Source organism: Undibacterium pigrum (assembly GCF_003201815.1).
Taxonomy (GTDB): Bacteria; Pseudomonadota; Gammaproteobacteria; order Burkholderiales; family Burkholderiaceae_D; genus Undibacterium; species Undibacterium pigrum.
The window spans coordinates 1,441,527-1,556,869 of sequence record NZ_QJKB01000001.1; the positions used below are offsets into that span (position 1 = coordinate 1,441,527).

At 50.5% G+C, this 115,343-nt stretch carries 93 protein-coding genes, 1 tRNA gene, 1 pseudogene and 2 riboswitches (2 of these 97 cut by a window edge); of the genes and pseudogenes, 42 read left to right on the forward strand and 53 right to left on the reverse strand.

From position 1 onward, the window contains the following. Positions 1 to 1,257: the 5' portion of a TonB-dependent receptor plug domain-containing protein gene (locus DFR42_RS06460; RefSeq protein ID WP_110254054.1), read on the reverse strand. 1,023 nt of this gene lie to the left of the window's left edge; 1,257 of the gene's 2,280 nt are visible here — the first part of the coding sequence; its start codon is at positions 1,255 to 1,257; its stop codon lies off the left edge, out of view. Between the two features lie 211 nt (positions 1,258 to 1,468). On the opposite strand from DFR42_RS06460, the gene DFR42_RS06465 reads away from it, so the two are divergent. Continuing rightward, entirely contained in the window at positions 1,469 to 1,648 is a 180-nt protein-coding gene (locus DFR42_RS06465) for a hypothetical protein (protein WP_110254055.1), read from the forward strand. Between the two features lie 26 nt (positions 1,649 to 1,674). Here DFR42_RS06465 and DFR42_RS06470 read toward each other — a convergent pair whose 3' ends face one another. From DFR42_RS06470 to DFR42_RS06490, 5 genes are all read right to left on the reverse strand, one after another. After that, entirely contained in the window at positions 1,675 to 2,430 is a 756-nt protein-coding gene (locus DFR42_RS06470) for a hypothetical protein (RefSeq protein ID WP_110254056.1), read from the reverse strand. Between the two features lie 12 nt (positions 2,431 to 2,442). Beyond that, positions 2,443 to 3,282 (reverse strand): MipA/OmpV family protein, encoded by an 840-nt coding sequence (locus DFR42_RS06475; protein WP_170133419.1) that lies wholly within the window; start codon positions 3,280 to 3,282, stop codon positions 2,443 to 2,445. A 139-nt stretch (positions 3,283 to 3,421) separates the two neighbouring features. Continuing rightward, positions 3,422 to 4,222, reverse strand: a complete 801-nt coding sequence (locus tag DFR42_RS06480; RefSeq protein ID WP_170133420.1) for a glycosyltransferase — start codon at positions 4,220 to 4,222, stop codon at positions 3,422 to 3,424. Between the two features lie 156 nt (positions 4,223 to 4,378). After that, positions 4,379 to 5,695 carry an ATP-binding protein gene (locus tag DFR42_RS06485; RefSeq protein WP_110254059.1) on the reverse strand — a complete coding sequence of 439 codons (1,317 nt, stop codon included), beginning with the start codon at positions 5,693 to 5,695 and terminating at the stop codon, positions 4,379 to 4,381. Between the two features lie 3 nt (positions 5,696 to 5,698). Continuing rightward, positions 5,699 to 6,385, reverse strand: a complete 687-nt coding sequence (locus DFR42_RS06490) for a response regulator (protein ID WP_245936845.1) — start codon at positions 6,383 to 6,385, stop codon at positions 5,699 to 5,701. A gap of 279 nt (positions 6,386 to 6,664) precedes the next feature. Between DFR42_RS06490 and DFR42_RS06495 the strand changes: the two genes are divergently transcribed. Then, positions 6,665 to 7,381 (forward strand): hypothetical protein, encoded by a 717-nt coding sequence (locus tag DFR42_RS06495; protein WP_110254060.1) that lies wholly within the window; start codon positions 6,665 to 6,667, stop codon positions 7,379 to 7,381. Between the two features lie 98 nt (positions 7,382 to 7,479). Continuing rightward, complete coding sequence (locus DFR42_RS06500; protein ID WP_170133421.1) at positions 7,480 to 8,169, forward strand: GNAT family N-acetyltransferase; 690 nt, start codon at positions 7,480 to 7,482, stop codon at positions 8,167 to 8,169. A gap of 48 nt (positions 8,170 to 8,217) precedes the next feature. Here the strand turns inward: DFR42_RS06500 and DFR42_RS06505 are convergent, their stop codons facing one another. Together DFR42_RS06505 and DFR42_RS06510 are read right to left on the reverse strand one after the other, a co-directional pair. Further along, positions 8,218 to 9,162, reverse strand: a complete 945-nt coding sequence (locus tag DFR42_RS06505) for an exopolyphosphatase (protein WP_110254062.1) — start codon at positions 9,160 to 9,162, stop codon at positions 8,218 to 8,220. Positions 9,163 to 9,343: 181 nt separating this feature from the next. Continuing rightward, on the reverse strand, positions 9,344 to 9,820 hold the full coding sequence (locus tag DFR42_RS06510; protein ID WP_170133422.1) for a DUF3060 domain-containing protein: 477 nt from the start codon (positions 9,818 to 9,820) through the stop codon (positions 9,344 to 9,346). A 570-nt stretch (positions 9,821 to 10,390) separates the two neighbouring features. Between DFR42_RS06510 and DFR42_RS06515 the strand changes: the two genes are divergently transcribed. Beyond that, the gene (locus tag DFR42_RS06515; RefSeq protein WP_170133423.1) at positions 10,391 to 11,464 is read left to right on the forward strand and encodes a DNA topoisomerase IB; all 1,074 of its coding nucleotides are present in this window, start codon (positions 10,391 to 10,393) and stop codon (positions 11,462 to 11,464) included. Positions 11,465 to 11,476: 12 nt separating this feature from the next. On the opposite strand, the gene DFR42_RS06520 is transcribed toward DFR42_RS06515, so the two are convergent. Both DFR42_RS06520 and DFR42_RS06525 read right to left on the reverse strand, forming a co-directional pair. Further along, complete coding sequence (locus DFR42_RS06520) at positions 11,477 to 12,304, reverse strand: CheR family methyltransferase (RefSeq protein ID WP_110254065.1); 828 nt, start codon at positions 12,302 to 12,304, stop codon at positions 11,477 to 11,479. An 11-nt stretch (positions 12,305 to 12,315) separates the two neighbouring features. Beyond that, the gene (locus DFR42_RS06525) at positions 12,316 to 18,594 is read right to left on the reverse strand and encodes a HAMP domain-containing protein (protein ID WP_110254066.1); all 6,279 of its coding nucleotides are present in this window, start codon (positions 18,592 to 18,594) and stop codon (positions 12,316 to 12,318) included. Positions 18,595 to 18,909: 315 nt separating this feature from the next. Here DFR42_RS06525 and DFR42_RS06530 point away from each other — a divergent pair, with 315 nt between their 5' ends. After that, on the forward strand, positions 18,910 to 20,517 hold the full coding sequence (locus tag DFR42_RS06530; protein ID WP_245936846.1) for an ATP-binding response regulator: 1,608 nt from the start codon (positions 18,910 to 18,912) through the stop codon (positions 20,515 to 20,517). A 143-nt stretch (positions 20,518 to 20,660) separates the two neighbouring features. Continuing rightward, positions 20,661 to 20,816, forward strand: a complete 156-nt coding sequence (locus DFR42_RS29100) for a hypothetical protein (RefSeq protein WP_170133424.1) — start codon at positions 20,661 to 20,663, stop codon at positions 20,814 to 20,816. Between the two features lie 83 nt (positions 20,817 to 20,899). On the opposite strand, the gene DFR42_RS06535 is transcribed toward DFR42_RS29100, so the two are convergent. From DFR42_RS06535 to DFR42_RS06550, 4 genes are all read right to left on the reverse strand, one after another. Further along, complete coding sequence (locus DFR42_RS06535) at positions 20,900 to 21,316, reverse strand: response regulator (RefSeq protein WP_110254068.1); 417 nt, start codon at positions 21,314 to 21,316, stop codon at positions 20,900 to 20,902. 263 nt (positions 21,317 to 21,579) lie between these two features. Next, positions 21,580 to 23,946 carry a hybrid sensor histidine kinase/response regulator gene (locus DFR42_RS06540; protein WP_110254069.1) on the reverse strand — a complete coding sequence of 789 codons (2,367 nt, stop codon included), beginning with the start codon at positions 23,944 to 23,946 and terminating at the stop codon, positions 21,580 to 21,582. 250 nt (positions 23,947 to 24,196) lie between these two features. Beyond that, positions 24,197 to 25,327, reverse strand: a complete 1,131-nt coding sequence (locus DFR42_RS06545) for a mechanosensitive ion channel family protein (RefSeq protein ID WP_110254070.1) — start codon at positions 25,325 to 25,327, stop codon at positions 24,197 to 24,199. Between the two features lie 245 nt (positions 25,328 to 25,572). Then, on the reverse strand, positions 25,573 to 26,106 hold the full coding sequence (locus tag DFR42_RS06550; protein ID WP_110254071.1) for a hemerythrin domain-containing protein: 534 nt from the start codon (positions 26,104 to 26,106) through the stop codon (positions 25,573 to 25,575). A gap of 302 nt (positions 26,107 to 26,408) precedes the next feature. Here DFR42_RS06550 and DFR42_RS06555 point away from each other — a divergent pair, with 302 nt between their 5' ends. Both DFR42_RS06555 and DFR42_RS06560 read left to right on the forward strand, forming a co-directional pair. After that, the gene (locus DFR42_RS06555) at positions 26,409 to 26,822 is read left to right on the forward strand and encodes a CopG family transcriptional regulator (protein ID WP_110254072.1); all 414 of its coding nucleotides are present in this window, start codon (positions 26,409 to 26,411) and stop codon (positions 26,820 to 26,822) included. Between the two features lie 48 nt (positions 26,823 to 26,870). After that, on the forward strand, positions 26,871 to 28,118 hold the full coding sequence (locus DFR42_RS06560) for an extracellular catalytic domain type 1 short-chain-length polyhydroxyalkanoate depolymerase (protein ID WP_110254073.1): 1,248 nt from the start codon (positions 26,871 to 26,873) through the stop codon (positions 28,116 to 28,118). Between the two features lie 83 nt (positions 28,119 to 28,201). On the opposite strand, the gene DFR42_RS06565 is transcribed toward DFR42_RS06560, so the two are convergent. From DFR42_RS06565 to DFR42_RS06575, 3 genes are all read right to left on the reverse strand, one after another. Then, positions 28,202 to 30,325, reverse strand: a complete 2,124-nt coding sequence (locus DFR42_RS06565; protein ID WP_110254074.1) for a catalase — start codon at positions 30,323 to 30,325, stop codon at positions 28,202 to 28,204. A gap of 109 nt (positions 30,326 to 30,434) precedes the next feature. Next, entirely contained in the window at positions 30,435 to 30,953 is a 519-nt protein-coding gene (locus tag DFR42_RS06570; protein WP_110254075.1) for a hypothetical protein, read from the reverse strand. 66 nt (positions 30,954 to 31,019) lie between these two features. Then, positions 31,020 to 31,436: a BON domain-containing protein gene (locus DFR42_RS06575; protein ID WP_110254076.1), complete on the reverse strand. Its 417-nt coding sequence runs from the start codon at positions 31,434 to 31,436 to the stop codon at positions 31,020 to 31,022. 476 nt (positions 31,437 to 31,912) lie between these two features. Here DFR42_RS06575 and DFR42_RS06580 point away from each other — a divergent pair, with 476 nt between their 5' ends. Together DFR42_RS06580 and DFR42_RS06585 are read left to right on the forward strand one after the other, a co-directional pair. Next, a complete protein-coding gene (locus tag DFR42_RS06580; RefSeq protein ID WP_110254077.1) occupies positions 31,913 to 32,116 on the forward strand; it encodes a hypothetical protein in 204 nt (67 codons plus the stop codon). A gap of 211 nt (positions 32,117 to 32,327) precedes the next feature. Then, positions 32,328 to 32,507 carry a hypothetical protein gene (locus DFR42_RS06585; protein WP_110254078.1) on the forward strand — a complete coding sequence of 60 codons (180 nt, stop codon included), beginning with the start codon at positions 32,328 to 32,330 and terminating at the stop codon, positions 32,505 to 32,507. 9 nt (positions 32,508 to 32,516) lie between these two features. Here DFR42_RS06585 and DFR42_RS06590 read toward each other — a convergent pair whose 3' ends face one another. Next, positions 32,517 to 34,475: a hybrid sensor histidine kinase/response regulator gene (locus DFR42_RS06590; RefSeq protein WP_110254079.1), complete on the reverse strand. Its 1,959-nt coding sequence runs from the start codon at positions 34,473 to 34,475 to the stop codon at positions 32,517 to 32,519. 435 nt (positions 34,476 to 34,910) lie between these two features. Between DFR42_RS06590 and DFR42_RS06600 the strand changes: the two genes are divergently transcribed. Next, a complete protein-coding gene (locus DFR42_RS06600; RefSeq protein ID WP_110254081.1) occupies positions 34,911 to 35,147 on the forward strand; it encodes a hypothetical protein in 237 nt (78 codons plus the stop codon). 200 nt (positions 35,148 to 35,347) lie between these two features. On the opposite strand, the gene DFR42_RS06605 is transcribed toward DFR42_RS06600, so the two are convergent. Both DFR42_RS06605 and dksA read right to left on the reverse strand, forming a co-directional pair. Next, on the reverse strand, positions 35,348 to 35,593 hold the full coding sequence (locus DFR42_RS06605; protein ID WP_146218795.1) for a hypothetical protein: 246 nt from the start codon (positions 35,591 to 35,593) through the stop codon (positions 35,348 to 35,350). Between the two features lie 143 nt (positions 35,594 to 35,736). Continuing rightward, positions 35,737 to 36,210, reverse strand: coding sequence for an RNA polymerase-binding protein DksA (gene dksA, locus DFR42_RS06610; protein ID WP_170133426.1), 474 nt, complete (start codon positions 36,208 to 36,210; stop codon positions 35,737 to 35,739). Between the two features lie 347 nt (positions 36,211 to 36,557). On the opposite strand from dksA, the gene DFR42_RS06615 reads away from it, so the two are divergent. From DFR42_RS06615 to DFR42_RS06640, 6 genes are all read left to right on the forward strand, one after another. Further along, positions 36,558 to 37,622 carry a ligase-associated DNA damage response exonuclease gene (locus DFR42_RS06615; RefSeq protein WP_110254084.1) on the forward strand — a complete coding sequence of 355 codons (1,065 nt, stop codon included), beginning with the start codon at positions 36,558 to 36,560 and terminating at the stop codon, positions 37,620 to 37,622. Continuing rightward, the gene (locus tag DFR42_RS06620) at positions 37,615 to 39,258 is read left to right on the forward strand and encodes an ATP-dependent DNA ligase (RefSeq protein WP_110254085.1); all 1,644 of its coding nucleotides are present in this window, start codon (positions 37,615 to 37,617) and stop codon (positions 39,256 to 39,258) included. The genes DFR42_RS06615 and DFR42_RS06620 overlap by 8 nt, the downstream gene beginning before the upstream one ends. Further along, positions 39,242 to 41,716, forward strand: coding sequence for a ligase-associated DNA damage response DEXH box helicase (locus tag DFR42_RS06625; protein ID WP_110254086.1), 2,475 nt, complete (start codon positions 39,242 to 39,244; stop codon positions 41,714 to 41,716). Before DFR42_RS06620 ends, DFR42_RS06625 begins: the two co-directional genes overlap by 17 nt. Beyond that, positions 41,713 to 42,363, forward strand: a complete 651-nt coding sequence (gene pdeM / locus DFR42_RS06630) for a ligase-associated DNA damage response endonuclease PdeM (RefSeq protein WP_110254087.1) — start codon at positions 41,713 to 41,715, stop codon at positions 42,361 to 42,363. The genes DFR42_RS06625 and pdeM overlap by 4 nt, the downstream gene beginning before the upstream one ends. Before the next feature lie 204 nt (positions 42,364 to 42,567). Next, complete coding sequence (locus DFR42_RS06635) at positions 42,568 to 43,860, forward strand: Nramp family divalent metal transporter (protein ID WP_110254277.1); 1,293 nt, start codon at positions 42,568 to 42,570, stop codon at positions 43,858 to 43,860. Between the two features lie 132 nt (positions 43,861 to 43,992). Next, the gene (locus DFR42_RS06640) at positions 43,993 to 44,199 is read left to right on the forward strand and encodes a hypothetical protein (RefSeq protein WP_110254088.1); all 207 of its coding nucleotides are present in this window, start codon (positions 43,993 to 43,995) and stop codon (positions 44,197 to 44,199) included. A 142-nt stretch (positions 44,200 to 44,341) separates the two neighbouring features. Here the strand turns inward: DFR42_RS06640 and DFR42_RS06645 are convergent. After that, positions 44,342 to 44,433 (reverse strand) — tRNA-Ser (locus tag DFR42_RS06645). Positions 44,434 to 44,526: 93 nt separating this feature from the next. Continuing rightward, positions 44,527 to 45,777 carry an aspartate kinase gene (locus DFR42_RS06650; RefSeq protein WP_110254089.1) on the reverse strand — a complete coding sequence of 417 codons (1,251 nt, stop codon included), beginning with the start codon at positions 45,775 to 45,777 and terminating at the stop codon, positions 44,527 to 44,529. Between DFR42_RS06650 and DFR42_RS06655 the strand changes: the two genes are divergently transcribed. Beyond that, entirely contained in the window at positions 45,722 to 46,069 is a 348-nt protein-coding gene (locus DFR42_RS06655; RefSeq protein ID WP_170133379.1) for a hypothetical protein, read from the forward strand. The two genes, DFR42_RS06650 and DFR42_RS06655, sit on opposite strands and share 56 nt — an antisense overlap. 180 nt (positions 46,070 to 46,249) lie before the next feature. On the opposite strand, the gene DFR42_RS06660 is transcribed toward DFR42_RS06655, so the two are convergent. The 4 genes from DFR42_RS06660 to DFR42_RS06675 all read right to left on the reverse strand — a co-directional run bounded on the left by DFR42_RS06660 (position 46,250) and on the right by DFR42_RS06675 (position 50,175). Next, positions 46,250 to 46,816 carry a DUF1415 domain-containing protein gene (locus DFR42_RS06660; protein WP_110254278.1) on the reverse strand — a complete coding sequence of 189 codons (567 nt, stop codon included), beginning with the start codon at positions 46,814 to 46,816 and terminating at the stop codon, positions 46,250 to 46,252. Positions 46,817 to 46,934: 118 nt separating this feature from the next. Continuing rightward, the gene (gene aqpZ, locus DFR42_RS06665) at positions 46,935 to 47,624 is read right to left on the reverse strand and encodes an aquaporin Z (RefSeq protein ID WP_110254091.1); all 690 of its coding nucleotides are present in this window, start codon (positions 47,622 to 47,624) and stop codon (positions 46,935 to 46,937) included. A gap of 253 nt (positions 47,625 to 47,877) precedes the next feature. Continuing rightward, a complete protein-coding gene (aceB, locus tag DFR42_RS06670; protein WP_110254092.1) occupies positions 47,878 to 49,464 on the reverse strand; it encodes a malate synthase A in 1,587 nt (528 codons plus the stop codon). Between the two features lie 30 nt (positions 49,465 to 49,494). Then, positions 49,495 to 50,175, reverse strand: a complete 681-nt coding sequence (locus tag DFR42_RS06675; RefSeq protein ID WP_110254093.1) for a haloacid dehalogenase type II — start codon at positions 50,173 to 50,175, stop codon at positions 49,495 to 49,497. Positions 50,176 to 50,338: 163 nt separating this feature from the next. On the opposite strand from DFR42_RS06675, the gene DFR42_RS06680 reads away from it, so the two are divergent. Then, a complete protein-coding gene (locus DFR42_RS06680; RefSeq protein WP_110254094.1) occupies positions 50,339 to 51,244 on the forward strand; it encodes a LysR family transcriptional regulator in 906 nt (301 codons plus the stop codon). Positions 51,245 to 51,287: 43 nt separating this feature from the next. On the opposite strand, the gene DFR42_RS06685 is transcribed toward DFR42_RS06680, so the two are convergent. Continuing rightward, on the reverse strand, positions 51,288 to 52,895 hold the full coding sequence (locus DFR42_RS06685) for a hypothetical protein (RefSeq protein WP_110254095.1): 1,608 nt from the start codon (positions 52,893 to 52,895) through the stop codon (positions 51,288 to 51,290). A gap of 163 nt (positions 52,896 to 53,058) precedes the next feature. Here DFR42_RS06685 and DFR42_RS06690 point away from each other — a divergent pair, with 163 nt between their 5' ends. Next, positions 53,059 to 55,512, forward strand: a complete 2,454-nt coding sequence (locus DFR42_RS06690; RefSeq protein ID WP_110254096.1) for an HzsA-related protein — start codon at positions 53,059 to 53,061, stop codon at positions 55,510 to 55,512. 103 nt (positions 55,513 to 55,615) lie between these two features. On the opposite strand, the gene DFR42_RS29855 is transcribed toward DFR42_RS06690, so the two are convergent. The 4 genes from DFR42_RS29855 to DFR42_RS06710 all read right to left on the reverse strand — a co-directional run bounded on the left by DFR42_RS29855 (position 55,616) and on the right by DFR42_RS06710 (position 59,353). Next, positions 55,616 to 57,337 (reverse strand): methyl-accepting chemotaxis protein, encoded by a 1,722-nt coding sequence (locus tag DFR42_RS29855; protein WP_110254097.1) that lies wholly within the window; start codon positions 57,335 to 57,337, stop codon positions 55,616 to 55,618. A 232-nt stretch (positions 57,338 to 57,569) separates the two neighbouring features. After that, positions 57,570 to 57,773, reverse strand: coding sequence for a cold-shock protein (locus DFR42_RS06700; RefSeq protein ID WP_007878889.1), 204 nt, complete (start codon positions 57,771 to 57,773; stop codon positions 57,570 to 57,572). A gap of 256 nt (positions 57,774 to 58,029) precedes the next feature. After that, positions 58,030 to 58,815: an enoyl-CoA hydratase/isomerase family protein gene (locus tag DFR42_RS06705; RefSeq protein WP_110254098.1), complete on the reverse strand. Its 786-nt coding sequence runs from the start codon at positions 58,813 to 58,815 to the stop codon at positions 58,030 to 58,032. Between the two features lie 58 nt (positions 58,816 to 58,873). Then, positions 58,874 to 59,353: a thioesterase family protein gene (locus DFR42_RS06710; protein WP_110254099.1), complete on the reverse strand. Its 480-nt coding sequence runs from the start codon at positions 59,351 to 59,353 to the stop codon at positions 58,874 to 58,876. A 144-nt stretch (positions 59,354 to 59,497) separates the two neighbouring features. On the opposite strand from DFR42_RS06710, the gene DFR42_RS06715 reads away from it, so the two are divergent. The 5 genes from DFR42_RS06715 (at position 59,498) to DFR42_RS06735 (ending at position 65,885) form a co-directional block, all read left to right on the forward strand. Continuing rightward, entirely contained in the window at positions 59,498 to 60,700 is a 1,203-nt protein-coding gene (locus DFR42_RS06715) for an acetyl-CoA C-acetyltransferase (protein ID WP_110254100.1), read from the forward strand. Positions 60,701 to 60,730: 30 nt separating this feature from the next. Then, positions 60,731 to 62,845: a 3-hydroxyacyl-CoA dehydrogenase NAD-binding domain-containing protein gene (locus tag DFR42_RS06720; protein WP_110254101.1), complete on the forward strand. Its 2,115-nt coding sequence runs from the start codon at positions 60,731 to 60,733 to the stop codon at positions 62,843 to 62,845. A 170-nt stretch (positions 62,846 to 63,015) separates the two neighbouring features. Further along, on the forward strand, positions 63,016 to 64,410 hold the full coding sequence (locus tag DFR42_RS06725) for an MBL fold metallo-hydrolase RNA specificity domain-containing protein (RefSeq protein WP_110254279.1): 1,395 nt from the start codon (positions 63,016 to 63,018) through the stop codon (positions 64,408 to 64,410). A 36-nt stretch (positions 64,411 to 64,446) separates the two neighbouring features. Continuing rightward, entirely contained in the window at positions 64,447 to 64,881 is a 435-nt protein-coding gene (locus DFR42_RS06730) for a hypothetical protein (RefSeq protein WP_245936847.1), read from the forward strand. Then, entirely contained in the window at positions 64,881 to 65,885 is a 1,005-nt protein-coding gene (locus DFR42_RS06735; protein WP_245936848.1) for a CapA family protein, read from the forward strand. Before DFR42_RS06730 ends, DFR42_RS06735 begins: the two co-directional genes overlap by 1 nt. Here DFR42_RS06735 and DFR42_RS06740 read toward each other — a convergent pair. After that, positions 65,882 to 66,205 (reverse strand): 2Fe-2S iron-sulfur cluster-binding protein, encoded by a 324-nt coding sequence (locus DFR42_RS06740; RefSeq protein ID WP_110254102.1) that lies wholly within the window; start codon positions 66,203 to 66,205, stop codon positions 65,882 to 65,884. The two genes, DFR42_RS06735 and DFR42_RS06740, sit on opposite strands and share 4 nt — an antisense overlap. Before the next feature lie 103 nt (positions 66,206 to 66,308). Here DFR42_RS06740 and DFR42_RS06745 point away from each other — a divergent pair, with 103 nt between their 5' ends. After that, positions 66,309 to 66,647: a hypothetical protein gene (locus tag DFR42_RS06745; RefSeq protein ID WP_110254103.1), complete on the forward strand. Its 339-nt coding sequence runs from the start codon at positions 66,309 to 66,311 to the stop codon at positions 66,645 to 66,647. A gap of 101 nt (positions 66,648 to 66,748) precedes the next feature. Here the strand turns inward: DFR42_RS06745 and DFR42_RS06750 are convergent, their stop codons facing one another. From DFR42_RS06750 to DFR42_RS06765, 4 genes are all read right to left on the reverse strand, one after another. Then, positions 66,749 to 67,045, reverse strand: a complete 297-nt coding sequence (locus DFR42_RS06750; RefSeq protein WP_110254104.1) for an SCP2 sterol-binding domain-containing protein — start codon at positions 67,043 to 67,045, stop codon at positions 66,749 to 66,751. A 95-nt stretch (positions 67,046 to 67,140) separates the two neighbouring features. Next, the gene (locus tag DFR42_RS06755) at positions 67,141 to 67,794 is read right to left on the reverse strand and encodes a class I SAM-dependent methyltransferase (protein WP_110254105.1); all 654 of its coding nucleotides are present in this window, start codon (positions 67,792 to 67,794) and stop codon (positions 67,141 to 67,143) included. Beyond that, entirely contained in the window at positions 67,787 to 68,590 is an 804-nt protein-coding gene (locus DFR42_RS06760) for an HAD family hydrolase (RefSeq protein WP_110254106.1), read from the reverse strand. Before DFR42_RS06760 ends, DFR42_RS06755 begins: the two co-directional genes overlap by 8 nt. Beyond that, positions 68,587 to 69,528, reverse strand: coding sequence for a CysB family HTH-type transcriptional regulator (locus DFR42_RS06765; protein ID WP_110254107.1), 942 nt, complete (start codon positions 69,526 to 69,528; stop codon positions 68,587 to 68,589). The genes DFR42_RS06760 and DFR42_RS06765 overlap by 4 nt, the downstream gene beginning before the upstream one ends. A 290-nt stretch (positions 69,529 to 69,818) precedes the next feature. Between DFR42_RS06765 and DFR42_RS06770 the strand changes: the two genes are divergently transcribed. Continuing rightward, positions 69,819 to 72,080, forward strand: a complete 2,262-nt coding sequence (locus DFR42_RS06770; RefSeq protein WP_110254108.1) for a patatin-like phospholipase family protein — start codon at positions 69,819 to 69,821, stop codon at positions 72,078 to 72,080. Positions 72,081 to 72,135: 55 nt separating this feature from the next. On the opposite strand, the gene DFR42_RS06775 is transcribed toward DFR42_RS06770, so the two are convergent. Next, positions 72,136 to 73,236, reverse strand: coding sequence for an ABC transporter substrate-binding protein (locus tag DFR42_RS06775; protein ID WP_425450870.1), 1,101 nt, complete (start codon positions 73,234 to 73,236; stop codon positions 72,136 to 72,138). Between the two features lie 118 nt (positions 73,237 to 73,354). Further along, the gene (locus DFR42_RS06780) at positions 73,355 to 74,341 is read right to left on the reverse strand and encodes a fumarylacetoacetate hydrolase family protein (RefSeq protein ID WP_110254110.1); all 987 of its coding nucleotides are present in this window, start codon (positions 74,339 to 74,341) and stop codon (positions 73,355 to 73,357) included. A 198-nt stretch (positions 74,342 to 74,539) separates the two neighbouring features. Here DFR42_RS06780 and DFR42_RS29860 point away from each other — a divergent pair, with 198 nt between their 5' ends. Further along, positions 74,540 to 76,282 carry a methyl-accepting chemotaxis protein gene (locus DFR42_RS29860; protein WP_110254111.1) on the forward strand — a complete coding sequence of 581 codons (1,743 nt, stop codon included), beginning with the start codon at positions 74,540 to 74,542 and terminating at the stop codon, positions 76,280 to 76,282. Between the two features lie 103 nt (positions 76,283 to 76,385). Here the strand turns inward: DFR42_RS29860 and DFR42_RS06790 are convergent, their stop codons facing one another. After that, entirely contained in the window at positions 76,386 to 77,489 is a 1,104-nt protein-coding gene (locus DFR42_RS06790; protein ID WP_110254112.1) for a VCBS repeat-containing protein, read from the reverse strand. 380 nt (positions 77,490 to 77,869) lie between these two features. Between DFR42_RS06790 and DFR42_RS06795 the strand changes: the two genes are divergently transcribed. Continuing rightward, a complete protein-coding gene (locus DFR42_RS06795) occupies positions 77,870 to 79,690 on the forward strand; it encodes a DUF885 domain-containing protein (protein WP_110254113.1) in 1,821 nt (606 codons plus the stop codon). Positions 79,691 to 79,892: 202 nt separating this feature from the next. Then, positions 79,893 to 80,777, forward strand: coding sequence for an HDOD domain-containing protein (locus tag DFR42_RS06800; protein WP_110254114.1), 885 nt, complete (start codon positions 79,893 to 79,895; stop codon positions 80,775 to 80,777). A gap of 102 nt (positions 80,778 to 80,879) precedes the next feature. On the opposite strand, the gene DFR42_RS06805 is transcribed toward DFR42_RS06800, so the two are convergent. The 6 genes from DFR42_RS06805 to prpB form a co-directional block, all read right to left on the reverse strand. Next, on the reverse strand, positions 80,880 to 82,769 hold the full coding sequence (locus tag DFR42_RS06805; RefSeq protein WP_110254115.1) for a propionate--CoA ligase: 1,890 nt from the start codon (positions 82,767 to 82,769) through the stop codon (positions 80,880 to 80,882). Positions 82,770 to 82,915: 146 nt separating this feature from the next. Next, complete coding sequence (prpF, locus tag DFR42_RS06810; protein WP_110254116.1) at positions 82,916 to 84,100, reverse strand: 2-methylaconitate cis-trans isomerase PrpF; 1,185 nt, start codon at positions 84,098 to 84,100, stop codon at positions 82,916 to 82,918. A gap of 78 nt (positions 84,101 to 84,178) precedes the next feature. Then, positions 84,179 to 86,773: a Fe/S-dependent 2-methylisocitrate dehydratase AcnD gene (acnD, locus tag DFR42_RS06815; protein ID WP_110254117.1), complete on the reverse strand. Its 2,595-nt coding sequence runs from the start codon at positions 86,771 to 86,773 to the stop codon at positions 84,179 to 84,181. Between the two features lie 54 nt (positions 86,774 to 86,827). After that, positions 86,828 to 87,301: a GNAT family N-acetyltransferase gene (locus DFR42_RS06820; protein ID WP_211324159.1), complete on the reverse strand. Its 474-nt coding sequence runs from the start codon at positions 87,299 to 87,301 to the stop codon at positions 86,828 to 86,830. A gap of 18 nt (positions 87,302 to 87,319) precedes the next feature. After that, the gene (prpC, locus tag DFR42_RS06825; protein ID WP_110254118.1) at positions 87,320 to 88,468 is read right to left on the reverse strand and encodes a bifunctional 2-methylcitrate synthase/citrate synthase; all 1,149 of its coding nucleotides are present in this window, start codon (positions 88,466 to 88,468) and stop codon (positions 87,320 to 87,322) included. Between the two features lie 83 nt (positions 88,469 to 88,551). Further along, positions 88,552 to 89,442 carry a methylisocitrate lyase gene (gene prpB / locus DFR42_RS06830; protein WP_110254119.1) on the reverse strand — a complete coding sequence of 297 codons (891 nt, stop codon included), beginning with the start codon at positions 89,440 to 89,442 and terminating at the stop codon, positions 88,552 to 88,554. Between the two features lie 218 nt (positions 89,443 to 89,660). Here prpB and prpR point away from each other — a divergent pair, with 218 nt between their 5' ends. The 5 genes and pseudogenes from prpR to DFR42_RS29710 all read left to right on the forward strand — a co-directional run. Beyond that, entirely contained in the window at positions 89,661 to 91,304 is a 1,644-nt protein-coding gene (gene prpR, locus DFR42_RS06835; protein ID WP_110254120.1) for a propionate catabolism operon regulatory protein PrpR, read from the forward strand. Positions 91,305 to 91,420: 116 nt separating this feature from the next. Further along, the gene (locus DFR42_RS06840) at positions 91,421 to 91,786 is read left to right on the forward strand and encodes a response regulator transcription factor (RefSeq protein ID WP_110254121.1); all 366 of its coding nucleotides are present in this window, start codon (positions 91,421 to 91,423) and stop codon (positions 91,784 to 91,786) included. Beyond that, positions 91,783 to 92,394 (forward strand): chemotaxis protein CheC, encoded by a 612-nt coding sequence (locus DFR42_RS06845; RefSeq protein WP_110254122.1) that lies wholly within the window; start codon positions 91,783 to 91,785, stop codon positions 92,392 to 92,394. The genes DFR42_RS06840 and DFR42_RS06845 overlap by 4 nt, the downstream gene beginning before the upstream one ends. Next, positions 92,394 to 93,422 (forward strand): sensor domain-containing diguanylate cyclase, encoded by a 1,029-nt coding sequence (locus DFR42_RS06850; protein ID WP_110254123.1) that lies wholly within the window; start codon positions 92,394 to 92,396, stop codon positions 93,420 to 93,422. The genes DFR42_RS06845 and DFR42_RS06850 overlap by 1 nt, the downstream gene beginning before the upstream one ends. Positions 93,423 to 93,459: 37 nt before the next feature. Continuing rightward, positions 93,460 to 93,564: pseudogene (locus DFR42_RS29710) on the forward strand (AAA family ATPase); the annotation flags it as partial. 7 nt (positions 93,565 to 93,571) lie between these two features. Here the strand turns inward: DFR42_RS29710 and DFR42_RS06860 are convergent. Continuing rightward, complete coding sequence (locus DFR42_RS06860; RefSeq protein ID WP_110254124.1) at positions 93,572 to 94,963, reverse strand: YfcC family protein; 1,392 nt, start codon at positions 94,961 to 94,963, stop codon at positions 93,572 to 93,574. 13 nt (positions 94,964 to 94,976) lie between these two features. Further along, positions 94,977 to 96,095, reverse strand: a complete 1,119-nt coding sequence (locus tag DFR42_RS06865; protein WP_110254125.1) for a succinylglutamate desuccinylase/aspartoacylase family protein — start codon at positions 96,093 to 96,095, stop codon at positions 94,977 to 94,979. 322 nt (positions 96,096 to 96,417) lie between these two features. Here DFR42_RS06865 and DFR42_RS06870 point away from each other — a divergent pair, with 322 nt between their 5' ends. The 4 genes from DFR42_RS06870 to DFR42_RS06885 all read left to right on the forward strand — a co-directional run bounded on the left by DFR42_RS06870 (position 96,418) and on the right by DFR42_RS06885 (position 103,626). Beyond that, complete coding sequence (locus tag DFR42_RS06870; RefSeq protein ID WP_245936849.1) at positions 96,418 to 97,371, forward strand: MurR/RpiR family transcriptional regulator; 954 nt, start codon at positions 96,418 to 96,420, stop codon at positions 97,369 to 97,371. A 235-nt stretch (positions 97,372 to 97,606) separates the two neighbouring features. Next, entirely contained in the window at positions 97,607 to 100,321 is a 2,715-nt protein-coding gene (locus tag DFR42_RS06875) for a TonB-dependent receptor (RefSeq protein ID WP_110254126.1), read from the forward strand. Positions 100,322 to 100,451: 130 nt separating this feature from the next. Continuing rightward, positions 100,452 to 101,702, forward strand: a complete 1,251-nt coding sequence (locus tag DFR42_RS06880) for a cyanophycinase (protein WP_110254284.1) — start codon at positions 100,452 to 100,454, stop codon at positions 101,700 to 101,702. 313 nt (positions 101,703 to 102,015) lie between these two features. Next, a complete protein-coding gene (locus DFR42_RS06885; protein WP_110254127.1) occupies positions 102,016 to 103,626 on the forward strand; it encodes a methyl-accepting chemotaxis protein in 1,611 nt (536 codons plus the stop codon). Between the two features lie 19 nt (positions 103,627 to 103,645). Here DFR42_RS06885 and DFR42_RS06890 read toward each other — a convergent pair whose 3' ends face one another. Continuing rightward, positions 103,646 to 105,223 carry a hypothetical protein gene (locus DFR42_RS06890; protein ID WP_110254128.1) on the reverse strand — a complete coding sequence of 526 codons (1,578 nt, stop codon included), beginning with the start codon at positions 105,221 to 105,223 and terminating at the stop codon, positions 103,646 to 103,648. 224 nt (positions 105,224 to 105,447) lie between these two features. Beyond that, complete coding sequence (locus DFR42_RS06895) at positions 105,448 to 105,792, reverse strand: energy transducer TonB (RefSeq protein ID WP_110254285.1); 345 nt, start codon at positions 105,790 to 105,792, stop codon at positions 105,448 to 105,450. A 320-nt stretch (positions 105,793 to 106,112) separates the two neighbouring features. Between DFR42_RS06895 and DFR42_RS06900 the strand changes: the two genes are divergently transcribed. The 3 genes from DFR42_RS06900 to DFR42_RS06910 all read left to right on the forward strand — a co-directional run bounded on the left by DFR42_RS06900 (position 106,113) and on the right by DFR42_RS06910 (position 109,325). Next, positions 106,113 to 106,565, forward strand: a complete 453-nt coding sequence (locus DFR42_RS06900; RefSeq protein ID WP_110254129.1) for a cache domain-containing protein — start codon at positions 106,113 to 106,115, stop codon at positions 106,563 to 106,565. A gap of 330 nt (positions 106,566 to 106,895) precedes the next feature. Continuing rightward, positions 106,896 to 109,019, forward strand: coding sequence for an EAL domain-containing protein (locus tag DFR42_RS06905; RefSeq protein WP_110254130.1), 2,124 nt, complete (start codon positions 106,896 to 106,898; stop codon positions 109,017 to 109,019). Positions 109,020 to 109,079: 60 nt separating this feature from the next. Further along, entirely contained in the window at positions 109,080 to 109,325 is a 246-nt protein-coding gene (locus DFR42_RS06910) for an Imm32 family immunity protein (protein WP_110254131.1), read from the forward strand. Positions 109,326 to 109,394: 69 nt separating this feature from the next. Here DFR42_RS06910 and gcvP read toward each other — a convergent pair whose 3' ends face one another. The 4 genes from gcvP to DFR42_RS06935 all read right to left on the reverse strand — a co-directional run. Next, positions 109,395 to 112,283 (reverse strand): aminomethyl-transferring glycine dehydrogenase, encoded by a 2,889-nt coding sequence (gene gcvP, locus DFR42_RS06915; protein ID WP_110254132.1) that lies wholly within the window; start codon positions 112,281 to 112,283, stop codon positions 109,395 to 109,397. Positions 112,284 to 112,401: 118 nt separating this feature from the next. After that, positions 112,402 to 112,779 (reverse strand): glycine cleavage system protein GcvH, encoded by a 378-nt coding sequence (gene gcvH / locus DFR42_RS06920; RefSeq protein WP_211324161.1) that lies wholly within the window; start codon positions 112,777 to 112,779, stop codon positions 112,402 to 112,404. A 92-nt stretch (positions 112,780 to 112,871) separates the two neighbouring features. Further along, positions 112,872 to 114,002, reverse strand: a complete 1,131-nt coding sequence (gene gcvT, locus DFR42_RS06925; protein WP_110254134.1) for a glycine cleavage system aminomethyltransferase GcvT — start codon at positions 114,000 to 114,002, stop codon at positions 112,872 to 112,874. 72 nt (positions 114,003 to 114,074) lie between these two features. After that, positions 114,075 to 114,203, reverse strand: a riboswitch (glycine riboswitch). An 11-nt stretch (positions 114,204 to 114,214) separates the two neighbouring features. Then, positions 114,215 to 114,303, reverse strand: a riboswitch (glycine riboswitch). 650 nt (positions 114,304 to 114,953) lie between these two features. Beyond that, positions 114,954 to 115,343, reverse strand: partial view of a penicillin acylase family protein gene (locus DFR42_RS06935; protein WP_110254136.1) — the end only. It continues 2,016 nt past the right edge of the window; the window shows 390 of its 2,406 coding nt (coding positions 2,017–2,406); its start codon lies off the right edge, out of view; its stop codon occupies positions 114,954 to 114,956.

Sequence of the window (115,343 nt, forward strand, 5' to 3'; positions counted from 1 at the left end):
GGGAAAAACGCTAAGGGTATTCGCGACAAAATCAACGTTGTCTTTTTGTGTGCGCGTTTCACTGCGCTTGCTGTACGCGCCATCCCAGCCAAATACAAAAGAATGATCCTGAACAAATGGCGCACTGTATTTGCCACTCATGGTCAGACCTTTGTCGGTCGCTCCAGAAATACTCTTGCGATCCAGTATTTGCGCATTATCTTTGTTATAACCTGCAAATCCAACATCCGAATTACGCTTGTTATAATTCACACCCAATTTGACGTCCAGCTTGGCACTGTCCTCCAGCTTGTGTATCCAGTTCAAATTAGTGCGCAACATGGAAAAATCGGAATGTATTTTTTGCAAATCACTGCTGTACATTGGCAACAAGCCATTAAAATTTGGATCATTCGTCCTGACATCAGTGGAGTAGCCATCAAAACGATTCGCATTAACAAAACTTTGAGTTGTCAGCGTATCACCATTTTCAAAATTCCAGTTTACCCTCGGTGAGAACCCCACATTGCTGAAAGTACCCCAACCCAGGTTGTAAGTATGCGTTTTGACAAACGGATTACCATTGGCATCCATACGAACTTCATCCGAATAAGATGGACGCTCATATTGCCCATGATTCAGATTGCCTGATATGGAATAAGACATGCGCCCAGCTTTATCCGACACCTGATAATTGATGTTTTCACCAAACTTGCCGCCATCTTCAAACAAACCCAGCTTGAGCTCCTTCTGTGCTGTCTGTACAGATTTTTTCAAGACAATATTGATTGAACCCGCAATTGATGCGGTGCTCAGTTCAGCAGTAGCAGCACGGATAATTTCTAGGCGCTCGATCAAATCAGGGGACAGTGAATCCAGAGAAAACCCCGGAGGACTAGGTTCGCCATTGAGCATGATCTGGGTATAACCTGCGCCCAGGCCACGCATGCGGATATCGCCGCCACGGCCTTGTACGCCCCCCATGGTCACACCTGGCAGGCGCTTGAGCACTTCACTGACGGTGGTATCACCATAACGTACGATATCTTCTTGCGTAACCACGATCTTGGTGGCGGTATCCTGACGGCGCTCGTCATAATTGCGGGTGCCTTGCACTTCTACTTTTTGCATCTTGGGTTCCGCTGCTTTTGCATCAGCTTTTTCAGCCGGTTCAGCATTGAGTGGCGTTGCAGTTTGTGCAAAAGAAGACTGGCTGAAAGCCGCCATGATGGCCAGAGATAAAATAGTCGGGCGCAAAGAAAAGCTGTTAACTTGCATATAGATATTATTGTGGCAATAGTGGTAGAGAATAGAGCTAAGACCATACCACAAGGCTTCAAGTTCCACCCCACAACAATTCGTTACTTGCCAAAATGCATTACCAGATTTGCAAAACCGGCCAATATCTGATACAGAGATTTACATCAAGGCTGTCAACGCAAGCCTGAGCTCGCGCATTGAATCCTGAGCATTACAACAGGAGTACATCATGCGTATCAAACTTATTGCTCTGGTCGCCATCGTGGCAGGTATGTCCAGTTTGTCTGGCTGCGTGGTCGCGCCTGCACATGGCTATGGATATGGATCACGGGTTTATGTCAGCCCGCCACCCATCATTATTGAGAGTGGTCCACGCTGGGGCGGTGGCAGACACTGGCGTCGCTGGTAAGCCTGCCAGAATATTTTATTGTTGCTTCATTCAAACAGAGGGGCAATGGCTATAGGTGCTTGTTGCGCCAGCAATTGCCCTTTTTCTGCAGTATCAGCAAAGCGCAGGTTCGCAATTTTATAGGCCTTGTTGCTTTCGTCAGGGAATGCACTATTCTCTTGCAAGGCAAGTGCATGCATTTGCATGTCTGCGCCTCTGAATTTTATGCCAGCCTGCTGCAGATTTTTTGCATACGAGAATCTTACGCCCACACAAGACCGGGCAGAGATTCTGGCATCGCCTGTGCTTTTCACATAAGCCAATGCCTGCTCACATGCCAGACGCAAGTCGGCGATTTCATAGACGCCATCTGAGCGAGCGATAATCGATATCCTGCTTTGAAAATTGACTTGCCCTGCAGTCTGGTTTAGAACCAGTTCGGCATTTTCATCATAAGCTGATTTCAGCAAAGGAAAACTGGCACGGCCTGCTGCATCTAAAGGCAGGTTAAGCCGCATGCTTTTGCTGACAAGATTCAATTGCAGGTTGTCTGGCAAAGGGCCGCCGTTTTTACTGACAAGCTGGAAATGATTCTGGATAAGATGCTTGGGCTTACCGTACTTTTCAAACTGTATCATCAGGCGATACGCGTTACGGTAGCTGATCCATTCAGTATCGGCCTGGCTTTCAGATGTCTGTGCCGCCGCTTGCTTCGTGACTGGCGTTGCGCTATTTGTTTGCGCAAAGGCCAGTACTGAAGCAAACTGCATCAGAGCAAAAATGGAGGCGTACTTAGTGATCATGCTTTTATAAAATTAAAATCGATATGCCAGTCCGGAATACACCGTGACATAATTTCTCTTGCCCAGCCACAAGCTGTCCTGGTTGATATCAAATTGATGTGTGGCAGTCACATGCGAGGTGACTATCCAGGACGCACTCAAGTCCCAGTTCCAGTTCAATCCCAGATATACATTCCTGACGTTGGCATTTTCGTTGATAGCAGGCCTGCTGGATTTCCAGGTCAATACTTCACCACCCGATGCTGTAAAACCATTACCAGGCCCGGCCACATTCACGAGTGCGCCATCTGATAAATTTGGATCAAATCGCGAATTGGCGCTGTCAAAATAGCGTCTGCTCCAGGTCAGCCCCGCAGACAATCCCAGGCCATGATGCGAGGCCAGTTTAAAATAACTGCGCCCTTCCACGTTCAGGTACGTGGTCTTCTTGCCAGCGCCGGTTCCCAGCAATAATTTGCTACCCAGCCGCAAGTTGCTCAGCGGGCGGAAATTAAAAAAACCGCCAACCTGAAAACTGCCATCGACATCACCATAGCCCGCCAGTTTGCGTGCTGCCGAAGCGGTACAACCCCGTTGATAAGACAACAAAGGACCAACTTCATAAGCACTGGATGGACTCAGATGCATGCCAAGATTGGTATTGCGTAAAAAAACGCCATTACTCCATTGCATTTGCACATTTGGCATGATTCGAGTCGTCTGCTCACCGCCCACCTCACAACTAGGTTCTGACAATACACCCAGGCCTACATACATGTCGGAACTACCGTCGGGCAACATGCTGGATGCCGGGGTCTGGGCACAGGCAAGACGGGCGACACAAAAAAGGGATGCAAATAGTATAGATTTCATGCTGATCAATTGTAGTCGTGTATATACCCAGCCTATCGCCGATATCATCAAAAAAGCGAACCGGCGCCACAGGTATAAAGGCGTGAGAAATCCGCATCATAGACAGCTCTTTCTATTTTCGCAACGTCAATACTCATGCTCAAGGCTCTTTCGCATTTCCTGAAATCACATCGACATATAAGCGCGCATAATTCTTTGCCATCATTTCGGCATTGAATATGGTCTGGTAACGTTTTTGCGCAAAATTACCCATCTGCATGGCCAATGCTGGCTTATCCCACAAGCGCATCAAGGCGGCACGCAAAGCAAACGTATCTTCTGGCGGCACCACCAGACCAGTCTCATCAGCAATATTGAGAAAGGCAGTACCAGTTCCTGTTTCGCTGGTGATCATGGGCTTGGCATGCATTGCAGCTTCCGGCAGTGAAATACCCAATGTCTCTGAGCGCAAATGTGATGGAAACACCACACCATAGCAAAGACTGAGCAAGGCAACTTTATCCTCTTCTGGCAACGCCCCCAGAAAATGGACATGATTCAGCTGCAAGTCCCTGGCTTGTTGCTTCAGTGCCGCGGCTTCTGGCCCGTCACCGACGATGACAAGCGGTATATCGGTATCCGCCACGGCTTGCAACAAGATATGCAGGCTTTTGCAATAATCCAACCGCCCCCAAAACAGAAAGAAACGCCCGTTGAAACGCTCGCGCCATTTTGCCAGCGACTCGCTATCTGGCCGGGAATAGACCTCATTGTCCTGGCTGTCCAGGCTATAGGCAATCGCCTCAGTCTGCTCACGGTAGCCATTCAGGACCACGTTGCCAGACAAGTAACTGGGCGAAGTCGTCACCATCCTGTCCACATCATTCAAAAACCAGTGGCGCAAGGGCTGGTACACTTTCTCCAGAATTTTTTGTCGCACAATGTTTGCATGATAGGTCACGATGTTGGTTTCCTGATGGCACAAAAATACAGGAGCAGCGGCACAACTTACTGCACGGATTTTCTATATGAAAGATGATAGAGAGTGGCCACCAGCAAGTCTTCCCTAACTTGTCTGGCAAATGTCATCAATTTGTACAAGCGTGATTTATTGAGCTTACAGAGGCAGGGAAATGATGAATCTGGCACCGCCAAATTGTCCTTCTTGCACGACAATTTGTCCGCCATGGGCCGCTATGGCCTTTTTGGTAATTGCCAGGCCAAGACCAAAACCACCGGTATTGCGGTCGCGGCTGCGGTCCAGCCGGTAAAAAGCCTCGAAGATACGCTCTCTTTCGGCCGCCGGTATGCCTGGGCCATCATCTTCCAGTGCAATTTCTATCTTGTTGTCTGTTCGTCTGGCCTGCAGCCAGATACGACCATTGGCATACTTGGCAGCGTTGCGTAAAAGATTGCTGACAGCCCGCATCAGCAGGCGCTGGTCAGCCTTCACACTGCCAAGATCAGTGGCAAAATCTGTCACTAGCTGATGCGCAACCAGGACATGCTGCAAGCCTGTCACGCAATGCTTCAGGCTACTGCTTAAATCAAATTCGCTGCAATTGAGTTTGGTATCCTGATCCAGTTGATCCAGCTTGCCCAGATCCAGCAATTCACTGACCAGAACATTCAGTTCTGTAATGTCCGCTTCCATGGCCTGCATGCGCGGTTCGAGCTGGGGATTTTTTGCGGCATTCCGCAACAACTCCAGGGCAAACTCCAGCCTGGCGATTGGGGTACGCAATTCATGCGACACCGAATGCAAAAGATTTTTTTGCGCCTCCAGCAAGGCCTCGATGCGCGCCGCCATCTGATTCATGCGCTGCGCCAGTGGATGGATACTGTCGCGCTCGCTGGTCTGCGCCCGGACTTTCAAATGACCGGCACCAAATTCATCAGCAACCTTTTCCAGTGCCTGCAAGCCGCGCCAGTGTGTGCTGGACCAGATCGCAATCGGGATCAACAGGCAGATTGCAACGATGATATAGCGCAGTGCTTCGGTTTTTAGTACGGGGGCGACGTCGATGGGCAGATTCTGGGCATGAATGACATCTTCATTACTGGCAACGTAACGCTCGCCCTTTAAATCGACACGGCGATAAAAAGATTTGCCAGCCACATCAATGACTACTTCGCCGCGCATGAGTTGCGCCTGTTTTGACGCCAATACTTTGGTTTGCGCAGCTTGCAGCGGTATCAGTTCCAGCTCGGAATGCGTGATTTCCCTGATTTTGTTGAGGCGGGTCAGCCACTCCTCGGGCCCGGCCTTATCGACATATTCCGTCAACAATAAAATTTGTCCTGATGCCTGTTGCTGTGCGACTTCTTCCAGCGGATCGCCGAAAAACAGCGTGATGGAAGCGTAAATCGCCAGTGTAGCGACACTGATGGACAGCATCACCAGGGCAAAAAATCGCAGGAACAGACGATTCATCGACTAATCCCAGGCGGACGGGCTGAACAGATAGCCCTCTCCCCAGACAGTCTTGATTTTATCTGCATGAGGGTCGTCAAACTTGCGTCGCAAACGGGAAATTTTATTATCTATGCTGCGATCCAGGCCATCAAATTCTATACCGCGCATCTGTATCAAAATATCATTGCGCGACAAGACCTTGCCAGCAGCGTCTGCCAGTACCAGCAGCAGTTTGTATTCTGCACTATTCAAGGCAACTGGCTCTTCGCGCCAGAACACGGTGCGGTCAGCGCGGCACAGGCGAAAAGCACCAAATATCAGGTCCGCATTTTCATCGACTGGCTCTTCCTTGACACGCCTCAGCAAGGCGCGCAAACGCGCCAATAATATCCTCGGCTGCACAGGCTTGTTGACATAGTCGTCCGCGCCCTGCTCCAGGCCAGACACTTCATCAAAAGCATCTTCACGTGCAGTCAAGATCAAGATCGGCACTGCACTGATGGCCCGCAACTGGCGACAAACCACCATGCCATCCATGCCTGGCAACATCAGGTCCAGCACCACGATATCCGGCGAAGTTTGCTGAAAGTGACTCAATGCCACATCACCCCGGCTGACGATGTCTATCGTAAATTCATACTCGCTCAGATATTCGGCAACCAGTGCGGCGAGTTTTGCATCATCTTCCACCAGCATTACACGAAACATACATTCTCCTTTGCCCGCATTGTTTGGAACAGGCCGCGATTTTACGCAAAAAGCCCGCCCTGGCGACGCGACTTACAATTTTCAGACAATTGCCGACTGGCCTGGCTGACCTGTCGTGATCTACAAATTTGAGACAAATACTCTACACTTCGAGAACGATTTTCTTTTCTGGCGACGCTATTCTCTGTCGCAATCAAGCCCTCAATAACTGATGCCATCTTGAATTTGCAAAATAATTATTTTACAAGTTTAAGCCAAGTCGCCTCTTTAGGTTTTTTCATGAATTTGCCCAGACATTTATTTCTTGCGACCATTGCTGCCACCGTACTGACTGCATGCGGAGGCAGTAGTGATTATATTCCCAAGCCTCTGCCTGCACAGGTTAACGTAGACTTCAGCACAGAGCCTGCGGGCTGGAGCTTTGGCACCTCGGACTTTAGCAGCGAAACCAAACCGACTGACATTGTCACAGAATACCGCACCCTGCCCACGCCATTCAGTGGTAAAGGCTTATACACCTATGGCACCAACCGCAGCGATGACTTGTTTATCTATATCAAGAAAAAATATTCAGGCTTCGCCCCCAATACCGAATATGCGCTGAGCTTTCAAACTACCATCGTCAGCAATGTTGCTACTGGCTGCTTTGGCGTGGGCGGCTCACCTGGTGAGAGCGTCTGGTTTTTCGGCGGTGCTTCACCGTCAGAGCCATTGACAGTAGAAAAGGCGGGGGAGTTCAGTATGAATATAGACCGCGGTAACCAGGCTGGGTCAGGCAAGTATGCCATTGTGCTGGGCACCATAGGTAATGCCAGCACTGATTGCGGCAAAGCACCATATATGGAGAAAAAACTCAGCAATCAAACCCCGCTCAACGTCAAGACAGAGGCAGATGGCAGCCTGTGGCTGTTTTTTGGTATAGATTCAGGTTTTGAATCCACCAGCCACATCTATTACAAAAGCATCACTGTGAATGCCGTGCCCATCGTCAAATAGTCATAGTCGGTCAAATTAGCAGTCGCTGTGCCGTTTGCCTGTACGCCAGGCACGCGGCACAGTAAAATCATCTATCGTACAAAACATAGATGAACCACATGTCCGCAGCTATACCTCCCGTTATACCCTCAGCTATCCCATCAGCATCAGATCAATCCGGCATAGCCGCACAGATACAGGCCTGCGCCCACGACGCTGGCATAGCTCAGCGTCTGGCACAATCAGGCCATACCAGCGGGCCAGCTTATCTGAAACCACAAAAAATCCTGGGTCATAAGCTGGTCTTGCGCAATGCCACCGTTGCAGACGCAAGTTACATCGTCGCCTTGCGTACTGACGAGCAAAAATCCCGCTTCATTTCCAGCACTTCAGCCGAAGTAAGGCCGCAAGAGCAATGGCTGGAAAAATATGCCAGTGACGACAAGCAAATCTACTTCATCATAGAGAATATGGAAGGGGAAAATATTGGTACTGTGCGTCTGTATGACCAGCAGGCAGATTCATTTTGCTGGGGTTCATGGATCATACAGGCCGGTGCGGCCAGCAGTAGTTCAATAGAATCGGCTTTGATGGTCTACCACTATGCGCTGGCTCTGGGTTTTCAGAACGCGCATTTTGAGGTGAGAAAAGCCAATGAGTCCGTCTGGAAATTTCATGAACGCTTTGGCGCAAAAAAAACCGGCGAAACGGCAAACGACCTGCATTACAGTATCGCAGCAAGCGATATCATCAGCTCCCTGAACAGGTATGCAAAATTCCTGCCCAGGGGGATACAAATCCAGTTTTGAATCAGTGACTCAGCTGCATCAAGCTGTCAGCGTCAGCCCGCCAGTTGATCAGCCATCCTGATTGATACGGCTGGTCAGTGTCGCCAGAACCTGCTCTGCCTGATCATTGGCAACCTGGCATGTACCTGCATTTTCATGGCCACCGCCGCCAAACTCCAGCATCAACGGGCCTATATTGGTTTTGGAGCTACGGTTTAAAATCGACTTGCCAGTCGCAAACACCGTGTTCTGGTTCTTCAGACCCCAGAGTACATGGATGGAAATATTGGTTTCTGGGAATAAAGCATAGATCAGGAAGCGGTTACCGGCAAAAATGGTTTCTTCATTGCGCAAATCCAGCACTACCAGATTTTTGTGCACGGTAGCACAACGCAGGATTTGCTCCTTGCATTTCTCTTCGTGCTCAAAATACAGATCCACCCTTTCCTTGACGTCAGGGTTTTGCATGATTTCAGTGATACTCTGCGTCTTGCACAGGTCTATCAATTCCATCATCAGATTGTAATTCGATATCCTGAAATCACGGAAACGCCCCAGGCCGGTACGCGCATCCATGAGGAAGTTCAACAAATCCCAGTCTTCAGGATGCAAGACTTCCTGGCGGTTGAATTGTGCAGAATCGCCCTTGTCGACCGCCGCCATCATGCTGTCCCAGGATGCCGGGAAAACCTTCAGGCCGCCATAATAGTCATACACCACCCGCGCTGCCGAAGGAGCCTCTGGCATGATGACATGGTTGGTTCTGGCCCCACCATCCGCATTGCGCAAGGTTTCGGACAAGTGATGGTCAAACGCCATGTGGATGCCGTCTACATAGGGCAAATTGGTACTGATATCATTATTGCTGACAGCAATCTTGCCATCCTGCATGTCTTTTGGATGCACAAAGAGTATGTCATCAATCAAATCCAGATGCTTGAGCAAGACGGCGCAAACCAGCCCGTCAAAGTCACTACGTGTAATCAAACGGAATTTCTTGGCATTGTCAGACATGAATACTCCCCTATCGAGTGGTGAGTGGTTTATTCCTGATACAACAAAACTCGCTTTACGACATAGTTCTGGCGCTTATGTTTAATGTAATCACTTTCCCCGCGCTTGTCCATGATGTAAGTGAATATGCAACAAGTCTTAACAGGAACAAAGGGGCATGCCCCTTTATTGCGTAGCCAGACTAGCGTCTGATGATCTGATTGTCATTACCTGAAGTCTGCACCTGTGGCTCCTGACCATTCAACGCCTGCGCCCATTTGACCTGATTATCATTACCTACGACTTGTACCTTACCCAGTTGCGCTACCGTAACCTGGTTTTCATTGCCATTGACACGCACTTGCGGACACGATCCTGTCAAGCTGATCTGATTGCCATTGCCCTGAATATACACAGGCTGGCCGTTACATTGCGTGCTCTTGCTCATGTCATTGCCAGTCATGCGCAAAACATCTGCACGCTCAGCCTGCTTGCCGCCGCCATTACTCTGAACAGCAGTGACACTGGTTCCAGGTGCTTTGACACTGACATTGGCGTTGGAGCCAGTATTCTGGTTCGCATTCACGCTGATACCGGGCATGTTTACTGATACATCACCCGCATAGGCGCTAGTGCCTGCTAATAGCAAAATTGTCAATAAATACTTTTTTAATTTCATCATTCTGCCTTTGTTGATACTAAAATTGATCAAATAATTACCTGCCATATGCAAAGGTAACTGGATTCCAGCCGGGATAAAGCAATTGCTGTGATTGCCAGGAAGGAATAAAGCAGAATGCTATCATAATGCCAATAGCACCCCCGAAAATGCGAAATGTTGATGTCTGTTGCGGTTGATCATTGCGACTCACTTTTAAAGCCAGGTAGCCCTTTCAGCGGGTAGATTTCCATTCAGTTGCCATGACTTTGCCGGCTTCATCGGCAAACTCCGCAAACAAGTTCTTGTTACGTGAACAATAGTAATACTGATAGCTGCGACAGACATCGGCATGCCAGCTCCCCGCACATCTTTAGCACCCAGGCAACTGGTAATGTGGCAATCTTCTTCAGCGAAAATAACATCTGCAATTAGCCACTCTCCTACTTTGTGATATCAAGAAATCTGATAGAACACTGCACGGCACTATCCTATCCTGACACTCAATCTAAAAACAAAAAAACAGGTTGAGACATGAGACCCGTGACACAAGCAAAAAAGCAAACTGCTAACAACGCCGTACTTAAAAGTATGCAAACAGTTTCCTTGATAAAAAGTGATGTGCAATTTGCTGCAAAAAAGGCAGGCTTGTCTTATGTCAGTGATCAGACGCCGGGGATACGCAGATATCCGGTCAAGCGACGTGGAAAAACTGCATTCAGATATCTGACGCCACAAGGCAAACCACTGAAGGATGACCTGACACTGTCACGTATAAAATCCTTGGTCATTCCACCGGCATGGACAGATGTCTGGATTTGCGCGCAAGACGATGGCCATATACAAGCCACAGCGCGCGATGCGCGACAACGCAAGCAATACCGTTATCATAAAAACTGGCGCAGTATCAGGGATGAAGCCAAATACGGCAATATGCTGCAGTTTGCATCAGCCTTGCCCTCGATACGTGAAAAAGTAAGCAAGGCCCTGGCAATGAAAGGCTTGCCACGCGAAAAAGTCATCGCTACCGTTGTATCGCTCATAGAAAACACCAGCATGCGCATAGGCAATGATGAATATGCGCGCACCAATCAGTCATACGGCATCACCACCCTGAAAGGCAGGCATGTGCATTTGCATGGCACCCAGCTTGAGTTTGATTTTCGTGGCAAAAGCGGCGTCCAGCACACTATCAGCCTGCGTGCGCCGAAGTTAAGCCGTATCATCAAATCCATGCTGGACCTCCCAGGCCAGACGTTGTTTCAATATCTGTATGAAGATGCTCAGCCACATGCCATTAATTCCACTGAAGTAAACGATTACATACGCAGTGCAGCTAACGGTGATTTCACCGCAAAAGATTTCAGGACCTGGGCAGGAACAACATTTGCCGTGAAAGCCTTGCTGGAAATTGGCGCGGCAGATACGCAGGCAGCAGCCCGCAAGAACCTGGTCGAAGCAATCCGTCAAGTCGCTAAGAAACTGGGCAATACCCAGGCAGTTTGTCGCAAATGCTATATCCATCCACAAGTCGCAATTTCATATATGCAAGGAACGCTGGCAGAAGAATGGCAGGCCTGTAGCCGTGCAGTAAAGAAAGGAAAAACTGTGCTGGCGGAAGATGAGGCGATACTTGCAAGGCTTTTAGAGAAATGGCAAAAGTAAATAGTTTGCTGGCTAGGGATGGTGCCGGTACAAGCCAAATTCATCTGAGATAGCCTGGTAATGCCAGGTCAAATTGGCTTTGCTGCCATTGTAGCTTGCTAAATCTGCATCCAGCATACCAAATGGTGTGAGGCTGGCAGCGAACAAACGTAGTGCCCTGTGGCGCAAAGCGACGTCAAAACTGGCGAGTGCCTTGCGACAGCTGATCAATTCAAACTCATTGAAGGAAGTATCGGTAACCAGACTGAACTGTGACCAGATAAGGTTTTTTTGCAAGCCATCCCTCAATACCAGATAGCCGCTTTTTTCCTGAAAATAATCCAGCAATCTGCTGCGTCCTCCACTTTGCAGATAATTTTTTTCATATCCAGAAAACTTCTCTAAAGCTAACCCGGCACCTGCCATTTCCTGCAAAAGCAAATCGTTTGAACAGGTGATATAGATTGTCGCCTTGTCGCAGACTTGCTCCTCTTCCAGCAAAATGACCAAGGTATAAATCTCTTCAATACTGGAACAATCTGCAATCCATATCCTGGTATGAGCATGTGAACGCAGCCATGGCGATAATTGATTGCGCAAGAATTGCAGCCGCTGCGGCTCATCAAACAGCGCGACCGGGCATAGTAAAAGCGTGCGTAATACGGCATCCCAATGCGCGCTGTCATGCAATATGCTGTCTTGCAATGCAGAATAGGTTTTAATCCCATACTGCTTCATCACTACAATGAATTTATCTGCCAGCACCTGACGGTCAAAACCTCGGAAGTCATCACCGCGATAGCGGTAGATGGCTTCCAGCAGCATGTCGAGTTCTATCTCCTCGACTTTTAATACGTTCATCACGGCCAGCTTTACTCGGTCAGCCAGACGCGCATCAATGACAACAATTGCGCACTATCCACCGGTTTGGTGATGTAGTCTGAAGCCCCCGCTTCAAAGCATTTGTCCCGGTCACCTTTCATGGCTTTGGCCGTCAGGGTGATGATGGGCATGCTCTTGAACTTGGGTATTTTCCTGATGGCGCGCATGGTGTCGTAACCATCCATTTCCGGCATCATGATATCCATGAGGACGATCTCAATATCAGGGTCTTGTTCAAGCAGTTCTATGCCATCCCTGCCATTTTCTGCAAAGACCACGATCATGTCCTGCCTTTCAAGCACGGTCGTCAGGGCAAAGATATTGCGCAAATCATCATCCACTACCAAGACTTTGCGCCCCGCCAGGCTGCCATCAGATGCATGCATGTCTTCCAGCATACGCCTTTGTAACTCGGGCAAATCAGCAGGCGAACGATGCAGGAAGAGTGCTGTTTCATCCAGCAGTCGTTCGGGTGAACGCGCATCCTTGACGACGATGGTTTTTGCGACCTTGCGTATCTTGGTGACTTCTTTGCGCGACAACTCCTTGGCGGTATAGATGATGACTGGCAAGTCCCTGAGCTTTTTATCCTTGCTGATGGTTTCCAGTAATTCAAAACCATCAATATCGGGTAAGGTCAGGTCCAGTACCATGCAATCAAAATGAGTGTGCTTCAGTGCTTCCAGGGCTCTCTGGCCGCTTTCAACTGCCGTGATCTGTACATCATGTTCGCCTATCAGCTCGACTATGCGGGCACGTTGCAAGTCTTCATCTTCCACCACCAGCAAACTGCGCTTCCCTCTGAAAAGGAATTGCTGTATGCGGTTGAATTCTTCTTCCAGGCGCTCACGCTTGATGGGCTTGGTGAGATAAGAAATGGCACCGTGCTGCAAGCCGCGTTCACGCTCGTTGGAGTTGGACATGATATGCACAGGAATATGCCGCGTGCCAGGGTCGCGTTTCAGGCGGTCCAGCACCGTGAAGCCATCACAGTCTGGCAAATCTATATCCAGCAGGATGGCGGTAGGGCTGTAATCACGTGCCAGTGTCAATGCAGCATCACCGCTTTGGCTGACTATGCCCTTGAAGCCTTTTTCTCTCGCAAAAGCCAGCAAGATTGCGGAAAAACGACTGTCATCCTCGACGATCAATAAAGAAGGATCGCCGCTTGCGATCATATTCCTGTCATCAAATGACGCCTCGCCTTCAGCATAGTTCAGGCTCATGGTTGCTGCTTCGTTTGGCATAGCTCGCGATGTACCTTCAGCACTCGCTGGTGCTTCCAGTACCCTGATGAGCATGGGTGTGCTTGACGCGGTATTTTGTTGCGGTGTCTGGCTAATGAGGCCCGCGCCGCTGTATGGCAAGAACAGGGTAAAGGTACTGCCGCTTCCTACTATACTGGTCACGCGGATTTCTCCTCCCAGCAAGCGTGCCAGTTCGCGGCTGATGGAAAGACCCAGCCCTGTACCGCCATATTTGCGCGCGGTACTGCCATCTGCCTGCTGGAATGCTTCAAAAATCAGCTGCAGCTTGTCGCTGGCGATACCAACGCCGGTGTCGGCAACAGAGAATGCCAGCACCGCATCGGCATGGCTCAGTTGCGGAAGATCAGGCGTCCAGCCCGACTGCACCACACCTATGCTGAGCCTTACCTCACCTCTTGAAGTAAACTTGAAGGCATTCGACAGCAGGTTTTTAAGAATTTGCTGCAAGCGCGTTGTATCGGTCTTGATTGCTGCTGGCAAACCCTGATCCAGCGTGATGGAGAAATTGATGTTCTTGGCTTCTGCCATATGGCGGAAAGTACGTTCAACATAAGATGCCAGTATGGGCAGACGTGATTCGCTGAGTTCCAGCGTGACCGTGCCTGACTCTATCTTCGACAAATCAAGAATATCGTTAATCAGTGTGAGCAAATCACTGCCAGAACCGAAAATGGTTTTGGCGTATTCGACTTGGTTACCAGACAGATTACCCTGAGGATTATCACTGAGTTGCTGTGCCAGGATCAGCAAGCTGTTCAGAGGCGTACGCAATTCATGCGACATATTAGCCAGGAATTCTGACTTATATTTGGATGACAAAGCAAGTTGCGTTGCCTTTTCTTCCAGCGCCAGTTTGGCTTGTTCCACCTCACGATTTTTGCGTTCCACCTCGATATTTTGATCAGACAGCAGACTGGCTTTTTCTGCCAGTTCCTGATTCGTCTGTTGCAGTTTTTGCGCCAGCGACTGGGATTGTGTCAACAAACTCTCGGTACGGCTATTTGCTTCAATCGTATGCAAGACCACGCCGATAGATTCCATCAGCTGATCGAGGAAACCCATATGCGTTTGTGTAAACTTGTCCAGCGAAGCAATCTCAATCACGGCCTTGACCTGTTGTTCAAACAAGATAGGCAAGACCACGATATTGGTAGGTGGCGCAGAGCCAAGACCGGACGACACCTTGATATAGTCACGCGGTACATTGGTCAGCCATACCCTGCTCTTCTCCAGTGCACACTGCCCGACCAGGCCTTCGCCTGGCAAGAAAGAGGTGGGCAACTTGCTGCTGGAGCGATAACCATAACTGGCAATCATTTCCAGCAGGGGAGCATCGTTATTCGAGTCCATCATGTAAAACACGCCATGATGGGCAGATACCAGCGGTGCCAGTTCAGACAGGATGAGCTTGGTAACCGTACTCAGATCGCGCTGGCCCTGCAGCAAACGAGTGAAGCGTGCCAGATTAGTCTTGAGCCAATCCTGTTCAGCATTCTTTTGCGTCGTCTCTTTGAGGTTGCGTATCATCTCGTTGATATTGTCCTTGAGATCTGACACCTCACCACGCGCTTTCACTTGAATCGAGCGTGACAAATCACCCCGCGTCACTGCAGTCGCCACTTCTGCAATCGCACGTACCTGGGTAGATAAATTGGCGGCAAGCTGGTTGACGTTTTCGGTCAGATCTTTCCAGGTGCCTGATGCACCCGGCACACTGGCCTGGCCACCCAGCTTGCCTTCTACCCCTACCTCACGCGCTACGGTTGTTACCTGGTCGGCAAACACGGCCAGCGTATCTGTCATCTCATTGATGGTATTGGCCAGCGAAGCAATTTCACCCTGTGCTGCCACCGTCAGTTTCTTTTTAAGGTCACCATTTGCCACCGCAGTCACTACACCGGCGATACCGCGCACCTGTTCCGTCAGGTTGGCTGCCATGAAGTTAACGTTCTCCGTCAAATCTTTCCAGGTGCCGCCTACGCCTTTCACTTGCGCCTGACCGCCGAGCTTGCCTTCAGTCCCCACTTCACGCGCTACCCGCGTTACTTCTGATGCGAACGAGCTGAGCTGATCCACCATGACGTTGATGGTGTCTTTCAGCTCCAGAATCTCGCCTTTGACGTCCACCGTGATTTTTTTGGACAAGTCACCATTTGCCACCGCCGTCGTCACGTCGGCAATATTGCGCACCTGACCAGTCAGATTCGATGCCATGAAGTTGACGTTATCCGTCAAATCTTTCCAGGTTCCGGAAGCACCTGGCACATTCGCCTGACCACCCAGACGCCCCTCCGTACCCACTTCCCGCGCCACCCGCGTTACTTCAGACGCGAATGAATTAAGCTGATCCACCATGGTATTGATGGTGTCTTTCAACTGCAAAATCTCACCGCGCACGTCCACCGTGATTTTCTTGGACAAATCGCCATTCGCCACCGCTGTCGTCACGTCAGCAATATTACGCACCTGTGATGTCAGGTTACCGGCCATGGAGTTGACCGAGTCCGTCAAATCCTTCCAGGTACCGGCCACGCCTGGCACATTCGCCTGTCCGCCGAGCTTACCTTCCGTACCCACCTCACGCGCGACGCGCGTTACTTCAGATGCGAATGAGCTCAGCTGGTCCACCATGACGTTGATGGTGTTTTTTAATTGCAGAATTTCCCCCTTGACGTCAGCCGTGATTTTCTTGGACAAGTCACCATTCGCCACCGCTGTTGTCACCTCAGCGATGTTACGCACCTGCCCGGTCAGATTGGATGCCATAAAGTTGACGTTATCGGTCAAGTCCTTCCAGGTACCGCCCACGCCTTTCACGAAAGCCTGTCCACCGAGCTTGCCTTCAGTGCCAACCTCACGCGCCACCCTGGTTACTTCAGAGGCGAACGAGCTGAGCTGGTCCACCATGACGTTGATGGTGTTCTTCAATTCAAGAATCTCCCCTTTAACGTCCACCGTGATTTTTTTGGACAAATCACCTTTTGCCACTGCAGTCGTTACGTCGGCGATGTTACGTACCTGCCCTGTCAGGTTGGATGCCATGAAATTGACGTTATCGGTCAAATCTTTCCAGGTACCGGCAACGCCTGGTACATTCGCCTGGCCACCCAACACACCCTCGGTACCCACTTCACGTGCCACCCGCGTTACTTCTGAAGCAAACGAGCTGAGTTGGTCCACCATAACGTTGATGGTATTTTTAAGTTCCAGAATCTCGCCCTTGGCATCGGCGGTAATCTTTTTCGATAAGTCGCCATTCGCCACCGCTGTCGTGACGTCAGCAATATTCCTCACCTGCCCAGTCAGGTTACCTGCCATGGAGTTAACCGAGTCGGTCAGATCTTTCCAGGTACCTGCAACACCGGGCACATTCGCCTGACCACCCAATTCGCCCTCGGTACCCACTTCACGCGCCACCCGCGTTACTTCTGATGCGAACGAGCTGAGCTGGTCCACCATGACGTTGATGGTGTTTTTGAGTTCCAAAATCTCACCCTTGGCATCGGCAGTAATCTTTTTCGACAAGTCACCATTCGCCACCGCTGTCGTCACGTCCGCAATATTCCTCACCTGCCCCGTCAGGTTACCTGCCATGGAGTTGACCGAATCGGTCAGATCCTTCCAGGTACCTGCCACGCCTGGCACATTGGCTTGCCCGCCCAATTTACCCTCAGTACCCACTTCACGCGCCACGCGGGTTACTTCTGACGCAAATGAGTTCAACTGATCCACCATGACGTTGATGGTGTTTTTGAGTTCCAGAATCTCGCCTTTAACGTCCACCGTGATTTTTTTGGACAAGTCACCATTCGCCACCGCTGTCGTTACTTCCGCGATATTACGTACCTGATCGGTGAGGTTACCCGCCATGGAATTGACAGAGTCCGTTAAATCCTTCCAGGTGCCGCCTACGCCTTTTACCTGTGCCTGGCCACCGAGCTTACCTTCAGTACCCACTTCACGTGCTACCCGTGTTACTTCTGATGCAAACGAGCTGAGCTGGTCCACCATGACGTTGATGGTGTCCTTCAATTGCAGAATCTCACCCTTGGCATCAGCTGCAATTTTTTTGGACAAGTCACCGTTCGCCACTGCCGTGGTGACCTCAGCAATATTCCTTACCTGCCCCGTGAGGTTCGACGCCATGAAGTTAACGTTATCGGTCAAATCCTTCCAGGTGCCGCCCACACCGGGTACATAAGCCTGCCCACCCAGTTTGCCTTCAGTGCCCACCTCCCGTGCTACACGCGTAACCTCGGATGCGAACGAACGCAACTGATCAACCATGGTGTTGATGGTGTCTTTCAGCTGCAAAATCTCACCACGCACATCGACCGTGATTTTCTTTGACAAGTCGCCATTGGCGACCGCAGTGGTTACATCGGCGATATTACGTACCTGAGATGTCAGGTTACCCGCCATGGAATTGACTGAGTCAGTCAGGTCTTTCCAGATACCCGCCACGCTGGGCACATTGGCCTGACCGCCGAGTTTGCCTTCCGTACCCACTTCACGCGCCACCCGCGTTACTTCAGATGCGAACGAGCTGAGCTGGCTCACCATGGTGTTCGCTGTGGTCGCCGCACTGAGGAATTGTCCCTGCAAAGGCCGCCCATCGACTTCCAGTGCCATGCTTTGGGAAAGATCACCTTTTGCCACGGCACCGATGACCCTGGCCATCTCCGTCGTGGGACGCACCAGATCGTCGATGAGGGAATTGACAGAATTGACGATGGTGCCCCAGTCGCCCTCGGCACGTACGGATGAAGCACGTTGCAGCAAGCGCCCTTCCTGCCCCACCAGCTGGCTAACGTTCAGGATACCCTGGGTCATATGCGAGCTGTTTTCGATGATCTCGTTCAGAGTGTCAGCGATCTTGCCATTGAGGCCAGTCAGGTCAGAAGGCATCTTGACCGAGAAATCACCCTTCTTGAGCGCAGTCAATGCAGCGAGCAGTAGCTTGGGATCAAGTGTTTCTGAAATGTCAGTTAGCGTGTTCATTCTGGCCTTTTAACCGATGAAATTGAGATCGTAAGTTGCAAAATATTGTCTCTCCCTCTGTTTTCTTCGAAGAGTCAGAGGGGAAATGAAAGCCGCCAGGCGGTACCAAACAAAGCATCAATTCTGCAGTGCAATACATGGTGGGAGCAGTATTCAAAACCTGCAAACAACTTTTCAGCGGCATTCGTGTATTTTTGTTTCCGTGAAATGAGATACGGTGACATAATTTACTGCAAATTTAAGGATTTGTGACAATTCAATATTTGTATAATGGTCAAAGTGTCTCCAACAGGAAACGCTGCGGGCGAGGAAACAGTGCAAGCAAAATATAAACCCAAGATTCTGGTAGTGAATGACGATACAGCGAGCTTATTTGCCCTGAGTGGCTTGCTCACGACCTGGGCAGATGAAAATCAGTGCTCCGTAGTCACTGCCAAATCTGGTGAAGATGCGCTGCGCCATGTATTGCAGGATGACTTCGCCGTGATCCTGCTGGATGTGAATATGCCGGGCATGGATGGATTTGAAACTGCAGAAGCCATCCATAATCGCGCGCGCTCCTCCTCCATACCCATTATTTTTATCACCGCCTTCCTGGCAGATGATCTGAATAAATTGAGAGCCTACCAGCAAGGAGCAGTTGACTACCTTTTCACTCCCATTATTCCGCAAGTGTTGCAGGCCAAGGTGTCGGTATTTGTAACGCTGGCAAAAAAGAATCTGGAATTGAAAGCGCAGGCAGAAGCGCTCAGCCTGCGTACGGCTGACTTGCAGGCAGCCAATGACAAACTCCAGCGCGAAATCAAGGAAAGAAAAATAGCAGTTGAACAGAATGAGGCAAAAGATAAATTCCTCGCCATGCTGGGACACGAACTGCGCAACCCGCTAAGTGCCATCACCAGTGCTGCATCCATTATAGGGTTCCCGGGTGCAAAAGCAGACAGCGTCGAACGGGCGAAAAAAATCCTCTCCAGACAATCACATCACCTGACACGCATCGTTGATGACTTGCTGGACCTGGGCAGAGTCATGTCGGGCAAGATCGTTCTCGACAAAACGGCAGTCAATCTTGGCGAAGTCATCTTGTCCTGCCTTGACAGCCTGAGAGCCAGCCGTCCGGTCGACAGCTATCAATGGACTATTGATCCCATCGATACATGGGTAGATGCTGATCCCACGCGTGCAGAGCAAATCATTACCAACTTGCTGGACAATGCCATCAAGTACACGCCTGCAGGCGGCAGCATCAGCATTAAAAAGACGCTGGCAGATGGCAAGGTCAGCTTGATGATTACTGATTCTGGCATAGGTATTTCAAAAGATTTGTTGCCACGTATTTTTAATGTTTTCGTCCAGGGTGAGCATTCCCTGGATCGTGCCAAAGGTGGCTTGGGCATAGGCCTTGCCCTGGTCAGGCAACTGGTCGAATTGCATGGAGGAGATATCCATGCTCATAGTGAAGGCGAAAACCTTGGCAGCACTTTTGCTATTGTCCTGCCGCAAGCTGCAGCAATCCAGCCGTCACCAGATCAGCCGGAAGTACGGAAAATGGCAACAAGCCAAAAACTGCTGCTGATAGAAGACAATGAAGATGCCCGCGAAATGACCACGCAATTACTCAAGGAACACGGGTTTCAGGTTCTCGAAGCGGCAACAGGAGCAGAAGGAATTATCCTGGCGAAGGAAGAAAAACCTGGCATTGCCCTGATTGATATAGGCTTACCATGCATGGATGGTTATGAAGTGGCAAGACGCTTGCGTGCTGACAAGGACACCAGCAGCATGTACCTGATCGCATTGACTGGGTATGGGTTAAGGGAAGACCATGTCCTGACTGCAGAAGCTGGCTTTGACTCTCACTTTGTCAAACCTTTAAAGCTCCAGCAACTCATACTCGCGATAGAAACATTTCAAGTTGCCTGACACAGGATCACGCAGAGTGAACATTGCTATCTCTGTTTTACTATGTCGTCGCCATCCTACACAACTTGTATAAACCTTCTGATATCTGCTGCGCCGGAGAGACTTTACAATGCCTCATCTCCTCTTACAGCGTGGTGCCTATCATGAAAAACAAAATGAAATTCAGGTCTAACAGATCAGCCTGCCTGCAACTGGTTAATCCTGGCAACGCGCTGGGCTGTCCCTTCCAGATTGCCCAGCAAGGGCCTAGCCTGAATTTGCTAGCGCTTGCCCGACTGCGCATACTTACTACGCATTGATAATATCAGTCAGGATTATCTCAGCCCCAGGCTTTCACAACCCGGGACAAATCGTCTTCAAGACTGTTGCGGATGAGTTGGTCTCATTTAAAGCCATCGAGAATTTGTTGAATCTGGCTTAACTCAAAAGGCTTGGTCAGCACATGGCATGGAAAATTGACATAGGTCTGTATATGCGCACCATGACCAGATGAAAAAATAATATGCATGTCTGGCGCATCTTCTACAGCCTGTTTTCCCAGCGCAATGCCAGACATTTTGGGTAAATTGATATCTGTCAGCAGCACATCGTAGCGTCTTTGCTGCAACAATTCCAAAGCCCTTTCACCACTCCCCGCCGGCATGGGATGATGGCCAATCAAATCCAGCATTTCACAAAGCATTTCCAGTAAATCCTGATTATCTTCGACTACCAGAATATGCAAACCCGTATCGGCCTGGGCACTAGCTTCGTTGCCGGGTGAACTGTCGTAAATATTTTCAGAAAGTGGATTTATCATTATTATCTATCTTGTCTAAACCGCCCTGCCAGTACATCTATTGTAAATGCGCTGTACATGCCAGGCAGAACGATACGTCTGTCATTATTCGATTTGAATTATTCTGCAAAGATTTCCAAGATATTTATTTTATCTTCTCAGAAAACCTATCATGCACCTGGTATCCATCCTATGCGAAACAGTGATTAATCCCTAGCAGCGCAATCCCAAAATGGTGTAAGACAATACCTACATTCATTAAAAGCTGCATTATTACACTTCACTTATATATCTCCTGCAATCAATCTTTCCAGATACCCAAAGTCTACAGGCTTGATCATATGGGCATTAAACCCGGCACTGTGACTGCGCTCCTTGTCATGCTGTTGTCCATAACCAGTCAGCGCGATCAGTCGCATGACATCGCCGCCAGGTAACTCACGTATGGCTTTGGCGAGTTCATAACCATCCATGCCTGGCAAGCCTATATCAAGAATCGCAAACTCCGGCATATACCGCTGCACTTCATTCAATGCCTGTATGGGATCATAGACGGCCCGGACTTCATGTCCCATGGCAGAGAGCAATTCAAGCAAGGAATCGGCAGCATCACGATTATCGTCAACGACAAGGATGCGCGCGCTGGTGCTGGCGGGCACGTGAACCGGTTTCTCTTGCACTTCCGCCTCTACCAAGGCCAGTTTATGAGGCAGGCTGATGGTAAAACTACTGCCCAGGCCTTCACCCGGGCTTTCGGCATGCACGCTGCCATGATGTAGTTGCACCAGATTGCTGACCAGTGCAAGACCGATGCCGAGACCACCATCAGATCTGTCTACGCTTCTACCTCCTTGCACGAACAGATCAAAAATATTCGGCATCAGGCTTGGCGAAATGCCCATGCCATTATCACTGACGCGTATCTTGACCTTATCATCTTCATGATAAGTCACCAATGAAATTTCACCACCATCGGGTGTATATTTTGCGGCATTGGTCAGCAGGTTGGCGACCACTTGCGCCAGTCGAGCAGGGTCACCTACCCAGGTAATCGGCGCGACATCCAGCGTCAGGTGGTGATTTTTTTTCTCCAGCAAATGGCTGGCCATTTCCAGCGCCTTGTTCATCACGTCGCGCAAATTGCTCGCGACTATCCTGAGCTGCACCTTGCCGCTGGTTATTCTCGATACGTCCATCAGGTCATCGACCAAGCGCACCAGGTGATCAACCTGGCGCTGAATGACTGCCTGCTCCTTGCTGACCTTAGGGCCAGGGTTACGCATCTTCATCAACTCAAGCGCGGTCACTATGGGCGCTAAAGGATTACGCAGTTCATGTCCCAGCATGGCGAGAAACTCATCTTTTGCCCGGGAAGTGACATTCAGGTTGTCGTTCAGGCGTTCAATCTCGGTACGTGCCAGCACCTGTGAAGTAATGTCAATGGCAATGGCCATCAACCCATGTACTTGTCCATCGACACGGCGTATCGGTGCCAGATTGTAAATGTAATAGCGGTCTTCAGGTTCGCCACCGTACAAGCTGATGCGTACTTTGGTTTCTTCAGAGACAAATGGAATTCCCTCCCTGAATACGTGCTTGAATTTTGTGCGCACTTCAGAATCAAATAGCTCCGGAAAAACCTCATCAAAACTACGCCCCACCACCATAATTTCAGGACGGCCAATAATTTTGCAATAAATAGGATTTGCCAATTGAAAAACCAGATCATCGCCCATCATGATCGCCGTACCTACTGGCGCATCAAAAAGCAGACGATCTCTTTCAGCAGCGGCAAAATCACGGGCCAACAAGCTTTCCATATGCGTAAGAGCGCGACAAACCACCGCAGCAAATTCATGCAAAAATTTGCTGTAAGCAGCATCAAATGGCAAGCGCTGAGACAATTCGAATGTCAATGAACAATCATGATGAAAATGCAGTTGAAGTGCATGAATACTGAAATGGGTATCTTTGTTTAGATTTGCCGCGTCTTCATGATTGACGGCTACGGCTAAAATGTCAGCAGTATTCTCGGCAGCGACAGCATGCACTGTCTCAAAAATTTCCTCACGGGTTTTACAAAACGTCAATCGCTCTGTCAGCGACGATAAGGTACGCTGCCTGCGTTCGGCCAAAATACGGGATGTGGTCTCGGTGCACACAACCAAGGTGCCTACAATTTGGTCATCATCACCATAGACTGGTGTATAAGTATAAGTCCAGTACACATCCTCCATCCGCGAATTTCTCCAGATAGGAACGAGATTGTCTTCATACCAGTTGGCAGCGCCGCCCGTCATGACATGTGATATCTGTGGCCAAATGATGGGCCAGATTTCTTGCCAGCATTCTGCGCCGCCCTGTCCCAGCGCAGCGGGATGCTTCCCAATGCCAAAGCTGGGCACATAGGCATCGTTATATATCTGTATCAGTTTTGGTCCCCACCAGAGAAACATGGGATGGGCAGAATTCATGATGATACCAACGACAGCCTTCAAGGCTGGCGGCCAGGCATTGATAGGACCAAGCTCAGTGGCAGACCAGTCAAAGTTCCTGACGGCATCACGCATAGGCGTGCCGCTTCCTATAAACGCCCATTCTTGCTGCAGGTTCACAGGAACATCTGCATTGTCATTCTGTATCGGAGACATACTCGGTCCTGAGTTGGTAAGCAGCAATTGTAGCGCCAACCTTACCAGATAACATGCGCTTCTTTGGACGTGAGTGATTGGCTGCAAGTAGTTAACTTGTACTAAATGACAAGGTTAGCGCCATTTGGCAGCATTGGCAATAAGTACGGGGCGTAAGATTGACAGGTCATTTAGAGGGACTTAATTTCAAATACCCTTGGAAATACCCACTTCGCCAGACTGGTCCCGGTCGGCAGAGGGGTGGAATAGATCAAAACTGCCGCGACAGCTTCGCTTGCCCAATTTGCTGCGGCCTGCGCACTTCCCTGGTTTCTACTCCTGTCACGTCCAGATATTTTATTTTTTGCACAGGGTCAGAGAATGAAATATCCCTGGCCAGCAACTCCCTCATGATCTTCAAGTTGACCGCTTGTTGCTTGTCCATGTACAAACCGTATTCCGGCTTCAGGACAAAATAAATCACTTCAAACTCGATAGAACTACGGTCAAACAGCTTCAGATGAGCACGGTCAAAGCGCACTTCAGGCTGTTCTTCGACTATTTTCCTTAACATGGGTGGTACCTGCTCCAGCACGTCGGGCGGAGTGTCGGAGGCGACCTTGACCAGTAATTGCACCCGCCTGTCTTTCATGCGCTTGAAGTTGCGTATGGTATTTTTCAATAAGTCAGCATTGGCAATCACGATTTGCTCGCCACTGTCAGCACGCAGGCGTGTAGTCTTCAAACCCACATGTTCAACCGTGCCTGAGATACCGTTGATGTTGATTGCATCGCCGACTTCAAAAGGCTTGTCTACAGCAATTGCCAGGGAGGCAAACAGATCACCCAGCACATTCTGCACTGCCAGTGCAATCGCAATACCGCCTATACCCAGACTGGCAATGAAAGCTGATACATTAATCCCTACATTCGACAGCATGGCCAGCGCAAAAACGACCCACAGCACAAATTGCAAGGCCCAGACGATGATGGTATGCGAAACCCGGCTGGCTGGCGCACCATCGGTCGCCATGGAATTAAAATAACGCTTGCTCAGGACCTTGATGGTTTTATTGATCCATAAGGCCAGTTGCAAGCCAAACGCCAGAAACCACAGATGATTGACGCGGTCACTCCAGCGCGCAGGCAAATCCAGTACAGCTACACCTATCAGCACCGAGGTGATAATCAGAGTGATATTGCTGGTGCTGCCTAGAATTTGCGGTATCAGTTTTGTGACATGTGCCGTACCCGGATTACTATCAGCCGTCAGCCTGCGCTTGAAGAAACCGATGAACGTATGCATGACGAAATACGCAAGCACAGCGACGCCACAAGCGGTGATCCAGCTAATGAATGGAATATCCAGAAAATTGCGATTGATGAGCGATTGAAAATCCATAATTGTTCCCAGGTCTTTTTATCGGTTCAGACCATGGCAATTACTTGCATGGGCAAACCGGAAGCTGAGTATTTGTATGCCGGCTATGAATTCACGGACAAATCACAGACAACTCACTGTAGCCAGGGAGGCATACAAATACATTGGAAGGCCAGGCTGGACAAATGCTGTTCCAGCCCGGGGTTCCTGTTTTTCTATTGATCTTGATACTATCTTTGCTGTTTTGTTCTTTGGTATTCTCAGCTTCATTGCAGGGATGGCAGCGTGATTTCATCCTTGCGTTGTTGTATCGCCGCACCCAGGGCTACCAGATCAAGCTTCGCTTTTTTTGCCTTGGGAAACATCTCCCCTTCTTCTTCCTTCACATGATGTTCAATTTGCTCGGATAAGACTTTGACCTTGGCGTCATACAGGTCTTCGCCTGGCTCCATATTCAATATCTGGGCGATCAGGTCCTTGGCAGCGGCATGCTCTACTGTAGCTTCGTCCAGCATATCCTTGACATCAACACCGACATCACGCATGGCGGTATAAAAGATCTCTTCCTCTGCAATGGTGTGCTTGGTCAGTTCCAGGCAGATCTGATGAGCTATTTTTTTCTTGCTGACAAAAGCAGCGTCACCCAGGCTTTCAAATTTACTGAACAGTGCCTTGACGTTTTTATGGTCTTGCTTGAGCAGGCTGACAGCGTCTTGCGCTTTACTTCCTTTAAGCTTTTTGGCGATAACAACAGGAATTTTTGCAGGCTTGGCTTTGGTCGAAGATGTGGCTGTGCGCATGGTAGTTCCTTCTAAAACATGAAGACATTGATAAAGGGATAGGAATAAAGCGCCTGCAAAGCTTGTCCTGAGCAATCTCATCTGTTCAAAAGCAAAACAAGACACTCATAAGTGCAGGTAGAAACATCTTAAAACTTGTGCGGGTAAATGCTGGTAAGCCTCTGCGCTGAAGCCATGTAGGACAAAAACCAAGGAAAGTCTTGATACAAATTAGTGCTTTACTTTGTAAACGACATAGATATACTCCAATAAACATCCAAATACCATCCATATGGATGGTATTTGTTAATCCAAGGAATGCCATGAGTGTTACCGACATACGGGCCAAGGCCAGCGATACAGAAAAAATCACCATCAATCTTGGCTTGATTGATCTAGGCCAGGTGGATCTGCTCGTGCAGGAAGGTTTTTATTCAAACCGTACAGACCTGATACGCACGGCAATACGCAACCAGTTACTCACACATGCTGAAGTCATACGCCAGACTGTGGCACGCAAGAGCCTGGTATTGGGCTTGCAGCATTACACACGCGCTGACCTTGAAGCCGTGCGTGATGCAGGACAGCGCCTGCAAATACAGGTACTGGGCCTGGCCAGCATCGCTGCTGATGTCAGCCCTGAACTGGCGATGACTACTATCGAATCCATTTCTGTACTAGGGGCATTCCAGGCCAGCAATGCAGTAAAAGCGGCACTCGCTGGACGGATACTCTGACCAGCAACTATCCCTTATGCACAAGTTGCGTTACATTGAAAGCACACCATGAATTTTAATCCAGACCTGCTGGCGCGCATGCGCATGGCGGGTAAATCCTGGCGCAATGGCAAGGCATTTGCCATACCAGCTCAGGGCAGCCTGCACACGGATCAATTACAAAATCTGACTGCCGTCACAGAATTGATACAACGTACCCTGAACAAGCATTTGCCTGGTCTGGCAAAGACTGCAACTCATACTGGATCTGATTACGCGAACCAACATGATCAGAAAAGGGAACAGACCCTGCATGACATTAATCCACGACCTGAGAATAAGCGTGACGGCCAGCCGCAAGCTGATGCCCGCCATGCTGCAGATGTCATCGATGCGCAAACTCCGGAAGCAAAAAAAACTGACAAAAGCGATACAGGTCGTTTCATTAGCGGCAGCTATGCCAATGCACATGGCAAGCGCACTTACAAGCTCTATATCCCTTCTGGTTATACAGGACAGGCATTGCCACTGATCGTCATGCTGCACGGCTGCACACAAGGGCCTGATGATTTTGCCACTGGCACCGGGATGAATCTGATCGCAGAACAAGAGCAATGCATCGTCGTCTACCCTTGCCAGGACCAGAGTGCAAATAGCTCAAAATGCTGGAACTGGTTCAAGGCCATGGATCAAAAGCGTGACCAGGGTGAACCTGCTCTGATCGCCGGTCTCACCCGCAAGATAATGGCCGATTATCACGCAGATGAACGCCGTGTCTTCATCGCGGGTATGTCTGCCGGTGGTGCGATGGCTGCCATCATGGCCGATGCTTATCCTGAGCTTTATGCCGCAGTTGGCATACATTCTGGCCTGCCATTTGGCGCGGCAAATGATTTGCCTTCCGCCCTGGCAGCCATGCGCGGAGCAGCAAGCCAAAGTAAAAAATCATCGACAGATGCCGCAGTGCCTATCATCGTCTTCCACGGTGACCAGGACCATACGGTTAATAGCAAAAATGCTGACAGCATCATGGAAGCTTATCTGGGCAGCAACCAGTCAAAAAATTTAACAGCACGAAAAGAAAACGGTAGCGGCAAGCTAGGCCGTCTCTATACGCGCACACGCTATGCCGATAATACTGCTTCTCATCAAACGGACAATGTGCCCGCCCCTGCTGAGCAATGGGTCATCCATGGCGCTGGTCACGCCTGGTCGGGCGGCAACAGCCAAGGCAGTTTTACTGACGCAGCAGGGCCAGATGCCAGCCGCGAGATGTTGCGTTTCTTTTTATCGCAAGTAAGTACAAATCAGATGTAAAGCGGAAATAATGTAGTTCGCATTAAAAATGCCTTATGCATAGCTACGCATAAGGCTTTTACTCGCTAACAGCAGCTATTTCTTCATAGCGGCGGACGCACAAACTCCTCTCTAGTCCATAGCCTTGTTTTTGCAGCGGCGATGAAGTCTTTCAATTTATCCGTTGATATGACGGCAGCATCTTTATCAATACCGGCCGCAGTCAACAGTACGTCGCCACCTGAATCATAGGCAATCGCTTTCAAATGGCTGAACGCATCGCTGACGAAGCCTTTGGCAGCCATATCCCGTGCCAGTTTCTTTGCCGACTCACTGGAAAGGACAAGGGCAACAGCATCAAATATCACGGAAGGACTGCCTGCCAGTTGCCCATCTACTTTGGCTTCTTTGCCATCTGACAAATACACGCCATTGATACGCGGGGCAATGATCTTGTATTTGGCATCTGCAGCAGTAACAGCAGCTTTGAATTTTTCCAGCACCTTGGCATCGGTACCGTCAGCAATGAGAATACCAAGGACACGGCCCGCCAAACTATCTTTCATCTTGTCTATCAAACCCAGGGCAGGTGATGCCGGCAAATCCTGTATCTCAGCGCTAATAGCTGGTGCTGCTGGCAAGTCTTTGATGCCCAGGCCATCGGCAACACGCTGCGCCAACTCTTCATTGATGTGCAGCAGATGAGCAACCATGGCCAATGGTATATGCGGGTGCTCGACTTTGGATAATTCAAAAACCAGTGCTGCAACTATGTGCGCTTGCTCAGTCTCATTCTGGCTGACATAGAACTGACGGGCCTGACTATAGTGATCAGCAAAACTTTCCGGGCGTATCCTCCCCTTGTCACCAGCAACAGGCTCTGCCATGCTCGTGAACCCTGTCGCAGGCTGTTCGCGCGGAGCATCTTTTGCCAGTGAATTTGGTTCATACGCGACTCTACCAACAGGCCTTGCCATCTGCATATGGCCATCACGCTGATGATTGGCAAACGGGCACCTGGGTGCATTGACAGGAATCTGGTGGAAATTGGCTGAGCCTAGCCTGGACAATTGTGTATCCAGATAAGAAAACAAGCGCCCATGCAGCAAGGGGTCATTCGAGAAATCAATACCAGGAACCAAATGCGATGGGCAAAACGCGACTTGCTCAGTCTCGGCAAAGAAATTGTCTGGCCATCTGTCCAATACCATGCGTCCGATCACAGTCAGGGGTACCAGTTCTTCAGGGATGAGTTTAGTAGCATCGAGATGGTCAAACGGGAACGCATCTGCTTCTTTTTCGGTAAATAACTGTACCGCCAGTTCCCATTCAGGGAAATCACCTGCAGTAATGGCCTCAAAGAAATCACGTCTGTGAAAATCAGGGTCGGCACCGGCAATTTTCACCGTTTCATCCCAGACAGTAGACTGTAAGCCTGCCTTGGGGCGCCAGTGAAATTTTACAAAAGTCGATTCACCATTCTTGTTAATCAGACGGAAGCTATGCACACCAAAGCCTTCTATCATGCGCAATGATCTTGGCAGTGTGCGGTCAGACATGATCCACATTACCATGTGCATAGCTTCTGGCGTCAGTGAAATAAAATCCCAGAAGGTATCGTGCGCAGATGCCGCTTGTGGAAAGCCGCGATCAGGCTCCATTTTTACTGCATGGATAAGATCAGGAAATTTGATCGCATCCTGAATAAAGAAGACGGGGACATTATTACCCACCAGATCCCAATTGCCTTCCGAGGTATAGAATTTGACTGCAAAGCCGCGCACATCGCGGGGAGTGTCCACAGAACCGGAACCGCCAGCAACGGTAGAAATCCTGGTAAATACCGGCGTTTGCTTTCCTGTTTCAGTCAGGATTTTTGCCGTAGTATATTTTTCCAGCGATTGCGTCAATTCAAAATATCCATGCGCACCGGTTCCGCGGGCATGGACGATGCGCTCAGGGATACGCTCATGATCAAAATGCGTAATTTTTTCCCTGAGGATAAAGTCTTCCAGCAAGGTTGGTCCTCTGACACTGGCTTTCAGGGAGTTTTGGTCATCCGCAATGACCACGCCTTGGTTAGTGGTTAATTGCGGATATATTTTCCCGGCAATCTGATGTAGCTCGCCCCCATTACCGATGGAGGTGGACGTCAGGTTTTTACTTTCTTTTTTTGCTTCTTTTGTCGTTTCTTTACTTCCTGTTTTGGCGACGGCTGTCTTGGGCATGGTAGGCACTCTACAATAAAGGTTAGGACGGATGCAAAGAAAAAACGGACGGCCCTGTACTTTGAGCAGTCCGTTTTTGCAGTGCCAGTATTTACTACTCAGGAAAAATTCAAGTCACACTGGCTTCGGATGTAGAGTTGATATCTTCCGCACCCGCTTTTTTGTAAATGTCTTTTGCAATGCTTTCCTGGCTGGAATTATCGGAATGTACAGAAATCAGGATATTGCCGCCCCGAATCTTCCCGTCATACAATTTCGCTTCATATTCCGGTATACCCAGACCCACCATCGCGCCGATAATACCGCCTGCGGCACCCACCAATGCAGCGCCGCTGAGTGCCGCCATGATAGGGCCAGCAGCAATGAAAGGGCCTACACCAGGGATGGCCAGCGTACCGATACCTGTCAGCCAGCCCAGGATGGCACCAACGCCCATGCCTGCAGCTCCGCCAGCGGCAGCACCTTCTGGTAATTTGGTGTTTTGCTCATGTGCAAAATCACGTGTACCGGTTTGATCAGGGAACAAAACTGAAATATCACCGCTTGGGAAGCCTGAGAGTTTCAGATTGTCGACGATGTTTTCAGCTTGGACTCGGTTTGTTGCGATACAGTAAATGGCGGTTTTCATATGTACTCCTTGAATGAATTTGATTGCATGTGTTGCCAGACCGGCTTGCTACCTTGCTTACTCTGTTTAATTGGTTTTCACGTCCAGCGAGTTATTAATGGAACTGACACCCTTGACCGCCAGGACGATTTTTTCCACTTTCATTTTTTCGTCTGCCGTTTTCACCGGTCCACGCAAGGTAACCGCACCGGTATTGACGATGATCTTGATGTTATGCGCCATCAAAGACAGTGATTTATCATGCACGACTGAACGTCTGACTGCAGCCAGCAGATTACGGTCTTCTGGTGTGTTGAACTGGTCTTCCGGTGTTTTATTGCCGGCATACCTGTCTCTGTCATTGATCGCTGAGTTATCGACATTGGGCGCACTTTTTCCTTCGGTTACCACTGAAGGAACAGGGTCAGCGGCAAATCCAGTAGCTGGCAATGCGGCGCAGCACAATAGGGAGGCAATACCGATTTGATTGAGTATTCGTCTCATTCATTTCTCCTGATTAAGTCCATTGCGGACAACTAGCGATAGATTAAGAAAATTAATCCAAGACATCTGTACGCTAGGTCACATGTAATGAAAATCTGGAAAGAAAGAGGATTTTTTTGGCGAGCATTACATAGGTAAAACGCAGATCAAAAAAAAATTTCAATATTAATTCAGACACATTGACCTATTTTTAAAAGGCAGGAATATGTCATGGCCATATAATTTTTGGCTTTTGCAGGAATACGCCAGCAGTAGGCGCTTTCCTACAAATGGGGTCGCTCTTGTCCTGTATTTTAAGAAGAGGATTCTATTTATCATGACCACTCTTTCGCAGTGTTTTCGTCATGTAGCTTGCAATAGTAAAAGCAGAGTAATGAACAAAGTAAACAGACAGCATGCAAGCGCTTATGCTTATTGATGCTTACTGATGCGATAGAGAAATTATTCAGCCCACCCACTTTTTAAGAGGAGTCATCGTGAAAAATTTTTTCGGCTTCCATTTTTCAATTAAAAATCAAAACATTTCTGCGCTGAATGAACAGCTGCTTGCACCCAGCATGACATTGGCAGACAGCAACACCAAGAAATCAAAAGCTTTGCTCCCGACAACTCAACATCTGCATTTGAAGAAAATGGAAGAACACCGTCGAAATTTAAGAGCCATGTATTTTTCAAGCTGATGGCATGGAAGTGAGCCTTGAAATCAGCATTGAAGTCAATAATAGACATGAATAAACAGGTGATGAAATCTTGTTTCCTCACCTGTCCAGTTCCTGCTAGTTGCCAACTACCCGCAAGGACAGATCAAACGACGTACTGAGAACTTTTCAGATACATGCTTATTGCTGGCAGAGTATTCGCCAGGCTGACATGCAATAGACAGGAATAATCATGAGTAAAAAGCTTACAGAAAACCCAAAGAACCAACATCAGATTTCAAGCGCAGATTTTAAAGAAGATCTCGATAAATTGATCAGCCGCTTGCCATCCATGTCAGACATAGAAATCAGTGCGGCCAAGGATCAGCTTTTGAGAAAAATCGAGATCGCTCTTTCTAATCAAGCTTCTTAGCATCAAAATTTATCTCTTGCAGTTGGCAATGACGGAACGTACCTTTAATGCCAGTGCTTCACGGCTATATGGCTTACCCAGTAACTCCACCCCTTCATCCAGCCGCCCGCCATGAACAATGGCGTTTTGGGTATAGCCGGAAGTAAACAATACGGCAAGTTCGGGCAAACGTTCACGTGCCCTGCGCGCCAGTTCGGGGCTACGTAATGGCCCTGGCATGACAACATCAGTAAACAGCAAATCAACTCTGACACCAGCATCAATAATTGCGAGAGCACTTTCGGCATCGCCTGCGTGCAATACCTTATATCCCAGGGTAGTCAGTATGTCGATGGCCGTGGTACGAACCTGCTCATCATCTTCTGCAACCAGGATGGTTTCTGTGCCGCCGACAATTTTTTCCTCGGCCTGCGTTGCCAGCCGGCCCTCCTGCTCTGTTGAACGCGGAAGATAGAGTTTTACAGTGGTGCCATAGCCCAGTTCACTATAAATATTGACGTGGCCGCCAGACTGCTTGACGAAACCATAGACCATGGACAAACCCAGGCCAGTGCCCTTACCCTCGGCCTTGGTCGAGAAAAAGGGTTCGAATGCCTGAGCTACAACTTCTGGCGACATGCCTGAGCCCACATCGGACACTGCCAGCATCACATATTCGCCCGCACTGACTTCTGCATGAGTGCGCGCATAATTTTCATCCAGAACAGCATTACTGATTTCTATCGTGAGCTTGCCAACGGAGTCCATTGCATCGCGCGCATTGACGGCCAGATTAAGCAAAGCATTTTCGACCTGTGCCACATCGACGAAGGTATTCCACAGATCATCAGCCAGAATAGTGTCAACTTCGATAGTCTCACCCAGACTGCGTTGCAACATATCTTCCATATCAATCACAAAACGACCGATATTGACGACTTTGGGATCAAGTGCCTGACGGCGGCCAAAAGACAATAAGTAACTCGCGAGCTTGGCACCTCGCTTGACACCCGCCAATGCATTGGAGACGCGTCTCTCTGCATGTGGATTACCTGCAATCTCGGCAGACAATAGTTGCAAATTTCCGGAAATGATCTGTAGCAGATTATTAAAGTCATGCGCTATGCCGCCAGTCAATTTACCGATAGTTTCCATCTTTTGCGCATGTTGCAAGGCTTGTTCGGTTTTTTTCAGCGCGATAGCTGCTTCGTGTTTCTCAGTAATATCCCTGGTGACCTTGGCATAACCGACAAATTCACCGAAGGCGTCGCAAATAGGATCGATCACAACATGAGCGCGAAATTGGCTGCCATCTTTCCTGACACGCCAGCCTTCCTGCTCAAAACGGCCTTCGTTCCTTGCCGTCGACAGTGCGCGCGACGGCACCCCATCAAGCTGGTCTTCCTCTGTATAAAAACGAGAAAAATGCGTACCGATTACCTCTTCCTGCCGGTAACCTTTGATACGCTGGGCACCTGCATTCCAGTTACTGACATACCCTTCCTTATCCAGCATATAGATTGCGTAGTCAGTAACGCCCTGTACCAGCAAACGAAACTGTTGCTCGCTAACACGCAAGGCTTCTTCCGCTTTCTTGCGATCGGTAATGTCACGTGTAATTTTTGCGAAGCCAAGAAGTCTATCATCTTCCCGGATGGCATCAATAATCACGCTTGCCCAGAAATAAGAGCCATCCTTGCGTACGCGCCAGCCCTCAGTCTCGTAACGTCCTTCAGTTTCAGCAATCTGCAGTGAACGTCCCGGGAGGCCTGCGGCCTGGTCTTCAGGTGTATGAAATTGAGAAAAATGCTGACCTATGATTTCATCTGCGGCGTAGCCCTTGAACTTTTGTGCACCGGCATTCCAGCTGACCACGCGACCATCAACATCCAGCATATAGATTGCATAGTCCGTGATTGCATCAACCAGCAATTGAAAACGCTGGAGATCAATCAGTTTTTTATCATCGGGTAAATTTCGGCTGGACATCAACTATTTCCAAGTAACCAAGCTTTGTTAACTATCGCATCCAGCCACATCTGTCTAAATTGACGATATAGGCTTACGACATTATTTTTGAATAATATTCTATTTTATCGTCAATGTAACGAAACCCGGCCCCAGCCTCCAAATTATGTTGTGCCGCACAAAAAACTTTGTGGTCATATAAAAACACCTGTGATGACAACTAGATCTAAACACCCTGCCATACACCTTTTTTGAGAACAGGATATCTGCAAACCAGGTAAATCATAGTCCCACGCACTGCATCTTCGCCTACAAACACAGCACATATTTTCTGACTGCTGCCATCACGTCTTGTCATTATGATGATGACACTGCTACCGACAAGCAGTTTTACATCTAAGTCCAAGGCTGTATTCTTATCAATGTGGATCATCTATCAGATGATGAGGAAAAACCATGCATACCAATAGTTCAATGAGCGTTAAAAAACTCCGTCGCCATGCAAAAGCCGTGTTAAGAGAAGCGGCACTTGCACCCGTCGCCATACTCAGCGACGATGATCTTGACGACTATCTGATGTCATCAGAAGCGTTTCAGACAATGAATAAAAAACTTGATGATATAGAAGGCGGCGAACGCATCAGGCGTTTGAGTGCCGGAAAGCCAGAGAAGTTTTTTGCCGAAGAGTTGTGAGCCATTCTGCATGGATAAAGCAGGAAACTATCATTTTATCCATGCATTATGGGTGGTATTAGAATAACGCAGATTTTGCGTACTGCTTCATGGTCACATGAGTACCAGTAATTTCTAGCCGTAAAAAGCAAATCAGGCCACTGTGAATAACATGTGGCCCTATAAGATGCTCCGCTTATAGAGCATGGATTTACGTTGCATCACGAAAGCGCCGACATATACCTGCTGGATGGTGCATGCTCTCCCACCAGCAAGGCAATCACACCTGGCGACAGCATGGCAAATTCCCCATCTCTGACACCTGATGTAAGTGCGTTGAAATAAGTATCGGGGTCAATATTTTTTCTCAACATGCGCTCTGTCAGTGCATCAACGGGCACACCAGGAGTAACGCCATTATCCAGCTCTGCATAGCAGTCCCACAGTATTTCTTTTGTCTCTGTCATTTCCATATTACGCATAAGTAAAGATGTGAACATGAGCAGAAAGTGCCGCACAGTGCGACACTTCCACGAGCTCGCTGTTAAGTGATGTGGCCTGCTAAGTGAGTAAACTAAGGAGCAAACTAATGAGCAAACTATTGTCCCAATTAATGACCAAACAATTTTTGTCGTTTTTCGTGACGCTGTTGCGCTTCCAGTGACAGAGTCGCTGTTGGGCGAGCCAGCAGGCGCTCTACACCTATAGGTTCACCGGTATCTTCGCACCAGCCATAATCACCTTCGTCGATACGAGCGATAGCAGAACGCACTTTCTTGAGCAATTTGCTTTCACGGTCACGAGTACGCAATTCCAGTGCTTGCTCTTCTTCCAGCGTAGCTCTGTCTGCCGGGTCTGCGAACAATTCGCTTTCCTGAAGGTGGACCGTTGTTTCATGCGCGTTTTGCAGAAGATTTATTTCAATTTCCTGCAAACGTGACCTGAAAAATGCGAGCTGCGCATCGTTCATATAGTCCATCTCACCCATTTCAACAATGTCCGCTTCAGTCAACGGCTTTGTGGAAGGAAATACATTGGCTCTGAGAGCTTTTTTTGAACTTGGGTTGGTATGCATACTAGTCATGGTCAAACTCCTCAATTAAGTAATTAACTCACTATTCATCACTCAATATTTCTTAGGGCATTTGCAAATATAGGTGTTTGCAAGCATCCACAGACTACCTGTGCTATTTTCAAGAAATATTTAAACGTATGGCAAGATACCAAGCAATGCAGGGCTTATCTACAAGTCAACGGCGACAAAACTTGTCGGCGAACTCCTACGTCTTTGTCATGCATGGTATGAAATGCCCGGTATTTCATAGGCGTCTGAGAGATATGGTTCGTTGTCGCACAGAGGTCGGCAGGTAATTTGAGGACAATCCATTTGCAAAAATACAGACTTCATCACACAGACTGAGATAAGCAGACATGTCAGACCTCATCGTTAATCGCAAGGAAGGCTTATATTGCGTGCCAGGCGATTTCTATATCGACCCCTGGCGGCCAGTATCACGTGCGGTCATTACGCATGCCCACTCCGACCATGCCAGGATAGGCAACGAACATTATCTGACCGCAGCGGCTGGTGTCGGCGTGATGAAATCAAGGCTGGGTGATATCAGCATAGAAGGGTTGGAATATGGCGAGCAGCGCGTGCACAATGGCGTGACGATCTCCCTGCACCCTGCCGGACATGTGCTGGGTTCTGCCCAGGTCAGGATGGAATACAAGGGCGAAGTGTGGGTGGCCTCTGGCGACTACAAGGTAGAGGCCGACGGCACCTGCGCCCCTTTTGAATCGGTCGCCTGTCACACCTTCATTACCGAGTCCACCTTTGGCCTGCCCATCTACCGCTGGCAGGCGCAACAAAGTATTTTTAATGACATCAACCAGTGGTGGCGCAATAATGCCGCGCAGGGAAGGACCAGCGTGCTGCTGTCATATTCATTCGGCAAGGCGCAACGTATTTTGCATGGGCTGGATGCCAGCATAGGCAGCATTATCTGCCATGGTGCAGTCGAACCGCTGAACCATGCTTACCGCGAAGCGGGCATACGCTTGCCAGCAACAAAAATGGTAAGCGATGTTGGCGACAAAAATGAACTCAGACAGGCGATAGTCATCGCCCCGCCTTCTGCCAGCAATTCGCCATGGATAAAACGCTTTGGCGATTTCAGCGATGCCTTTGCCAGCGGCTGGATGCAATTGCGGGGTGCACGGCGCAGGCGTGGCGTGGACAGGGGTTTTGTGCTGTCTGACCATGCTGACTGGCCGGGCCTGATGCAGGCGATCAATGCAACGGGTGCCTCACGCATTATCGTCACCCATGGATCAATACCCGTCATGGTGCGTTATTTGCAGCAACAAGGCTTGCAGGCATCTGGCTTTGATACTGAATATGGGGATGAAGACGAAACCTCTGCAACAGCGGTAACAACAGCAACAACAGCCTTAGCAGAACCATCAACATCCAAAGAAGGCGATCATGCGTGAATTCGCCCAGCTCTACGCCCAACTGGATGAAACCACATCCACCAACCGCAAGCTGGATGCCCTGAAAACGTATTTCAGCCAGTCACCGCCTGAGGATGCAGCGTGGGCAGTGTATTTCCTGGCGGGGGGCAAACCACGCCAGGCAGTACCCAGCAAACTGCTGCGGCAGTTTGCCATGGAGTATGCCAACATCGAAGAATGGCTGTTTGAAGAATGCTATCAGGCGGTAGGCGACCTGTCGGAAACCATCGCCCATGTCTTGCCACCACCTGTACGGCAAGCTCACGTTGGCCTGGCAAACTGGATGCTGGAAAGAATCGCCCCTCTGCGTGGCGCAACACCAGAGGTGATACGCAGCGCCCTGTTTTCTTTTTGGGATGAACTGGCGACACCTGAACGTTTTTTGCTGGGCAAGCTGATAGGCGGCGGCTTTCGTGTCGGCGTATCGAAACTACTGGTCACGCGCGCACTTGGCGATGTCGCCAAAGTCGATAACAAGCTGATCGCACAAAGGCTCATGGGCTGGACAGATGGCCGCGTGGCTCCAACAGCAGACGGCTTCATGAAGTTGATCCGCCCCCAGTCAGATCAGGAACATAGTTTGCGTGGTGGTCAGCCCTACCCATTTTTCCTGGCACATCAGCTATCCGCTGCGCCAGAATCCCTGGGCGACATCACTGACTGGCAGGCAGAATGGAAATACGATGGCATACGTGCGCAACTGCTGCGCCGTGACAACCAGACATATCTGTGGTCGCGTGGTGAAGACCTGATTACGGAGCGTTTCCCGGAAATAGCCACCGTCCCTCTGCCAAATGGCACCGCCATTGATGGCGAAATCCTGGTGTGGACTGAAGACCGCCCTGCCCCGTTTGCTGATTTACAAAAACGCATAGGCCGCAAGAGCCTCACTACAAAACTCTTGTCCGAGCTGCCGGCGGTGCTGGTGGCCTATGATTTGCTGGAGCTGGAACAGGCTGACTTGCGCCATCTGCCACAGCATGAACGACGTGCCCTGCTGGAAAAACTGGTCGCCAGCATCGACAACCCTATGCTCAGGATTTCTCCCGTCTTGCAAAAACCAGACTGGCAGGACCTGGCCATGCTACGCCAGAACTCCCGTGCACTGGGCGTCGAGGGCATGATGCTCAAGGCTGTCAATGCCCAATATGGCGTGGGCCGCACCAAGGATGTTGGCACATGGTGGAAATGGAAGATCGATCCTTATTCCATCGACGCAGTACTGATCTACGCCCAGAGCGGCCATGGCCGTCGTGCATCGCTGTATACCGACTATACTTTTGCAGTGTGGGATGAAGATACCAGCGGCAAACGCCTACTCGTGCCTTTTGCCAAAGCCTATTCCGGCCTGACGGATGCAGAAATCGCCCAGGTTGATGCCGTGATCCGCAAGACCACCATAGAGAAATTTGGCCCGGCACGCAGTGTCAAACCCAGCATGGTGTTTGAAATCGGCTTTGAAGGTATCTCGCTTTCCACGCGGCACAAGGCTGGCATTGCAGTACGTTTCCCACGCATACTGCGGCGACGTGAAGACAAGCAGATAGAAGAAGCCAATACCCTGGATGACTTGAAAAATTTACTGGCTAGCAAAGCGCATGAGCTTGGCAACTAAGGCAGTCAAAGACTGGTTTGCTGCAAAGGGATGGAAAACTTTTCCCTTCCAGCGTGAAGTCTGGAAAGCAGCGCAGGCTGGCCAGTCTGGCATTTTGCATGCGAGTACCGGATCAGGTAAGACCTATGCCGTCTGGTTTGCTGCGCTGTTGCGGGCCATGGAAAAAAAGCCGAATAAAAGAAGCACAGCAGGTCTCAGAGTATTGTGGATCACGCCCATGCGGGCGCTGGCAGCAGATACCTTGCGTGCCTTGCAAGAGCCCCTGACTGAGTTGCCAGATGAGTTATTGACGCGATGGAGCATAGGCGCACGCACCGGCGATACCGGCTCTGCCGAGCGTGCGCGTCAGGCCAAGGGCTTGCCTGCAACCCTGATCACCACACCAGAAAGCCTGTCGCTGATGTTGAGCAAGAACGATGCCCAGGCCCAGTTTACTCAACTGGACATGATCATCGTCGATGAGTGGCATGAACTGATGGGTAACAAGCGCGGCGTACAAACCCAGCTGGCCATCGCCAGACTGAAGGCACGGAATCCGCAATTGCTGGTCTGGGGTTTGTCGGCAACCCTGGGCAACCTGGAACAGGCACGCGATGCCTTGCTTGGTGTCGGCAATGGCTTGCTGGTACAGGGCCAGGCCCAGAAGAAGATCAAGGTCGATACGCTGATACCGGCCAATCCTTCCCGCTTCCCTTGGGCCGGTCATCTGGGCCTGCAAATGTTGCCAGCGGTTGTTGCTGAAATTGACAAACATCAAAGTACCCTGGTCTTTACCAATACCCGTTCGCAGGCAGAAATCTGGTACCAGAACCTGCTGGAAACGCGCCCCGACTGGGCGGGTGTCATCGCCCTGCATCACGGTTCGCTGGACAAGCAGGTACGGGACTGGGTTGAACAAGGCCTGAAAGCGGGGCAATTAAAGGCCGTGGTATGTACTTCCAGCCTGGACCTGGGCGTGGATTTTTTACCGGTGGAACGGGTACTGCAAATCGGCAGCGCACGCGGCGTCGCGCGCCTCATGCAAAGAGCCGGGCGCAGTGGCCATGCACCAGGGCGCGTGTCACGGGTAACCCTGGTGCCCACGCATACGCTGGAATTGCTGGAAGCTGCCGGTGCCAAGCAGGCCGTCGCCCTGCGCCAGATAGAAGCCCGCCAGGTACCTGACAAGCCGCTGGATGTGCTGGTACAGCATGTAGTAACGGTAGCGCTGGGGGGTGGCTTTCGTTCACAAGACCTGTATGCCGAAGTAAAGGCTGCATATTCCTACCGCAATCTGAGTCACGACGAGTGGCAATGGGTGCTCGACTTTGTCTCCCGCGGTGGCCAGAGCCTGATTGCCTATCCTGAATACCATAAAGTGGTGATGGATGAAGACGGTATCTATCGCGTGCCAGATCCCGCCATAGGCCGCAGGCACCGCATGGGTATAGGCACCATCGTTTCTGAAGCATCAATCAGTGTTAAATTCATCAGTGGCAGCCGCATAGGTACAATAGAAGAGTCCTTTATCTCACGCCTGAAAAAGGGCGATCACTTTTTGTTTGGTGGCCGCATACTGGAGTTTATCCGCGTTTATGAAATGACCGCCTATGTCAAACGTGCGGTGGGTAAAAAGGGAACCATACCGCGCTGGCAAGGCGGTAAAATGCCTTTGTCTTCTGAACTGGCCCATGCAGCGCTGGAGCAACTGCGTCTAGCCGCCAGGCAGGAATTTGATGGCCCTGAAATGAAAGCCCTGAAACCCTTGCTCGACATACAGCAACGCTGGTCTGCCCTGCCAACGCCAGAGATACTCTTGATAGAAACCATGCAAAGCCGCGAAGGCTTTCACCTGTTCATGTATCCGTTTGAAGGGCGCGCCGTGCATGCAGGCCTGGCCGCACTATTAGCCTACCGCATGGCAAAGCAGCAGGCCAATACTTTTTCGATAGGCTTTAATGATTACGGCTTTGAGCTGCTGGCACCGCAATCGAATGACTGGGCTTTATTGTTTAATGCAGGTTCAGGCAAAGAGACAGCCCTGTTCAGCACCGACATGCTGCTGGAAGATGTCTTGCTAAGTCTGAATGCGACTGAGCTATCGCAGCGACGCTTTCGCGAAATTGCCCGCATCGCCGGGCTGGTATTCCAGGGCTACCCTGGTCAGCCAAAGTCCAACCGCCAGTTGCAGGCATCATCGAGTTTGTTTTTTGAAGTATTTCGCAAACATGATGCTGACAATCTGTTGCTGACCCAGGCCCAGCGTGAGGTCCTGGAACAGGAACTGGAACTGACACGCCTGCGCCAGACCTTGCAGCAACTACAGCAAAAACAAATTGTCTTGCGTGAAATCGCCAGGCCCACGCCATTTGCCTTCCCGCTCATGGTGGAACTGTTCCGCGAAAAACTCAGTACAGAAAAACTCTCTGACCGCATTGCCCGCATGGTGCGTGAACTTGAGAAGGCTGCACAGTCATGATCGCACTGGAACTTGAAGTCGCAGGTGAAATGCTGAAGCTGTTGCCACAAAAAGCCATTTACTGGCCGCGCGCATCTACGCTGATTATCGCTGACATTCATTTTGGCAAAGCGGGGGCTTTTCGTCGTCTGGGTGTACCTGTCCCGCATGGTACTACAGTGCAAAACCTGCAATTGCTGGATGAACTGATTGCGACTTACCCATGCACAAAGTTGATTTTCCTGGGCGACTTCCTGCATGCCGCTGGCACATCGGCAAGCACGCTGCAAAGCTTGCTGGCATGGCGAAAATCGCATGATAGGCTAGCCATGACACTGGTTCGTGGCAACCATGATTTGCGTGCAGGTGATCCGCCAGATAGTTTGAACATCGATATCGTTGACGAGCCCTATCTGCTCAAGCCCTTCGCTTTTTGCCATCACCCGGATATTAAATGCGACGAATATGTGCTGGCAGGCCATGTCCATCCTGCTTTTCGCCTGTCTGGCCGTCACGAGACTTTGCGCCTGCCCTGTTTTTTATTTGGCCCTGGCCGGGCTATTCTTCCCTCATTTGGCGCGTTCACTGGCAGTTACACCATCAAGCCAGATGTGGATGAACAGGTGTTTATTGTCGCTGGCGATAGTGTCATCAAGACAGGAAAATAATATTCTTGAACGTATGGCATGCCAAGCATGAACAAGGCTGCGCCACATTACCGCTCCTAAGTCCTACAAGCGCATACTATGCAAACTGACTTATTGTCAGCTTGCAGTCGGGTACTATCATACTATCCGTATCAGCTCATCATTTTCAGTTCGCCATTTAGAGATCAATCAGCAGATCAATCAGCAATTTTATGAAAGCCCATGATGTCGCCAGTAAAAGCTACAGAGTCAATGCCGCTTGATGAACAAGACAATGATTCGGTCCTGGCAAAGCTGGGGCCAGGTCTGATTACCGGTGCTGCCGACGATGATCCCAGCGGCATCGCTACCTACTCGCAGGCTGGCGCGCAGTTTGGCTTCAATATGCTATGGACGATATTACTGACCTATCCCCTGATGTGCGGCATACAGATAGTCAGCGCCCGCATAGGCAGGGTCAGCGGTCATGGTCTCGCAACAAATATCGCCCGGCATTATCCAAAGGCCCTGCTGTATTTCATCATCGGCTCTTTGCTGGTGGCTAATTGCATCAACATCGGGGCCGATCTGGCTGCCATGGGGGAAGCCACCAAGTTATTACTAGGCGGGCAGGCAAAATGGTATGCCATCGTATTTGGTATCGCGTCCGTCCTGTTACAGGTATTTATTCCTTATCAGAGCTATGTACGCGTGCTTAAATGGCTGACACTTGCCTTGCTGGCGTATGTGGCGACGGTCTTTGTGGTACGCATACCCTGGGGTGAGGTAGTGGTCAGCACTTTTGTGCCACAGATCTCCCTGAAACCAAAATACATCACCACCATCGTTGCCGTATTTGGCACGACCATCAGTCCGTATCTGTTTTTCTGGCAGGCTTCACAAGAAGTTGAAGAGCTACGCGCAAAACCAAATGAAACTGCCTTGCTAAAGGCCCCGTCTCAAGCTATCCGTAGCATGAAGAGAATCAATATAGATACCTTTATCGGCATGGGCTTTTCCAATATGGTGGCGTTTTGCATCATGCTGACGACTGCAGCAACCTTGCATATGCATGGCCATACAGATATCCAGTCCTCTGCCCAGGCAGCAAGTGCCCTCAAACCCATCGCAGGTGAATTTGCATTCCTGTTGTTTAGCCTTGGCATCATAGGCACGGGCTTGCTTGCCATCCCGGTACTGGCTGGTTCTTCAGCCTACGCTATCGCTGGCAGTTTCAAGTGGAAAAACAGCCTCGAACACAAACCTGCCGACGCCAGAGGATTTTATGCAGTGATTGCAATTTCTACCGTCATAGGCGTCATCCTCAGCCTCAGCAATGTTGACCCCATCAAGGCACTATTCTGGAGTGCCGTCATCAACGGCATCATCTCTGTACCCGTCATGGTCATCATGATGCTGATGGCGGCAAAACCCGAAGTCATGGGGCAGTTTGTCATTTCGCGCCGATTAAAAGCCCTGGGATGGCTGGCGACCGCAATGATGGCTATCGCAGTACTTGCCATGTTCTTCACACTTTAAGAAAATCGGCGAGATCAGGCGAGGTCTGCATCTTGTCCGACAGCATGAAGTAATGTAGTCCGATAGAAATCAGCGGGCAGCTTAAGTAAGATAAAACCATAGCCACTAAGGCACACTCAGCAGGAGAACAACATGGTCATCACCAAAAGTGTAGGTAAGGGAATCTTGAAAGCCACAGTTCAGCTCACCACAACAGAGTATGGTAACGGCTGGACAGTAGGTGTTGAAGTCAACGGCATTGTGCTGCATCACCCCGACACAGACTTGTATCTGACAGAACAGGATGCATTAATTGCAGGCGAAGAACTGGTCAATGCGGCTTTGCCAACAGTGCATTAAATAAATAATACTGATCAGGTTATCAATGAGAGTCACTTGATATCAATGCATTGAGCAATTACCAAAAGTCCGGGTAACTACAACAAAAACCTCAATACAAAAGAAAAAGCCTCTGGTTACCCAGAGGCTTTTTCAGTATTGCTGGCGGAGATGGTGAGATTCGAACTCACGATTCAGGTTACCCCAAATGCTTCCTTAGCAGGGAAGTGCCTTCGGCCACTCGGCCACATCTCCACACTATTGCAACTGCCAAAAGCTCAGCTGCAATTGAGACCGTGATAATAGCTGCTTGTATGACTTTGGTCAACAGTCAAGCCAGAAAAATTTTTAAGCGCTTTCCAGGCCGAAAGCCTTATGCAGGGAACGAACCGCCAGTTCCATGTATTTTTCATCGATCAGGACCGAAATCTTGATTTCTGAAGTGGAGATCATCTGGATATTGATGCCCTCTTCCGACAAGGTGCGGAACATCTGGGAAGCGATACCAACGTGGCTGCGCATGCCTACACCAACGACGGAGACCTTGGAGACCTTTGAGTCACCAACAATGCTGCCAGCGCCGATATGGGCCTTGACGCTGCTTTCCAGCACGTCCATGGCCTTGGTGTATTCACCGCGTGGCACGGTGAAAGTAAAGTCAGTCTTGCCTTCGACAGACTGGTTCTGGATGATCATATCGACTTCGATATTGGCATCGGCAACCGGGCCCAGGATTTGATAGGCAATGCCTGGCCGGTCTGGTACACCCAGAACAGTGATTTTTGCTTCATCACGGTTAAACGCGATGCCGGTGATGGTAGCTTGTTCCATGTGTGTATCTTCCTCAAACGAAATCAGGGTGCCGGAATTCGCTTCTTCTTCCAGCGGTATTAATGGGTCAGTCAGTGATGACAAAACGCGGGTAGGCATGCGGTAGTTACCGGCAAATTCGACTGAGCGGATTTGCAGTACTTTGGAACCCAGCGAAGCCATTTCTAGCATTTCTTCAAAGGTAACAGTATTCAGGCGGCGTGCATCAGACACGACACGCGGATCGGTCGTGTAGACACCGTCAACGTCAGTGTAAATCAGGCATTCTTGCGCTTTGAGTGCTGCAGCAACAGCGACGGCAGAAGTATCAGAGCCACCACGACCCAGGGTCGTGATATTGCCAAGCTCATCAACACCCTGGAAGCCCGTAATGATGACGATCTTGCCTGCATCCAGGTCAGCCTTGACCTTGGTTTCATCAATCGAGGCGATCCTGGCCTTGGTGTGGGCAGAATCAGTCTTGATAGCAACTTGCCAGCCAGCATAAGACACCGCCTGCTTGCCTATTGCCTGCAGGGCAATAGCCAGCAAACCGACAGAGACTTGTTCGCCGGTAGAGGCAATCATGTCAAGTTCACGGGGATCAGGCTGGGCAGAAATTTCTTTTGCCAGGCCGATGATGCGATTTGTTTCACCAGACATTGCTGAAGGCACCACGACTATCTGGTGACCGGCATCATGCCATTTGGCGACGCGCTTGGCGACGTTCTTGATGCGTTCTGTCGAACCCATCGAAGTACCGCCGTATTTGTGGACGATTAAAGCCATAGATATAGAAACTGAGATAGAAACTGAGATAGAAGACCAAAGGGTGAAAAATGCGGAAAATCAACCTCTTACTGTACATGCTGCTCTGCAAAATAACAAGGCACTTAAATCCAGAAAAACGGAAGAAACGCCGGCCTGGGATGTGGCGCAAGCAGATTTTTTACAGAAAGATGGCAATAGAAGTAATGGATTTGCAGGAAAACCGCCTGGAACAAGGCGAGATGCAGTGTATAAGCCTGCCATTATTTGCCAGGTGGTGGCAAACAGAAGGGAGAAAACAGGGAAATATTGAGTTATTTCCTTTTAAAATCAAAAACTTAAAAATCAATACTCCCTGCCAGTATATTCATTTTTAATGATTTATCCTGATTAGCGATAAAAAGTAAATTGTAAATTACTAATTTGCATATCAATATAAGAATTCAATTGATTGATATGCAAACCATTTTTGCTGATTTTGTTGATCTCTGGCTTACTTTTTTTCGTATTTGGAAAACAGGCGACGCCAGCCTTCGTGGCCCAGTTCGCGCATGGTTTCCATGTTCTTTTCATAGATCTGCTCGGCTTCCGGGAAAGCTTCCACTGCCTTGTCTATGCTTTCTTCGCGCAGCAAATGCAAGGTGGGATATGGCGAGCGATTGGTATAGTTTTCTATATCGTCTTGCTCAGTACCGGCAAACTGATAATCAGGATGGAAGCTGGCAACCTGCAGGATGCCGTCCAACTCCATTTCTTCCAGCATGCCATCGGCAACATCCAGAAAATCATTGAAGTCGAGGAAATCATTCAAGGCCAGTGGATGAATGAGCAATGTGGTTTCTATCTTCTCTGGATTGGCTTCGGCCAGTAGTTCAAGCTCGCGTTCCAGGTCTTCCAGCAAGGCCTCTGGTGTTTTGGCCTGGCTGACAACATAACGCACTTGCTGTTTGACTTGCACAGCCTTTGCGAATGGACAGAGGTTCAAGCCGATGACGGCCTTGTCCAGCCAGGCCGCGGTTGAAGAGATAACGTCGTCGGTATCGATGAGATTGCTAGGCATGATGTGCATAAAAAGGGGGAAGGCCCGAGGATACCATGCCAGATTTTCAGATGCATGACATCCGACAATTTTGCATGAGATCGACGAGCCTTCCGTGCTTGCGCCCTGCTCTCAGCTTTTACTTCGCCTCACCAGCGATTGCCTTGTAGCTTACAGCGCCAAGTACTGCACCGACGATAGGAGCAAGCCAGAACAGCCACAATTGCTGCAAAGCCCAGCCGCCTACATAGATGGCGACACCGGTACTACGCGCAGGATTGACTGAGGTATTGGTGACAGGAATACTAATCAGATGGATAAGAGTCAGACCAAGGCCAATCGCGATAGGTGCAAAGCCTTGTGGTGCGCGGCTGTCTGTAACACCCAGAATGATGACCAGGAACATCATGGTCATGACCACTTCTGTGACCAGCGCTGCCACCATGGAATAACCGCCAGGAGAATGCTCGGCAAAACCATTTGAAGCAAAACCACCAGACACATCAAAACCGGCCTTGCCACTGGCTATCAGGTACAGGACGCCACCAGCAACGATGCCACCCAATACCTGGGCAACGATGTAAGGCAGCAATTTATTCGCTGGAAAACGGCCACCAGCCCACAGGCCGATAGAGACAGCCGGATTCAAATGGCAGCCAGAGATATGGCCTATCGCATAGGCCATGGTCAGCACCGTCAAACCAAAAGCCAGTGACACACCGTGCAAGCCTATGCCCACACCAGGAAAAGCCGCTGCCAGCACGGCACTGCCACAGCCGCCCAGCACCAGCCAGAATGTTCCCAAAAATTCAGCACCATATTGTTTCATTTTTACGCTCACTTTTCTAAGGTATGAGATTGCCCGGGTTCTGTACAAGGAATTTGCAAGCACCCAGCACAGTGAGCAACAATATAACAAAGCTATATTGCTGTATTGTTAAAATATGTAATGAATTAAACATGTTTTTCAAAAACAATACACTTCCCTCGCAAAATAAAAAAGCGAACACCTTGGTGTTCGCTTTTTCAATGATCTGCAAACTGGTCAAGCTTGCAATGTAGCTTGCAATGTATCTAGCGCATCAGATTTCTTCGTACAGAGGCAAAGTCAGGAATTCGGCAAAGTCTTCGGAAGTCGACATCTGTTCAAAAATTTGCGCAGCGCGGTCATAGGTAGGACCTGTGCCAGCTACTTCTTTGACCTTGGCCAATTCTTCAGGGATCATCGCACGCACCATGTCGGCAGTGACCTTGCGGCCATCTTCCAGATTACCCTTGGCAGAACGTATCCATTGCCAGACTTGTGAGCGGCTGATTTCTGCCGTTGCGGCATCTTCCATGAGGTTATGGATAGGCACGCAACCGTTACCGGCCAGCCATGCGCCAAGGTAATGGATGCCGACGTTAATGTTGTAACGCAGGCCCGCTTCAGTGATTGGTGTTTCTGGCTGGAAGTTCAACAAGTCTTTGGCGCTGACTTCGATATCAGGGCGTTGTTTGGAGATTTGGTTAGGTGCGTCGCCCAATACTTTCTTGAACTCTGTCATCGCCAGTTCTACCAGGCCAGGGTGAGCTACCCAGCCGCCATCGTAGCCGTCAGTTGCATCGCGGGCTTTGTCATTGCGTACGCCACCCATGGCGATCTCGTTTTTCTCTGGATCGTTCTTGATAGGAATCAGTGCTGCCATGCCACCAATTGCCGGAGCATTACGCTTGTGACAGGTTTTCAGCAACAGCAGTGCATAAGAACGCATGAATGGTGCTGTCATCGTGACCTTGGCGCGGTCTGCCAGGCAGAAGTCTTTATCGTTCTTGAATTTCTTGATACAAGAGAAGATGTAATCCCAGCGACCTGCGTTCAGGCCAGAGCTATGCTCGCGCAGTTCATACAAAATCTCATCCATCTCGAAAGCAGCAACGATAGTTTCGATCAGCACTGTCGCTTTGATGGTGCCTTGTGCCAGGCCGATTTCATTTTGCGCCATGACGAAAATATCGTTCCACAGGCGAGCTTCCAGATGGGATTCCATCTTGGGCAGATAAAAGTAAGGGCCAGCGCCGCGTGCCAGTTGTTCTTTGGCGTTATGGAACAGGAACAGGGCGAAGTCAAAAATGCCGCCAGAGATGCGTTTGCCATCGACCAGTACATGTTTTTCATCAAGGTGCCAGCCACGTGGGCGCACGACCAGAGTAGCGATCTTGTCGTTCAGTTTGTAGGATTTGCCGTTTTGTTCCAGGCTGATGGTGCGGCGCACGGCGTCGCGCATATTGATCTGGCCTGTAATCTGGTTATCCCAGTTTGGCGTATTGGAATCTTCAAAGTCTGTCATGTAGCTGTCAGCGCCAGAGTTGAAGGCGTTGATGACCATCTTGCGCTCTACCGGGCCAGTAATTTCTACACGGCGGCACTCCAGCGCTTTGGGGATAGGCGCGATCTTCCAGTCACCTTCACGGATATGGCGCGTTTCTGGCAAGAAGTCTGGTGTTTCGCCAGCATCCAGGCGCTTGGCGCGTTCTACGCGAGCAGCCAGCAATTCCTGACGGCGTGGCTCGAATGCACGGCTCAGTTTGGCAACCAGGGCCAGGGCTTCCGGCGTCAAAATTTCGGCAAAGCCTGGCTTGATTTCGCCGCTGATTTGCATGCCTTCAGGTAAAGTCAGTTGTGTCATTGTGGTCTCCAAAAATGAATTAAAACGAAATCAGTTGCGGTGTTTTGCGATAAAGGGAATCAGGTCTTGCAGCGTGCGCCCTACGCCATGCGGCGTCACGCCCAGTTGTTCCAGCGGTGCGTTTTGCCGGTTGACCCAGAAGGTGGTGTAACCAAACCAGGTGGCACAACAGGCATCCCAGCAATTGCTGGATACAAACAGGATATTTTTTGCTGGCACACCAAATACATCAGGTGCCATTTGATAGGCCTCAGGTGCGGTCTTGAATTTCTTGACGACTTCGACCGACAGCAAGTGGCTGAATATGCCCTGCATGCCAGCCGCATCGACAGCCGACTGTAGCATGTGCAGATTACCGTTCGATAAAATCGACATCTTCATGTCCTGCGCCTGCAAGGCTTGCAGGACAGCCAGGTTTTCAGGAAAAGCTTTCAATCGCGCATACTGCCCCATCAGGGTATTTTGCGCATCAAGATTCAACTCCAGCCCCAGTTTTTGACAACTGAAGAGCAAGGAATCCTGCGTTACTTCCCAGAATGGTTTGTACATGCTGCACATGGTGCGCAGGCGGGTGTACTCAATTTGCTTGTCACGCCAGAGTTCTGCCAATACCCGCCCCTTGCCGGGAAACAGCTTGTCTGCCTGTTCGCTGATGGAATACACATCGAACAGAGTACCGTAAGCGTCAAAGGCAATGGCAGAGATGGGCATGGTTTTAGCAGGAACCTTATTTGGCTTAAGCCGTAAATTTAAAAAATTGAATAGCAATCATCATGAAAGCAGTATATTCAATATAAAATACTATAATCATCGAATTTCATCACTACATCTTTTCATTTTAGTTGCAAATGAAAAGATAAGAAGCCAGGTTCTTATGGATCAGTTCAAACAAATTTCCACTTTTGCTGAAGTGGCAACACGCGGCAGCCTGTCGGCAGCAGCCCGGGCTGAGGGTGTAGCCCCTGCCATGATAGGCCGCCGTCTTGATGCGCTGGAAGAACGCCTGGGCGTCAAGCTCTTGCAACGTACTACCCGCAAGCTGGCGCTGACCAATGAAGGCGAAGCCTTCCTCGAAGATTGCCAGCGCATACTGGCTGATCTGGAAGCGGCGGAAGGCGCAGTGTCTGAACGCAGCGCCCGCGCCAGCGGTACGCTGACTATTTCAGCCCCGGCAGGTTTTGGCCGCCAGCACGTGGCACCACTGATGCCCTCTTTTTTGAGTGAGCATCGCGATGTGAAGCTGACGCTGAGCTTGAATGACAGGGTCGTGGACTTGATCGGTGAAGGTATAGACGTGGCGATACGCATAGCCGCCCTGACCGACTCCAACCTCATAGGCGTCAAGCTGGCTGACAACAAGCGTGTGGTAGTAGCCTCACCCGCCTACATCAAACGCCACGGTACACCGCAAACCCTGGACGAACTCAGCAAACACAATTGCCTGGCTTTCAGTGCCGATGGCAGCCAGCGCGGCTGGACTTTTCGCCAGAACGGCAAGAATGTCACGCTGAAGGTGGAAGGCAATATGGTCTGCAATGACGGTGAAGTCTTGCATGACTGGGCGCTGTCAGGCAAGGGCCTGGCCTGGCGGTCCATGTGGGAAGTGGGTGCAGAAATTGAAACCGGCAAGCTGATCACTGTGCTGGATGAATTCAATGCGCCGGGCAATGATATCTACGCGATATTCGCCCAGCGCCGTCACCTGCCCTTGCGCATACGGGCCTTCATCGACTTCTTGCGCCATGCCTACAGCCAGCCCAATTACTGGAAAAAATCCTGAACAAGCTTCGCAGGTCAGGATTTTCCCTTATCGCCGCATCACCCTATCGCCCTATGGCAAACAGCACTGCATTATTAATCGCATATACCGCACCGTCTGCTCCTATGGCTGTGGGCGTATAGGATTCACCCAGGCCACTGGTCAGGCGTATTCTCTCGCTGAGGGTATTCGTCGCCAGGTCCCAGCGATATAAATAGCCATCTTCGCTGTTGACTACAATAGAGCGGGTAAAAGGGTCGACGGCTGCCGTATTGATGCACCATTCATAAACGCCGCCCGGCCAGTTGGGGTCAGGTGTTGCGCCCAATATGGTCAGGACTTCTGTCATGACCTGCTGTTCCGAGATACTGTCTTTCTGACTGGCATTCGGGTCAAGTATCGCAATCCGGTTTTTTGAATCACCAGAACCTGAGCGTGCGTAGTTATTGTATTTGACCATGATCAGATAGGGTGAAGTTCCACGATAACTGGGAACCATGCTGGTGGGCACGATGGATGCCGTATCATCCCAGCCAAAGGAACCTGGTAATTTTGTTTGCGACAAGTCAGCATTAAAATGCAGCATCCAGCCGCGCTGGTTATGCGCGTTGACCGTGGTTTCCAGTACACCTATATACACATCACCATCTGGGCCTATGGTAGGTGAAGCCGTACTATCATCTGAGATGAAAGCTGCGGCTTTTTCCTGTGGATCCATGAGGCGCACCCTGCTCTTGACTGCCAGCGTGGTGCTGTCCAGTGCCAGCAAGTAACCTGCCTGGCGTACACCAGTAGCCGCATTGCCATTGACGACGACATACAAGGTTTTTTGATCAGCCGAGATTGCCGGTGCGCTATTTGTTGCTGGTTTGACGATGCTGGTGTCATCAGTCATGCCTGCCACGGCCATCCATGTCGCCTTGCCACCAGCCGTGATACGGACAAAGCCACTGCTTAAACCAAGAGGGCTGCCAGGTACTGCAATAAAACCAAAGTAGATATTATTTTGTGCATCTGCCGTGATGGGCGTATTGATGAAGACCGAGGCATTCATCAACACCTTGTCGGCCGCATATTTGGCGTCGCCATAGAACACCAGAGTCTGGGTAGTTGCAGTAGCCGAGTCAGCATCATCACGGTAGTACACCTTACCACCAGCACCGGGAGCATAGATGCGGTTGCTGCCAGTCAGTGTAAGGTTGTAACTGGGTGTCCAGCGATGAGCAGGCATGATGTAATCGCTGGGCACACTCCAGATTTGTGCGCCCGTAGTTCCTGAACGCGCTTCAAACCTATAGACGTCGGCAGCTTCAGACTTGACCGGCAAGATGACGGTATTTTTTGCGGTGATGACGGGTGAGCCATAATGGTAAAACAAATAGCCTGCCGTCGAATATTGCGGTGCAAGATCGACGCCCGTCCTCCACAGTATGCGGTTCAGTGGCTGAGTGGCGATGCCGGAGATTGCATCATGCTGGGCATTGCGTCCAAAACCAGACCAGGCAGGGCCATTGACCTGAGTATCTCTGGGAGGAATGACATCGCCACCTGTGACAACACTACTTCCTCCGCCGCCACCACAAGAAAGCAAAGTAATGATGGACGTCACAGCCAGCAGGTACTGAAGTGCTCTACCTTGCCAGACGTGCCGACTGTTTTCATTGATATGCATATAAGCCTCGCTCTTATTGCACTGGAAAGCTACAGCTCCCGGGAATTCAGCACCTAGACCAGGAAAGCACCTGTGTCAGATTGACTTAGTTTTGCCTGAATTTCAAGAGCAATGTTTACTGTAGACTACAATCTGCACACATCGTTCAATCCAGCCTGAGCTCATGGACAAGAGATTAGTATCCATCACCTTATTCATCGCCTGCTGTTGCAGTTTGCTGCTGGCTTGCGAGCGCAACAGCAAAGCGCCGGAATCAGCAAACTCTGGCCAGGCACAAGCACAAGTACTGGCTATTTTGTCGTTTACCGCAGAAAAGCCCATAGTCAATGCGGGAGAAGCCAATCAATTGCAGTGGCAGGTACAAGGCGCAAAGAAACTGCAGATCAGCCCCGACATAGGTGAAGTCAGCGACAAGCAAAGCATCACCGTGCATGCCCAGCTCAGCACTGAGTACACACTGACCGCCATCGACGAGCATGGCAATACCAGCATTGCCAGCCTGACAGTGGATATCAATCAGGCTAGTGCAGTACTAAAATCTTATCCCATCATTTTCGTCACACAAGTGCCGCTGCAACAGGATAATGCAGCGCGCCTGTCGGCTTTTGCCAACCATACGACGGATGTCAGCAAAGTACCACGTGGCGGAGATTTGATGCTGCGCTATCCGGATGGCAGCTTACGCAATCTGACCAGAGAAGCAGGTTTTGGTGTCAGTGGTTTTCAGGGTGCAAAGGCCATCGCCGTACGTGAACCATCCATACATTGGGATGGTACTAAAGCGCTGTTCAGCATGTTGACAGGTGCGCCATACCAGGCAGACAAAGCAGGTAAGCAAGGCAAAACATACTGGCAAATCTATGAAGTCAGCGGACTGGGTAAAGATCAAAAGGCCATGATCAGAAAAATCCCTTTTCAGGATGCCAACTACAATAATGTCTCGCCACTATATGCCAGCGATGATGCCATCATTTTCACTTCAGACCGTCCTTATAACGGCCAGACTCATCTTTACCCGCAACTTGATGAATATGAGGCCACGCCCACGATCACCGGCATATGGAGCCTGCCACCTGGTGCCAAACAAGCGCATTTATTGAACCATACACCCAGCGGTGCATTCAGCCCCATCATAGACAGTTATGGCAGATTGCTGTTTACCCGCTGGGACCATTTACAGCAAGACCAGTTGGCAGATCGCGACCGTGATGCACAAAACAATGGTCTTGCCCTGCCCTTTCACTCTTTCAACTATGCAGATGAAAGCTTTGATGCGCATAAATTATCTCAGCGCACAGAAGTCTTTCCAGAATCGCGGGTAGGCAGCAGCGGCCCTTACGGAAAAATAAGTGGCTTCCGCAGTAATTTTTTCACCATCTGGCAAATCAACCAGGATGGCACGGGAGAAGAAACCTTGAATCATCTGGGCCAGCATGAACTGGCTTTTGGTGCCATGTCTGCCAGCTTTAGTGATGATGCATATTTAAAGACGCAGAGCGTGACTGGCTTGCAGGCCAATCGTCTTGCCCTTCGGCGCGAAGCAGGCTTGTTTCATTTGCGTGAAGACCCGCTGCAGCCAGGAACTTACTACGCAACGAATGCACGTGAATCAACGTCCTATACTACCAATCACTTGCTTAAGCTGCAGGCCAGTCCGGACATGAATCCAGAGAAGATTACTCTCATCCCCATCACTGCAACGGCTGCCAATGACATATTGCCGGGTGGCCGTTACCGCAATCCCCTGCCATTATCGGATGGTGAATTTGTCGCCAGCCATACTTCCGATATGCTGCCACCAGTAGAGGGCAAGGGTTTGACAGACCTGCGCCTGAAGTTCCTGAACATGATTGACAAAACCGGCTTATATATCGCTGGCCAGCCGCTGACTGCTGGCTTGCATAAATCACTGAGCTGGCAGGATGGCAAAGAAAAGAAGAGCTATGAAGGCTTGCTCTGGGAACTGGAGGCAGTAGAAGTCAGGCCACGACCCAGACCACGGCGTGCCACCTCACAACTGGAAGCACCAGAACGTGCCGTACTGGCAGAAGAAGGCGTCAGCGAAACGGCATTGCGCGCATGGTTACGCGACCATGAACTGGCCCTGATTGTGACACGTGACCAGAGCAGTCGTGACCGTGCAGATATGCAGCAGCCTTACAATTTGCGTGTCCCCGGCGACAAGAAAACCATCTCAGTCACAAACAAAGAGGCAAAGGTCTACGATGTTTCTCACTTCCAGATAGTAGAAGCCAGCCTGCTCAGGGCTTATGAAAACAGGCCAGGGCGCCGGGTACTTGCCACCATCACCGACTTGCAAAAACTGAATAATCCAACACTGAAGAATGCGCCACCGGGCAGCGTGAAAATCGCCAGTGACGGCTCCACTGCCGCCTTTGTCCCTGCGGGTAAAGCATTGAGCTGGCAGACTACCGATGAAAAAGGCAATGCCATTGTACGCGAGCGCAACTGGATTACTTTTCAACGCGGTGAAATGCGCGTATGCGCATCTTGCCACGGCGTGAATAGCCAGAATCAGGCAGGCCTTGCTACGCCACTGAACAAGCCTCAGGCCTTGCGGGAATTACTGGGATTATGGAAGACGCTGCCCAAATAAGATTACCGGGCATACGGGACAGAGTGACCGATAGTGGCCGAAGTTGGCGAGATTTTCTGCATCAAGGCTGACCGTTCTGCCTTGATGCAGATGCAGGCAAATCTTAAAACTCTTCCCAGTCATCCTGTCCTGCAGGTGCGGCTGCCTTGGCTGTATTTCTGGAAGCAGCTGCGGGCGCAGGTGTCGCAGGCAAGGATTTTACTGGGGCACGTTTGACAACCGGTCTTTCTTTAGGCGCTGCTTTGACAGGTGACGCTACTGCTGGCTTATTGCCAGTATCACTCCCATCAATCTTGAAGATGCTGACAGCATTGTTCAGATTATTTGCCTGATCCCGCATGCTGCTGGCAGCTGCTGCAGCCTGTTCCACCAACGCCGCATTTTGCTGCGTGGCTTCATCCATCTTGCCTATGGCAAGGCTGACCTGATTGATACCATCTCTTTGCTCGGCACTGGCAGAAGTAATTTCTGCCATGATGTCTGCCACGTTCTTGATTGAGATGACGATTTCATCCATGGTCTTGCCCGCATCATCGACGAGGCGTGAACCTACTTCTACCTTGTCGACAGAATTACTGATGAGCTCCTTGATTTCTTTGGCTGCATTGGCAGAACGTTGCGCCAGATTGCGCACCTCGGTTGCCACCACGGCAAAGCCACGGCCCTGCTCACCAGCGCGCGCCGCTTCAACCGCAGCATTCAAGGCGAGAATATTGGTTTGAAAAGCAATGCCATCAATAACACCAATAATATCGACGATTTTTTTCGAACTCTCTTTGATCGATGACATGGTATGCACCACATCACCAACAACCTGGCCGCCTTTGCTGGCAACATCAGAGGCATTCGATGCCAGCGTACTTGCCTGGCGCGCATTATCGGCATTTTGTTGCACAGTCGAAGTCAGCTCTTCCATGGAAGAAGCGGTTTCTTCCAGGCTGGCGGCTTGTTGTTCAGTACGGCTGGACAAATCCATATTACCGGTGGCGATTTCTTCTGAAGATACCGCGATGGAACCGCTGGACTGTCTCACCATGGTCACAGTTTGCATGAGACTCTGGCGCATGTTTTCCAGGGCAGAGACCAGTTGCCCCATTTCATCCTGGGATGTTGGCTTCAACTGTTGTGTCAGATCACCGTTGCCTATGGCTTGAAACTGATCAATTGCCAACTTCAAGGGGCGAGAGATAGCGGCCAGTAAATAGTAGGCTGAGATAAATACCGCAACCAGACCACCGATCACACCCAAAACATCTACCCACAGGAAAGTAGTAAACGCACTTTCACTTTGCTTGAGTGCATTGGCTGCGCCAGTAAATTGATATTCACTAAGCTTGGCCATTTTGTCAGAGTAAGCACTAAACGCAGGAGGCACAAGCTTCATATTGATGTTGTCGGCCTCTTCCTTGTTGCCAGCCTTGATGGCATTGAACATGGGAAGGTGAGCAGTCTTGATGTAATTGTCACGTAAAGCGACAACCTCATCTGACAATTTTTTTTCTTCGGCATCTTGCGGCAGGGAGAGATATTTTTTCCAGTATGTTTCAGACTGGTTAAAAAAATCCTCTGAACGCTTGAGCGTTTCAGCATTATCCGGGAATTCGGGATGAGCAATTGCCCTGTCCAATGCAGTCCTGGCACGCAGAATAAAAACGCGGGATTGCCCCATCGCTTCTACCGAGGGCAACTGATTGGAAAAAATTTCCTTGATGACGGCGTTGCTATTTCTTACGCCATATATGCCCATCAATCCACCGACGACCAACATGATTGCCATGAAGGCCATTGCACCTATCAGTCTTAACCTGATTGTCAGATTGAACATCTTCACTTCCCCTTTTAACGTTCCAGTTTGGAACAAGAATACAAAAATTCTTCTTGAGAGTATTGATCCGAGACAACTTTAGTGCATCTGCTGCAAATTAAGTATAAATAAGTTTGCAAGTATTGGGGAAAGAAAATTTTGTCTTATTGTAAAAAAAATCCCCGATAAATCGGGGATTTTTTAGAGCAAATCTGGTGTGACACCAGATATTAGCATACTAGCAAAGAAGCAATTAGATTGCTTGGATGTTAGAAGCTTGCTTGCCTTTAGGGCCTGTCGTTACTTCGAAAGAAACGCGTTGGTTTTCTTTCAAAGATTTGAAGCCGTTAGATTGGATAGCGGAGAAATGAGCAAACAGATCTTCACCGCCTTCATCTGGAGTGATGAAGCCGAAACCTTTTGAATCATTGAACCATTTAACAATACCTGTTGCCATTACAATTTCCTATTTCAGTTAATGTGGGCATATGCCCGATAGATCGTTTCAACCAAGTAAGAAATGACAGACTGATACTGCACTACCACTTTGAATCTCAACGACTGAACGATTATACGCAGAATTTCGGGAAAAAGTAAAATAAAACACTACACACTCAATTAATCTTGCGTTTTCAGAGGTAAAAACCGGTTTTCAGACACAAAATCTGTCATGCAATTGTCATATTCCTTCTCTCCCTACCGAATTACAGTCTTTAATTAAGTTTGCAGCCAAAATGGGCGGTGCGCTTATCCAGGAAAGCCGACACACCTTCCGCGAAGTCTGGTGTCATCGTGATGGACGCAAAAGCTTCGATTTCGTCGTTGACCTGTTGCTCAAGAGAAGTCGCATCTGACTGATATACCAGGCGCTTCATTCGGGCATAGGTTTCCTGCGGGCCTCGCAGCAAGCGCATGGCCAGCTTCTCGGTCACATCTTTCAATTGCTCTGGTGGCACCACAAGATTAATCAAGCCAAAAGCCAGGGCTTCGTCGGCATCAAAATTCTCTGAAAACAATAACCATTCGAGCGCTTTGCGGTTGCCTACCAGGCGCGGCAAGAACCAGGTGTTACCTACATCAGGACTGGCCCCTATCTTGGCGTAGGCCATATTAAAGCGTGTGCCCTTGGCAGCAACAACCAGGTCAGCCGCATTCATGGTGCCCATACTGCCACCGGCAACTGCACCATGGACAGAGGCAATGACTATCGCAGGTAACTTATGCAGCCGCAATATTGCCTGGTTCAGCTCGGCACCAATTTCACGTATGGCTTCGGGGGATGCAGGGTCACCGGGCTTGAAGCTGGCGATGTCACCACCAGCGCCAAACACTTTGCCCTCGGCACGGATAATGACGACGCGTATGCTGCGGTCTTCTGCCAGCAACTCGGTCAACTGGTTCAGGGAGCGTATCTCTGCTGCCCCCATCACATTCATGCAGTGTGGATTATCAAAAATGATGGTGGCCAGTCCATTGGCTTTTTCAAGACGTATGCTCATCTCATCCTCCTTGTTTTAGCTATATCTACATCCTAGTAACAAGTGAGGAGAAAGGCAATCAGGCCCGGCCATGTAACATGAAAGCGGCGGCACCTGTTGCAATTCTGTCTCCTTTTTCATTACGCAAATCCATAAGGACATTGGCAACGCGCTTGCCCAGCCTGGTGACTTCAGCAGTGGCAACAAAATGCTTGCCCCGCCCTGGCTGCAGATAATCAATGCGCAGGTCTATGGTACTCATCTTGCCAAATTCCTTGATCTGCGACAGCACATCATCTTGCGGGCTTTGCTGTGCCATCTTGAGCAAGATGGCAAAACCTGCCACGCTATCGAGTACAGAAGCAATCACACCACCATGCAGCATGCCCTGGGCAAAGTTGCCCAATAATTCATCCCGCATACCTATGCTGAGACGCGGCGCATCCGGATCAAAACTGTCGAGCTTCATACCCAGTAAATGACAAAACGGGATTTTTTCTTCTATCACCATTTTGAGCATGCCCTGAAATTCTGGGTTGTTAATGATGTTTTGTGTCATTGCGTGTTTTCCTCATATTTCGTGGTCGAATCAGTCACACAGTATTTAATCAAGCATTTGCTTTATTAATTGTATCATCATACACTTGAGCACCAATAAAGCGATCCATCCACACATAGACAGACCAGCAGACAGGAGAATGAAATGACTGAAGCCTATCTTTTTGATGCACCGCGCACGCCGCGTGGCAAGGGCAAGAAAGATGGTTCACTGCATAGTGTCAAACCCATCTCTCTGTTGTCAGGCCTGATGCAGGATATGCAGCAACGCCTGTTGCTCGATACCGCGCTGATTGATGATGTCGTGCTGGGCTGCGTTACCCCTATCGGTGACCAGGGTGCAGATATTGCCAAGACCGCCGCCCTGGCTGCAGGCTGGGACTGGCAAGTCGCAGGCGTGCAACTGAACCGCTTTTGCGCTTCTGGTCTGGAGGCAGTCAACCTGGCGGCGCAAAAAGTGCGCTCAGGCTGGGAAGACCTGGTGGTTGCTGGTGGGGTTGAATCGATGTCGCGCGTGGCCATGGGATCAGATGGCGGTGCCTGGGCAGCCGATCCACAGACCAATATGCAAACTGACTTTTTACCGCAAGGCATAGGAGCAGACCTGATCGCCACGCTGGAAGGCTTCAGCCGCGAAGATGTCGATGCCTTTGCGCTGCGTTCGCAAGAAAAAGCCACGGCAGCGCGAGCTGCTGGCCGCTTCAAATCCCTACGCCCTGTGCACGACATGAATGGACTGGTGATACTGGCTGAAGATGAATTCATCAAACCACAATCCAGCATGGCAGCACTGGCCTCGCTCAAGGCTTCATTTGAAATGCCGGGCAAGATGGGTTTTGATAGCGTCGCCATACGCAAGTATCCGCATATTGAACGGATAAACCATGTACATACTGCCGGCAATTCTTCCGGCATCGTCGATGGTGCAGCCCTTGCCCTGATAGGCAGCGAAGCCATGGGCAAGCGTCTGGGCCTGAACCCGCGCGCCCGCATTGTTGCGTCTGCTGTGACAGGCACAGACCCCACCATCATGCTGACCGGCCCAGGCCCGGCGACCTTGAAAGCATTGAACAAGGCTGGCCTGCGCATAGAAGATATTGATCTTTTTGAAGTTAACGAAGCCTTTTCAGCTGTCGTCATGAAGTTCATGAAAGACCTCAAGGTGCCGGAAGAAAAAGTGAACGTGAATGGCGGCTCGATTGCCCTTGGCCACCCGCTGGGAGCAACCGGCTGCATGTTGCTGGGAAATCTGATTGATGAACTGGAAGCGCGCCAGTTAAAACGTGGCCTCATTACCCTGTGTGTAGGTGGTGGCATGGGCATCGCCACCATCATAGAGCGCGTATAAACCAGAACATAAGCACGAGAGCAGAACATCATGATCAATTACAGCAAAGACGAACAACAGATAGTCACCCTCAGCATAGACATGCCAGGTATGTCGGTGAATACCATGAACGCGGCATTTCGTGATGCACTGGCATCTGCCGTTGCCAGGCTGGAAGAAGAAAAAGAGCAGCTTAGTGGCATCATCCTGACTTCTGGCAAAGAGAGTTTTTTTGCCGGTGGCGACTTGCGTGAACTCATTAGCATACAGGATGCAAAAGCCTGCCTGGAAATGGTAGAGAAAAACAAGGCTGTGCTGCGTCGCCTGGAAAAACTGGGCAAGCCGGTAGTTGCCGCCATCAATGGCAGTACTCTTGGTGGTGGCCTGGAACTGGCGCTGGCCTGTCATTACCGGGTCGCACTGGAAAATCCCAAAGCTAAAATCGGCTTCCCTGAAGTGACACTGGGATTATTGCCGGGCGCGGGCGGCGTGGTGCGTACTGTACGTATGCTGGGCTTGCAGGAAGCCATGCCCTACCTGCTGGAAGGCAAGCAGATTTCCCCAACCGCTGCCGTCAAGGCTGGTCTGGTACATGCGCTTGCCAGCAGCCATGAAGACATGCTGCAGCAGGCCCGTGCCTGGATACTGGCCAATCCACAGGCACAACAGCCCTGGGATGATGCAGCCTATAAACTGCCGGGTGGCGCAGCCAACTCTGCCAAGCTGCTACCGATGATCATGGTGGCACCAGCCATGCTGCGCGAAAAAACCCGTGGCAATTATCCTGCCCCGGAAGCCATACTGGCAGCCATGGTAGAAGGTGCGCAAGTCGATTTTGATAATGCTCTGAAAATTGAAGGCCGTTACTTCACACATCTGGCAACAGGTCAGGTTGCCAAGAACATGATAGGCACCCTGTTCTTCCAGATGCAGGAAATCAGCTCAGGCAAAAGCCGCCCGCGAGACATCGCAAAATCCAAAGTCAGCAAACTTGGTGTGATAGGCGCAGGCATGATGGGCGCTGGCATAGCGGCTGTCAGTGCAGCGCGTGGCATAGCGACGATATTGAAAGAGCAGACGCTGGAAAAAGCCGAACAGGGCAAAACCAATATTGCCAACGGTCTGCACAAAAAAGTAGGCCAGGGTCGCTTGTCTGCAGAAAAAGCAGCGACCCAACTGGAACTGATACAGCCTACGGCAAGTGCCAGTGATTTTTCTGGATGTGATCTCATCATCGAAGCCGTATTTGAAAACCGCGAACTCAAAGCGACTGTCACCAGCGAAGCAGAAAGCATGCTGGCTGTAGATGGCATCATGGCCAGTAATACCTCCACCCTGCCGATCAGCGGACTGGCAAAAGCAGTCAGCAATGCCGAACGATTCATAGGTATACACTTCTTTTCACCCGTCGAGAAAATGCAATTGGTGGAGATCATCAAGGGTAAGCAAACCAGTGAGGCAACACTGGCCCGCGCATACGACTATGTACTGCAGATAGGCAAGACACCCATCGTCGTCAATGACTCACGCGGCTTTTTCACCAGTCGGGTGTTTGCCAGTTTTGTCAACGAGGGCCTGAGCATGCTGGCCGAAGGCTTGCCAGCAGCACTCATAGAAAATGCAGCGCTTTCAGTCGGAATGCCAGTAGGCCCGCTGGCAGTGCAGGATGAAGTATCACTGAGCCTGTCACGCCAGGTCGCAGCGCAAACCAGGGCTGATCTGGAAGCGGAAGGCAAGAGCTGGCAAGCACCCGCATCTGCTGCCATCATCAATGTCATGCTTGATCAGCATCAGCGCGCTGGCAAGGCTGCTGGCGCAGGTTTTTATGAGTATCCCACAGGCGGTGGCAAGAAGTATCTGTGGCCCGAGCTAAGCGCATTATTTGGTAAGGCCGGATACAGCCTGCCCTACGCCGATTTGCAAGACAGGTTTTTATACATGCAGGCGATAGAAACCCTGCGCTGTCTGGATGAAGGTGTACTGGAATCGACCCGCGATGCCAATATAGGCTCAATTTTTGGCATAGGTTTCCCGGCATGGACGGGTGGTGCCGTGCAATTTGTGCATTATGTGGGCTCACAGGCATTTGCCAGACGTGCAGCAGAATTGCGGACACTCTATGGAGAACGCTTCGCCCTGCCGGAAAATTATCTTAAACTGATCTAAACCGGCACCATGATTGAGTTAGCACAAACAAAGTAAAACTAAGGCTTGCCAGGAGTTAACAGGTCATTGACTTGAATATGCCTGTACGTGTTCAATAGTGTTTGTGTTCTTTGAACCTGCCTGACATCGGGCTGAGATGAAAACACTATCCTGAATGGGGGTGTATTTTGATCAAATTGCATTTCTTGGGTGCTGCTGGCACAGTCACTGGTTCACGTTATCTGCTGGTGTCTGACCACAGCCACATCATGGTCGATTGCGGCCTGTTCCAGGGTTACAAGCAACTGCGCTTACGCAACTGGGAAGATCCTCCATTTGACCCAGCGAGAGTCGATGCGATTTTGTTGACCCATGCCCATCTTGATCACTCTGGATATATTCCATTGATGGTCAAGCGGGGATTCAAAGGCAAGATTTACTGCAGCAAAGCCACATTCGCGCTATGCAAATTATTATTGCGCGATTCTGCGCATCTCTTTGAGGAAGAGGCCGCCTACCTCAACCGCCACCACCTGTCCAAACATGATCTGGCACTGCCATTGTACGACAGCAAGGATGTTGACAAGGCACTCAAGCATTTCCACTACATTGACGAGCATGCCAGCATTACGATAGCCGATGATGTGCAGGCAAAATGGATACCAAACGGGCATATCCTGGGCTCTTGCAGCATTTCTTTAAGAATGGAACAAACCAGCCTGTTATTTTCTGGCGATATAGGGCGGCCTCGCGATTACATCATGAAGGCGCCTGAATTCCCGGAAAGAACTGACTACCTCATCGTAGAATCAACCTACGGTGATCGACTGCACAGCAACAGCGTTCCCGAAAACGATTTGCGCGATGTCATCAATAGCACAGTACAACGTGGTGGCTCGGTGCTGATACCCTCATTTGCCGTTGGACGCGCACAAACACTGCTGTATTTGCTATACCAGTTGCGCAAGAATAAGCAAATACATGATTTTCCAATTTATCTGGACAGCCCCATGTCAGAAAGCGCAACCGGCATTTATAGCCACTATGCGGATTCCCTGAAACTCTCGGCTGAAGATATCGCTGGCTTGACAGCCATGACTACCTATGTCAGAACGCCGGAAGAATCACAGCGTCTGAACAATGAACGTTGGCCTAAAGTCATTATTTCTGCCAGCGGCATGGCTACTGGCGGCCGTGTGCTTCATCACATGAAATACATGGCACCAGATGACAGAAATACCATCGTTTTTTGCGGCCACCAGGCTGGTGGCACGAGAGGAGACAAGTTGGTGAATGGTGCAAACACAGTTCATATTCACGGCCAGGATATCAGAGTACGAGCAAAGATTGTTATGGTTGATGGTTTGTCCGCACATGCGGATTATGAAGAAATGCTGGGATGGCTTAAACATTTGAAGCAGCCCCCCCTACGCAGTTTCATCACTCATGGCGAACCGTCGGCAGCTGATCACTTGCGTTTAAAGATTGAGAGCGAATTAAGATGGCGATGTGAAGTTCCTGAACATTTATCCTGCTACAAGATAGACGGCAAAACTCTGACTTCCCTGCATCCGCAAATACTGTGATAATTGACGTTTGTACAAACAGACATCGGTGGATCTATGCTGGCCTTTGCAGGAACCAAGAAGAAAGATTATGTATCTTTAATCGCATGCGGCGTCTTTTTTTCTGCATGCTCCCTGAGCACAAGTAGTCTGGCCAAGCCTTTATTGCGCTGCTATGTCAGCTATGCTGGCAGCGAACAAACGATAGAAAGCCAGATAGTGCAAGACCCCTATGATGTGAAGGCTAGCGATATAGGTGAACGCTTCACATTCAAGGCTGTCATGGTTGGGAAGGCACAGCAGATAGACTATATCAAGCTGTATGCTTACTTCCAGACACGCCGCAGTGATATCCCCGTGCATCAGGCGACTTACCGCCCGCCCTTCAAAGTCACAAAAAAAGAAAGCCCGCTGACCCCGCAAAATTCCATCTACGCCGGTGATGTCGAGCGTGAACTGCAATACCATTGCACACTGCAAGAGGTGCAATGATGATGAAGCTTAAACGTGCAAACCAGGGTGTAAAACATTTACTGTCGGCTTTGGCTTTGTCTGTCATGGCCACAAGTACAGCGCTGGCACAAGATAGCGTCAGCATATTGTTTGCCGGTGATGTGGTGCTGGATGGCAAGCCAGGAAAAATGATTGCTGAAGGCAAAGACCCCTTCTTTGCCTTTGCCAGTTTATTTAAAAATGCCGACATCCGCGTCGTCAACCTCGAATGCGTAGTGGCGACAATCGGCGATGCCGCCGACAAAAATTTTACTTTCCGCGCCCACCCCCACACTTTGACTACGCTGAAGCAGCACGTGGATGCAGTGTCGATTGCAAATAACCACTCAGGTGATTTTGGCCGCGCGGCTTTCCAGGAGATGCTGGGTTTACTGGATCAGCAACAAATCAAACGCTTTGGTGGCGGTAATAATTTGCGCGAGGCGCATACACCGCTGATCATCGAGAAGAAAGGCTTGCGCATTGCCCTGCTGGGCTATAACGAGTATATGCCGCGCAGCTTTGAGGCAGAAGCACAGGCCGCAGGTGTCGCCTGGAGTGAAGATGAACAAGTGGTGCTTGATATACGCCAGGCCCGCCAGCAATACCATGCTGACCTGGTCATCCCCTTCATGCACTGGGGCTGGGAAAATGACAAACTTGCCGTCAACAGGCAACGCCAGCTAGCGAGATTGATGATAGATGCAGGTGCCGATGCCATCATCGGTGGTCATCCTCATGTGATACAGGATGTTGAACACTATAAGGGAAAACCCATCATTTACAGCCTGGGTAATTTCATTATGGATGAGCTGGACAATGAACCACAAACCCGCGGCTGGGTCATACGTCTGCAACTGGATAAAAAAGGTGTCAGTGCCTGGAATACCCGTTTGGCGAAGATAGATAAAGATGGTATGCCCCACCCTGTGCCTGAAGCCAGCACAGCCTGCTGGGACCGTAAAGATGGGCAGCTTAAGCAATGCAGTAATGCGGGTGATTAAGTCTTTTCCAGGACATTTACTGCTGCCGGCACATCCAGCACCACATCAGAGCAGGCCTGGGCGACGCAGGGCAAAATCCAGCCCTCCTGCTTTTCTTCCAGGCTCAGGCCGGGCCAGTCTATCTGGTATTTAATTTCCCCTGCCAGCATCTTGCACATGCAAGTGCGGCAGCTGCCGTTACGGCATGAATTGGGGATACGTATTCCTTCCAGCAAGGCGGCTTCCAGCAGGCTGAGCTCATCGACGGCGTCGCATGTCCAACCCTGGGGTTGCACGGTCAGTGTCCATACTTTATTTACTAATACATCCGGCGTATTCATTTTTTCTCGCTATCAACCTTGTCTTCATGCCTGAATTTTACTAGATTGAAAGTCTGCCCTCATTTTGACTCAACAGCGGCAGAAGTTTTTTCAGGAGCTAAACATGATGACAGCGAGTGCCCATCTACTTTCCCAACAGCAAGACACTTACTCAGAAAGGCGCAATGCCCGTGCACCAGATTTTATACTGATGCAGCTTGATCCCCGTGATGTCATAGAAGGAGTATTGTTAGAAGAAGGTTTTCAATCCGAGGATGCGCCCTCGGCAGGTCATATGCGTGAGCATTGCCCCCATTGCAGTGGCGTACAATTGCAACTGATATTACGCTACAAATTCGTCAAGCGTTCCCACCTTTTTTGCAGCAGTTGTACACGCTGCTATGATGCTCTGTATCCAGATGGCACATCGGCACTGGCATTGAGTGCGATGTCGCTGGTCTAGTGCATAGTGAGTGCATATTGCAGCTGCAAAATGAAAACGGCATTTCCTCGCCATCGCTAAAGGAAATGCCGCTCCATTAAAGCTAATTTGTCAGGCCAGACTTACACCACTGTCTGCAAACGCATGGCAACGCTCATGTCGCCGGAAACTTTCAGTTTACCCATCATGAAGCCGTTCATAGGATTCAATTGGCCAGTCAGCAAGGCTGCCAGGTTTTCCAGGGAAATTGTGATCGTGCAGCCAGCTTCCTTGTTTTCATTGCTGACAGTATTTGGTGTCACCAGCGCATCAACGAATACCACGCCTTCATCACCGCAATCAAATTTCAGGGTGGCATTCAAACCACTATCATCACCAACTTTAGCGCGTATCGCTTCTGTGCAAGCTTGCAGATCCATGAATTACTCCAGAAAAAATTTAAACGACTTGCAATGTATCACGGCAGGCTTTCGAGGGACAATACTAGAAGTGCGGGAACTTCCTCGTCAAAAGCCTACTTCAATACGCAGGTCAGCATCCAGTAGTAAGTATTCCTGAAAATACGGATATCACGCACAGCAGGACCAAACTTTTTGCGCAGTGCACTATCAGTAGGGAAGTTCTTGAGAATTTCTACCCTGCTGCCATCTTCCTGCTTGCGCAACTGGAAGGTATTGCCTGCCAGGTCAGTGCGGGCGATGACGGTGCTGCTGCCTTCGACATAATTATTGTCGATCAGGACCAGGGTAGTGCCCTTGCCTGTCACCTTGCTGAGATGGCCCAGCAAACTGGTCTGGTCATCACGCATGACATGCGACCAGAAAAAACCGGCAAAGCAAGCCGTGTATTGATCCGCCGTTGCTGCGGGCAAATCATGCAAATCTGCCAGGGCAAATTGCACTTTGCCTTCTGGGTAAGATTTGGCTTGGGCCACATCCAGCACTGGCTGGCAATAGTCAGTCGCGACAACGCTGGCTGCCTGAGGCGCAAAACGCTCAGTCCAGTAGCCAGTGCCGCAGGCGACTTCCAGCACGCGCTGGTCTTTCAGTACATCCAGCACTTTGTCCTGAATTTCGCGTAAGTCTTGCTGGCGTTCAGGTTTTTGATACACTTTTTCCAGAGTCTGGGCACGTTGCGCATAGTATTCGCGCATTTTATTTTCACTCATTTTTATCTTTCAACAGAAAATCTACCAGCTCTACAAATCCCTCGCCGCATTCGGCCTGACAAACATAGGCCGGGTGGGCCTCGAATCTGTCCAGGTATTTGCGTATATTTGCCACCCCGACCGAGAGCGGGTAGTGGGCAAACATGCTGGCATCATTGGCAGAATCGCCAATAAATACATAAGTCTTTTTTGCGTCGTCATCGTCGACACCAAATACTTCATGCAATACTCTCAGGCTCATGCTTTGCTTGCTGAATGGCGCCACAGAGGCATGGGCATGGATGCTGCTGGTGGTTGCATGAAAACCATGTTCACGTATCAGGGCGACGACTTCATTTAATTGTGACAGCGGTATCGCAGGAATATTTTCTGCAATATCAAACGCCAGGTCACCTATGCGTTGCGCCGCATCGGCAGCAGGCAATACATCAGGAAAATGCCTGCGCATGATGTCAGCAAAATCCAGCAGGCGTTGTCTGTGTTGCGAACGGGTTGCTGCATCAGCGTAGTATATGGCCTGTTGCCTGCCCTCTTCATCCAGCCAGAAAGCACTCGCGCCATTTTCAGCAATGACGGCATCAAAATCACATAGCCTTAACAAAGGCAGGGTCCAGTAAGTAGGCCGCCCTGTCACAGCGATGCGCCGCAAGCCCGCAGTTTTTGCCCTGTCCAGCGCAGCCAGTGCGGCTACGGTCAGCTTGCCATGACTGCTGAAAGTATCATCAATATCCGTCAATATGCCACGCACCTGCCTGCGTTGCTCTACAGGCCAGCTACTCAGTACCTGCATGCTCATAAATCGTAGGTATCCTTATTACCCTGCATTACATTGTCTATCATTTTGCGGTTCAGGGTAGGATTCAGTAACTCTATAAAGGTATAAATATAGCTGCGCAGATAGGCCCCCTGCTTGATTGCCACCCGCGAAATATTAATGCCAAACAATTGACCTACCGGTATGGCGCGCAAATTCTTGTCACGTTCTGCATCAAAAGCCATACCAGCAATAATACCAACGCCCATGCCCAGTTCTACATAAGTCTTGATAACGTCAGCATCAATGGCTTCGAGCAGGATATCCGGCTTCAGATTACGGATCTGGAAAGCATGGTCTATCTTACTGCGGCCAGCAAAGGCTGCGTCATAGGTAATCAATGAATAATTGGCAATTTCTTCCAGGCTGATGTTCTTTAATTTCAGCAAGGGATGCTCAACCGGTAAGACGACAACATGTTCCCATTGATAACATGGCAAGGAAATCAGGCCATCGAAGCCAGCGATTGCTTCTGTCGCAATCGCAATATCGGCCTGGTCACGCATGACCATTTCGGCGATTTGCTTGGGATTACCCTGCAACAGGGACAAACGCACCTTGGGATATTTTTGCATGAAGGCCTGCACCACCTTGGGCAGGGCATAGCGTGCCTGGGTATGGGTGGTGGCAATGGTAAAGCTGCCACTGTCCTGCGCTGCGAATTCCTTGCCTATGCGCTTGAGCCCGTCAATTTCTTGCATAATCAGTTCAACTGACTTCAAGACTGCCCTGCCCGGCTCAGTCAAGCCACGTATGCGCTTGCCATGACGGGTAAAGATATCGACGCCCAATTCCTCTTCCAGTTCAATAATTGCCTTGGAAACACCGGGTTGCGATGTAAATAAGGCCTTGGCAGCCTCAGTCAGATTAAAATTCTGTCTTACAGCTTCGCGTACAAAGCGCAATTGATGTAGGTTCATGGGTAGTTTTTTTGTAAAGGCGAGGATAATCTCGTAGAACCTGTCTACGATCTTAAGCGCGAGCGCGGTTGTGGCTTATATGGGGCTCGTGCGCTGCTCAAAATGCTCATGTACTAGAGTACATTCCGCTTTTTGCGCTGCGTTTTTGTTACCCTGACCCCGCTGACACCCGCTCGCTACAGATCGCAAACTAGTTCTTATGCAATTATACCTAGGTTAGCATCGTTTTATATGCATACGCTAGTATATAGACCCTGAGCCAAGAATTCCATGTTTCCAACAATTACAACATGCCTAAATCATTTTTACTGCTAGTTTTCAGTCTTGCCAGTTACTTGCTGACACCTGTTATATCCCATGCAGAAAGCATTACAGTTCCCGCAACACAGGTAAAACAACCCAAAATTTGCCTGGCCTTGTCTGGCGGTGGCGCACGTGGCTTTGCCCATGTAGGCGTACTGAAGGTGCTTGAAGAATTGCGCATCCCCATAGACTGCATTGCTGGCACCAGCATGGGCGCCGTGGTCGGCGGCCTGTACGCGGCAGGTTTTTCTGCCAGCGAAATCGAAGCCAGGCTGGATGCCCTGAAACTCAATGACATTGCCCTTGACCGTGTAGAAAGACGTTACCTGCCACAAAGCGTCAGGGAAGAAGATGAGCAATATCCGCTGGGAGCAACCCTGGGCCTGAGTGCCAATGGCGTGAGACTGCCCGCAGGCGTGGTGCAAGCCAGCCAGTTCCTGGAAATATTACAGAACTGGACTGCCCATTTGCAGCCAGACATAGAGTTTGACAGCCTGCCCATCCCTTTCCGTACGCTGGCCACAGATATGGAAACCGGCAAAATGGTGGTCTTCACCAAAGGCCCTCTGCATAAAGCCATACGCGCCAGCATGGCAGCACCAGGCGTATTTGCGCCCATAGAAATAGATGGCAAATTACTATCCGACGGTGGCCTGGTAAGAAACTTGCCCGTGGATATAGCAAAACAAATGGGGGCAGACGTGGTGATTGCCGTCAACATAGGCACACCACTGATGCCACGCGACCAGTTGCTGACCCTGTTCAATGTCAGCCAGCAAATGGTGAATATCCTGACCGAGCAAAATGTCGAAGCCCAAAAAGCCCTGCTCACGCCCAATGACTTACTGATAGAGCCTGGTCTGGGCAATATCAGCTTCATGGATTTTGCCAGGTCAAAAGAAGCCGTACTCATCGGGGAAAAAGCCACCCATGCCCTGGATGCCAGGCTGGCAGCATATAGCCTGCCAGCCGAAGTCTATGCCATCAGGCATGAGATACGTCTTAACCCGCAACTACCACCGATCAAAATACAATTTGTAGACGTCGTCACCAACGGCGCCGTGCCCGAGAGTGATATCCGCCGCCAGTTGAATATACGCACTGGCCATGAATACAAGGCAGACGATATCAACCGCAAGCTGGCGATACTGAATAATGCCCGCGAATTTGACAGCATCAACCACGAACTGGTGGAGCGTGATGGCGAATATGGCATACGCGTGAATGCCTATGGCCGCAACTGGGGACCGCATTTCCTGCGCTTTGGCCTGGCGCTCTCCAGCGGCTTTGAAGGCGCGGGCGGCTTCAAACTGCAGGTTGGTCACAGGCGTCCCTGGCTGACTGATGGCGGTCTCGAATGGCGCAATGACCTGGAATTTGGCAATAGCATCAAATACCATACTGAATTGCGACAACCCCTGTTTGAGCGCGAAGGCATGTACCTCGCACCATTTGCAGAGCTAGGGCAAAACACCAGGAATTTATATAGCGGTAATACCCGCATTGCCGAATACAACTTCCGTAGTGACAAGCTGGGGCTGGATCTTGGTTTCCGCCTGGGCGAACAAAGCATACTGGGTGAAGCCAAGCTGGGTTTGAATTTCAACCGCTACCGCGTACGACCCAAGATAGGTGGCTACTTGCTGCGGGATGAAGATGGCGGCGTGAAAGTGGAGTCACTGCCCAGCGCTGACTTGCAGCAATTTGGCCTGAAGTCTGCCGTCGTCATAGATCAGCTCAGTGATGTCAGTTTCCCGCGCTATGGCTATAAAGTGGATGCCAGTGCCTTCGTCGGCACGAGTGACACCCATAAAAACTTCCAGGAAGTGGCCGTCAATACCACCTGGGCCAATAGCATCAACAACCACAGCATCAACCTGAAACTGAATGCAGCGGGCCTGTTCCAGAAAGGCACAGATGTACGCGGCATAGGCTATACCCTGGGCGGTTTCCAGCAATTGTCTGCCTACCAGCCTGACCAGTTCACAGGTGACTTCATGGTGTATGGCAGCCTGACCTATTTGCTGCGCGCCGTGAAGTTTGATCTGGCGGGACAAAGCCTGTTCCTGGGCACATCCCTGGAAGCAGGCAATGTCTGGAACCGGGGCGAAGATATGTCACTCAAGTCATTACGCAAGAGTGCCAGCCTGTTCGCTGGTTTCAACAGTTTCATCGGCCCTATCTACCTGGGTTTTGCGGTAGGCCAAAGTGGCGCAAAAAATGTTTTCTTCCAGTTAGGCAGGCAATAAAAAAACGCTCAATTTTTAAGAATTGAGCGTTTTCTATTATCCTTGCCAAGGCATATTAACCGCCATAGGCATAGACAAATTTCCCACCCTGGATTTTACCCATGACACGGGAACGCTGGTCCAGGCCTACATGGTCAGTCGCGCTCATATTGATGACACCCTGGGGCACAACCAGGTCCCTGGTGTTTTCCAGGGCGGTACGCAAGGCAGCCCGGAAAGCCTTGCTGCCTGGCTGTGCAGTTTTCAAAGCGACAGGGATGGCATTTGCCAATAACATGTAAGCACCCCAGGCATCGCCAGCAAACTGCGTGGCACTGCCAGCACCATAAGTTGATTCATATAGCCGCACAAAATCTGCAGAGACTTTTTTGACTGCGTGTTTTTCAGGTAATTGCAGCGCCACTACGGCTGGCCCGGTAGGGAATAAAGTTCCCTCCACATCCTTGCCACCCAGCTTTAAAAATTCCAGGCTGGCGATGCCATGGGTCTGGTAAATCTGTGACTTGTAACCACGTTCTATCAGGGTCTTTTGCGGCAAGACTGCAGGTGTGCCTGATCCCGCAATCAGCACCGCATCAGGCTTGGCGGACATCATCTTCAAAACCTGCCCGGTGACGCTGGTATCGGTACGGGCAAAGCGCTCATTCGCCACAATCCTGATATGACGCAGTTCCGCCAGTTTGGAAAACTCGCGCCACCAGCCTTCGCCATAGGCATCTGCAAAACCAATGAAAGCCACGGTCTTCACACCATGGTCTGCCATATGCTGCGTCAATATGGTGGTCATATGGGTATCGTTCTGCGGCATCTTGAAAGCCCAGGCACGCTTGGCATCCATGGGTTCGACTATACTGGCCGAGGCTGCCAGGATAATCATGGGTGTCTCATTTTCTGCCACGGTTTCCAGCATTGCCAGGGCGCTGGGCGTGGTATTAGGGCCGACGATGACATCGACCTTTTCTTCAGTAATGAGCTTGCGTGTATTTTTCACTGCATTGCCGGGGTCACTGGCATCATCGAGCAGGATGTACTCGATTTTTTTGCCAGCGATTTCTTTTGGCCACAGCATGACGGCGTTTTTGGATGAAGCACCAATAGCTGCCGCTGGCCCTGTAGTCGACAAATTAATACCTACCCTGATTTGTGCCTGGGCCATCAGGCTGCCCAGGCTCAGGGCTGCGACAACCGCACTACGCAGTGAATAAGAAAAGATCAAGGACATGCCATGCTCCAAAACAGGTTTTCAGGATGCTGAGTTCAATACCATGCTTGTATTACCAGTCTGGTTCAACCACGCTCTGATCTATCGCTCCAAAGATGGATTTGCCATTTTTATCCAGCATTTCTATCTTGATGCTGTCACCAAACTTCATATACGGTGTCACTGGCTCACCAAGTGCAATCATTTCCAGCGCACGTTTTTCGGCGATGCAGCTATAACCCTTGCTGGCATCCTTGTTCGAGACTGTGCCCGAACCTATGATGGTGCCTGCTTTGGCATTTCTGGTTTTGCACAAATGCGTAATCAACTGTGGAAAGGAAAACACCATATCCACACCCGCATTCGGCTGGCCCACCAGCATGCCATTAACGCTGGAACGCAAGGCCAGATTGACTTTACCATCTTTCCAGGCATCGCCCAGTTCATCTGGCGTCACTGCCACTGGCGAAAAACTGCTAGCTGGCTTGGACTGAAAAAAACCAAAGCCTTTCGCCAGCTCAGCCGGGATCAGGTTGCGCAGTGACACATCATTGACCAGCATCAGCAAAAGTATATGATCCCGGGCGTGCTGTACCTTGACACCCATGGGCACATCGCCGGTCACGATGGCGATCTCACTTTCAAAGTCTATGCCCCATTCTTCAGAGCCAGCAACGATATCGTCACAGGGACCGATGAAATCATCGCTACCACCCTGATACATGAGCGGGTCATGCCAGAAACTGTCAGGCATCTCGGCATTTCTGGCCTTGCGCACGAGTTCTACATGATTGACATAAGATGAACCGTCAGCCCACTGATAGGCGCGTGGCAATGGGGCCATGCAGTTTTTTGGATCAAACTCAAAACTATAGGCAGCACGCCCTGCATTGAGGCGGTTATACAATTCTTCTAGCTGGGGCTGGATAAAATTCCAGTCATCCAGTGCACGTTGCAAGGTCGGCGCTATGCCATCAGCAATGGCTGCCGTCTTTAAATCACGGGCCACTACCAGCAATTGCCCATCCCGGGACCCATCCTTGAGTGTTGCAAGCTTCATAAATCCTCTGTATTGATCAAGTATTTTACAATTTTACATGAACGAAAACACCAAACTGTCAGGAAACAGACAACTGGCACGACTAATTATCGTTTTACTCTGCAAAGCCCTACGATTTTAGGTATGCTGAAACAAGAAGTAAGTCAAAAATCGCAGTCGCCCACCCCCTTAAAACTGATTTGTACAGGAATACCAGCCATGAACTTCAGTAATCTTAAAATCAGGGTACGTCTCAGCTTTGGCTTCGGCCTGACCTTGCTGACCATGCTGCTGATGGTCGTCATCAGCGTAGTGAGATTGAATGACATCGCTGACCGTAACAGGCAAATACTGGAAGATGATGCAGTAGGTGTCGCCAGTGCACTGGAGATTTCTGCCCTGATACAGGAAAACGGCAGCCGCACGCTGGAGTTGTTTATTACACCAGACCAGAGCGCCCGCACGGCCCAGTATGGAGCGATTGATGCGAACAAGAAAAAAATAAGCGCCCTGCTTGAAATCTCCAAAAAGCTGGCACTGGAATCCCGGGAAAGAGAAGCGGTTGACAAACTGGTCGCCTCCAATGCCGCTTTTGTAACTGCTTTCAGCAAAACCGGTGACCTCATCGAGCTGGATCAAAAAGATGAAGCTATTGCCATGATGGGGAAAGCCACCTTCCCGGCGCTGAAGCAATCCCTGATTGATATAGACAAGCTCGCCAGCATACAAAAAACAGACATGAATGCGAATGGTGAAGAGATCAAGAGCATCATCATGTTTTCGCGCAATCTGATGATAGTCCTGGGTATTATTGCCTTTCTTATCAGTGCTGCTTTTGCCACCTGGATTTCACGCTCGATTACCAACCCGTTGGATGAAGCAGTCAAAGTCGCTACCAAGGTTGCCAATGGCGATTTGACCGGCCGCATAGAGGTACGCTCACGTGACGAAACCGGACAACTGCTGAGCGCCCTCGCCGACATGAATAATAGCCTGGTCATGACCATCAGCCAGGTGCATAGCAGTACCTCCATGATTTCCACTGCCTCCAGCGAAATTGCTTCTGGCAATGCAGATTTGTCCAGCAGGACAGAGTCACAGGCCAGCTCACTGGAAGAAACTGCTTCTTCCATGGAAGAGCTGACCTCCACTGTCAAACAAAATGCAGACAATGCGCGCCAGGCCAATCAACTGGCGATCTCAGCGACAGAAGTTGCCACCAAGGGCGGGCATATCGTCGGCCAGGTCGTCAATACCATGGGCTCTATCAAGGACAGCTCGGGCAAGATTGTCGACATTATCGGCGTCATTGATGGGATTGCCTTCCAAACCAATATCCTGGCCTTGAATGCTGCGGTAGAAGCTGCCCGTGCCGGTGAACAGGGACGTGGCTTTGCCGTAGTCGCAGCCGAAGTCAGGAACCTGGCACAACGCAGCGCCAGCGCAGCCAAGGAAATCAAGACCCTGATTGATGATTCGGTAGAAAAGGTCAACCTGGGTAACAAGCTCGTCGATGAAGCTGGCATGACCATGGGTGAAATCGTGACATCCATCAAACATGTCGCCGATATCATGAGCGAGATCACTGCCGCCAGCCAGGAACAAAGCGCGGGCATAGAACAAGTCAACCTCGCCATTACCCACATGGATGAAATGACGCAACAAAACTCAGCCCTGGTAGAACAGGCAGCAGCGGCGGCAGAAAGTATGCAGGAACAAGCTGGGGCACTGGCCCAGGCGGTCAGTGTTTTCAAACTTGACAGCATGGTGAATGTTCAGGCTCCTGCTCCGGCTCAAGCCAGACCTGCTGCCAGCAAAGTCCGTACAACACAGTCCACCACAACTACCTTGAAAATCAGCAAGGCACCTGCGGCGAGCAAGCCAGCAGAAAAGCCCACCGCAAAGAAATCCAGTCTGGAAAAACCATCTGCAGGTAGCAATGATGACTGGGAAGAGTTTTAATCTGGCAAAGATTTCGACAAAATCTCAAGGTCAAAAAAACAGCTCGCCGGCTAATTGCCGGAGAGCTGTTTTCTTGATGTACTTTCTGATGCTACTCCACAGCTCAAACCGATAAATCAACCTGCTGCAAGCTGTGCGCCTTGCCATCTTCACTCAACCAGATACCTGAAGAACGCAGCTGTCCATCCGACTGGTTTTGTGCATTGTTCAGGGAAAAATCTGTACTTACATTACCGAGATACAGTGCGCCGACATTGGCCTGCTTCAGACTTTGCAACTGGTCTTTGCCATTGCTGTCCTTGGTCCATATTTTCAGTTTATCAAAGACGGCGTCGTTTTCATCTATCCAGTGATTGCCATCGCTGTCATAGGCGGCCAGTTCAGAAAATCCATTGCCCGTGCCTGGCCCAAACAATTCACTGCCATTATTGATCTTGCCATCATTGTTTTTGTCCAGCGCCAGGAAACCAGCGCCTTTGACAAAAGAGATATTTTCTTTTTTGCCATCGCCATTCAAATCGAAGGCAAATTTTTGCGATGTCAGCTCGGCAGAATTGCCAGCAAAATTGATGACCAGTGGATCAACTTTCTTGCCATCGCCCAGCCGGATATTCGTGCTGCTTTCTTCGTGATAGCTGCGACTGAGCTGGATAGACAGATCAAAGCTGATTTCCCTGTTATCCGCGGTCACTATCTTGCCATTGGCATGAAAAGAAGTTTGCTCTGTTTCGGTATAGGATTGGTGCGTGTCGATTTCTACACCCCACCCTGCTGGCTTCGGCCTTGGCCCTGGCGCAGGTGTTGTCGCTGCATCAGGATTAGCCTGGGCTGCAGGCGTCGGAGTAGCCTCAGCCTGCTGTATATCTGCACTGCTCAGGAGATTGATTTTTTTACCTGTCATCAATTCAACGATGTATCTGATCAAACGTATGCGTGGATCATTTTCTGCCTCATCACTGGCTTGCTGGACTGAGTCAGCTGAGGATGTGGCAGAACTGCCTGCGGGTGCAGCCTGTGCTGCCCAGCCAGCATCGGAGATTTGCACATTTGCTGAAGAATTTCTCAGGTTGGCAGGCAGGCTGGCGTTCCTGCCTTCAAAATCAGGACGCTTATTACCTACCCAGGCGCGCAGTCTCTCCTGCGTTTCCAGCGTCGCTGTCGCTGCATGTTGCGATGAGAGAGATATATCCGATGATGCAATTTTCATGATGCGCTCCAGCCTGGGCCATTAAACCAACAAAAACCTGGAACCCATGCTGGCAAAAAAAACATGCGATGTGATCGGGCGAAAAACTCCCTCGCAGCCTTTATCATAAGGCGCGACCACGCATGGCTTATATGCCAGCTACCTGTTCCATCCGCACGCATTTCAAAAGTCTCAGACATTCAAATGGAATATGCGTGATCTACACAGGTAACGGTAAAAGAATAAAAAGCTTTATGAGAAAAGAGCTGCAATGCCAGATTTTTTTACGCTTGATAAAACACGGGAACTGGCAGGCCTGGCATCAGGTCATACAAACTTGTGCACGCACAGTGGTATGCTTGCAAACTATTTTATTTCAACCATCTTTTTGGGAAACTCTTATGCTCAAGTTGCGCCTGTTATCCAGTGTCCTTATTTCTGCCGGTTTAATCAGTTGTGCCAGTGTCATGGCAGCGAATGACACTGTTCCGGCGACAAATAAGCCTGCAGCAGTTGCGCAAACCGGGCAGCAGCTCAATAAACTGGCTGACGAGTATTATGAAAAGCAAACCGCCTTTGACCCCATAGGTGCTACTTATAATGGTGACACCCGTTATGACGACAAGCTGCCTATGACATTGTCAACACCTGTCAGGGCCAGGTTGATCGTCATATTGAAGGACACTGCCAGCAAACTAGCCCGCATCAACCGTGAGCAATTATCAGCGAGCGATGCCGTCACTTATGACTGCCTGGACTTTGAACTCAAGGCCAGTCTGGAAATGGCAAAACTTGACGGCCACCTGTTGCCGATCAATCAAATGGACAGCGTACCAGTCACCCTGGCCCATTTTGCCTCTGGACAAAGCGCCCAGCCTTTGAAGACAGTCAAACAATACGATGTCTTCCTGCGTCGCCTGGCGCAATTGCCTGCCTGGTTAAACCTGGCCACCAGCAATATGCGTGAAGGCATGAAGCGCGGCATCGTCCTGCCCAAAGCCCTGGTCACCTCTGCCATGCCCCAGTTTGCGCAACTGGTGACAGATAAAGTGGAAGATCACGCCTATTTCGCACCCGTCAAGAATTTCCCTGAGGGTTTCAGTGAGGCAGATAAACAACGCCTGAGCAAAGAGTATAAACAGGTGCTGACAGCAAAAGTCTTGCCCGCCTTGCGTCAATTCAATCAATTCCTGTCCCGGGATTATCTGGCTGCCAGCCGCAGCAGCAGTGGCTTCAGCGCCCTGCCAGGCGGTGACAACTGGTATCGCGCCCTGGTACGCGACCAGACCACCACCAATCTGGACCCGGAAACCATACATGCCCTGGGCCTGAAAGAAGTTGCACGCATACAAAGTGAGTTTGTCGCCCTCGGCCCAAAACTGGGCTACAGCGGCGACCCTGCTGGTCTGCCTGCCTGGATAGATACACAAAACCAGTATCGCCCTTACAAGACCGAGGCCGAGGTGCTGGATGGCTACCGCCAGATAGAAAAATTGGTCAAAGCCAAGTTGCCCGAGCTGTTCAACAAGATGCCCAAGGCTGCACTGGATATTCGTGCAGAGCCAGAAATCAGCCGCCAGACCGCGTCCGACCATTATACCCAGCCGGCATTTGATGGTTCACGCCCCGGTGTATTCTGGGCTGTCATCAATAAGCCTGAAGACTACAGCACGGTAGGCATGAAAACCCTGTACCTGCATGAAGGCCAGCCCGGCCATCATTTCCATTTGGCAACTTCACAAGAACTCGATATCCCTAAATTCCGTAAATTTGGTGGCAATAACGCCTATACGGAAGGCTGGGCTCTGTATGCAGAAACCTTGGGTAAAGAGATGGGCTTGTTTGAAAATGATCCCAGCGCTTACCTCGGTCATTTGACGGATGAACTCTTGCGCGCCACCCGTCTGGTCATCGATACCGGCTTGCATGCCAAGGGCTGGACGCGGGAGCAAGCGATACAGTATCAACAAGCTACTCTGGGCTATACCGAAGCCATGTCACGTCAGGCAACCGAACGCTACATGGCCTGGCCAGGGCAGGCGCTGGGCTACAAGATAGGTTCACTGAAAATCGTTGAACTCAGACAAAAAGCCAGCAATGCCCTCGGCAAACGCTTTGATCTGCGTCAATTCCATGACGTGATACTCAGCGATGGCACCTTGCCGCTGGCCTTGCTGGAAGCCAAAGTGAACAAGTGGATAGACAGCCAAAAGACAAATTGAGCAAGTTTGGGATTATTTTCTATCGCTTGATTGACCTGCAACACTATCTGAAGCAGAATGAAATATAGAACTTATTCTGCAAACATAAACAACGATGGAACCTGGCATTTGACTTATTAAATAAATAAGTCAAATGCCTACTGGCCGGGTGCAGCAAGCACCTGCACTATATGTTTGTTTAACTTGTGCAAAAGACATAGCGATGAATAAAATCGATGCGCTCAACAGCATAGCTGAACAAGCCAAACGGGGAGAACTGGTTTTCCCTACGAATGTTGCGGCTTCCCTCAAGATACAACAAACCCTGGATGACCCTGAGTGCAGTATCGACACTGCAACCAAACTGGTCCTGAATGAGCCTTTTCTCGCAGCCCGCATGGTGGCCATTGCCAATTCAGCAGCCTACAACCGTGGCAATGATGTTACCAATGTCAAGGCAGCCATCAGCAGACTGGGGTTTCGCACCCTGCGTGCCGTGGTTGCCTCGCTGGTGGTCAGGCAACTGGCTGGCACCAGCAAGAACAAGCAATTGCAGGCCATGACGAACAAGCTGTGGGAGCATACAGCACAGGTGGCAGCATTGTCCCGCGTCATCGCCAGGCGTATTACCAAGCTGGACCCTGACACGGCCATGTTTGCCGGCATAGTCCATGAAGTTGGTAATTTCTATCTACTGTCGCGTGTTGATGAGTTTCCGTCCCTGCTGGAACGTGATGAGCCAGCGCCTGACTCCAACGTCGACGACCTGCCATCCTTCCTCGATACCATCATAGATCGCGAATCATCCGAGTCACAAATTGGTGCGGCCGTAATCAAGAGCCTGATGCTGCCTCAGCAAGTGGTAGAAGCGGTTGAAGCCCTCTGGTTTGGCTTGCGCGCCATGCCACCAGAAACCCTGGGCGATACGCTGCTGCTGGCGAATGAACTGGCAACTACCCATTCCCCTATGGATATCCATTCCTATGCAGAAGAATCAGAACAATGTACTTCTGAAATAGATTTTGTGGTCGGCGACGGCACGCTCAATAGCATACTGGAAGAGTCGGAAGAAGAAGTAAAAACCCTGGCAGCAGCCCTGCAAATCTGAACTCGATTATGCAAAAAAAGCAAAGGGAGCATTTGCTCCCTTTGCTTTTTATGTCACATAGTTTATGTCACTAATTTATGTGACCAATGCCGCTTGATAAACTCAAACCTTTAATGCCGCCTGAATTTGCTGCAAGGACGATGGATCTTCGATCGTCGTCAAATCCCCTGCTTCGCGTCCCTCGCATATCGCCTGTATCGAACGGCGTAGCAACTTGCCCGAACGGGTCTTTGGCAGAATACTGACGAAATGTACGCGTGATGGCCTGGCAACTGCGCCAAGCTGCTTGTCAACTACGCTCATCACCTCAGCCTCCAGTGCCCGCTTCTGCTCCGGCGTTTCAGCCAGTTCAGGTTTTTTGAGTATCGCAAACGCAACTGCCACCTGGCCCTTGAGCTTGTCTTCGACACCCACCACCGCCACTTCAGAAATTTGCGGATGGCTGGAAATGCTTTCCTCTATCTCGCGTGTCCCCAGACGATGTCCGGCGACATTGATGACATCATCGGTGCGACCGAGGATGAAGTAATAGCCATCAGCATCCCTGATACCCCAGTCGAAGGTGGAATACAATTGCTCATGCGAGAAATTGGACCAGTAAGTATTAACGAAGCGCTGGTCATCACCATACACGGTTTGCATACAACCTGGCGGCAATGGTCCCTTGATGGCAACCACGCCTTTTTCATTTGCTGCACATTCTGCACCCGTGTTTTCATCGATGATGCGTACGTCGTAGCCATACATGGCAATGCCTGGGCTGCCGAGACGGGTAGAAGTCTGCTCTACGCCATGCGCCACGGTCAAAATCGGCCAGCCGGTTTCTGTCTGCCAGTAATTATCGATGATGGAGACACCCAGCTCATTGGCTATCCAGCTTGACGTTGTTTCATCAAGCGGTTCTCCTGCCAGGTACAGGGCTTTGAGCGAAGACAAATCATATTTGCGCATCAGCTCGGACGGATGCTTTTTCAAGACGCGCACCGCTGTCGGTGCCGAGAACATGCGCGTGACCTTGTATTTCTCAACGATGCTCCACCAGATGCCTGCGTCAGGACGTATGGGCGTGCCTTCATACATGATGGTCGCCATGCCAGCGATCAGCGGGCCATAGACGATATACGAGTGGCCGACCACCCAGCCTATGTCTGAAGTCGCAAAATAAGTTTCACCCGGCTTGCCACAAAATATATGCTTCATCGACGACGCCAGTGCCACTGCATAGCCACCAACATCACGCTGCACACCCTTGGGCTTGCCGGTTGTACCTGATGTGTACAAGACATAGGACATGGCATTTGATTCCAGCCAGGTCACAGGTACCTGAGCATACATGTGCTGCGCTCTTGCAGCTGCATAGTCTACGTCACGTCCGGCCTCGATTTGCATGGTGTCGAGACCACGGTCTACCAGCAGAACATGCGCAGGCTTGTATTCAGCCAGGGTGATGGCTTCATCCAATAAAGGTTTATAAGGAACAGCCTTGCCACCACGCATGCCAGCATCCGCAGATATAACCAGCACAGGCTTGGCATCATCAATACGTGTGGCCAGGCTTTTGGAAGCAAAGCCACCAAATACCACCGAATGCACTGCACCTATGCGCGCGCAGGCCAGCATGGCAAAAGCTGCTTCAGCGATCATGGGCATATAGATCAAGACCCTGTCGCCCTGCTTGACACCCAGACCCAGCATGATGGCAGCCATGCGCTGCACTTCTGCATGCAGCTCGGCAAAGCTATAAGTTTTTTCGGTATTGGTTTCAGTAGAAATGGCGATCAGTGCAGGCTGGTCTGCCTGGCTAGCCAGCCAGCGATCAACTGCGTTATAGCAGAGATTGGTTTCACCACCGACATACCATTTGGCAAAGGGCGGCTTGCTATGGTCGAGCACCTGATCATAAGGCTTGTGCCAGTCTATCAACTGCGCTTCTTTGGCCCAGAACCCTTGCGGGTCTTGTATAGATTCCTGATAAAACGCTGCGTAAGTCATGCTGTCTCCTTCGATATCACAAAATGTTCTTAACATTCGCGTCGGCCCTGAGCATTAATTATTATTGTTGGACAGTGGCGCTGGCACGTGGCTAGGCCTGCACTTTCACGTGCATAAAACTACTTCGTTTCAAATCCAAAATTTTGTCAGTTTGAGGGTACGCGTACCCAACCTTCCATCAGCACACGCGCACTGCGACTCATGATGGCCTTGGTAACACTCCATTCGCCATTGACCTGTGTCGCCTCTGCCCCTACCCGCAAAGTGCCGGATGGATGGCCAAAACGCACCGCAGTACGAGCACCACCGCCAGCCGCCAGATTCACCAGTGTGCCTGGTATCGCAGCAGCAGTACCTATGGCCACCGCTGCCGTACCCATCATCGCGTGGTGCAGCTTGCCCATGGACAGGGCACGTACCAGCAAATCGATATCAGCCACCTGGACTTGCTTGCCACTGGACGACGTGTAGTCAGCAGCCCTGGCAACGAAGGCCACCTTGGGGGTGTGCTGGCGCTGTGCGGCTTCAGAGAGATCCTTGATCAGCCCCATGCGCAATGCGCCATGTGCGCGTATGGTTTCAAACATGTCGAGTGCTTTGGCATCACCATTAATGGCATCCTGCAATTCAGTACCGGTATAGCCTATCGCTTCTGCATTGATAAAGATGGTGGGAATACCGGCATTGATCATGGTCGCCTTGAGCGTTCCCAACCCTGGCACGTCAAGATCATCGACCAGATTACCGGTCGGGAACATGGAGCCACCTGCGCCCTCTTCATCGGCGGCAGGGTCCATGAATTCAAGCTGCACTTCCGCTGCTGGAAAGGTCACACCATCGAGTTCAAAATCGCCGGTTTCCTGCACTGCCCCATCAGTCATAGGCACATGAGCAATGATGGTCTTGCTGATATTTGCCTGCCATATGCGTATGGTGGCGATACCGTTTTGCGGAGTACGCTCAGCATCGACCAGGCCAGCACTGATGGCGAAAGCACCGACTGCCGCAGACAGGTTACCGCAATTGCCGCTCCAGTCTACAAAGGCCTTGTCTATCGCCACCTGACCAAACAGGTAATCGACATCATGGTCAGGCTTGCTGCTTTTTGAGAGGATGACGGTCTTGCTGGTGCTGGATGTGGCACCGCCCATGCCGTCAATCTGTTTGCCATAAGGGTCGGGGCTGCCTATCACGCGCAGCAACAAGGCATCGCGTGCTGCACCTGGCTGTTGCGCAGCCTCAGGCAAATCCTGCAGGCGGAAAAACACGCCCTTGCTGGTGCCGCCACGCATGTAGGTTGCCGGAACTTTGATCTGTGGAAGATGTGCCATGTATTTACTCTTTTAAATTTGACTCAGAGGCAGCACTACTCCATCAAGAGTAGTGCCTGCAAACAGTATCAGTAGAACTTATGCAGCTTTGACAGATTCCAGGAAGTCCTGAGCAAAACGCTGCAAGACACCACCAGCTTCGTAAATCGACACTTCTTCTGCCGTATCGAGGCGGCACAGCACAGGCACTGCTACAGATTCACCATTCTTGCGGTTGATAATCAGGGTCAGGGTTGCGCGAGGCATGCGATCACCTATAACGTCAAAGGTTTCTGTGCCGTCGATGTTCAGCGTCAGGCGGTTCACGCCTGGCAAGAATTCCAGCGGCAAGACGCCCATGCCGACCAGGTTGGTGCGGTGTATGCGCTCAAAACCTTCAGCAACAATCACTTCTACACCCGCCAGGCGCACACCCTTGGCTGCCCAGTCACGCGAAGAACCCTGACCATAATCGGCCCCGGCAATCACGATGAGCGGCTGTTTGCGTTCCATATAGGTTTCTATGGCTTCCCACATGCGGATGATCTTACCTTCTGGTTCTATACGGGCCAGGGAACCTGCCTTGACCTTGCCATCAACGATGACCATTTCATTCTTCAAGGTCGGGTTGGCAAAGGTGGCACGTTGCGCTGTCAGATGATCGCCACGGTGCGTCGCATAAGAATTGAAATCTTCTTCCGGCAAACCCATCTTGGCCAGGTATTCGCCAGCAGCACTATCGAGCATGATGGCATTCGATGGTGACAGATGGTCCGTCGTGATGTTGTCACCCAAGACCGCCAGCGCACGCATGCCCTTCATGCTGCGCGCCCCTGCCAGTGCGCCTTCCCAATATGGTGGGCGGCGGATGTAGGTCGTCTGTGGACGCCAGTCATACAGGGGGCTGACTTTTTCGCCGTCGTCTGCCTGTTTGGCAAACATGGGGATGTACACTTTACGGAATTGCTCAGGCTTGACGCTTGCAGCAACCACGGCGTCAATCTCTTCATCCGTAGGCCAGATGTCTTTCAAAGTCACCGGCTTGCCTGCTGCATCCAGACCCAGCACATCTTTCTCGATATCAAAACGGATGGTGCCAGCAATCGCATAAGCCACTACCAGCGGTGGCGAAGCCAGGAAAGCCTGTTGCGCATACGGATGGATACGGCCATCAAAATTGCGGTTACCGGACAACACAGCCGTCGCATACAAATCACGGTCTATAATTTCTTTCTGGATGACAGGATCAAGCGCGCCCGACATGCCATTGCAGGATGTGCAGGCATAAGCGACCACACCAAAGCCCAGTTGCTCCAGTTCTGGCATGAGATTGGCTTCTTCAAGATACAAGGTCACAGCCTTGGAACCAGGAGCCAGTGAACTCTTGACCCAGGGCTTGCGAGTCAGACCCAGTTTGTTGGCATTGCGCGCCAGCAAACCGGCAGCCACCATATTGCGTGGGTTATTAGTATTGGTGCAGCTGGTAATCGCAGCAATGATGACTGCGCCGTCTGGCATCAGGCCAGGCTCATTTTCTACCGTGCCGCTGATGCCACGCGCCGCCAGTTCTGATGTTGGCACACGTTTGTGCGGGTTGGATGGGCCAGCGATATTGCGCACGACAGAAGACAGATCAAACTTCAGTACGCGTTCGTATTCTGCATTCTTCAGGGTATCTGCCCACAGGCCAGTTTCCTTGGCATAGGTTTCTACCAGTTTGACGAGTTCATCATCACGGCCTGTGAGCTTCAGGTATTTGATGGTTTGCTCATCAATGTAGAACATGGCGGCAGTGGAACCAAATTCTGGTGCCATGTTGGAAATGGTGGCGCGGTCACCCAGGGTCAGATGGGATGCACCTTCGCCATAAAATTCCAGATAAGATGACACCACTTTTTGATTGCGCAAGAATTCTGTCAATGCCAGCACCGTGTCTGTTGCGGTAATGCCTTCCTGCGGTTTGCCTGTCAGTTCAACACCGATGATGTCTGGCAAACGCATCCAGGATGCACGGCCGAGCATGACGCTTTCCGCTTCCAGGCCACCGACACCAATCGCGATCACACCAAGCGCATCCACCATGGGTGTATGGCTGTCTGTACCGACCAGGGTGTCTGGATAAGCTACACCATCAGTCACTTGCACGACAGGCGACATGCGTTCCAGATTGATCTGATGCAAAATGCCATTACCAGGCGGGATCACGTCGACATTCTTGAATGCCTTCTTGGTCCAGTTGATAAAATCAAACCTGTCTTCATTGCGCCTGTCTTCAATCGCACGGTTTTTGTCGAAAGCGTCGGGATCAAAACCACCGCATTCAACCGCCAGCGAATGATCGACCACCAGTTGGGTAGGTACGACAGGGTTGACCAATGCCGGGTCACCACCTTGCAGGGCAATCGCATCGCGCAGGCCAGCCAGATCAACCAGCGCAGTCTGGCCCAAAATATCATGACAGACCACGCGGGCCGGGAACCACGGAAAATCAAGATCGCGTTTGCGTTCTATGAACTGGCGCAGAGAATCAGTCAGCGTAGCCGGGTCGCAACGGCGTACCAGGTTTTCTGCCAGTACGCGTGAGGTGTATGGCAGCTTGTCATACGCGCCTGTCACGATGGCATCTACTGCTGCACGTGTATCGAAGTAATCCAAAGTAGTGCCAGGTAGTGGCTTGCGGAATTGAGTATTCATGGCTCGCTATTTTCAATATTAGTATTCAGTGTTCAGAAGAGATCAGACTGCAACTCAGAGTTGCAATTTGAATCCTTCATGTGATGCTGTGAAGCCCATGCTTCCATAGAACCTGTGCGCCTGTATGCGTTTCTTGTCGCTGGTCAGTTGCACCAGTTGGCAACCGCGCTCACGTGCCAGGGCTATGGCCTGCTCTATGAACCAGTGGCCTATGCCCTGCCCGCGCAGATAGCCATCGACCCGCACACTTTCTATCATGGCGCGGGTAGAACCTTTCCTGCTCAGACCAGGGATGAAAGTGACCTGCTGCATGGCGATGATGCGACCATCCAGTTCCGCCACCATGAGAAACTGATTGTCATCGGCTGTTATGCGCTCAAAGGCTTCGACATAACATGCGTCTTCCGAGCCCACGCCTTCACGGTTCTTGCCAAGGTCATCATCGGCAATGAGTTCCAGCAGGCGCGGCAGATCTTGCCGCACAGCGCGTCTGGTGCTGAGTCTGGACAGGTCTGCCTGCACTTTCATATGCCACCTCTGCCTTGCTTATTTACGCTTATTCAAGGGAACAAACTTCAGATCTTCAGGACCGACATAATTGGCACTAGGACGAATGATCTTGTTATCGATACGCTGTTCTATGATGTGTGCAGCCCAGCCTGAGGTACGCGCAATCACGAACAAAGGAGTAAACATGGCCGTTGGCACACCCATCATGTGATAAGACACGGCAGAGAACCAGTCCAGGTTGGGGAACATCTTTTTGATATCCCACATCACTGTTTCCAGGCGCTCGGCAATATCAAACATCTTCATTGCGCCCGCTTCTTTGGACAAGTTGCGCGCCACTTCCTTGATTACCTTGTTGCGTGGATCAGAGATGGTATAAACAGGATGGCCAAAACCGATGACGACTTCCTTGTTTTCTACGCGCTTCTTGATATCTGCTTCTGCTTCATCTGGATTGTCGTAACGCTTCTGGATTTCAAACGCGACTTCATTCGCGCCACCATGTTTAGGACCACGCAAGGCACCAATCGCACCGGTGATGGCGGAATACATGTCAGAACCCGTGCCAGCGATGACGCGGCCAGTAAAAGTGGAGGCATTGAACTCATGTTCTGCATACAGGATCAGTGATGTATGCATGGCTTTTTCCCAGGATGCGCTTGGTTTTTCACCATGCAGCAAATGCAGGAAATGACCACCTATGGATTCATCATCCGTTTCAGTTTCTATGCGTTTGCCGTTATGGCTATAGTGGTACCAGTACAGCAGCATGGAACCCAGCGAAGCCATCAGGCGGTCTGCGATATCGCGTGCACCAGGGTGGTTGTGGTCGTCTTTTTCTGGCAATACGCAACCCAGTGCAGAAACGCCGGTGCGCATGACATCCATAGGGTGGGATGACGCAGGCAGCCATTCCAGTGCTGCCTTGACATTGGCCGGCAAACCGCGCAGGGCCTTCAGTTTGGCTTTGTAGCCGCGCAATTCTGCGACGGTAGGCAATTTGCCGTGCACCAGCAAATGGGCAATTTCTTCAAACTCGCAGGCATCAGCCACGTCCAGAATATCGTAGCCGCGATAATGCAGATCATTACCGGTTTTGCCTACAGTACACAGGGCTGTATTACCAGCAGTAACGCCAGACAGGGCGACGGATTTCTTGGGTTTGAAAGGAACTGCTTCAGTCATGATTATTTCTCCAGAGGTCATATTCTGGGCTATTTCCCCCTCTTGCTTGATGCAGCACAAGAACGGGACAGCCCGTATCGATATTATTTAGATTTTTGCTGCGCAAACAGGGCATCGAGCTTTTGCTCAAAGTCGTGGTAATTGATGCGCTCATACAATTCCATACGGGTTTGCATGGTATCGACGACATTTTTTTGCGTGCCGTCGCGGCGTATCGCACCATAGACGTTTTCTGCGGCCTTGTTCATGGCACGGAAAGCGGACAATGGATACAAGACCAGGCCCACATCTACTGCGGCCAGTTCTTCGACGGAATATAAGGGAGTAGCACCAAATTCAGTGATATTCGCCAGGATAGGTACTTTGACAGCATTGGCGAATTGCTTGTACATCGCCAGTTCAGTGATCGCTTCCGGGAAGATCATGTCGGCGCCCGCTTCTACGCATGCCAGGGCGCGGTCTATCGCTGCTTCCAGGCCTTCAACTGCCAGTGCATCGGTACGTGCCATGATGACGAAGTTATCGTCAGTACGGGCATCAACTGCTGCTTTCACGCGGTCTACCATTTCCTGCTTGCTGACGATCTCTTTGCCAGGGCGATGGCCGCAACGCTTGGCACCTACCTGGTCTTCGATATGGATCGCCGCCGCGCCAAACTTGATCATGGATTTGACCGTACGTGCGACATTGAAAGCAGAGGAACCAAAGCCGGTATCCACATCGACCAGCAAAGGCAGATCGCAGACATCGGTGATGCGGCGCACGTCAGTCAGGACATCGTCAAGGTTGGAAATGCCCAGGTCAGGCAAGCCCAGGGAACCGGCAGCAACACCGCCACCAGACAGATAGATGGCCTTGAAACCGGCACGTTTTGCCAGCAAGGCATGATTAGCGTTAATTGCACCGACGACTTGCAACGGGGATTCTTCCTGCATCGCCTTGCGGAAGGCGGCACCTGCGGAGTATGTACTCATGTGTATGCTTTCAGGTTAATAAACAGATTCTGGGATGCGTATTGCAATCAGCGTGCCAGCAGCCCGGCCAGACTGCTGTTTCAGGCTGATATGCATATAAATCAAATACTTATTCGCAATACCCGCATATTAAGGCCTGTGCAAGGCTGAAGATTTGTTTCATAATGATGTTTCATATTGAAACTTGAAACATCAATTGAAACGCATTTGAAACAAACATGAAACAACCTCCTGCACTACGCGACAGCCACGACAAACCTGTCATCTGGACAGTCTCCATCTCGCGCCTGTTCGATATGTTCCGCGACATCATGGTTGAGTATGATGTCAGTGCCGACATAGAACCCATACACATGGGTTTTGAAGAAGCGGCCCAATACCTGAAAGAGCGTCTGCAAACCGAGAGGTGTGATGCCGTCATCGCAGCGGGCTCTAACGGTGCTTATCTCAAGAACCGCCTGCCCGTCCCTGTCGTCATCGCCAAGGCCAGTGGCTTTGATGTCATGCAGGCATTGGCAAGAGCGCGCAAGGTGTCGCCCGCCATCGGCCTCATCAATTACCAGGAAACCATGCCAGAACTGGCGGATTTCAAGACGACTTTTGGCTTCCCGCTGGAGCAGCGTACCTATGTCACCGAAGAAGATGCCCGCGCCCAGATCAGTGAACTCAAGGCGGGTGGCATCAAGGTTATTGTCGGTGCAGGCCTGATTACTGACCTGGCTGAAGAAGCCGGGCTGACTGGGATTTTCATGTATTCCGCCACATCGATACGCCAGGCTTTTGATGATGCACTGGAAATCGCCCGCCTGACACGGCTGGAATCTGCCCGCGGGCGGCATCATCCTGCGGCAGACTCACTACGTGCCAAGCACGGCCTGAACGATTTACGCGGTGACTCTGCCGCCATGCAGGAAACCCGCAAATCCATCGCCCTGTTCGCCCGCTCCCCGGCAACCGTGTTGTTACAAGGTGAAACCGGCACAGGCAAGGAACTGGCAGCCCAGGCCTTGCATAGAGAGAGCACGCGGGCACGCCAGCCCTTTGTTGCAGTGAACTGTGGCGCAATTGCCGAAAGCCTGCTGGAATCTGAATTGTTTGGCTATGAAGAAGGTGCCTTTACCGGCTCGAAGCGTGGCGGCCATGCAGGCTTGTTTGAAATTGCCCACAGAGGGACTGTATTCCTCGACGAAATTGGGGAAATGCCCCTGCCCCTGCAAACCCGGCTCTTGCGGGTTTTGGAAGAGCGCGAGATCAACCGGGTGGGCAGCATGCGCCCCATACCTGTAGATGTACGCATCATCAGTGCCACTCACTGCGACCTTGAGGCCAGGGTAAAAGAAGGAAAGTTTCGTGCAGACCTGTATTTCCGTCTGGCAGTATTGCGCCTGCACCTGCCCGCACTGCGGGAGCGTGTCGATGACTTATTGCCACTCGCAGTGTGGTCCCTGAAGCATGCTTTAGCTGCCATGGGAGTAAGACCACACGCCAACCTGCATGCAGAAATTGCCAGTTGCAGCATGCTGTTGCAAGCCTACGCCTGGCCAGGAAATGTAAGAGAATTACGCAATCTCATGGAACGCCTGGCCCTGTTTCTGGCTGCCGAACCCCTACAGGCATTGACGCCTGGCTTCGTCACCAGAACGTTGCCGGAACTGAATACGGCGCCGGATATCAAGCCGGATATCAAGCCGGATATCAAGCCGGATACCGCCCAGGATTTACTCACTTTTTCAGATACGCAGCGACCAACAGAATCGCTGGAACTGGTCATGGAAAAGTTTAATCACAATCGCGAAGCGGCTGCCGACTACCTGGGCATCAGCAGAACCACCTTGTGGCGACGCCTCAGACAAAAGTCGTAATCATTTGAAACATTAATTGATCATCTGGAGGGCGAATTTTGTGTCGCACTAAGGTAAAATGAATTTACGCTACCACTCACAATTCTTGGGTGCATTAGTCTTGCATAAAATACATTATGAAAAAAATACTTATTGTTGACGACAGCAAAGTTTCCCGCATGGTTATTCGTGCGCATGTCAAAGCGGTGCACCCGGACTGGGAATTTTTTGAAGCTGCCAGTGGCGAAGAAGCCATCAAGTCAGTCGTCGAGAATAAACCCGACTTTTGCACTATGGACATCAATATGCCCGGCATGCTGGGTACTGACGCAGCAGAGCAGATTTTGCAAACAAATCCACATATACGTATCGCCATTTTTTCAGCGAATGTGCAGGACACCATGCAAAACCGGGCTACGTCCATAGGCACCATCTTTGTCGCCAAGCCAGTGACAGAGAAATCCATCACTATCGTCCTCAATTATTTCGCGAGCGGAAAATGAACTCCCTGACCGAACTTCATCTCGATGCATTAAGCGAGGTCTTCAATGTCGGTGCTGGCAGGGCTGCGGCCAGCCTCAGTGATATTGTCGGTGAGGAAGTTCGCTTGTCGGTCCCTTCTGTCGAAATCCGCAAGTCTTCAGAGATTGATGTCTCGTCCATGGGTCTGCAAAGCGAACGCTTTGGAGCAGTACATCAAACCTTTAGCGGCTCGTTTGAAGCCGAGGCCATCCTGCTGTTCACTGAAGAACATGCGCTGGAAATAGTACGCGACATGATGGGCTCGCAAATCAGCCTCGAAGACCTGGCCGAGTTTGAACAGGAAGCCATGTGCGAACTGGGCAATATCATTCTCAATGCCTGTCTGTCGGCGATGGCGGATATGCTGAACATACCACTGAACTGTTCCTTGCCAGACTACTCGGTAGCAACGACAGAAGAAATTTTCCGCCGGGTCAGCGATGACCTTGACCAGCCCTATGTCTTATTGCTGCATATCGATCTGGCGATAGAGAGAAGACATTCTGAAGGGCATTTGATTTTCTTGCTTAGCTCCACATCTTTAAAAGATTTGATTATCCAGCTTGAGCGCTTTCTGGGAGCAGTTTAATGGCGCAGTTGATGTCCCCCTCACCGTTCGCGATGGAACAGATATTCAATTCCATCAGCCTGGGTCTGATTGTGCTTGATGCACAACAGTCCGTGCGCATGTGGAACGGCTGGGTGGAAAGACATACCGGCATTCCTTCAAACCAGGTCGTAGGCAAGCATATTTCTGAAGCTTTTGAAGAATTGCCCAGTCGCGCCATCCTCAATGCCATCACCAATACCCTCAATTATGGCTTGCCCGTGGTCTTGTCGAATGCCCTGCATCGCTCACCCTTGCCGCTGTTCCAGCGCAATGAGCATGAACCGGAAAACGAAAAAATCCGCATAGATCAGTCCATCACGATCACGCCGATTACAGCAGAATATGGCGAGCGTCATTGCCTGATACAGATCAGTGATTCGACCACGTCGATAAAACGTGAAAAAATCCTGCGCACGCATTCAGAAGCCCTGAAGCGCGAAGCCACGACCGACAGCCTGACTGGCATTTATAACCGTCGCTTCTTTGATGAACACTACAAAATGGCTCTGGGCCATGCCGTGCGCCACAACGTGCCCTTGTCCGTATTCATGGTCGATATTGACTACTTCAAGGAATACAATGACAGCTATGGCCATGTGGCTGGTGACAAGGCATTGATACAGGTCGCTGCTGCCCTGCGTAAGCAATTGCTGAGGGCAACCGATGTACTGGCGCGTTTTGGTGGCGAAGAGTTTATCCTCATGCTGCCCAATATGGCACCCGACTCAGCCATGCTGTTTGCAGAAAAATTGCGGACGGCCGTCTGGGACTTGAATATCCCGCATATCAATTCCCGTATCAGCCAGCGCATCAGCGTCAGTATAGGTTTCAGCAACTTCTACAAGCATCCTGATGTTGATGCCAATTCCCTGCTCAAGTGTGCCGATGCCGCCCTGTATGAAGCCAAGAAAGCTGGTCGCAATCAAAGCCAGTACCTGCCCTTGCAGCACTTCAATATACAAACTACAGCCCCCGCTGGCACTCTGCATAAATCAGTCAACAGCTAAGTCTTAAAGCTGTTGACGATTGCTGGAAGCTGGTTAAATCACGGAAACCAGCTATGAAGACACGGAACACTTTGCAGTGACCCGTGACTTCCTCAACAATTATCCAAAGCGGCTGGAGCAATTGCTGGCAGATGAAGAGTAAGTAAAACCTACCAACTGATCACACAAGACAAGGCCAGCAGTCCCAGGGCCAGGACAAAGTATAGTAACTGCAAAGGTATCATCCACTTCGCCCAGACTGCCCAGGGTATGCGTGCCAGCGCCAGCACACCAACAGTGATGCCTGAGGTTGGTATCATCGGCGTCGTGAATTCACCAAACTGAAATGCCAGTATCGCAGTCTGCCTGGTCACACCCACCAGGTCAGCCAATGGTGCCATGATGGGCATGGTCAGTGCCGCCTGCCCGCTGCCAGAATGGATGAAGAAGTTGATGACAGACTGAGTCACAAACATCTTGTGTGCTGCAAAGATGGGATGTGAGGACTGCACAAAAGGCATAAGGAAATTCAACATGGTGTCGATGATATTCGCGTCCCGTGCCAGTATCATGGTGCCACGTGCCAGGGCTATCACCAGTGCGGTGGTCACCAGGTCTTTCGCCCCCTGCATGAAGGCGTCGACAAAGCTGTCGGCATTGAGCTTGCCAACTATACCCACCAGGATGGCCATGACCAGGAACAAAGCAGCAATCTCTTCTATATACCAGCTATATTTAACTACGCCCACCACCATGGTAATGAGTGTCAGCAGGAACATCACTAACACAGCCTTGTGAATCGCTGTCATGCCGGTAAAACTGGTGAATTCGTCGATCTTGAGATTCTTGCGTTTTTCTTCATCGATAGCAAAAGTGGGGCTCAGCAAGGGATTTTTCTTGATGCGTGCCGCATACCAACTGAGAAAAGCGATCGTGACCACAGTCGCCAGCAACCATGCGACTAGCCGGAAACCTATGCCAGAAAATAGTGGTACACCAGCTATGCCTTGAGCAATACCGACATTGAAGGGATTTAAAAATGCCGCAGCAAAGCCTACCTGTGAACCAACGAAGGGAATAGACACACCCACTACCGAGTCATAGCCAAGTGCCAGCGCCAGCGGGATAAAGATCATGACGAAAGGTATGGCCTCTTCTGCCATGCCAAAGGTCGCTCCTCCAAGAGAAAACAGGGTCACGAACACAGGTATGATGCCAGCCCTGACGAGACTGGAATGGGTATGCGCTCGAGCCACGGATTTGATCATGGCATCAATCGCTTCTGTCTTTTGCAAAACCGCAAAAGCACCACCAACAATGAGTACAAAACCGATGATCAATGCAGCCTCAACAAAACCCTTGATGGGTGCCATCATCAGGGCCACAGCACCTTGCGGATTACTGGTGACATAGTGAAAACTGGCAGGATCTATCAACGTCTTGCCATTCACCACATGAGTATCATATTTACCGCCAGGCACCAGCCAGGTAGCCAGCGCGATCAGTGCCAGCAAGGAAAACAGCAGGACAAAGGTATTCGGTAATCTGAGTTTTTTCAGCATGATGCGCTCCTGGTCACAAGGACAGTAAATTACCGGAACGGTAGGCAACGGGGCCAGCGATTTTGGCAATGCGCATGCCGTGCGTGGCATAACGTCTGGCCACACGAGCGAATAAAATGCCGGATACAGTTGCCAGCACTGGCGTTACCTTCGCGCTGATCGGGTCAACAATGTCTGCCACCCTCTCACCTGCCTCAACGTGCTCACCTGTTTCTCTGGTAAATACCAGGATGCCAGCATGTGGGGCACGCAAAGGCTCTACACCTTCCAGCGGTGTAGGCTGGCACAAGGCTTGAGGTAAGACTGGTGCTTTTCCGCGCAGGTAGCCTGCATGTCTGAGGAAGTTAATGATAGCCAAAGCATCTGCCTGCGCCGCCTCATGGCTGACTTCAGTTTCTCCACGCAATTCCACCGTGATGGACAGACAGGCGTTTGGAACAGGTGTCGCCTGACCAAAGTGCTGCGCCAGCTCCCACCAGTGACGTGAACAGGATTCATCAAAAGGATCATCACCCGACAATACAGACACCAGTACCGCCTGCGCGCCCAGGTAGGCAGCTAAGGGCATGCAATCGTGCGACAACGGAGTACCCGTATATAAATGCATGACAGCCTGGTTATCACAATGCAGGTCCAGCACAATGTCGGCATCCACCGCCAGGGTTTGCAGGATTTTCTTTTGCTGCTCTGTTGCGGTTTCTGGCTGCCAGGCTTGCAGTACGGCCAGTGCCTGCTCGCGTACCAGTTTTACATTTTCTTTTTCATCAGCACCCAGCTTGCCTTGTAGGAGAGGAACAAGATGTGGCGTCAGGTGACGATAGCCACGGTTGAAATTAATACCCGTCGCCAGGTCAAAGCGGCCAAAAGCCGTGCCCTGTATATCCTGTGCCAGCCCTATGGGGTTAGCCACTGGTACCACAACAATTTCAGCAGCGATCGCAGAAATTTTTTCATACTGCTCCAGCATTTCGCGCAAATAGTGATTTACCAGCATGCCGGGTATTTCATCCGCGTGCAAGGACGACTGTATATACACCTTGCGTCCATGATCAGGAGTACCGTAATGAAAACTCTGTAATTCACGCACAGTCCCATTACTTATATCTGGCAAGGCATGGCTTTGTATTTGCATAAAAACTCTTTTCTTTGTTGGTAATAGCAAGACCCAAAAAAACTGACTCAGGCAGTATTAATTTCCGTATTACAGACTTTACTCCCACCTACCCGTCACTTTTCCAATAGCCGTTTTTACAAGCAGAAAAATACAACACTGCAAAATTGGAGGCATTCCTGTCTGTAAACACAAAAACATGATGAACGATTTTTTACATATTCTACATTTATGAAAATAAAACGACAAATACTATTGAAAATATTTTTAAACAGGGCTACAGTTCATTCATCGAAAAAAGTTTTACTGAAATTTTTACTGATTGTTTTGCTGAACACTGCACATGAAAAAATTAAATACTCCTGTTGAATCCGCCTCACCGGAAATGGTCTTTGCCAAATCCACATTGGGTGAGTCACTGATGCTGGTCTTGCAGGAAGGATCAGTCTCCTATAAGCGGATTGCCAATTTCCTCTTGCGCAACCAGGTCAAGGTCACGGCACTGGGAATAGAAGACATGGCAGAGCAATGTGATGTATCTACCGCTACCATCAGCCGGTTTGCGCGTGACATGGGCTTTAATAATTACGCGGGTTTGCGTAATCAGATTGCAGAAGTAGTACAGGCTGTGTTCCAACCGGTAGAAAAACTGCGCAATACCATAGAAGCCAAAAAGAATGCCCCCTCGCCAGCCCATACCAGCATGCAGTTTGCTGCTGCCAATATCGATGCTGCCAGCCAGGGCATGTCTGAACCAGATTTGAACGAGGTAGTCAGCCACATCGCCAAAGCTAAAACTGTGTATGTCATGGGCTTTGGCCTCAGTGCCCACCTGGCTGGCATGCTGGCCCTGCATTTGCAACCCTTTTGCTCACACGTGGTGGAAGTGGTTGGTTACGGCGGCACTGAAGTGGCGGCTGGCCATCTCGCAAATATTACTGACAAGGATGTACTCATCGTCATCTCATTCCCACGCTATGCACTGGATGTCATCAAACTCACGCAGTTTGTACGTGACCATGATGCCTGCATAGTCACGATTACCGACTCCCCTGCTTCACCGATTGCACAACTGGGTAATTATCTGCTGCTGGCACCGAGTACTCACGGTGTCTTGCCCAGCAGTGCCAGTGCCGCAATTGCTGTCATCGAAGCCCTGGTCAGCAGCATGATGGTATCGAATAAAAAGAACGTGGAAAAGGCCATGCGCCTGACCGAAGCCATATCAGCCTATCTGCATAGTGCTGACAACAACGTCAAATACACACAGCCGGACAGTAATAAACCCAAGAAGTAAATAAACAAACAAGCAAATCACAGTCACTCCCCGGAGTGCCTGAGGGGGATGCTTTTTTAAAATTTCTGTAAGAACCTGTTCACGATCTGTCGCGAGCGAGCGTCAGCGGAGTGAAGAGCAGTGCAAAAAGCGGAATGTACTTAAGTACATGAGCATTTTGAGCAGCGCATGAGCTCCGATCACGCTCGCGCAGCAAGATCGTGATCAGATTCTAAAACCTGAGGAGAAGAAGGCAATGGCAACAAAAAAACAAGCACGTCAGCCCACACCCAAGAAATTGGCTGCCGCAACCTGGTCTGCATTGAGCGTCATGGCGATGCTGGGCATGAATACACAAAGCGCATGGGCACAAGCAGAGAATGATCCGAACAAACCGCAGCGTGTAGAAATTACCGGCTCATCGATCAAGCGCATCGATGCAGAAACTGCCTTGCCTGTGCAAATCATCAACCGCGAATCAATAGAAAAATCCGGCGTTACCACGGCGGCAGAATTATTGAGCAAAGTGTCGGCCAGCACTGCTGGCCTGACTGACGGTGCCAGCTTCAGTGATAACGGTGGTACGCAACGCGGTTTCAATGGTGCCAACCTGCGTGGCATAGGTGTGTCATCCACCCTGATCTTGCTGAATGGCCGCCGCCTCGCCAACTTCGCCTCACCAGGCACTTCGTCTGGCGTGGATTTGAATTCCATCCCATCTGCTGCCATACAGCGTGTGGAAGTCTTGAAAGATGGTGCATCAGCCATCTATGGTGCAGATGCGATTGGTGGCGTCATCAATTTCATTACCCGTCCTGATTATCAGGGGGCAGAAATATCTGCCTATGTGGGTAATACCCAGCATGGTGGGGCAGATAAAAAGATCGTTAGCCTATCTGGTGGTATAGGCAGCCTGAGCCAGGACAGATATAACCTCATGGGCGTGGTCAATTTCCAGAACACTGGCGGCCTGCGTTCTACCCAGCGCTCATGGATAGGTTCAGCCTATCAGCCTGACATCAATCTTGATGTGGGCAGTTCCAATACTTTCCCGGCCAATGTACGTCGTACTACGGCCAGTGGTGGTGCCACAGGTTCACGCCTGAACCCCAGCGCACCAACTTGCAACCCACCTGCCACGGTGTTTGCTGCTGACAGCTTTGTCGGTAGCAAAGCCTGTTTGTATGACTACATGCATGACACCGAGATTTTCCCAGAATCCCAGCGTGCGTCACTGCTAGGCCGAGCCCAGTTTGCCATTGATGCTGACAATACCCTGTTTGCAGAAGTGCTGCACAGCGACACCAAAACGACTTACCGCATCAGCCCATTGACGGTGACAAATCTGAATTATCCCGTCACTGGAATTTACTACCCAAATGACCTGATCACGACCAACAAAACACCTTTGCGCGTAGGCCTGCGTCTGAGTGCTGCCGGCCCGCGTACCAATGAAGTGAATGCAGTTGCACAACGCCTGATAGTTGGTGCCAAAGGCACAATCGCAGGATGGGATTATGATACTGCCCTGAATCATAGCGTCAGCAAGGTTGATGATAAATATGTCGATGGCTACGTCAGGACCTCGGCTTTTGACAGCGCCTTTTTGACAGGCAAGATCAATCCTTTCGGTCCATCTGGAACTGAAGGTACAAGCCTGCTGAATGCCGCAAAGATCAGCGATGCTGCGCGTCAATCCAGAGCGACTACCGATGCATTTGACATCAAGGCCTCACGCGAATTGTTTGCGATGGCAGGCGGCAATGCAGGCCTGGCAATAGGTGCAGAATACCGTCGTGAGAAACTGGAGTTCACCCCGTCTGCCCTGCTGGCCGCTGGTGAGATACGCGGTGACGGCGCTGCATCAGCCTATGGTGGCAGCCGTACCGTCAAGGCCCTGTTCGCCGAATTGAATTTACCCATACTCAGCAATCTCGAAGCCCAGGCTGCTGTTCGCCATGACAGCTATAACGATGTAGGCAGCACCACCAATCCAAAATTTGGCCTGCGCTGGACACCCGCCAAGGAAGTCGTGGTACGTGGTTCTTACAGTGCTGGCTTCCGCGCACCAAGTCTGGCAGACATCAATGAACCGGCACGCACTGGCCAGACCAGCGGCATCTATAATGACCCGCTCGGTTGTATCAAGACCGGCAATATCGACAATACCAAGAACCCGGATTACTGTGGCATACAGCCAGACCTGATCAAGGGTGGCACGGCCAATCTGAAGCCTGAGACATCGAAGCAGTTTTCTGCCGGTATCGTGGTTGAACCCAGCCGCAGCCTGACTGCCTCTCTCGACTACTGGCGCATAGAAAAGTCGGACACCCTGCTGGCCAACGAAGGTGCTTACTTTAGTGACCCCAAATCCAATCCTGGCTATGCGATACGTGGCGCGGCTGATCCCAGCCTGCCAGGCATACCCGGCCCTATCCTGTCAGTCGATGGCCGCGTGAAAAATATAGGTTCGCTGAAAACCTCGGGCGTCGATATCAACCTCAACTGGAAGCTGCCAGAAAACAGTCTGGGCAAATTCAATGTCAGCCTGAACGGTACCTATGTCATCGACTACAAGACTCGTAACACGGCTGCCAGCCCGGAAGTGAATGGCGTAGGCATCTATACCGACACCCAGGTGGTACAACGCTGGAGACATACCCTGACATTTGACTTTGACCGTGGCCCATGGGGCGCGACATTACAACAGACTTACTACCAGGGTTATCACGACCAGAATACCCTGGCTGATGGCAGCACTCGTGATGTGCCTGCCTATGTCTTGTGGGATTTGAGTGGCAGCTATAAGTTCAGCAAGGCATTCAGCCTGCGTGCAGGCATCAAAAACCTGCTGGATACCAACCCACCACGTTCCAACCAGATATATAGCTTCATTGCTGGTTACGACCCCAGCTATACCGACCCACGTGGCCGCTTCGTTTATATCTCGGGTAATTATTCGTTTAAATAAGTAGTATCAATAATCACTTCCAAAGCAGCGCGTTCGGGGACAAGACTTGATGCTTGTCCCCTTTTTTTACATTCATGCCGATAGCGGCGAATTGAATCATTTACAATATCAAAAAATCAGGATGAAAATAATGATAATTTCTCTGAAAAATACAGGCTCGGGCTTAGGTATCTTGCTCAGTTGTCTGGTTCTCTTACTCTGGCAATTACCCATGAATGCAAGTGCAGAAGACAAGTCACCGCAACAATCGAAAGGTTCACTCGTCATCATAGGCGGTGCTTTGCGGGTCGATAATGCCGTGGTCTGGCAGCGCATCGTACAACAGGCTGGTGGCAAAGGCGCAAAGATTGCCGTCATCCCGGCGGCAGCAGGTAGCCCGGAAAAGTCAGGGGGATTTGCGGTCGAATCGCTGAACCAGCACGGTGCCCAGGCTTTTATGATCCCCCTGTCGGTCAGGCATGCGCAATTCAAGCCCCAGGATATAGTCAGCGATCCAGTCTGGCTGGACAAACTCAAAGATGCCAGCGGCGTGTTTTTTACCGGTGGCGACCAGGGCCGCATCGTGCAGACGCTGGTCAAGCCAGATGGCGGCAAGACGGCAATGCTGGAAGCAATCTGGGCCTTATATCAACGCGGCGGTGTCATCGCCGGCAGCAGTGCTGGTGCTGCCATCATGAGTACCACGATGTTTTACGATGCCAAGCCTGTGCTGCCTACCCTCAAACTGGGTGTCACTGAGGGCAAGGAGATTGCCGCTGGCCTGGGCTTCATCGGCCCTGATGTATTCATAGACCAGCACCTGATCATCCGTGGCCGCTTTGCCCGCATGTTGCCTGTCATGCTCAAAAAGAATTACAAGCTGGGTCTGGGTGTTGATGAAAATACTGCCATGGTGGTCAGTAGCCAGGGTGAAGTTGAAGTCATAGGCTATAAAGGTGCGATCCTGTTTGACCTGAGCCAGGCCTCGACCGATGGCGCACAAAAGAATTTTAATATCAGCAATGCCCGCATCAGTTATCTGGACCGGGGTGACCGCTTTAATTTGCATACGAAGACGCTGATACCATCAGCAGACAAGCTACAGAACAAACTCCATCCTGCCCAGGCATACAATACCGACCAGCGCTTTTATCCAGATATACTGGCCAATACCGTAGTCACTGACCTCATGTTTCATTTGATTGATGGCAAACAGGAACGTGCCATCGGCCTGGCTTTTGGCATGGATGCGCAGCCTGAACTGGGCTTTGAATTCAACTTCAGCAAAGTAGCCGATAGCCTGGGTTATTATTCCAATGCCTCTGGCGCTGAAAGCTATACCGTGCACAATCTGCGTCTGGACATACGACCCGTGACCATGAACCTGCCGCTGTATAAATAAGGCAGACCTGCACCAGACTCCATCAAACAGGATAGTCTTGGCACTATCCTGCGATCTACACTTCCTCAGCACACGATCCTTGCCCTAATTTGTCGTTTGTTTGCAAATTCTTCCTCTCAGGCATCTGAGCTTCACTTACAATCAAGATAACGCTCGCGTCCTGCACCTTGCAGGCTGCGCTGCGCGATCGTCAATTAATAAACTATGCGGACCTGCCCTAATGTAGGCGGATTAGCCTGAGGTGATAGCCGTTCTTCTCTCTCGCATCCGCCCGGCATTGCGGTATGCTGCAGCAAACCAGTGAGACCACACCATGAAACTCAGCACCCGCATCATCTTGCTGTGCGCCATCACCCTGTTTGGCATTTCCGTAATTTCTGCCATTTCCTTATATTCCCTGCGCCAGACCATGACCAAGGAGCGCACTGAGCAGATTTCCAATATGGTGGAAATGGCCCATGCCGCCATAGCAAAAGCCTATGCACTGGAACAGTCAGGCAAGCTCTCACGTGAAGATGCGCAAAAACAGGCCAAGCTGGCGATTGCCAGTTTCCATAAAGATGAAATGTATTTCTTTGTACGTGGCTATAACGATGATTTATTGCTTGTACACCCCAAGGCGGACCGCATAGGTGTACCGCAAAAGGATATGAAGGAATCTGGAGACCGTTACCGTGCCTCCCTGGAAAAAAATAAAATAGGGATAGTGCAAGCCCTGGGCACACGGCCAGGCGTACAAGGCCAGGTTGAGAAAATATATGCCGTCATGCGCTTCACTCCGTGGGAATGGCTGGTAGGCACCGGTACATATCTGGACGATATTAACGAAGCCTTCTGGCATCAGGCTGGCATCCTGCTCGGCCTGGGATCCCTCATGATGGCAATGGTCGGCGCCCTCGCCTGGCACATGACACGCACGATTCTCGGCCAACTGGGTGGAGAGCCCGCTTATGCGGCCGAGGTAGTCGGCCATATAGCCGAAGGTGACCTGACTGCAGACATACAAGTCAAGGATAATGATCAGTCCAGCTTGCTGTTTGCAATAAAGAGCATGCGCGACAAGCTGGCATCGGTCGTCAGCGAAGTGCGTACTGGTTCAGAATCGATTGCCACCGCTTCTGGCGAAATCGCTTCCGGCAACCTGGATTTGTCTAACCGCACCGAGCAGCAAGCAGGCGCGCTGGAAGAAACCTCATCCACGATGGAAGAACTGACTTCCACCGTCAAACAAAATGCCGACAATGCCAGACAGGCCAATCAACTGGCGATCTCGGCGTCTGAAGTGGCAACTCAAGGCGGCAGCGTCGTCGGCAAAGTGGTGGCGACCATGGGTTCCATTAATGAGTCATCGAAAAAAATCGTCGATATCATCAGCGTCATTGATGGCATTGCCTTCCAGACCAATATCCTGGCCTTGAATGCAGCTGTTGAGGCTGCGCGTGCTGGTGAACAGGGACGTGGTTTTGCCGTGGTTGCCAGTGAAGTGCGCAACCTGGCACAACGCTCGGCTTCTGCTGCCAAAGAAATCAAGACCCTGATAGACAGCTCGGCAGAAAAAGTGGAAGAAGGTGGCAAGCTGGTTGCCATCGCCGGTTCTACCATGGATGAGGTGGTTGCCAGCGTCAGGCGTGTGACCGATATCGTCGCCGAGATTGCCTCCGCCAGCCAGGAGCAAAGCTCAGGCATAGAACAAGTCAATCATGCCATCGTTGATATGGATAATATGACGCAGCAAAATGCGGCCCTGGTGGAGCAGGCTTCAGCTGCTGCCCAGGCCATGAATGAACAGGCAGCCAGTCTGGCGCAGGTAGTGAATATCTTCAAGGTGCATACAGCAGCACATTCAGCACCCCAGGTTCACCCGGCACGCGCACAGGCAAGAACGAGCTCAGCACAAGCGACTCAGCCACCTCGTCTGCGCTAAATCCTCGCTCATTCAATCCTCAGTCAAGGAATATTTGATTCCTCAAGCTATCAACCATGCGCAGGCGCTGCTGGGCCTGCGCACTTGCTGAAGCATGCGGGCCAGTATTCACTTGCAGGTTGATCTTGCTGTCTTGCGTGTCTGGATGGTTTTGGGTGCTGACCAGCTTGCCAAACTCAACTCTGGACACGGTTAGCAATCTATCGCTACTCTTTTCCAGACTTGCACTATTCAACTGGTTTTTATCAAAGCCCAGAACCAGCTTGCTGCTGGCATGGTCTTCTACCTTGGAATAGCGGTAATTTTGCGAACCCATGTCTCCAGTCAACACCGGCTTTACATCTGATTTTAATTCCTGATGAAAGGCAGCACTCAGTCTGGAATCAAGTATCTGGCTGATATTGCCATTGGCTGCATGGCCCTGCTGTGTCGTCTTTTGACTGACTTGATAATTGAAATAATCACTTTCCTGCAAACGCGCCGGATTGGGTGTACTCACCACACCGCCGATTTTTGCGCTGAAATCAGCAAGCCCTGTGAGCAAAGGCTGGGCAGCGTCATCCCAAAAACTTGGTGCGCGGCCTGGTAACTGCGTACTTAAATCAGAACCATCTTCTTCGGTATTGATTTTTTGCATGATGGAGAATGCATCCTTGTAGAGCGATACCAGCTCTTTGTCAGCACTGCCACGATTGCCTGCATTATCGATTTGCCCAAGAAATAGCTGTATTGCCTTATTTCTTTGCGCAGCATTACCGCGCAAGCCAGGATTGTCATGGCTGACGTCAATGTCTATCTCTCCACTGGCCGATTTTATGTTGAGCTGATGGTGGGATTGATTGATATTAAAATTCAATTCCTGCTCACCGACTTTGATATCCAGCTTGAGCGAACTGATGGCAAAGGTGTCGAAGCTGGCCAGTGCATCGAGATTGATACGCTGGTCGGCAAAATAACTATTGGCCGTTTTCTCCAGGCCAGCCGCCAGTTTTTCCAGAGCTCTGCTCTCGGACTCAGTCAGTTCAGCACTGCTACTGGCTTCCACACTCAGGCCATCAACATTACTTTTGATAGAAAATTCTACACTGCGCCCAGATGCCAGCGTGACACTCAAGCCCAGGCTTTGATCTGCATGCTCGCGCAAATTATTCAACCTTGCCTGGCTCAGTTCTGCCACATTCTGGCTGGCACTTGCCTGAGCAGGATAGCTGCCAATCACTGCCTGCTTGAATTCACCATGCGTGGTTTGAAAACGCTCAATCAAGCCAGAGGCAACACCATTGAAACGCCCGGCCACTGTAGTCGACCTGGCATTTTTCTCCAGCATATAGCTAAGAGTATCATCGCTTTTGTTTTCCAGCCATTGAGTAGCCGGAGCAGGAACAGACCCAGTTTGATCATATGTCTGCGGCACCAACACCGTACGTGCTGTACGCAAGTTCAGTTGATAAGAAGGTGTTGCCGCTGGCGAACTGGCAGCATCCACAGGCAATGCGGCACTGCCTGCTGATTTATCCAGCACCAGGGCCTGGCTTGCACCAGCAGCCACATTGAGCTGCGTTGCTGCCGCGCCCAGACTAGAAAGAGTAGTCGTCATATCAAGTGTACATCCTGGAAATAAATTCTTGCATTACGTTCAATTGATTAACGACAAGTTTTTATTTTTCTTTAGTAAATACACATCAAAATTGCAGCGATCATTGAGAAATAACTGAGAAATAACTGAGAAAAATTTATCTTGCTTCGATCATAAAAAAAGAGATGCCTGAGCATCTCTTTTTTTTAAGCACCTTGCTGATACAAATGATCAGCAAGTTTACATCAGGACAGGCTCCAGACATATTCCAGCTTGGTCCAGGCTTGCTGAGGTTTGCCATCTTTGGCGCCTGGTTTGAATTTGCAGGAAGAGTAAATTTTTTGTGTTGCCTTATCCAAAGCCTTGGAGCCACTGGATTTCTCTACCTTGGAATCAACTACCGCACCATCAGGGCCCACCAGTATCGACAAAACTACGGTACCGGTTTCTTCATTCATCAATGCTGATTTTGGGTAAACCGCTTTTTCGCAAGTTTGCTTGTCAACGGAAGGAGCGATTTCACTGGCAAATGCTGGAACAGAAGAAATAGCAGAAACGAATAGCGCAGCGGCGAGAATTGATTTTTTCATGGGAGTGATGAGAATGACGAAGAAATAGACAGAAAACAAAGAAAAGAACGAGATTGCCATATGGAAACAGGTGCGTATTTTACTGCACAATTTTTCCTCAGAGCAATTCTTTTCAGCTGGAATATCGCTCTCGATTGTTAAAGATTGTGCCCATCAATATCACATAAACTTCGCGTTACACTATGGCAAGACAGTCTTGCAAGCTGTTGCTTGATGACATGAACACTTTGCCTTTTTCCCCTATCTCCACTAGTCTTAATCAGGCAGTAATTACCAACTTATATGAATCAAAAAGAATAATTATTGAGTGGGAGACAAAAATGAAATTCGTCAAATTTCTACTTGCAATGCTGCTAACAAGCCAGTTATCGCTGGCATTGGCTGAAGATAATCCTGCTGATGCAATTGCCATGGTCGACAAGGGCCTGGCCTATATGCAAAAGAATGGTAAAGATGCGCTGGTGCAGGAAATTAATAACAAGAATCCGGAATTTATCAATGGCTCTATCTACCTGTACTTGCGTGGCATGGATGGCGTCGTTATCGCTCATCCTATCAACCCCAAACTGGTAGGCAAAAACATGCTGGACTTGCCCGATGCCGATGGCAAATACTATCGCAAGGACATCATTGCCCTGGCCAAAAGCAAGGGCAAAGGCTGGGTCGATTATCGCTATAACAATCCGGTATCCAAACAGGTAGAAAACAAGACTACTTATATTTTGCGCAATAATGACGTGATACTGGAAGCTGGCATATATAAAGCAAAATGAAAGACTGTCACCTTTGACTCAAATGCTTTTGACTTGTATTTCCCTCAGGCTTGTATAAAGGTATCGATAAAATCGATACCTTCCTCTCCGTTTTTGCTGCATCCCTCTCTTAATTCATATTCCACGCATTTGCCCAAGCCTTGCGTGCGGCATCGCACAGACGACAAAATCGACCCGCGGTAACTTCTGACAATGCTTCATGGCAAAAAATAGTTTGCATGGGCAGGAATTTGCAGCGAAAAGGTGTCAATCCCAGCGCCTTAAATCCATGCCTTTCTTGCGACTGTTTTTGGCCGTTTACACTCTGCAAATGCTTATAAGGAACCAGCCATGGTCAAGCGAATTCTCGTTGTCACGCCTGTTATTGCCGATGCTCTGGCACTTCAGGAGGCACTGCTCAAAGCCCGCGATGGTTATTATGAAACTGTGTTTGCAGATACCTTGGCTGCTGCCATTGAACATCTGCAAGACAAAACCAAGCCGATTGATATTATCTTGCTCGACTGCTTCCTGCCAGACAGCAAGGGCATAGGCAGCTTCCAGCATTTGTTTGCGATCGTTCCCAAAATCCCCATACTCACTATCTGTGATACTGACCATGCGCTGGCGATAGAAGCTGTAGAACTGGGCGCTCAAGGCTTCCTGACACGTGGGCATTTTTCCAGTTACCTGGTGCCACAGTCCTTGCGCAATATCATCCAGCGCAAAGCGGTCGAGGACGCAGCCTTCTTGGAAAAAGCGCGGGCAGAAATCACCCTCAACTCCATTAGCGACGCTGTCATAGGTACAGATATGGCGGGCAATATCGATTATCTCAATGTCGCCGCCGAACATATCACCTTGTGGAAGCGCGAAGAGGCACAAGGCCAGCCCATAGACACGGTCATGCCACTCATACAAAGCGAAAACCGGCAGCCTAAAGCCAACCCTGTCATCCAGGTATTGCAACAGGATACAGCTACGACACTGACTCCTGGCACCATATTGCTCAGACGTGATGGCAGCGAGGTCGCCATTGAAGACTCCACTACTCCTATCCATGATGCGTATGGCAATCTAGCGGGTGCTGTCATGGTCTTTCGTGACATCACTGCTACCCAGGCCATGGCTGTGAAAATGGCACATCTGGCGCAACATGATTTTCTGACCAATCTGCCCAATCGCGCGCTCTTGAATGATCGCATTGCACAAGCCATCGGCCTTGCTAAACGACGCGAAACTCATTTGGCCGTGCTATTCCTGGACCTGGACAATTTCAAGCATATCAATGATTCTCTTGGCCATGCCCTGGGCGACATGTTATTGAAATCCGTGACTGAACGCCTGTGCGCCTGCGTGCGCAGTTCTGACACTGTCAGCCGCCAGGGTGGCGATGAATTCGTGATATTGGTGACAGATGACAAGTCCGCCGAAAATGCCGCCTTCACTGCCGAAAAATTATTGAAATCGCTGGCTACACCACATAGTATCAATGGTCACGAACTGTACGTCACCACCAGCATAGGCATCAGTTCCTATCCGGCAGACGGCACAGATGCAGATACCCTGATAAAAAATGCCGACACAGCCATGTACCAGGCCAAGGAAAAAGGACGTAACAACTTCCAGTTCTTCAAGCCAGAAATGAATGTGCGTGCAGTTGAGCGACAAGTCATAGAAGCCAATTTGCGGCTGGCAATGATACGCAATGAATTCTCTCTGCATTACCAACCCAAGATCAACCTCAAAAGCGGTGCCATTACCGGTGCAGAAGCCTTGTTGCGCTGGTCACACCCACAATGGGGCATGGTGCCACCTATACGTTTTATTGGCATTGCAGAAGACTGTGGCGTCATCATTCCGCTAGGTCGCTGGGTCTTGCGTGAAGCCTGTATCCAGACCAAGAAATGGCAGGATGCGGGATTGAAAATTTCGGAAATTGCCGTCAATATTTCTGCTGTCGAATTTCGTCGCCAGGACTTTGTTGAAACTGTGCGTGCCATCTTGCAGGAAACCGGACTTTCCCCCCGTTGCCTGCAGCTGGAAATCACCGAAAGTGTCTTGATGCGAGATGCGGAAAACAGCATCGCCATACTGCAGCAATTGAAAGACATGGGCATACAACTGGCTGTTGACGATTTTGGTACCGGCTATTCCAGCCTGAGCTACCTGAATCAATTCCCGATTGATGTTCTGAAAATCGACCAGTCTTTTGTCAATGAAATAGGTGCCAGCAAAACCGATGGCGACGGCATCATCGTCAGTGCCGTCATCGCCATGGGCAACAGCCTGAAACAAAAAGTCATTGCAGAAGGCATAGAGAAACAGGGACAACTGTCATTCTTGAAAGCCCAGCATTGCGAGGAAGGCCAGGGCTATATTTTCAGCCGGCCACTGGCGGCTGATCAATTCGCTAAAATGCTGCGTCTGGGAGTGACCGCACATGCGCCTATTCCTGTACTGATGCCAAATTGAAGCGTGCATTATTCTGATATAGTTGACCACCTACATATCAGCAATTGACTGGGATACGCATTGAAAATTTATGGCTATAAAAATACAGGACTGGCACCAGCAGACATCATTTCTGATGAGATGGCAGAAATCACTCTGGTAGCCTCCGCACAAGAACTACGCAAAATTGCAAGCTTTATTGTTTCTGCAGCTGATGATATGGAAAGAAAAAACTCCAATTGGGAACACAGGCATTTATCAGATGCAGATAAGAGTTTTGAAGGTTCACCACACTTCGTAGTTTACAAACCAAATACACAAAACTGAACTGCAATAAAGATAAAAAAACGGACATGCAAGCATGTCCGTTTTCGTTTTGAGCCAAGCAGTCAATACTTATTCGTAATCGCTGACTGGTATGCAAGAGCAGAACAGATTGCGGTCACCATAGACATTGTCTGCACGGCCAACCGGCGCAAAGTATTTATTCTTGCGCAGGGAAGCTACAGGGTAAGCTGCCACTTCACGGCTGTAAGCATGTGGCCACTCATTGGCGATCAATACTTCTGCTGTGTGTGGTGCATGTTTCAGCGGATTGTCCTTGGCATCAAATTCACCACTGGCTACCTTGGCGATTTCTTCACGGATGCTGATCATGGCATCAATGAAGCGATCGAGTTCAGCCTGGGATTCGCTTTCTGTCGGTTCTATCATCAGCGTGCCAGGCACAGGGAAACTCATGGTCGGTGCGTGGAAACCAAAGTCGATGAGGCGTTTGGCCACGTCTTCATTGGAAATGCCAGTCGCATCGGTCAATGGACGCAGATCCAGGATGCACTCATGCGCAACCAGGCCATCATGACCGCTGTACAGTACAGGGTAATGCGGAGCCAGGCGTTTGGCGATGTAGTTCGCTGCCAGGATCGCTGTCTCGGTCGCTGCCTTCAAGCCTTCTGCACCCATCATGGCGATGTACATCCATGAGATAGGCAAGATGCTGGCAGAGCCAAATGGTGCTGCGCTGACGGCAGAGATGCCATTTTCACCACGTACATAGCCAGTGGACTTCTGGTTAGGCAGGAACTTCGCCAGATGCGCACCAACTGCAACCGGGCCTACGCCTGGACCGCCACCACCGTGAGGGATACAGAAAGTCTTGTGCAGGTTCAGATGGCTGACATCGCCACCAAACTTGCCTGGCGCTGCTACGCCGACCAGCGCATTCATGTTCGCGCCATCGACATACACCTGACCACCGTGGCTATGCACGATTTCGCACAGTTGCTGTATGCCTTCTTCAAACACACCATGCGTGGATGGATAAGTCACCATCGCTGCTGCCAGGTTGGCGCTGTGTTTTTCTGCCTTGGCTTGCAAGTCAGCCAGATCAACGTTGCCCTTGTCATCGCAAGCCACCACAACCACATCCATGCCTACCATGCTGGCGGATGCCGGATTGGTACCGTGTGCAGAAGATGGGATCAGGCAGATATTGCGGTGCGCTTCACCACGGGATGCGTGGTAAGCCTGGATCACCAGCAAGCCTGCGTATTCACCTTGTGAACCAGCATTTGGTTGCAGGGATACGGCATCGTAACCTGTTGCTGCGCACAGCATGGCTTCGAGTTGGTCGATCATTTCGCGGTAACCGATGGTCTGGTCATTTGGCGCGAATGGGTGGATGCTGGAGAATTCAGGCCAGGTCACAGGAATCATTTCGCTGGTGGCGTTGAGCTTCATCGTGCATGAACCCAGCGGTATCATGGTGCGGTCCAGCGCCAGATCCTTGTCAGCCAGGCTGCGCAGGTAACGCAGCATTTCATGTTCTGCGTGATAACGGTTGAAAGTTGGGTGTGTCAGATAAGTCGTGCCGCGTGTCAGCGCCGCTGGGTAAGCATCATTGACGCCAGCTTCTATCGCTGCAAAATCTGGTACTGTTGAGACACCGCTAGCCTTGGCAAAAATCGCCCACAGAGCTTCAACATCAGCACGTGTGACTGTCTCATCGAGAGAAACGCCAACTTGCGTTGCGCTGATCTGGCGCAGGTTGTAGCCAGCAGCCTGGGCAGCCTGGTGATATGCCGCCGCATTGGTGACATTGACGGTCAGAGTGTCAAAGTAGGTGGTATTGGCGATAGCCAGACCTTGCTGTTTCAGGCCGCCAGCCAGAACACCTGTCAGGCGGTGTACGCGCAAGGCGATCTGGCGCAGGCCTGCAGGGCCGTGATAAACGGCATACATGGAGGCTATCACTGCCAGCAAAACCTGTGCAGTACAGATATTCGAGGTAGCTTTTTCACGGCGGATATGTTGCTCGCGTGTTTGCAGGGCCAGGCGGTAAGCCTTGTTGCCTTGTGCATCAACCGTCACACCAACCAGACGGCCAGGCATGCTGCGTTTGAATGCATCGCGTGTGCCCATGTAACCTGCGTGCGGGCCACCAAAGCCCAGCGGTACACCAAAGCGCTGGCTGTTACCAACAACAACGTCAGCACCCCACTCACCAGGGGAAGCGATCAGTGTCAGTGCCAGCAAATCGGCAGCAGCGATGACCATTGCGCCTTTGGCATGCAAGGCTGCCGCGTATTCGCGGTAATCAACGATGGAACCATCAACGCCAGGGTATTGCAACAAGACGCCGAAGCAATCATTGTCCAGCGCTTCATTGCCAGCGCAGGTACGCACTTCTATACCCAGCGGCTTGGCGCGGGTTTCTATGATTTCGCGGGTTTGTGGCAAAACATCGGCAGCGACATAAAACACATTGGATTTGGATTTGCCTACGCGCTGTATCAATGTCATGGCTTCAGCCGCAGCCGTGCCTTCATCCAGCATGGAGGCATTGGCGATATCCATGCCAGTCAGGTCAGTGATGACTTGCTGGAAGTTCAGGATGGCTTCCAGACGGCCCTGGGAAATCTCTGGCTGATATGGTGTGTAAGCTGTATACCAGGCAGGGTTTTCAAAGATATTGCGCAGGATCACGCCAGGAGTATGCGTGTTGTAATAACCCTGACCGATCAAAGACTTCAGTACACGGTTTTTCGACGCCAGTGCCTTCAATGTGGCCAGTGCTTCCTGTTCGGACTTGGCTTCTGTGAATTGCGCCAGTGGCAGCACATCGTGACGGCGGATATTGGCCGGGACGATGGCATCAATCAGGGCTGTGCGGTCAGCATAGCCCAAGGTTTTCAGCATGGCGGCTTGTTCTGCTTCAGAAGGGCCGATATGGCGAGCGATGAAAGCGTCATGCGCTTCCAGTTGGGTCAGTGAAGGACGGGTCATGGTATATGGGGTACAGAAGAGTAACGTGGAATATCAGGTGTAGCTATGCGGGATAAATCGCAACAGGCAAATCCATATTAAAAGAGGCAGCCAAAGGCTACCTCTCTTAATGAATCTATTAAGCGATGTTCTTGGCGTAAGCTTCAGCATTCATCAAGGCATCAACATCAGCAATATTGGCTGGCTTCAGTTTGAACAGCCATGCTGCAAACGCATCAGCATTGATGGATTCTGGCGCATCGGCCAGTTCTTCATTGATGGCCACAACTTCACCAGTCACTGGTGCATAGATATCGCCAGCTGCCTTGACGGATTCAACTACTGCGCAATCCTTGCCAGCTTCGAGTGCTGTGCCAACTTTAGGCAGATCAACGAAAACGATATCACCCAAAGCATCCTGAGCAAATTCAGTAATGCCGACAGTGATCGTGCCGTCTGCTTCTGTGCGTACCCATTCGTGGGATGTCGTGTATTTCAGGTCTGCTGGTACGTTCATGATGGGCTCCAGTTAAATAAATTGTTTTAAATAATAATGAGTGGCTAATCAATAGTAGTCAGTACTAGTAGCTGTACTGACTGCAGATCAAATTATACGGCCAGGATTTTGCCGTTACGGACAAAAGGCAGTTTGACAACAGATGCTGCCAATTGCTTGTCACGGATAACAACATGCACAGTATCGCCTACAGACACGCCCATAGGCAAACGTGCCAGCGCAATTGCCTGTTCCATGGTCGGGCTGAAAGTACCGCTGGTGATTTCGCCTTCGCCTTGTGCACATACCACTTTTTGATGGGCGCGCAGGATGCCGCCTTTTTCACGCAGGATCAGACCCAGGAACTGGGCATTCTGGCCTTGTGTTTGCAGCGCTTCCTTGCCAACGAAATCGCGTTCGCTGACCAGGTCGATAGTCCAGGCCAGACCAGCATCAAGCGGGTTGACTGTTTCATCCATGTCCTGGCCATACAGATTCATGCCAGCTTCCAGACGCAGGGTGTCACGTGCACCGAGGCCAGCAGGTTTGACACCCGCCGCAACCAGGGCATTCCAGAAATCAGTTACGCGATCAGCAGAAACGGCAATTTCAAAGCCGTCTTCACCGGTATAACCAGTGCGCGCCACCATGACTTCACCAAAGGAAGTATCAGCGACGATGACTGCGTTGAAGGGTTTGATTTCTGCACTGGCTGCCTTGGTTTCTGGCAAGACTTCCCATGCTTTGGCGCGGGCATTCGGGCCTTGTACTGCTACAAGAGCGAAAGCATTTGCGCCATCGCGACGCTGGGTAATCGTCAGGCCGCTATTGGTCTCTGCATTGCGGGCAGTCATCCAGGCAATGTCTTTTTCTGCCGTGCCAGCATTGACGACCAAGCGGAACCAGTTTTCGTTGAAGAAATAAATGATGAGGTCATCGATGACCGTGCCTTCAGGCTTCAACATGCAGGAATACAGGGCCTTGCCCGCTACCTGCAATTTATCGACATTATTGGCAACCAGGCCACGCAGGAAGCTGCGTACATTCTCGCCCTGCAAATCAACGACACACATATGGGACACATCAAACATGCCACAATCAGTGCGCACTGCATGATGTTCTTCGATTTGGGAACCATAGTTGACAGGCATGTCCCAGCCGCCAAAATCAACCATTTTTGCACCAGCCGCACGATGGGCTGCATTGAGGGGAGTTGCCTTGAGTGATGTCGCTGCTTGCGTCATGAGTGCCTCGTTACCAGATTGAAGGGACGAACAAACGCACGCCGACGAATAAACGCCGCATGCGCTGAAATCGCATACCCCTCTGTCCTGGTACCTGAGAGATTACGGGAGCCATGTATGTTTGCTGCCCGCGCGCACCTTCGGTGGGTAGTCCGGCGAATATTTATAAATCTGCCGCTACCGCTCTCCAGAGTTGGGGCAACTTTTAACTACCCCGTTGATCGGTCCTTTGTGCCTGAGAGTTTTTTGGGTATTAGCCCCTTCGGCGGTAACTTTCGTCACGCTCTCCCGATCAAGTAGCGCGATTATATAAGGCTTGCAAGGGCTTGGGTAGTTGAGTGTGGAAATATTTACAGAAAAGTAGTTAGTTCATGCTGAAATTGTTAATTTGGCAAATAAAGTTTTATTGGAGCAAATTCTTTGCACCTGACTTTCATTGCCAAATTAATTACTGAGAAAAATTTTCGAAACCATGCGCCCGGTTTTTGGGTTTTGGGTTTTGGGTTTTGGGTTTTGGGTTTTGGGTTTTGGGTTTTGCTGTCGCTTTTGACGTTCGCCGTTCCCATGTGTAGCCGCCGTTTGTGCGGTACAGAAAATGGATCAAGAAGGACCGCTGTCTGAGCGTAGCGAGTTTCGGGCCTTCCCATTTTTTGTACCGCACAAACGGGAACCCCGAAGGGGCAGCTACGCCTGGGTCGCCTTTTTGGCCCACCTTTTTTGGCGAGACAAAAAGGTGGGTAGCCGCCGGTCTACCACCGGCCAGCAATCTTAAATAGCGAGTGCAGGCATTTGAGAAGCTGACTCGTAAAACAATTCGGATGCAGGATTAATGTACCTAAGGGTACGCCACGAACGCCGCTGGATTCCTGCCAAAAGCACGCAGGAATGACGTTATTGAAGTTAGACAATTTATTGAGGAAGCTCTTCAGCGATGACAGTAACAAATTCCTTCTATTTCCCCCTCAACACCAGCACACTCTTCGTATGCCCCACAACATCCTTCTCACTCAAATACTGCGGCACATAAGTCCCAGCCGCAAACCCCGCCGCCTGATCATTGTAATGCGCATCAAACAAAACCCCGCTCTGTCCCACAGGATTGATGCCTAAAGCTTTAGATGCATCACCAAAATCAATCAGACGTCGTGTCGATGGGCCATATACGACATCCCATGGTGCAGGCCCGATTGCAGACGCAAGATTATTCGGCAACTCGCGCCCGCCGGCAACTTCAAACGGGCCGATGTTGAATATTTTATCCAGCGGTTTTTGCTGGGAGAGCGGATGCTTATGCGTCATGGTATGTGCCTTGCCCCAGATCCACTGCTTGCTATCCGTACC

What these genes read in the sequence shown, in the direction of transcription:
- DFR42_RS29100 (WP_170133424.1), top strand. Translation starts at nt 20,661, where the DNA reads ATGAAAAACAAAATGAAATTCAGGTCTAACAGATCAGCCTGCCTGCAA.
- DFR42_RS06515 (WP_170133423.1), top strand. Translation starts at nt 10,391, where the DNA reads ATGCAAACAGTTTCCTTGATAAAAAGTGATGTGCAATTTGCTGCAAAA.
- DFR42_RS06490 (WP_245936845.1), bottom strand. Translation starts at nt 6,385, where the DNA reads ATGTTTCGTGTAATGCTGGTGGAAGATGATGCAAAACTCGCCGCACTG.
- DFR42_RS06870 (WP_245936849.1), top strand. Translation starts at nt 96,418, where the DNA reads ATGAAAAAATTAAATACTCCTGTTGAATCCGCCTCACCGGAAATGGTC.
- DFR42_RS06775 (WP_425450870.1), bottom strand. Translation starts at nt 73,236, where the DNA reads ATGGCCCAGGCACAAATCAGGGTAGGTATTAATTTGTCGACTACAGGG.
- DFR42_RS06535 (WP_110254068.1), bottom strand. Translation starts at nt 21,316, where the DNA reads ATGATAAATCCACTTTCTGAAAATATTTACGACAGTTCACCCGGCAAC.
- DFR42_RS06895 (WP_110254285.1), bottom strand. Translation starts at nt 105,792, where the DNA reads ATGAAAAAATCAATTCTCGCCGCTGCGCTATTCGTTTCTGCTATTTCT.
- DFR42_RS06475 (WP_170133419.1), bottom strand. Translation starts at nt 3,282, where the DNA reads ATGAAATCTATACTATTTGCATCCCTTTTTTGTGTCGCCCGTCTTGCC.
- aqpZ (WP_110254091.1), bottom strand. Translation starts at nt 47,624, where the DNA reads ATGAAACAATATGGTGCTGAATTTTTGGGAACATTCTGGCTGGTGCTG.
- DFR42_RS06770 (WP_110254108.1), top strand. Translation starts at nt 69,819, where the DNA reads ATGCCTAAATCATTTTTACTGCTAGTTTTCAGTCTTGCCAGTTACTTG.
- prpB (WP_110254119.1), bottom strand. Translation starts at nt 89,442, where the DNA reads ATGAGTACATACTCCGCAGGTGCCGCCTTCCGCAAGGCGATGCAGGAA.
- DFR42_RS06865 (WP_110254125.1), bottom strand. Translation starts at nt 96,095, where the DNA reads ATGCAAATACAAAGCCATGCCTTGCCAGATATAAGTAATGGGACTGTG.
- DFR42_RS06495 (WP_110254060.1), top strand. Translation starts at nt 6,665, where the DNA reads ATGAATTTGCCCAGACATTTATTTCTTGCGACCATTGCTGCCACCGTA.
- DFR42_RS06740 (WP_110254102.1), bottom strand. Translation starts at nt 66,205, where the DNA reads ATGAATACGCCGGATGTATTAGTAAATAAAGTATGGACACTGACCGTG.
- DFR42_RS06845 (WP_110254122.1), top strand. Translation starts at nt 91,783, where the DNA reads ATGAACTCCCTGACCGAACTTCATCTCGATGCATTAAGCGAGGTCTTC.
- DFR42_RS06840 (WP_110254121.1), top strand. Translation starts at nt 91,421, where the DNA reads ATGAAAAAAATACTTATTGTTGACGACAGCAAAGTTTCCCGCATGGTT.
- DFR42_RS06700 (WP_007878889.1), bottom strand. Translation starts at nt 57,773, where the DNA reads ATGGCAACAGGTATTGTTAAATGGTTCAATGATTCAAAAGGTTTCGGC.
- DFR42_RS06625 (WP_110254086.1), top strand. Translation starts at nt 39,242, where the DNA reads ATGAGCTTGGCAACTAAGGCAGTCAAAGACTGGTTTGCTGCAAAGGGA.
- DFR42_RS06465 (WP_110254055.1), top strand. Translation starts at nt 1,469, where the DNA reads ATGCGTATCAAACTTATTGCTCTGGTCGCCATCGTGGCAGGTATGTCC.
- DFR42_RS06640 (WP_110254088.1), top strand. Translation starts at nt 43,993, where the DNA reads ATGGTCATCACCAAAAGTGTAGGTAAGGGAATCTTGAAAGCCACAGTT.
- DFR42_RS29860 (WP_110254111.1), top strand. Translation starts at nt 74,540, where the DNA reads ATGAACTTCAGTAATCTTAAAATCAGGGTACGTCTCAGCTTTGGCTTC.
- prpF (WP_110254116.1), bottom strand. Translation starts at nt 84,100, where the DNA reads ATGGCACATCTTCCACAGATCAAAGTTCCGGCAACCTACATGCGTGGC.
- DFR42_RS06755 (WP_110254105.1), bottom strand. Translation starts at nt 67,794, where the DNA reads ATGAGTGAAAATAAAATGCGCGAATACTATGCGCAACGTGCCCAGACT.
- DFR42_RS06730 (WP_245936847.1), top strand. Translation starts at nt 64,447, where the DNA reads ATGCTGGCCTTTGCAGGAACCAAGAAGAAAGATTATGTATCTTTAATC.
- DFR42_RS06860 (WP_110254124.1), bottom strand. Translation starts at nt 94,963, where the DNA reads ATGCTGAAAAAACTCAGATTACCGAATACCTTTGTCCTGCTGTTTTCC.
- DFR42_RS06505 (WP_110254062.1), bottom strand. Translation starts at nt 9,162, where the DNA reads ATGTCTGACAATGCCAAGAAATTCCGTTTGATTACACGTAGTGACTTT.
- DFR42_RS06885 (WP_110254127.1), top strand. Translation starts at nt 102,016, where the DNA reads ATGAAACTCAGCACCCGCATCATCTTGCTGTGCGCCATCACCCTGTTT.
- DFR42_RS06550 (WP_110254071.1), bottom strand. Translation starts at nt 26,106, where the DNA reads ATGCGCACAGCCACATCTTCGACCAAAGCCAAGCCTGCAAAAATTCCT.
- DFR42_RS06900 (WP_110254129.1), top strand. Translation starts at nt 106,113, where the DNA reads ATGAAATTCGTCAAATTTCTACTTGCAATGCTGCTAACAAGCCAGTTA.
- DFR42_RS06795 (WP_110254113.1), top strand. Translation starts at nt 77,870, where the DNA reads ATGCTCAAGTTGCGCCTGTTATCCAGTGTCCTTATTTCTGCCGGTTTA.
- DFR42_RS06650 (WP_110254089.1), bottom strand. Translation starts at nt 45,777, where the DNA reads ATGGCTTTAATCGTCCACAAATACGGCGGTACTTCGATGGGTTCGACA.
- DFR42_RS06620 (WP_110254085.1), top strand. Translation starts at nt 37,615, where the DNA reads ATGCGTGAATTCGCCCAGCTCTACGCCCAACTGGATGAAACCACATCC.
- DFR42_RS06655 (WP_170133379.1), top strand. Translation starts at nt 45,722, where the DNA reads ATGCGTTCTGTCGAACCCATCGAAGTACCGCCGTATTTGTGGACGATT.
- DFR42_RS06615 (WP_110254084.1), top strand. Translation starts at nt 36,558, where the DNA reads ATGTCAGACCTCATCGTTAATCGCAAGGAAGGCTTATATTGCGTGCCA.
- aceB (WP_110254092.1), bottom strand. Translation starts at nt 49,464, where the DNA reads ATGACACAACTGACTTTACCTGAAGGCATGCAAATCAGCGGCGAAATC.
- dksA (WP_170133426.1), bottom strand. Translation starts at nt 36,210, where the DNA reads ATGACTAGTATGCATACCAACCCAAGTTCAAAAAAAGCTCTCAGAGCC.
- DFR42_RS06565 (WP_110254074.1), bottom strand. Translation starts at nt 30,325, where the DNA reads ATGCCCAAGACAGCCGTCGCCAAAACAGGAAGTAAAGAAACGACAAAA.
- pdeM (WP_110254087.1), top strand. Translation starts at nt 41,713, where the DNA reads ATGATCGCACTGGAACTTGAAGTCGCAGGTGAAATGCTGAAGCTGTTG.
- gcvH (WP_211324161.1), bottom strand. Translation starts at nt 112,779, where the DNA reads ATGAACGTACCAGCAGACCTGAAATACACGACATCCCACGAATGGGTA.
- DFR42_RS06880 (WP_110254284.1), top strand. Translation starts at nt 100,452, where the DNA reads ATGATAATTTCTCTGAAAAATACAGGCTCGGGCTTAGGTATCTTGCTC.
- DFR42_RS06720 (WP_110254101.1), top strand. Translation starts at nt 60,731, where the DNA reads ATGATCAATTACAGCAAAGACGAACAACAGATAGTCACCCTCAGCATA.
- DFR42_RS06555 (WP_110254072.1), top strand. Translation starts at nt 26,409, where the DNA reads ATGAGTGTTACCGACATACGGGCCAAGGCCAGCGATACAGAAAAAATC.
- DFR42_RS06485 (WP_110254059.1), bottom strand. Translation starts at nt 5,695, where the DNA reads ATGAATCGTCTGTTCCTGCGATTTTTTGCCCTGGTGATGCTGTCCATC.
- DFR42_RS06735 (WP_245936848.1), top strand. Translation starts at nt 64,881, where the DNA reads ATGATGAAGCTTAAACGTGCAAACCAGGGTGTAAAACATTTACTGTCG.
- DFR42_RS06675 (WP_110254093.1), bottom strand. Translation starts at nt 50,175, where the DNA reads ATGCCCATCTCTGCCATTGCCTTTGACGCTTACGGTACTCTGTTCGAT.
- DFR42_RS06570 (WP_110254075.1), bottom strand. Translation starts at nt 30,953, where the DNA reads ATGAAAACCGCCATTTACTGTATCGCAACAAACCGAGTCCAAGCTGAA.
- DFR42_RS06890 (WP_110254128.1), bottom strand. Translation starts at nt 105,223, where the DNA reads ATGACGACTACTCTTTCTAGTCTGGGCGCGGCAGCAACGCAGCTCAAT.
- DFR42_RS06715 (WP_110254100.1), top strand. Translation starts at nt 59,498, where the DNA reads ATGACTGAAGCCTATCTTTTTGATGCACCGCGCACGCCGCGTGGCAAG.
- DFR42_RS06745 (WP_110254103.1), top strand. Translation starts at nt 66,309, where the DNA reads ATGATGACAGCGAGTGCCCATCTACTTTCCCAACAGCAAGACACTTAC.
- gcvP (WP_110254132.1), bottom strand. Translation starts at nt 112,283, where the DNA reads ATGACCCGTCCTTCACTGACCCAACTGGAAGCGCATGACGCTTTCATC.
- DFR42_RS06805 (WP_110254115.1), bottom strand. Translation starts at nt 82,769, where the DNA reads ATGACTTACGCAGCGTTTTATCAGGAATCTATACAAGACCCGCAAGGG.
- DFR42_RS06560 (WP_110254073.1), top strand. Translation starts at nt 26,871, where the DNA reads ATGAATTTTAATCCAGACCTGCTGGCGCGCATGCGCATGGCGGGTAAA.
- DFR42_RS06820 (WP_211324159.1), bottom strand. Translation starts at nt 87,301, where the DNA reads ATGAAAGTGCAGGCAGACCTGTCCAGACTCAGCACCAGACGCGCTGTG.
- prpC (WP_110254118.1), bottom strand. Translation starts at nt 88,468, where the DNA reads ATGACTGAAGCAGTTCCTTTCAAACCCAAGAAATCCGTCGCCCTGTCT.
- DFR42_RS06545 (WP_110254070.1), bottom strand. Translation starts at nt 25,327, where the DNA reads ATGGATTTTCAATCGCTCATCAATCGCAATTTTCTGGATATTCCATTC.
- DFR42_RS06790 (WP_110254112.1), bottom strand. Translation starts at nt 77,489, where the DNA reads ATGAAAATTGCATCATCGGATATATCTCTCTCATCGCAACATGCAGCG.
- DFR42_RS06905 (WP_110254130.1), top strand. Translation starts at nt 106,896, where the DNA reads ATGGTCAAGCGAATTCTCGTTGTCACGCCTGTTATTGCCGATGCTCTG.
- DFR42_RS06765 (WP_110254107.1), bottom strand. Translation starts at nt 69,528, where the DNA reads ATGAACCTACATCAATTGCGCTTTGTACGCGAAGCTGTAAGACAGAAT.
- DFR42_RS06750 (WP_110254104.1), bottom strand. Translation starts at nt 67,045, where the DNA reads ATGGATCTGCAAGCTTGCACAGAAGCGATACGCGCTAAAGTTGGTGAT.
- DFR42_RS06470 (WP_110254056.1), bottom strand. Translation starts at nt 2,430, where the DNA reads ATGATCACTAAGTACGCCTCCATTTTTGCTCTGATGCAGTTTGCTTCA.
- DFR42_RS06600 (WP_110254081.1), top strand. Translation starts at nt 34,911, where the DNA reads ATGCATACCAATAGTTCAATGAGCGTTAAAAAACTCCGTCGCCATGCA.
- DFR42_RS06875 (WP_110254126.1), top strand. Translation starts at nt 97,607, where the DNA reads ATGGCAACAAAAAAACAAGCACGTCAGCCCACACCCAAGAAATTGGCT.
- DFR42_RS06605 (WP_146218795.1), bottom strand. Translation starts at nt 35,593, where the DNA reads ATGACAGAGACAAAAGAAATACTGTGGGACTGCTATGCAGAGCTGGAT.
- DFR42_RS06685 (WP_110254095.1), bottom strand. Translation starts at nt 52,895, where the DNA reads ATGCATATCAATGAAAACAGTCGGCACGTCTGGCAAGGTAGAGCACTT.
- DFR42_RS06500 (WP_170133421.1), top strand. Translation starts at nt 7,480, where the DNA reads ATGTCCGCAGCTATACCTCCCGTTATACCCTCAGCTATCCCATCAGCA.
- DFR42_RS06710 (WP_110254099.1), bottom strand. Translation starts at nt 59,353, where the DNA reads ATGACACAAAACATCATTAACAACCCAGAATTTCAGGGCATGCTCAAA.
- DFR42_RS06800 (WP_110254114.1), top strand. Translation starts at nt 79,893, where the DNA reads ATGAATAAAATCGATGCGCTCAACAGCATAGCTGAACAAGCCAAACGG.
- DFR42_RS06680 (WP_110254094.1), top strand. Translation starts at nt 50,339, where the DNA reads ATGGATCAGTTCAAACAAATTTCCACTTTTGCTGAAGTGGCAACACGC.
- DFR42_RS06510 (WP_170133422.1), bottom strand. Translation starts at nt 9,820, where the DNA reads ATGAAATTAAAAAAGTATTTATTGACAATTTTGCTATTAGCAGGCACT.
- DFR42_RS06575 (WP_110254076.1), bottom strand. Translation starts at nt 31,436, where the DNA reads ATGAGACGAATACTCAATCAAATCGGTATTGCCTCCCTATTGTGCTGC.
- DFR42_RS06520 (WP_110254065.1), bottom strand. Translation starts at nt 12,304, where the DNA reads ATGAACGTATTAAAAGTCGAGGAGATAGAACTCGACATGCTGCTGGAA.
- DFR42_RS29855 (WP_110254097.1), bottom strand. Translation starts at nt 57,337, where the DNA reads ATGTTCAATCTGACAATCAGGTTAAGACTGATAGGTGCAATGGCCTTC.
- acnD (WP_110254117.1), bottom strand. Translation starts at nt 86,773, where the DNA reads ATGAATACTCAATTCCGCAAGCCACTACCTGGCACTACTTTGGATTAC.
- DFR42_RS06660 (WP_110254278.1), bottom strand. Translation starts at nt 46,816, where the DNA reads ATGCCTAGCAATCTCATCGATACCGACGACGTTATCTCTTCAACCGCG.
- DFR42_RS06780 (WP_110254110.1), bottom strand. Translation starts at nt 74,341, where the DNA reads ATGAAGCTTGCAACACTCAAGGATGGGTCCCGGGATGGGCAATTGCTG.
- gcvT (WP_110254134.1), bottom strand. Translation starts at nt 114,002, where the DNA reads ATGACGCAAGCAGCGACATCACTCAAGGCAACTCCCCTCAATGCAGCC.
- DFR42_RS06850 (WP_110254123.1), top strand. Translation starts at nt 92,394, where the DNA reads ATGGCGCAGTTGATGTCCCCCTCACCGTTCGCGATGGAACAGATATTC.
- DFR42_RS06585 (WP_110254078.1), top strand. Translation starts at nt 32,328, where the DNA reads ATGAGTAAAAAGCTTACAGAAAACCCAAAGAACCAACATCAGATTTCA.
- DFR42_RS06760 (WP_110254106.1), bottom strand. Translation starts at nt 68,590, where the DNA reads ATGAGCATGCAGGTACTGAGTAGCTGGCCTGTAGAGCAACGCAGGCAG.
- DFR42_RS06540 (WP_110254069.1), bottom strand. Translation starts at nt 23,946, where the DNA reads ATGTCTCCGATACAGAATGACAATGCAGATGTTCCTGTGAACCTGCAG.
- DFR42_RS06590 (WP_110254079.1), bottom strand. Translation starts at nt 34,475, where the DNA reads ATGTCCAGCCGAAATTTACCCGATGATAAAAAACTGATTGATCTCCAG.
- DFR42_RS06635 (WP_110254277.1), top strand. Translation starts at nt 42,568, where the DNA reads ATGTCGCCAGTAAAAGCTACAGAGTCAATGCCGCTTGATGAACAAGAC.
- DFR42_RS06705 (WP_110254098.1), bottom strand. Translation starts at nt 58,815, where the DNA reads ATGAGCATACGTCTTGAAAAAGCCAATGGACTGGCCACCATCATTTTT.
- prpR (WP_110254120.1), top strand. Translation starts at nt 89,661, where the DNA reads ATGAAACAACCTCCTGCACTACGCGACAGCCACGACAAACCTGTCATC.
- DFR42_RS06690 (WP_110254096.1), top strand. Translation starts at nt 53,059, where the DNA reads ATGGACAAGAGATTAGTATCCATCACCTTATTCATCGCCTGCTGTTGC.
- DFR42_RS06525 (WP_110254066.1), bottom strand. Translation starts at nt 18,594, where the DNA reads ATGAACACGCTAACTGACATTTCAGAAACACTTGATCCCAAGCTACTG.